Source organism: uncultured Veillonella sp. (assembly GCF_963522475.1).
In the GTDB taxonomy this organism is placed as follows: Bacteria; Bacillota; Negativicutes; order Veillonellales; family Veillonellaceae; genus Veillonella.
The window spans coordinates 1-115,343 of the sequence record NZ_CAUQYW010000002.1; the positions used below are offsets into that span (position 1 = coordinate 1).

The window sequence follows — 115,343 nt, forward strand, 5'->3', positions numbered from 1 at the left end:
CCATGTCATTATTTGCATGGTCGCCAGCTACCATCATGAATGGCATCAATGTAACATGTTTAATACCGTGCATTTTTAATTGAGGTATAACTTGTTCAAGGTTTGGAGTACCTTCTACTGTATAGACATATACATTTTTCAAGCCAAGTGTATGGATACGATCTTGGATTACAGAATAGTATGCATTAGAAGGATCTGGAGTACCATGAGCCATGATAAGAAGCGCATCTTCTTTACCTAATTTAGGGAATTGAGATTGAACAGCTTTTAGAGTTTCAATGACTTGGTCAGTTTGATTTTCTTGCCCCATCCAGTACATAAGAGATGTACCAAGTGTCATTTTTTTGAAATTATCTTTGTACAAATTATATACTGCTGCATCGTAGTTGTATTCCATACCAGGGATTACATCTAGAGATGCTAATGCAACGCGAGTGTAACCATCTTTTTTGAGTTCTGCCAAAGCTTCTTCAGGTGTTGGGTATGTAATACCTTCTTTTTGCTGAATACGATCGCGAATGATATGGCTTGTGAAAGCTGTTACCACTTTTGTGTTTGGATGAGCTGCTTTAATAGCATCTACAGTAGCATCGATTGTTTTCGCACGAGTATCTTTATAAGTTGTGCCAAAGCTCATAACAACCATAGCATCTTTGTTTGGCAAGTTTTGTAAAGCTTCAGTATTGTGTGTACGAACACCAATTGCAGCAGCTTCTTTCAATGCTGGAGTAGGATCTTTTACTTCATCATTCAATTGGTATGCTGCGTTAGATACAACAGGTGCACCAACAGATACTGCTAGACCTAAAATGGCGGATGCCAATGCTAATTGTTTTTTCATTTTAATACTCCTATCCATAACTTAACTACTTGTTTATGCAAAATTATCTTAGTAATCCTATATAATTTATATAAGTTATAGTTTATAGATCACTATAGAGCTATTGCATATAATATAACTTCAAGCCAATTGTAACAAAGGAAAATAGGGGTGTCAATAAACCCTATACCACTAAAAGTATAGCGAACTTAAGATTTTTTTAAGAAATTAATGTGATGAATATAGTATAGTATTAGCTTTTATAAATATATTCTTTTTGGTTATAAGGATATGAATATGTGAATATATGAGTAATTTTTTGTTTTCTTATTATCTGGATATATTTTGATATTATTTCTCATTGACTTATAATCGTGAATCTTGTACTATTAATACATAGTAGTTGATAACAATTTTCAGTTATGAAGGTTGTATCATGTATGAGCGATATGGAGGTCACATATGAAAGGCATAATCATTGCATCCTTTGGATCAATTTATCAAGATGCTGTGGAGAAATCCATCGGTAGTATAGAGAAAAAAGTACGTTCCATGTATAGCGATATGGAGGTACGCCGTGTATTCTTATCTGATGCGTTAGTAGAGAAGTGGAATGAGAAGTACGATGATAAGATTTCTTCTTTCACTGAAGCAATGCAGGATTTTGCGCGCATGGGTATAGATGAGGTATACATTCAACCCGTTACATTAGTAGCAGATCAGTGCTACCAACAAATGCGTAAACAAGCATTGAAGTTTTTACATAGCAATGAATATGGTTTTAATCAAGTGAACATTGGTAAACCATTACTCACATCGTTAGGTGTAAAAAATTATGCCGATGATTATGAAGCAACATTGGAAAGCATCGTACGTCATGTTAATACTAAAGCACTTAATAAATCTGTAGTACTCATGGCAAATGGTCAAAATCAATTAGAGTTCAGTACATTGCAATTAAAAGCTATGTATGGTGCAGCACCAAATGTAGTAGTATTTACTACAAATGGGTTCCCTACATTTAAACAAGCGCTTACATTATTAGATCGTATGGGGCATAAAGACTTGTTAGTAGTACCATTAGCTCTTATTGGTTCTACACATTTAATGGATTATCTTGGCGGTGAACGATCTGATTCCATTTATGCATTGCTCGCTGAAGAAGGCTACAATGTAGATATATGGAATGAAGGGCTTGGTGAAAATCCATATGTACAAGATTTATTCTTGAAACATTTAGGTCAAGCTATTCGCATGTCCGAGCGGAAGCGTCCCATGCCTCGTGAGTCTGTAAAGCCAGTTATGACAAACTCTCGTATGGAAGCACAAGGTATGATTTCTTAATTTAGTCTCTCACATAATTAGACATACATCTCTCCACACTCCTTTAAATATGTAAAAGTCCTCCTTGTTGGAAATCCAATGAGGAGGACTTTTACTATGAAAAATATTTATAATATCCATTTTATACGTCCCATGGTATGCCCCTAACGTGTCGTCTATGGTATGATTAAGATACATTATTAATTAGATAAGGAGACTTCCATGAAACAAGCTATTTTAGTTGTTGCTTTTGGGTCCACTGTTGACAGTGCTCGTAAACATAATATTGATTCCGTAGTAGAACATATCCGTAAAGCTTATCCGGACTATACTGTGGAATTAGCATTTTCCTCTCGTATTATCGTTAAACGTTTACGTGAACGCGGTATTGAGGTGCCTACTGAACAAGGGGCGTTAGAAAAGCTCATCCAAGACGGGTATACACATGTGTATGTACAACCACTTCACTTCACTGGCGGTGAAGAGTTTGATAAATTGAAAAATAATATCCTCGTTCATGAAGGGGAGGGGCAACTAGAAGTGTTGCGTGTAGGTCGACCACTCGTATATTACATAGGGCAAGAAGAGCATCCAGATGATTACCAAATCTTAATTGACCGTTTCATTAAATCTCTTAACATTTCTAAGGACGACGGTTTATTACTAGTTGGTCATGGTGGCCTAGGCTCTGGCAATTCCTCGTATGGTAATTTACAGTTTAAATTGATTCGTGATGGCCTTACAAATGTACGTATCGCCGTTTTAGAGAATGCTCCTTATGTGGCTGATGTAGCTATGCCATGGGAATGGCTTGATGGGAAGCGTCCAAATACAATTTATGTGCACCCATTATTATTAGTTCTTGGAGATCATGCACAAAACGATCTCTTTGGTGACGAAGAAGATAGCGTTATTAATGAACTTGCTGATTATGGTTATGAAGTTAAACCAATCCATAGCGCACTTGGTGAATATGAAGCAATACAAGATATCTTTCGTCAACATGTGCAAGATTGTATTGATGATTTGTATGGCAAACGTAGTCCCCATCGTCCAACAATTCCAAATATTAAATAGTAGTTTTGTATATCTTGCATAAATTAGTTATAATAAAAGATATGAAATTTATAAATAGAATGTAACTATAAGAATAGGAGAACCCCATGAAAGGTAAATTATATGGCATTGGCGTAGGCCCTGGCGATTCTGAATTAATGACTGTGAAAGCTGCTCGTATCGTAGGTGAAGCAGATATTATCATCACACCTAAAACAGAAAAGAAAGATGGTTCTGTAGCACTTAATATCGCATCCCCATACATTCAAGACCATACAGAAATCGTTCCTGTAGTATTCCCAATGGTATTGGATGATGCTACACAAGAGGAAGGCTGGCAAGAAGCAAAACGCATTATCTTGTCCTACTTAGATCAAGGTAAAAGCGTTGTATTCTTAACATTGGGCGATCCTATGTTCTACAGCACATACATGTATGTATATCGCTTGATAGAAAATACAGGCCATGAAATCGAAACAATTCCTGGCGTTACTGCATTCTGTGCTATTGGTTCTCACCTTGGTTATCCAATTGTAGAGAAAGAAGAAGTACTAGCTATCGTTCCTGCTACAGCACCTAAAGAAAAAATCGATGCAGTATTGGCTGTAGCTGATGATGCGGTAATCATGAAAGTATATAAAAACTTTGATGAAGTACAAGAAACATTGCTTAAACACAACATGGCAGATGATGCGGTTATGATTAGCCGTGTAGGTTTGCCTGATGAGCAAGTATATGTAGGCTTAGACAATATGCCAAAAGACACTAAACTTAACTACTTATCTACAATCCTTGCAAAACGTAAGGACCGTTAACAAACACGTCGTATAACGAGGTAATATATATGAACACAGTACAGATCCCACGTGTTGTCATTGCAGGCACAAACTCTGGTGTAGGTAAAACAACTATCGTAGCGGGCTTATTGGCTGCTTATGCAAATGGTGGACGTACGGTGCAATCCTTTAAAGTGGGCCCGGATTATATTGATCCGGGCTTTCATAAAATTGCATCCGGCCGTGACAGCTATAATTTAGATACATGGCTCGTGCCACCTCACAAATTAAATCCTTTCTTTGCTACTATGGCACATGGAGTAGACCTTGCTATTATTGAAGGTGTTATGGGCCTTTATGATGGTGGTCGAGAAGGCGTTAGCTCCACAGCTCAAATTGCTAAGCAATTGAATGCACCGGTGGTGCTTGTTATCGATTGCAAGGCCATGGGTGAAAGTGCGGCAGCTATTGCTAAAGGTTTCCGTGATTATGATCCAGAGGTGAACTTTGGCGGTGTTATCTTGAATCGCTTAGGTTCTGCCAACCACGAGCGCATGGTTCGTGAAGGTATGGATAAAATAGGTGTACCTGTTATTGGTGCTATTTATCGAGATGACCGTATGCACTCTCCGGAGCGCCATTTAGGACTCACACCTGTTACTGAGATTGACCCAACAGAGGCAATCAACACGATTCGCGAAGCCGTTGAGAAAATGGTAAATCTAGAACAATTGTTGGACATTGCGTCTAGTGCACCTGCTATTGAGTTGCCAGAGACTGTAGATGCTAAATCCGTTGAAAAGCGAGTTAAAATTGGCGTAGCCTATGATGAGGCGTTCTCTTTCTACTATCCCGCAAGTTTAGCTGCCTTAGAAGAGAAGGGGGCCGAGCTCGTTTATTTTAGCCCTCTTAATGATTTAGTGATTCCCGAAGTAGACGGCCTTGTATTTGGTGGTGGCTTCCCTGAAATGTTCTTGTTCCAACTCTCTAGTAACGAGTCAATGAAGGAATCTATTCGTGAAGCTAATGAAAAAGGTATGCCTATTTATGCAGAATGTGGAGGCCTCATGTATTTATGTGAAAGTATCCACGATTTTGAGGGCGCCGTATATGATACAGTAGGTATTGTACCTGCTAATTGCATTATGCAACAAAAGCTACAAAAAGTAGGGTATGTTACAGCTACAGCTAAGCGAGATACCTTATTAGGTGCCGCAGATACATCTCTTCGTGGGCATGAGTTCCATTTCTCTATGATGGAACCAACTGTAGAGAATTTCCCGTGGGCCTTTCACTTAGAAGGAGGTCGAAGACCTCAATCTTATGATGGCGGCTATGCAACTGATAATGTATTAGCATCGTATTTACATTTGAACTTTGCTGGTTCTGATGAAGGTGCACAACATTTTGTTGATATATGTGCTAACTATAAGGCTAAAAGGAGCTAATTATGAGTGAACGAGGCTTAATTTTAGTAAATACTGGTAATGGTAAAGGTAAAACAACCGCAGCATTGGGAGTGGCATTACGTGCTGTTGGTCAAGGCCTTAAGGTTTTGATTTTACAATTTATTAAAAGTGGTAATGGCTACGGTGAACTAGCGGGGCTTGCCAAATTAGGTGGCCAAGTAGAAATTCGCTCCATGGGTAAAGGCTTTATTTACTATAAGCGGGATGAGGTTAACGACGCTGAATTGGCACGTCACAAAGAGGCAGCCCAAGAGGCTTGGCGTACACTGGTTGAAGAGGTAAATTCAGACCGATGGGATCTAATCATTATGGATGAAATCAATAATGCCATTAATTATGAACTTATTGATGTAAATTCTGTAGTAGATATGCTTAAACATAAACCTGAGCGTTTACACGTTATTTTAACGGGCCGTTATGCTAAACCTGAAATCATAGACATTGCTGATACGGTAACAGAGATGAATGTAGTAAAGCATGCTTATGAACAAGGTATTAAGGCAGCAAAGGGCATAGAGTTTTAATTTATAAAAACTAGAAATAATTAAATCTAAAAATCTCGAAAAAGTCCTTGCTAAAACTATATCGAAAATGTATAATATAGTCATAAGCACAAGGTGCTAATTATTCTTGACATTAAGTATGTATATAATACTAACCAGGAGGTTAACTATGGCTGTACATGATTACATTAAATCCGGCGATTTCGCTACTGAAAAACACGTTCCTGTTATTGAAACTGTTGACACTGTAAAAGCAGGTGAAACTTTCCACGTAAACTTGTCTGTTGGTAAAGATATCGCACATCCTAACACTGTAGAACATCATATTGAATGGATTAAATTGTACTTCGTAGCTGAAGGTACTCAATTGCCATTCGAAGTTGGTGAAATTTCCTTCAACGTACATGGTGACGGTGCAACTGCAAATGAAGGCCCTGTACACGCAGTTTCTGAAGGTACATTAGCAGTTTCCTTGAACAAATCTGGTAAATTGATTGCTGTATCCTACTGCAACATCCACGGTTTGTGGGAATCTGAAAAAGAAATTACAGTTGCTTAATTGACTTAATCAACTAATAAAGACCAGCCTTAGGGCTGGTCTTTTTGTATGTAATTATATATATACTCTCTCATAATACATTAAATGATTTGTCCACATACAAAAGAGTTTTGTTTTTATATAGTGGATTAAATGCTGTGCATCCCTTTACAGTGCTATTTGTTTGTGGTAAAGTATATGCATATTGATTTTTAGTAGAATAAGTTAAATGAGGGATTATTGTGGCCTTAATCGTTAAAAAGTTTGGTGGTAGTTCCGTAGCTACACCAGAAAAAATATTTAATATTGTTGATCGCGTCCTTCGTGAGAAGAAAGAAGACGATAAAGTCGTTATAGTTGTATCCGCTATGGGTGATACAACAGATGACTTGGTAGCATTGGCTAAAGAAGTAACATCTAAGCCTTATGGTCGTGAAATGGACCGCTTGTTATCTACAGGTGAGCAAGTAACGATTGCATTGATGGCGATGGCTTTCAACGAACGTGGTCATAAAGCGATGTCCTTAACAGGTGACCAAGCAGGTATTACAAGTACTGATACGTTTAATAAAGGCCGTATTTTAGGCGTTGATCCAAATCGCGTATTTGAAGCTTTGGATGAAGGCAATATCGTAGTTGTTGCAGGTTTCCAAGGTATTACTGAATATGGTGATATGGTTACTTTAGGTCGTGGTGGATCCGATACAACAGCTGTTGCATTGGCAGGTGCTATGAAGGCTGATGTTTGTGAAATATTTACTGATGTTGAAGGCGTTTACTCTACAGATCCTCGCGTTGCAAAAGAGGCTTTCAAATTAGAAGAAGTAACATATGGTGAAATGCTTGAGATGGCACGTCTTGGTGCAGGGGTAATGCAACCTCGCGCCGTTGAAATGGGTTTCCGTTATGGTGTACCTATTCACGTACGTTCAACATTTAGTGATAATACAGGTACTATTATTCGGGAGGATTATACTGTGGAAGCAAATAAACACGTAATTACTGGCGTAGCTGACGATACTAATACTGCAAAAGTAGCCCTTGTAGGCGTTGAAAATAAACCAGGTGTGGCAGCGACTGTATTTAAAGCATTGGCTGAGAAAAATGTAGACGTAGATATGATCGTTCAATCTATCCGCGCTGTAGGTGAGCCTAAAACTGACCTTATCTTTACTGTAGCTCTAGATGATGTTGTACTAGCTCGTGACGTATTGGCAGAATTACAAAAAACTGTTGGTATTGAAGCTGTAAATATTGATGAAAAAATGGCAAAGGTTTCTATCATTGGTGCGGGTATGTTAGGTCAACCAGGCGTAGCTGCTCAAATGTTTGATATTTTGAGCCAAGAAGGTATCAATATTGAAATCATTTCTACTTCTGAAATTAGTATTTCTTGCCTTGTTGCAGAAGACCGTGTTAAAGATGCTGTTCGCGTTATTCATAACGGCTTATTGTTAGACCAAAGAGGTTAATTACTTTATGGATAGTCTACGTAGTTTTATGGATGAAATGCTTAATGACCAAGGTCGTAAGGAAGGTTTCATTAGTGATCTACTAGGAAATCTTAAAAATCAACCGATTCCAACATTAGAGCAGGCTCAAACTGGTTATACTACAGTAAGTAATTTACATGGTATTTTTTACGATTATGATAATTCGGAAGTTACTATTTCATACAAAGTAGTTCCAGATATGTACCAACCATATACGTTGAGCTTTGTACAATTCCAAGCAGTGTTAGAAGGTTTATTAACCTTGCGTCGAAATCAAAAGTGGCAAATGCAACATAATAAATAAAATGAACCCCATGGGCGGTAGTGCCTATGGGGTTTTGCGTTTCGATAATTATTCTTAACGTCTATATATAGAGTCGTCGATATGATATAATAAATTGTTAGAAAGAAATTAATTATATTTATATAGAAAGAAGGGACAGCATGGAAATAAATAAGGTTTATTCTGGCTTTCGCCTTGACCGCATTGAGCGCATTGATGAGATCAATGGTACCGCTTATGAAATGAAGCACGAAAAATCTGGTGCTCGTTTAATTTATATTGATTCACCAGATTCTAATAAAGTATTTAATATTGCGTTTAGAACAACACCACATAACAGTACAGGTGTAGCACATATTATGGAGCATTCTGTTCTATGTGGTTCTCGAAAATTCCCATTAAAAGAGCCTTTTGTTGAACTTGTAAAAGGTTCCTTAAATACGTTCTTAAATGCTATGACATATCCGGATAAAACAATGTATCCTGTAGCCAGCAAGAACGATAAAGACTTCCATAATTTGATGGATGTATATCTTGATGCTGTATTCTACCCACGTGTTCGTGAAGATGCAGAAATCGTAATGCAAGAGGGGTGGCATTATGAACTCGAAAATGCAGATGATGAACTCACCTACAAAGGTGTTGTGTTCAATGAGATGAAAGGTGTTTATTCCTCTCCTGATTCTGTATTGGAACGTCAAATGATGCGTGAACTGTTCCCAGATACTACATATGGTGTTGACTCTGGCGGGGATCCTGATTATATTACAGATTTAACATATGAAGAATTCCAAGAGTTCTATCGTGTTCACTATCATCCATCTAATAGTTATATCTTTTTGTATGGTGATATGAATATTGAAGAGCAATTAGCATTCTTGAATGATGAGTACTTAAGTCATTTTGATGCTATCGATGTTCATACTGAGGTAGCTTTACAAGCTCCATTTACAAAAGGTAAAGTAGTGAACTATCCATATAGCGTAGGCTCTGAGGAACCAACGGAAAACCGCTCATTGCACTCCTTTGCGTATGTATTATCAGATGTAACGCCTGAACATAGCTTGGCTTTTGAAGTGTTGACACATGCTTTATTAACATCTCCTGCGGCGCCTCTTAAACAGGCGTTGGTAAAAGCAGGCATCGGCTCTGACATTAGTGGCTACTATTTAGATAGCATTCGTCAACCTATGTGGACAGTACAAGCTACGGGTTCTAATTTAGATAAACAAGCTGACTTGCAACGTATTGTAGAATCTACATTACAAGAGCTATGTGATAAGGGCTTAGATAAAGAATTATTAAAAGCTTCTTTGAATAGTATTGAATTTGCTCTTCGTGAAAGCGACTTTGGTGGAAGACCTATTGGTTTAGCATATATTATCCGTATGATGGATAATTGGCTGTACGATAATGATCCATTAGAGTTATTACACTATGAAGAGGCGTTATCGAATATTCGTAAAGGGTTGGCTGGTACATATTTCGAAGATTTAATTCGTTATTCTATCTTGAATAATAACCATAAAGTTCTTGTATCTATTTATCCTGAACGTGGTCTTCAAGAGCGTAAAGATGCAGAGGTTAAAGAACATTTATCTACTGTAAAAGCTAATATGACACCTGAAGAAATTGACGCAATTGTGGAGCAAACAAAACGTCTTAAAATTCGTCAAGAAACCCCAGATAGTGATGAAGCTCTAGCATCTATTCCGTTGCTCGAGTTATCTGATTTAAATCCTAATATGGAAGCTGTAGAACGCCGTGAAAGTAAAATCGGTAATACTACTGTACATTTTGTACCTACTTTCACAAAGGGTATTAACTATGTGGGCTTGTACTTTAAATTGAACTGCCTTACAGAAGAAGAACTATTCTACGCTGATATTTTGAGTGATATCTTAGGTCGTATTGATACGTCTGAACGTGGTTATGAAGCACTCGCTAAAGATATTAATATGAACTTAGGTGGATTGAGTTCTGATATTACGGCTATTGGTAAAGATGGTAAGCGTGATGAGTTTACGCCTCTTATGATTGTACGTGTGAAAGCATTGCATTCTAAACTACCTGATTTGTGCCGCTTGATTAATGAAGTCGTGCAAAAGGCGGATTATAGTGATGGTAGCCGTTTAACTGAGCTTGTTCAAGAAAGCAAAGCTATTTGGGATAATGAAGCATTCCGCCGTGGTAATTCTATCGTGAGTCAACGTGTTATGGCTCAAGTTTCTGCAGTTGGTAAGTTTAGAGATAATGGCAATTTAGGTTACTATCAAAAAATCAGTGAGCTAGCATCTAATCCGGCGGCTTTGCCATTGTTACCAGAGAAATTAGCCGAAGTAGCTCGTAAAATTTTCCGTGCTAATAATGTAGATATTATGTTTGTTGGTGAAGAAGGCGAATTAGAAGCTTTTGAAAATCTAATGAAACCACTCGTTGAGGCTTGGGATACTACCGAATTGAGTAATGATGTATTACAAATCACTCGTCTTTCCGGCAATGATGGTATCGTTACAGCTGGTAAGGTTCAATACGTAGCTCAAGGTGGTAATTTCATCGATCATGGTTTCAAACATGTTGGACCAATGAGCGTGTTAGAAACGATATTACGTTATGAATACCTTTGGATTCGTATTCGTGTTCAAGGTGGTGCATATGGTGCATTTGCTAACTTCTATGATGATGGCAATATGATTTTCTGTAGTTATCGTGATCCTAACTTGTTAGAAACTTTAGATGTATATAAAGAGTTGCCTCAATACCTTCGTGACTTCACATTGACTGATCGTGAAATGCGTAAATATATTATTGGTACTATGAGTTCTTTGGACTTGCCAATGACGCCAGCGTTGCGTGGTCCACGTGCTATGGGTATGTACTTCAGTGGTGCTAAACTAGAGGACAAAGTAGAGTTCCGTAAACAAGTGATTGCATGTAAGCCAGAAGATATAGTTGCACTAGCAGATGTGGTGGAACCTGTATTAAAGGATAATCATATTTGCTCAATGGGTAACGAACAAAAAATTAAAGATGCTGGTAATGTTTTTGATAACATTGTGTCTTTAGGATAAATAATTTTACATCTATACATGATATTACTTTAATTTTTAGTTTGACATATCTTCGGATGTATAAGTGGCATATTCATAATGAATATGCCACTTGTTTTCTGCTATAGGAGAATCCTAATGAAAGGTAGATTTGCGCCTAGCCCAACAGGATATATTCATCTTGGTAACGTGTGGATAGCACTTTTATCATATATCTCCACGCGTCAACAAAAAGGAAAGTATGTTGTACGAATGGAGGATATAGACCTTCAACGGTCAAAACGAGAGTTAGGTGAAGCTTTATTAGACGATTTAGAATGGCTTGGTTTTGAATGGGATGAAGGCCCCCGTGTAGGTGGACCTGAAGTATCATATTGGCAAAGTGAAAGACAAACATATTATGCGAACATTTTAGAACAGCTTGCATTAGATAAAATAATTTATCCTTGCTTTTGTAATAGAACGCGGTTACAATCTATAGCCTCAGCCCCTCATATAGGTGAATTAGTTCATCGTTATGATGGTAAATGTCGGCATTTGAGTAAAAATGATATAGATGAGTTATATTCTATGAAAGAACCTTCATTACGTTTAGCAATAGATTCCTGTAATCTTGAATTTGATGATCGTTGGCAAGGTACTCAGTATATTCACTTAGACAGCGAATTAGATGATTATGTATTACGTCGTGGTGATGGTATGTATGCTTATAATTTAGCGGTTGTATTAGATGATATAGCTATGGGAATAACAGAAATTATTCGTGGTGATGATTTACTCGATACAACAGGACAGCAATTATATTTGTATAAAATATTACAACAATGTTATCCCCATAATCATATAGAGGTTCCTAAGTATGGTCATGCACCACTCTTGGTAGATATAGATGGACATAGACTGTCTAAGCGTCAGAAAAGTATTACAATCCGAGAACTAAGAGAACAACAATGGTCAGCGTCTAGAATTTTAGGGGAATTAGCTATTGCAGGTGGGCTTGTAGATGCAGCTAGGTATACTCATCGAGAAATAAGCCTTTCTGATTTAATTCATTTAGATCTATCGGTTCCTAGTTTGAGACAAAAAACAATTATCATTAAATGATAAGAGTTCAATTGATTTTAGTTATAAAATGTTTGCTAAAAGAGTATAATTGCTTAACTATAAAATTCGATATATTACATTGACAAAATTCGATATTTATTTATAATAGTATATAAGAGGTGGTCGAAATGACAATTCAACAAGCTTTAAATCAAAAAGTGTGGGCCGTTATTGGAGCCACTCATAAAACCGAAAAGTTCGGCTATAAGATTTATAAATGTCTTAAAGATCACGGATATGAAGTATATCCAGTTAATCCTAATATTGCAGAGATAGACGGAGACAAATGTTACTCTAGCCTTTCTGCACTTCCTGTTGTACCAGCTGTTGTGGATTTTGTTGTACCAGAAGCAGCAGGCTTGGCTGCATTAGATGAATGTAAAGAACTTGGCATTTCTACTGTGTGGTTGCAACCGGGAGCGGATAAACCATCTGTTGTTGAAAAAGCACATGCTTTAAACCTGCATGTCATTCAAGATTGTGTATTAGTTCAATTACCGTAGGAGGGTACAATGAGCGAATTAAAAGAATTAAAAACTGCTGAATATCAAGATTTAGTTAATCAAGGTGGTGTTACTGTTATTGATTTCTGGGCTCCATGGTGCGGTTATTGCGTACGTATGATGCCAATCATCGAAGAAATTGCTAGTGAGCTTGAAGGTAAAGCTAACTTTGTAAAAGTAAATGCTGATGAAGAACCGGAATTAGCACGTAATTTACAAGTTGAAGTATTGCCTACATTTGTTATTTTAAAAGATGGCGAAGTAGTAGATCGTAAGATTGGTTTCTTACCAAAAGGTGATCTTCAAGGTGCTATTGAATCTAAATTCTAATAATCGAAATAAGATGATATAAATAGAGGCAAAAAAACCTCATCAATGTATAGAACATACATTGATGAGGTTTTTTTCATATTTTCTGTAGAAGTGAATAAAAAGTATATTCTAAAAATAAAATAATTTTAAAAATTAAAATTTCATTTTATGAAATAGCATTATATAAAAAAGTGTAGTAAATATGCGTATTTTTAATGGATTAGATATGAGTAAAAAATGAAGCATAAGTTTAACTTATTAATTTTTTTATGGAATTTTAAAATAATATGTGGTAATATTATGTTAAATATTGTGAATGTTTAGTGAAATGAGTGCAATATTTGATTTATTTCTTCATTGTGGGGTGAGAGCCACAAATGTTGGGAGGGAACTTAATATGAATAAGGTATTCAAAGTTGTATGGAGTGCAACCAAGCACGCTTATGTCGTAACGTCTGAGTTGGCTAAATCGCATCAAAAATCTGCAACTACAATTGTAGCAGCAGTGATTTTGGCGGCTAGCTTTTCTGGAGGTATTGCTAATGCATCCAGCCCTGAGGATTGGGCTAGAGCTGATCTTATTGGTAGCCAAAGATGGTTGACACCAGATCAAAATGCATGGGGACATAATCAAGATCAACATCAAGTAGATCCACAACAATTAGATCAACAGCAACAACAATGGCAACAAGTGCCACAACAACAGCAACAACAAGTGCCACAACAATGGCAACAGCAAGAGCCTAAAAAAGGTGGTTCTAATGGGAACACTGTAATTAACAACTACTATACAGTTGTAACTACTGATGTTAAGAATGTTAAGAAAAATGCAAATAATATTAATATTCTTAACCAAAAGGTAGAAAAGAATATTTCTAATATTACAAATATTAATAAAAACGTTGAGAGTGTAAAAACTGACATTACGAATATCAATGCTAAAGTTAATCAAAATAGCAAAGATATTGAAGGATTAAAAGGCAAAGTCGGCACTCAAATCACTAATATTAACAATAATATTGATGCTAAATTTACTAAAATTAACAACGATATTGATGTAAAAATTGATAATAAAATTACCAATATTACAAATAATGTTGTTAATAAGGTAAATACTAACATTGATGCAAGTGTAAAAAAACACATTGAAGCTAATAATACTAATATTATTAACCAAGTAAATCAAAATGTTAAAAATGAAATCAATAATAATAACACTACAATTCTTGCTCAAGTAGATAAAAAAATTGAAAATAATAACACTACTATTATCAACAATGTGAACAAAGATGTAGATGTTAAGATTAATGATATTAAAACAAATATCAATAATGTAGATGTTAAAGTTAATGATAATAGAAAAGCTATTAATAACTTAACTGTAAATGTTAATGATAATAGCAAATCTATTGCTGATTTAACTGCTAAAGTTGAAAATAATACACAAAATATTGATGCTAATAATACTTTCATCATGGAAAACCGTAAATTTATCGGTAATAACAAACAAGCTATCAACGAGAATAAAAAAGCTATTGATGACTTAAAAGGTAAAGTTGGCACAACAATCAATAATATTAACACAACTATTGATAATAAAATTAGTGAAAATAACACTAAGATTATCAACGAAGTTAATAAGAATGTAGATATTAAAATCAACGATAGCAAAACAAATATTATTAATGAAGTTAACAAAAACATTAATTCTTCAATTGAAGCTAACAACACAACTATTATTAATCAAGTAAATACTAATGTTGATAATAAAATTAATGCTGTTAAAGCTGATATTACTAAAATTAATAATTCTGTAACCGATTTAAGTGCTAAAGTAGATGCTAATACAACAAACATCACTAATAACACAGCGAATATTAATAGAAATACAACTGCAATTACTGAATTAAATACTACTGTTAATAATAATCACACTGCTTTGATGAATCGTTTTAACTATCTTGGCCAGGCTTTGGGCGATCATGAAGGTCGTATGCAACAACTTGAACAAGATAATAAAACAATTAAAACTGACGTAGCTAATACTCAAAATCAAGTTAATATTAATACTAAAGATATTGCTGATTTGAAAGGTAAAGTTGGTCAAAATATTGGTAATGTTCAAGTAGATATTAAAGATATTAAAAACAATATCGCTAATATCAATACTAAAGTTGAAGCTAATTCAGTAGCTATTAACAAAGTTGATGTAAAAGTTGACGGTGTTAAAGGTGATTTAAATGGTCTTAAAGACCGTGTAGATCGTCATGATCAACGTTTAGACTTCTTACAAGATAATATTGCAGATAACTCTACACGTATTTCCGTTGTTGAGGATAATGTGAAAACTAATACTACAAACATTGTAGATAATAGTAAACGCATCGATGCTAACTCTGATCGTATTTCTAACAATGAAAAAGCGATTAATGATTTGAAAGGTCATGTTGGCACACAAATCACAAATATCGAAAATACAATTACTAATAAGATTAATGAAAACAATACATTAATTAATAAATCTATCGATAATAAGATTGAGGTTAACAATACTGCTATTCTTAATAAAGTAGATAATAATATTGATGCTAAAATCAATGCTAATAACACAACAATCATTAACAAAGTCGATAAAAATATCGATGTAAAAATTAATGAAAACAATAACCAAATTAATCAAGAAATTAATGCGGTAAGTGTTAAAGTTGATGGTGTTAAAGGTGATTTGAATGGTCTTAAAGATCGCGTTGATCGTCATGACCAACGTTTAGATTACTTACAAGACAATATTGTAGATAATTCTACACGTATCACAGCAGTAGAAGATGGCGTTAAAGCTAATGCTAAAGATATTAATGTAGTTGGAACTATCGCTATGGAAAATCGTCAATTCATCGGTGATAACAAAGCTGCAATTGATAAAAATACAAAAGCTATTGATACATTAAAAGGTCAAGTTGGCACAACAATTAAAAATATCGAAACTACAATTAATAACAAGATTACAGAAAATAATGTAACTATTAATAAAAATATCGATACTAAGATTGAAGCTAACAACACTGTTATCAACCAAAACATTGATAAAAAAATCAACAACAATAACACAACAATCATCAACAAAGTAGATCAAAACATTGACGCTAAAATCAATGCTAATAACACTACTATTCTTAACAAAGTTGATAAAAACATTGATGTAAAAATCAATGAAAACAATAAGCAAATCAACAACACAATCAATACTAAGATTGGTGATGTAAATGTTAAGATTGATGGCGTTAAAGGTGACTTGAACGGTCTTAAAGGTGATTTAGATGGACTTAAAGGTCGTGTAGATCGTCATGACCAACGTTTAGACTACTTACAAGATAACATTGCTGATAACTCCACACGTATCTCTGTAGTTGAAGATGGTGTGAAAGCTAATGCGAAAGATATTAATGTAGTGGGTACAATTGCAATGGAAAATCGTCAATTCATTGGCGATAATAAAGTTGCTATTGCAAACAATACTAAAAATATCAACGTCAATGCAAAAGCTATCGATGAGTTAAAAGGTCAAGTAGGTCAATCCTCTACAGTGATCAATGATATTAAGAAACAAATTACTAATATCAATGGTAAAGTAGAAAACAACACTACAAATATTGCTAATAACACAACTAATATTGCTAAAAATGCTACAGCAATTAACAATGTAAATGTTAAAGTTGATGCTAACACCACTAACATCGCTAACAATACTACAGCAATTAACAATGTAAATGTTAAAGTTGATGCTAACACCACTAACATCGCTAACAATACTACAGCAATCAATAACGTAAACGTTAAAGTTGATGGTGTTAAAGGTGATGTAGAAGGCTTAAAAGGTCGCGTAGATCGTTATGACCAACGTTTAGACTACTTACAAGACAACATTGTAGATAACTCCACACGTATTACAGCAGTAGAAGATAGTGTTAAAGTTAATACTGCAAATATTGCTAATAACACAACTAATATTGCTAACAATACAACAGCAATCAACAACGTAAATGTAAAAGTTGACGGCGTTAAAGGTGATTTGAAAGACCTTAATGCTAAAGTTGACCAAAACACTAAAGATATCAATGTAGCTGGCACAATTGCTCTTGAAAACCGTAAATTCATTGGCGACAATAAAGTAGCTATTGCTAATAACACTACAAATATCAATGTTAATGCAAAAGCTATTGATGAATTAAAAGGTCAAGTAGGTAAATCTTCTACAGTGATCAATGATATTAAAAACCAAATTACCAATATTAATGGTAAAGTAGAAAATAATACTACTAACATCGCTGCGAATGCTACAAACATTCAAGCTAATGTAGTGGCAATTGCTGACAATAGCAAACGTATTAATGAAAATACTACAAACATTGCAAACAACACTACAAACATTGCTAATAACACTACAGCTATTAATAATGTAAATGTAAAAGTTGACGGTGTTAAAGGTGATGTAGAAGGCTTGAAAGGTCGCGTAGATCGTCATGACCAACGTTTAGATTACTTACAAGATAACATTGTAGATAACTCTACACGTATTACTGCTGTAGAAGATAGTGTTAAAGTTAATACTACAAATATTGCTAATAATACAACAGCTATCAACAATGTAAATGTTAAAGTTGATGGCGTTAAAGGTGATTTGGATGGTCTTACTAAACGTGTTGACCAAAACGAAAAAGATATTAATGTAGCTGGTACAATTGCTATCGAAAACCGTAAATTCATTGGTGATAACAAAACTGCTATCGACAAGAATACAAAAGCTATCGAAGCATTGAACGGTAAAGTTGGCACTACCCTCACTAACATCGAATCTACTATCAATAACAAGATTGAAGCTAACAATACTACAATCCTTAATAAAGTAGATACTAATATCGATGCTAAGATTAATGCTAATAACACAACAATTCTTAACAATGTTGATAAAAACATTGATGTAAAAATCAATGAAAATAACAAACAAATTAACAACACTATCAATACTAAGATTGGTGATGTAAATGTTAAGATTGATGGCGTTAAAGGTGATGTAGCTGGTCTTACTGCACGTGTAGATCGTCATGATCAACGTTTAGATTACTTACAAGATAACATTGTAGATAACTCTACACGTATCAGTGCTAATGAAGATGCTATTAAAGCATTAAAAGGCCAAGTTGGTACAACAGTTACTAATGTTGAAAACACAATCAACGCTAAGATTGAAGCAAACAATACAGTAATTAGAAATGATATCAACACCGCAATTACTAATAACAACACTGTTATTAACAAAAACATTGAAAATGCAATCAACGAAAATAACACAACAATCATTAACAAAGTTGATCAAAATATTGATGCTAAGATTGCTAATAACTACACAGAAATCAATAAGACTATCAACAACAAAGTTAATGAAGTAAATGTTAAAGTTGAAGCTAATGCAAATGCAATTGTTAACAATAGCAAGTCTATTACTGACATCAAAGCAAATGTGGCTAATATTAACAATAAAGTAGAGTCTAACTCTACAAATATTGCTAGTAACACTGCAGCTATTACGAATGTAAGTAAACAAGTTACTAACAATACAGCTAACATTTCTAATAATGCAACAGCTATTGCTAACATTAGCAAACAAGTTGCTGGTAACACTGCTAACATTACAGATGTAACTGCTAAAGTTAATGCTAATACTGGTCGTATTGAATCTAATACAACAGCTATTAACAATTTAACTGGTAAAGTTGATGCTAATGCTCAAGCAATTGAGTCCTTGAAAGGTCAAGTTGGTAAAGGCAATACTACAATCGTTAATGTAGCTCAAAAAGTAGAAAATATTACTCAAAATATTAACGCTCAAAATAGCAACATCCAAGCTAATACTGTAAATATTCAAAATAACACTTCCAATATTAATAACATTAAAGCTAATGTTGTTAATGTTGAAAAGAATGTAAACAATATTAAAGCTGATGTAACAGTAGTAAAAGCTGATATTACAAACATCAATGCTAAAGTTAATCAAAAAATCAATATTGTAAACAACAACATCACTAATGTTAAAAACGATGTGAAGAATATTGATGCTAAAGTTACAAACATTGATAATAAAGTGACTAATATTAACAATAAAGTAACTAATATTGATACTAAAGTTAATGATATTGATGTAAAAGTTAATAACCAAAATATTGTAATCAATAATATCAAAACAGATGTATCTGGTTTGAAAGATCAAGTTGGCAAAAATACTGAAGCAATTAAGAACTTACAAAATGTAAGCGCTGATGTAAACAAAGTGAAAGAACAAGTTAATGCTAATACTCAAAAAGCAAATGCTAATGAAGAACGTATTAAAAATGTTCAAAGCCAAGTTTCTGTTAATACTGAAGCAATCAAACATAACACTGAAAACATCAATATTAACAAAGCAGCGATCAAACAAAATGCTGAAGCAATTCAAAATACTAATGTAACTGTACAAAAAGTAATCAACAAAGTTGATGAACATAGTAAAGTTATTAACGATGTATCTAAACAAGTTAATACTAATACAACTAATATTGCTAATATTAATAATGTTGTTAACCAAAATACAACTAATATTACAAATGTAACTAATCAAGTTAATACAAACACAAGCAATATTAGCAAAGTATCTAGCCAAGTTACTACAAATACTACAAACATCAACACTCTAAATGCTAAAGTAGATACTAATGTTACAAATATCACTAAGGTAGATAACCGTGTAACTGCAGTAGCTAACCAAGTTAATGAAAATACTAAATTAACTAAAGCGGTTGGTACTCTAGCTCTAGAAAATCATGAAAAAGTTAGTGTATTAGGTTTACAAGTAAACAAAAATACTCAAGATATTTCTGATGTAAATAACAAAGTTGATGAAAATGTTAAATTAACTAAAGCAGTTGGTACATTGGCATTAGAAAATCATGAAAAAGTTAATGTATTAGGTTTACAAGTAGATAAAAATACTCAAGATATCGGTACATTGGCTGAAGCTGCAAACTATAGCTTGAAAGCATCTAATATTGCACTTCAAGATCATGCAACTCTTGTTCAACACGATGCTCAAATCGCAGAAAACTCTCGCCGTATTAGCAGTGTAGAACGCGATGTTAAGGTAGTGGGTGCTAATGCAGCAGCATTGGCAGCATTGAAACCTATCGAATATCACGAAGGTCAAAAAGCTCAAATCATGGCGGCTGTTGGTACTTATAAAGGTAAAACCGCTACTGCATTGGGCGTAGCTCATTATGCAAATCCTGATTTGTTAATCCATGCTGGTGCCGCTTATGGTGGTGATCATAGCGTAATGGCGAATGCTGGTGTAACAATTGGTATTGGTAATGCGCCTACAGCTCCAAAAGCTTCTCCTGCAACTGTAAAAGTTCTTGAAGATAAAGTGGCTGATTTACAAGCACAAAATAAAGAAATTCGTGAACTTCTTGATAAAGTGATTACACAACAACCACAACAAGCGCCAAAAGCAGCTGTTAAAACAACTAAATGATATGCCTCCCAACCGATGGATTACATATAATCTATCGTAGGTATAGAAACCGCGTAGCAGAAATGCTACGCGGTTTTTTGTGTAGATTTGTGGTGGTTACTTAAATAAATACTATTTAATTTTGATGCAACAAAGCTGTATTGAGTAGTATAGTGGGGATTTGATCTTAGATAAGTTAAATTTGGAAGCTTAGTGGTGGCGAGTGGTTTTATATTCAAATTTATTATTTATATTCGAACATATGTATCTTAGAAAAAGAAAGAAAAATAGAGATTATGAAAGAAAAATATAAAAAAGTGGGATAAAAATGGATTTTTTATTGTGGTTAGTGGGGAATTGTGGTAGAATTTACCATATAGTGGTGGATAAGGAATGGTAAAGGGCGGTGATACGTATGTTCATGGGAGAATATAATCACACCATTGATACAAAAGGGCGGATGATTATACCTGCGAAAATACGTGAACAACTAGGCGAAGTATGCATTGTTACTAAGGGCCTAGATAACTGCTTAGCTATTTACACCGAAGAAGCGTGGAAGAAAATTTCTACAGCTTTACAATCACAATCCTCCACTAAAGCTAGTGTGCGTGCCTTAAAACGTTTTGTTTTTGGTAGTGCTGTTGAGCTTGAATATGATAAACAAGGTCGTGTCCTCATTCCTGTACCACTACGTGAATATGCGAGCCTTGATAAACAGGCCGTTATTGTCGGTGCTGGGGATCACGTTGAAATTTGGAGCCGCGAAAAATACGATTACTATGATGATCAAGTGGCTGAAAGTATGGAAGAATTAGTCGAAGGATTAGAAGGGATTATGTTATAGGAGGCTGTGATGGAATTTAATCATACCAGCGTACTTTTACGTGAAACAGTAGACTCTGTTGTAACTAATTCCAAAGGCATCTATGTGGACTGTACCCTTGGTGGGGCAGGTCATGCTCACGCAGTGGGTGAAATGCTAGATCCAGAAGGCATGATTATAGGATTAGATCAAGATGAAGATGCGTTGGGCGTAGCTCGACAGCGTTTGTCTGATTTGAAGTGTCAGGTGTTAACGATACCGACAAACTTTTATAACTTAAAAAAAGCTCTCCAAAATGAGGGCATTCATGAAGTGGATGGTTTTATCTTTGATCTTGGCGTATCAAGCTATCAACTGGATACACCAGAACGTGGCTTTTCATATATGAATGATGGCCCTTTAGATATGCGTATGGACAAAGATGCACCATTAACAGCAGAAGAAGTTGTTAATGAATATGATTCTGAAGCATTGTTGCAAATTATCCGTGATTATGGTGAAGAACGATGGGCTAAACGTATTGTTGAATTCATTATTAATGCACGTGAAGAAAAACGAATTACTACCACTGGTGAATTAGTTAGAATTATTAAGCAAGCAATACCCGCGAAGGCACGTCAAGATGGACCGCATCCGGCGAAACGGACGTTCCAAGCCATTCGCATTGAAGTAAATAGAGAATTAGCTATCTTGCATGATAGTTTTGTAGATGCTGTGTCTATGTTGAAACCAAAGGGGAAAATCGGGGTTATCACATTCCACTCCTTGGAAGATCGAATTACTAAACAAACTTTCAAAGAGCTGAGTACAGCATGTATATGTCCTCCAGAATTGCCGATGTGTGTATGTAACCACAAAGCAGTTGTGAAGGCGAAGAATAAGGCTATAGAGCCAAGTGCAGGGGAGATTGAGGTTAATCCGAGGGCTAGAAGCGCGAAGTTGCGCGTAGCCGTCAAGTTGTAGAATTGGAAGGGGTTAGTATTTATGTTAGCGAGAAAGGCTGTTGTGGGCCAAGTAAAAAGCGATGTGTTGGTCGCTTCACAAGGGAGAAAACGTAGTGCAAGTGTGGCTCTAGATTTGAGTCCTATGATGTGGCAAGTTGTATATGGTATTGCTGCATTGGTTGCATTTTTGCTTATCATGATGGTTATGAATGCGTACAGCACAAAATTGGGCTATGAAGTAGTTAAAACACAGCAAGCTGTAGTACAATTAACAAAAGATAATGATGCATTGGATGTTGAAGTGGCTTCCTTGAAGTCTCCCGTTCGTATCCAACAAATCGCAGAACAACAACTAGGGATGGTTTTGCCTGATTCTTTTGTTTATAGCACAAAAAGCGCTGTTACTGAACGCACTGTACAAGAGAAACAGCAAATTATAGACTAGCAGGCAAAGCAGCTCGTATTGGGCTGCTTTCCTTTGCGTGTAAAGGAGATTGTATATGAAACAATTACAAGATATAGTAAAAACCTTGCAAACAACGCATGTAGAAGGTAATACAGCTGTTGAAGTATTAGATATTACAGCTGATTCTCGTGCTGTAAAAGTAGGCAGTTTATTTATTGCTTTAGATGGTGCCACTGTAGATGGTCATAATTATGTAAATAAAGCTATTGAAGCTGGCGCAGTAGCAGTACTTGTATCTAAACCAGTAGAGGTAAGTGGTGATGTTTGTGTTATCACTGTAGAGGACACTCGTAAAGCTATGATGGCATGTGTGCCGTATTTCTTTGATTATCCAGCAAATTCCATGCGTATGATTGGCGTTACTGGTACGAATGGTAAAACGACTACAACGCATATGATTCGTCATATTTTGAAAGCTCAAGGTCATAAAGTGGGCGTTATTGGTACTGTTCATATTATGATTGGTGATACAACATATCCAATTCATAATACGACACCTGATGTAGTGGATTTGCAACATATTCTTCATCAAATGGTAGAGGAAGGTGTTACACATTGCGTAATGGAGGTTTCTTCACACGCATTGGCATTGGGGCGAGTTTCTGGTGTTGAATATGATATAGCGGTATTTACAAACTTAACACAAGATCATTTGGACTTTCACAAGACCTTTGAAAATTATTTGGCAGCTAAGTGTAAATTATTTGAACAAGTTAGCGAGCCGAACCAAACTAAATCTGGTAAAGGGGCTATCATTAATATCGATGACGAATATGGTCATCGTGTAATTGAGAAAACAACGGCACCTATCATTACTTACAGTATTGATGGTAAAGGTACGTTGAATGCTCATGATGTAGAAATGACACCTAAGTCTAGCCGTTACACTGTCTCTTATGATGGCCATGACTATACAGTAGCTATGAATACCACAGGTTTATTTAATGTATATAATACTTTGGCTGCTATTGGTGCTTGTCTATTAGAAGGCATATCTATGGAAGATATAGATAAAGCATTGAAAACATTTAGCGCTGTGCCTGGCCGTTTTGAACTCATTGAAGAAGGTCAACCATTTGCCGTGGTTGTAGATTATGCACATACACCAGATGGGCTAGAAAATATTCTACAAACTGCAAAGGCTATTCAAGAAAATCGCATTATTGTAGTCTTTGGTTGTGGTGGTGACAGAGATGCGACAAAACGCCCTATCATGGGTCGTATTGCTGCACATTATGGTGATGTAGTATATGTAACATCTGATAATCCTCGTACAGAGGATCCTGTACAAATTGTGAAAGATGTAGAAGTAGGCGTTAAAGAAGGCCTTCGTGAAGGCTCTCATTATGAAGTAATCGTTGATCGTCGGGAAGCGATTCAACATGCAATACAAAATGCAAAACCTGGGGATATTGTACTAATTGCTGGTAAGGGGCATGAGGATTACCAAATCTTAAAGGATAAAACGATTCATTTTGATGATCGTGAAGAGGCGCGAGCAGCCCTCAAGGAGATCTAATATGGCAGAATTTACATTGTCTCAAGTGGTAGAAGCCACAGAAGGGATGAGTACACATACCGAAAATATTAAGTTCTTAGATGTATCTACTGATACAAGAACGATTGAATCAGGCTTTTTGTTTGTAGCCTTAAAAGGTGATACCTTTGATGGTCATGATTTCATCAATACGGCCATTGAAAAGGGTGCTACAGGTGCTATTGTAGAAAAAGGTCGTGCCGTAGAAGGTATTGTTTGTATTGAAGTAGAAAATACCTTGGTAGCATACCAAAACTTGGCACGTTACCATCGTCGCCGTTTCGATATTCCTGTAGTAGCTATTACTGGTTCTTCTGGTAAGACTACAACAAAGGAAATGGTGGCCGCTGTACTTGGTACAGAATTTAATGTTTTGAAAACTGAAAAAAACTTTAATAATGAAATTGGTTTGCCAAAAACATTGTTGCGCTTAACTGCAGAACATCAAGCATGTGTCGTAGAGATGGGTATGCGTGGCCTTGGTCAAATTGAAGAGCTTGCATTGATTGCGGAACCAACTATGGGCATTATTACCAATGTTGGTACTAGCCATATTGAGTTGTTAGGCTCTCGTGAAGCCATTGCACAAGCTAAAGGTGAATTAATTCGTTGTTTGCCTGAAAATAGTGTGGCTATTCTCAATGAAGATGATCCATATGTTAAGGCTATGGATAGCCTTGCTAAAGGTAAAACTATTACCTATGGTATTGAACGCAACGCTACTTGTATTGGTAGCCATTTGCGTTATAAAAAAGATGGTATTAAATTTACTTGCAAATGTTATGACGAAGTATTTGATATCTTCTTACCTATGATTGGTGAACACAACGTATATGATGCATTGGCCGCAATTGTAGCTGGTCGTGTTTTGGGTATTAAATCAAATACCATTCGCAAAGGCTTAAGCGAGTTTACCGGCACTCCTATGCGCCAAGAAATCGTACCATTTGAAGATATTGTTATCTTAAATGATGCATATAATGCAAATCCTTCCTCTATGGCTGAAGCGATTAAAGCATTAGGTCAATTAGAAGGTAAACGTAAAATCGCTATGCTTGGTGATATGCTTGAGCTTGGTGATTATACTGAACAGGCGCATCGTGAAATTGGTCAATTGCTTGCTGAAGAGGGTTATAGTGTAGTATTTACATTCGGTGATGCCGCTGCTTTTATAGCTAAGGAAGCAAAAAAAGCAGGTTTAACTACATTCCGTTGTAATAGCCATTTAGAAATGGCCAATGCCTATAGTGATATTCGTGAAAAAGGGGATGTTATCCTTGTGAAAGGTTCCCGTGGATTACGAATGGAACGAGTTGTTGAAGAATTAAAGGATCAAGATTAAAAGATTACGGCTAGTTATATCTAGCCGTCATCTGTTTATTAGTGAGTAGAGGGTTCATATGATATATCACATTCTATTAGCTTTCGTAGTGACTTTTATCATTACGGTAGTGCTGGGTAAATTTGCTATTCCTATGTTGCGTTCTTTACACGCACAACAAAGTATTCGTGAAGAAGGTCCAGAAAGTCATCAAGCAAAAGCTGGTACACCTACAATGGGTGGTGCTTTTATGATGGTAGCGCTTATCATTGGGGTTGCGTTATTTGCACCATGGAATGTAGGTACTGGTATGTTATTATTCCTAACACTAGGACATTGTCTATTAGGATTTTTTGATGATTTTGTAAAAGCTGTTAAAAAACGTAATCTTGGTTTAACAGCAAAACAAAAATTACTAGGCCAGTTTATTTTGGCAGCTATATTCTGCTACTACATCACCGAAATTATGGTTATTCCTACCACATTGTGGATTCCTGTAGTGGATCTTCATCTTCAATTAGGTTGGGCTTATTATGTTTTGGCATTTTTAATTATCGTAGGTGCTACGAATGCAGTAAATCTTACAGATGGTCTTGATGGCTTAGCTAGCGGTACGTCTGCGGTGGCTGCCATTGCATTTTCAGTAATTGGTCTTATGGCTGCATCTACAACAAATTCTATTGGTGCTGAAAGTGTTGCATACTACGGTGCCATCGTAGCTGCTGTGTGCCTTGGTTTCTTGGTGTACAATGTAAATCCTGCGAAGGTGTTCATGGGGGATACTGGATCTTTAGCTTTAGGTGGTGCTTTTGCAGCTATGGCTATTTTAACTAAAACAGAATTGCTACTCGTTGTGATTGGTGGCATTTTTGTTATGGAAGCATTGTCCGTTATTATTCAAGTTATTTCCTTTAAAACTCGTGGCGTACGAGTATTTAAAATGAGCCCAATTCACCATCATTTTGAGTTGTCCGGTTGGGCTGAGCAAACTGTTGTTAATCGCTTCTGGTTCGGTGGCGCTGTATTAGCTGTTATTGGCGTAGTTTTAGCGACTGTAACTTTGTAAGATAATACTTAACGGAACACGCAAATAATGGTATGCTTATAAGATAGTAATACATTATTTTTATTAATAATTTAGGTGAGATAGATGGAATACGGAGATAAACATATACTTGTTCTTGGTGCTGGTGCCAGCGGTATAGGCGCATCTTGGGTATTAGCTCAAGTTGGGGCCCATGTAGTGTTAAATGATTATAAACCTGTTACATTACCTACGGCTGATGAAGAACGGTTAGTTGCAGCTGGTGTGGAAATTATTACAGGGCGTCAAGATGAATCTTTGCTAGATGGTGTGGATCGCATTGTTATTTCTCCAGGTATTTCTCTAGATATTCCACTTGTAAAAGCCGCTCAAGTGCGTGGCATTGATGTAGTTAGTGAAGTTGAAGTAGCGTATGAGCTATCTAAATCACCAATCGTAGCCGTTACTGGTACGAATGGTAAAACTACGACTACAACATTGTTAACTAAGGTATTGGAAGGAACTGGAAAGCTAGTTCGTGTTGGTGGCAATATCGGTGATTCTCTCAGTGAAGTAGCCTATTCCATGCCAGCAGATGGTTATTTAGTAGCTGAACTATCTAGTTATCAATTAGAAACAATTAAGCATTTTAGACCGATTGGTGCTATTATGCTCAATATCACACCAGATCATTTGGCGCGTCATAAGACGATGGAAAATTATATAGCTGCGAAGGAGCGAATCTTTGAAAATCAATTGAGCACAGATTTTATGGTGCTTAATATTGATGATCCAATTGTGGCAGATATGAAACATCGTGTACCTAGCCATATCCTTGAAATTAGTCAACATCAAGAGGTTTCAAATGGTGCCTACTACGAAAATGGACAATGTTATGTGACAAAGAATGGTACATCAACACCTGTTATTGGTAGTGATGATATTCATATTCCAGGTAGTCATAATATTGAAAATATTTTAACTGTTATCGCCTTAGCGTATGCATTAGGTGTGCCAGTAGAAACCATTCATCGTATTATAAGCGAATTCCATGGTGTTGAGCACCGGTTAGAACGGGTTAAAACGATTGATGGAATTACATTCTATAATGATTCTAAAGCTACCAATGTAGATTCTGTTGTAAAAGCATTGGAGTCCTTTAATCAATCAGTTATTTTATTAGCTGGTGGTCATGACAAAATGACTCCGTTAGAAGATTTTATGCAGCTTGTTAAAGATCATACAAAAGCTGTTATCTTTATGGGTGAAGCAGCGGATCGATTTGAAAATGCTGCAAAAGAGGCTGGTGTAGAGCCTATTTATAGAGCCTTATCTATGAAAGATGCTGTAGAACAGGGGTATAAATTGGCTGACCGAGGTGATATTGTATTATTATCTCCAGCTTGTTCAAGCTTTGATTGGTATAGCTGTTTTGAAGAACGTGGCGATGATTTTAAAAACTGTGTTCATATGTTGCAAGAAGGGGGACACCATTAATGAAACGTATCATTATTTCAGGTGGTGGCACTGGTGGACATATATATCCAGCAATAACTATATATAAGGAAATTATGAAGCAGAATCCTGATGCACAGGTTTTATATGTAGGAACTGAAAAGGGCTTAGAGGCAAACTTAGTACCTAAAGAAGGTATTGAGTTTACTACATTACCTGTACAAGGTTTGCAACGTAAATTATCTATTGGTACGTTGGTGACGTTAGGTAAGACTGCTTTCTCTCTTGTGAAAGCTAATACAATCATTTCCAATTTCAAGCCGGATGTGGTTATTGGTACGGGTGGTTATGTTTGTGGTCCTATTCTTATGGCTGCAGCATTGCGAAATATTCCAACGTTGATACAGGAACAAAATGTTATTGCAGGCATTACAAATAAAATTCTAAGCCGTTTTGTTGATGTAGTAGCTATGGGGTATAAAGATGCGGAAGCATCTTTTTCAAAGGCAAAACGCGTAGTATATACTGGTAACCCAGTACGTCCCGATGTATTAGTCGATACTAGGGCTGATGGACGTAATTATTTTAATTTAAGTGATGATACGTTCACAATACTCATAGCCGGTGGTTCTCGAGGGGCGCGAACTATCAATAATGCTATGATCGATGTACATAAGCATTTTCAAGAAACAAAAGGAATCAAATTAATCCATATTACAGGAGATGGGGAATATCAATCTGTATTGTCTCAACTTGGTATTTCTGATGGTGATGGATTAGGTGACTCTTCATTGATTCTGCCATATTTACATGATATGCCGAAAGCTTTAGCAGCAGCTGATTTAGCAGTCTTTAGATCTGGTGCTATCGGGCTTGCTGAGCTGGCAGTTCGTGGTATTCCATCTGTGTTGGTTCCATATCCATATGCAGCGGAAGATCATCAAACATATAATGCTCATATCTTTGTTCAAGAAGGGGCTGCGCATATGATCGTAGATCAAATGTTAAGTGCTCATGATTTGATAGGGGAAATTGAAATGTTTATGGCTAATCGTGATTTATTGGCGCAAATGGGAGAACGAGCATTGCAGTTAGGGAAACCAAATGCGGCTCATGATATTGCAAAATTAGCATTATCTATTGCGAAGTAACAAGGAGAGGTTTTATGTTAGACGGTATTCATAAGATTCATCTTATTGGTATAGGTGGATCTGGCATGCGTGCTATAGCGAATATTTTAATTCAAAAAGGTTATGATGTATCTGGCTCGGATGTAGCTGAATCTGCAGTAATTGAGAAGTTCAGAAATATGGGTGCTACTGTTCATATTGGTCATAATAAAGATTATGTAAATGGTGTTGATGCTGTAGTTCGTTCTACGGCTATTCGCGAAGATAATCCTGAAATTGTAGCTGCTAAAGCTCAAGGCATTACAATTTTGCATCGTTCAGATATTGTAAAAGCTGTGTTAGACGTAACAGATGGCATTGCAGTAGCAGGTGCACACGGTAAAACTTCTACTACTTCAATGATTGGTCAAGTTTTAGTAGAAGCAGACGCTGATCCAACAGTTATTATTGGTGGTGAAGTAGATTATTTAAAAGGTAGTAGTTGCCTTGGTAAAGGCCATTTCTCTGTAGTAGAAGCAGATGAAAGTGATGGTTCTTTCTTGAAACTACGTCCACATACTATTGTTATTACTAATATTGAAGATGATCACATGGATCATTATAAAACGATGGATAACTTGCTAAATGCATTCTGTGAGTTCGTAGAAACGTTACCAGAAACTGGCAAAGCAATTGTATGTGGTGATAATGAAAATATTCGTTATGTTATGGGCCGTGTAAAGCGGAACTTCATTACATATGGCTTAAGAGATAATAATGATTATGTAGCTAAGAATATTCACTATGTGGATTCTACATTGGTATATGATGTATATCATAAGGATGTAAATATTGAGCGTATTCGCTTACGTGTTCCTGGTGAACATAATGTATTGAATTCCTTGGCTGCGTTTGTTGTGGCACATGATTGTTGCGGTGTAGAAACACGTATTATTACTAAAGGCTTAGGTAAATTCATCGGTGCAAAACGCCGTTTTGAAACAAAAGGTCATGTAGCAGGTGTATGGGTTGTTGATGACTATGCTCATCATCCTACAGAGATTAAAGCAACATTAAAGGCTGCAAAAGAGTTAGAAAAACATCGTGTTATCTGTGTATTCCAACCACATCGATTTACTCGTACAAGCTTGTTAAAGGATGAATTTGCTACAGCTTTTACAAGCGCTGATGAAGTATATATGACAGATATTTATAGCTCTGGTGAAGATCCAATCCCTGGTATTGATGGACATACGATTCCAAATGCTATTAAAGCGGCCACAGGTCAAGATGTAAATTATGTACAGTCTGTTGATGATTTGCCAGAAGTATTAGCGAAAGTAGTAAGACCTAATGACTTGGTTATCACTATGGGGGCAGGTTCGATTAATCAATATGGACCAAAATTATTAGATATATTGGAGGAAGGCTTACAATGAAAGATAAGAAAATAATCGTATTGATGGGTGGTCCTTCCAAAGAGGCTGAGGTATCTCGTCGTACCGGAGCTGCTATTGCGGAAGCATTAGAAAGCAAAGGTTATAATGCCCAAACATTAGAACTCAATCCGCGCACTGTATTAAAAGATATTGAATCCTTAGGTGGAGAGGTTGTATTTAATGCCATTCACGGCCGTTATGGCGAAGATGGTGCAGTGCAAGGTCTATTAGAAATGGCTGAAATCCCATACACTGGTTCAGGTATTATGGCTCATGCAGTAGGGATGAATAAAAAAGTAAGTAAAGATGTCTTTAAAGGTGCTAATATTCCTACTGCGGCTTCTGAGTCCTTTAATGGCAATCTTGAATCTGCAGAAGTTATTATTGAGCATATTCGTAAGGATTTTACAATTCCAGTAGTTGTAAAGTCTGCTACGCAAGGTTCTAGTATTGGCGTTACTATTGTTCGCGATGCAGATCAGTTAAAATCGGCTGTAATGGAAGCTCTTAAATATGACCCTATTCTTGTGGTAGAACAATTCCTTGATGGTCGTGAATTTACAGTATCTGTTTTAGATGGTAAAGCATTGTCTGTTATTGAAATTCGACCACATTCTGGAGAATATGATTACAAGAGTAAGTATACTGTAGGTGCTACTGAGTATTTAGTGCCAGCGCCTATTAGTGCAGAAATGACTGCTGAGATGCAACGTATTGGGGAACTTGTATATCGCGAAGTACAAGGCAGTGGGGTAATTCGTGTTGATGTTATGACAGACCATGCAGATAATATGTATGTTCTCGAATACAATACTGTGCCAGGTATGACGGCAACGTCTTTAGTACCAAAAGCAGCAAAAGAAATGGGAATTGACTTTCCAACATTATGTGAAAAAATTCTATTAACTGCTAGTATAGGGAAATTTTAAGGGCTAATAGAAGATAAGGAGTTAATTATGGATGATAAGCAAAACCATCCATCCAACTCTGGGGAGATGCAGTCTTCTACACCTGTTCGTGATGAACGGGCTGTATTTAGAAAACGAGTGTTAAAAATCGGTGGTGCAGTTGCTCTCGTGTTGGTGGGGTTGTTTACACTACCTATTCCTTTTGGATCCTTAAAGGTTACTGGATCGGATAAGGTAACTGTACAAGATGTAATGGTAGCAGGTGATATTCATGAACCTGTTAATATATTGCAGATTAGTACAGAAAAATTAAAAACAAGATTATCGAAAGACCTACGTGTCGAAGAAGCTCAAATTAGCTATCAGTTGCCATTGACCATGGTGGTAAATGTAGTAGAGCGCAAGGCTGTTGCTGTTGTATCGGCTCAGTTTGGATACTTAACCCTTGATAGTAAGGGACAAGTGATTGCATCTGAGCCAGCTATACAAGACACATCTGTGCCTATGATTTCTGGTGTAAAAGCTGGAAATATACTATTAGGTGATACGGTGGTAGATAAACCAATATTGGCGGCTCTTGAATATTTGAACTCCCTCGATGAGGAGACGTTTAAGAATATTGCGGAGGTTAATATTGGAGACCCTGATGCGATAATGGCATATACTGTTTCAGGTGTACAGATTCGATTGGGAGATGATAAAGATTTAGCTAAAAAAGCTGAACTAACTCAGTCGATGTTACAAGATATTAAAAAGACACATGGTAATGTACAGTATATAGATGTTAATGTTTCTTCGCCGTACATTAAAACCGATGTGATGCCTGAAGTCAAAAAACATCAGAATGGAGCACCGACTACAGAAAATTCATCTACTAAGAAGGATGAGAAAAAACAAGATAGATAAGGTCATGTTGAATATAAAAGGTAGATGATGGTCGTGAGACACGAACGGTGGGCAATTGCCATAGTCAGTTGTATATTAGGGTTCATGGTTGTTACTCAATATAAGATGACACAAGATAATATAGAAGAAAATATTCGTTTGCAACGGACCGGTGATTTGGCGGTACAATTACGAGAGGCACAGAGTGAACGGGATGCTTTATTAAAGCAAATTGAATCTCTAAAAAAATCTAATACTAATGGTGATGGCAAAGCTGATGAACAGCTGATGATGAGAGCGGCTTTAACAAATGTTAAAGGTCCGGGTGTTAGTGTGTTGATTGAAGATAGTTTAAAACCTGTTCAAAGTGGTGAAAATCCAAATTTATATGTAATCCATGATGAAGATATTCTTAGAATTGTTAATGAATTACGAGCGGGTGGGGCTGAAGCGATAGCTATTAATGATCAACGTCTTATAGGAACGTCTGAAATACGATGTTCAGGACCAACTATTACAGTAAATGGTAAAGTTTTTGGAGCTCCCTTTACGGTAAAAGCCATTGGAGACCCAAAGACATTGAATTCTGCGTTAACTATGCGCGGAGGCGTAGTGGATTCGCTTAAACATTGGGGAATAAAGGTAACTATAAAGCAAGAAGAGAATGTAGCTGTTCCTGCTTTTACAGGTACGTTTAGAGAAGAACATATGAAGCCTAATGAGCTAGGAGGTAAAGAATGAATATCTATATCTTTGCCATCATTGGTTTAATAATAGGGGCTACATTAGGATGGGTAGCACCACTTCATATCCCTGCTAGCTATTCGAATTATACGTCAGTAGCTGTTCTTGCAGCATTAGATGCGGTCTTTGCTGGTAGCCGAGCAGCATTAGAAAGAACCTTTGATCTCAGTAATTTTATCATTGGGTTCTTTTCAAATATGGTGTTAGCTGTTATTCTTGTATATGTTGGTGACTTAATAGGCATTAACTTATATTATGTTGCCCTTATTGGTTTTGGGTTACGTGTATTTATCAATGTAGGCGCTATACGCAAGATAATTATGACTAAGCGGTTCTAATAAATCACATTCTATATAGTGGAAAGTTTTCAAATTTTAGTGTAAAATAAATGTAATTGTTATAAGATAGTCAGTATATAAATCAATACATTGGGACGTATATTGATACAATAGATAACGATAAGAGGAGGAAGTTCGATGTCTGATTTTGCAAATATTAAAGTTATCGGTGTTGGTGGCGGCGGTAATAACGCTGTTAATCGCATGGTAGATAGCGATCTTAAAGGTGTTCAATTCTTGTCTGCTAATACAGAAAGCCAAGTACTTGAATTGTCTAAAGCGGATGTAACAATTCAAATCGGCGAAAAAGTTACTAAAGGACTTGGTGCTGGTGCTAATCCACAAATCGGTGAAGAAGCAGCCCAAGAAAGCCGTGAAGAAATCATTAAAGCTCTTGAAGGTGCTGATATGGTATTCGTAACTGCTGGTATGGGCGGTGGTACTGGTACTGGTGCAGCTCCAATCGTAGCTGAATGTGCTAAAGAAATTGGTGCGTTAACAGTAGGCGTTGTAACTAAACCTTTTGCATTTGAAGGTAAACGTCGTCGTGCACAAGCAGAAAAAGGCATTGAGTTCTTGACTCAAAAAGTTGATACAATTATCGTTATTCCTAATGACAAATTGTTACAAGTTGTAGATAAAAAATGTTCTTTAAGCGATGCATTCCGCACAGCTGATGACGTTCTTCGTCAAGGTATCAAAGGTATTTCTGATTTGATTCAAGTTCCTGGTTTAATCAATCTTGACTTTGCAGACGTAAAGACTATCATGACTGAACAAGGCGAAGCTTTGATGGGTATTGGTCTTGGCGAAGGTGAAAACCGCGCTGCAGACGCTGCAAAAATGGCTATTAATAGCCCATTGTTGGAAACTTCCATTGATGGTGCTAAAGGCATCTTGCTTAATATTTCCGGTAGTGCAAACTTAAGCTTGTTTGAAATTAACGAAGCAGCTGAAATTATTTCTGAAGCAGCAGATCCTGATGCAAATATCATTTTCGGTTCTGTTATCGACGAAAGCTTGGGCGATAAAGTTCAAATTACAGTTGTTGCAACTGGCTTTAATTCTAATGCAAAAAGCGTACCAGAATTTGGTAAAACAACTACTACATCTCGTCCAGCATCCACTACTACAACAACAAACAGTGGTATCCCTGATATTCCTGTTTTCATGAAACGCTAATTTATAGAGTGTATAATTAAAACATTCGTAAATAAGTAACTTAGTAAGACATATCTAGATGATATGTGTATAGGAGGTACAAATGAAGAAATTAGTATTATTAACTCTAGCGGCTACAGTTGTGGCAGGTAGTGCATTTGCAGCGGCACCTGTAACAAAAATTAGCGATGGTTCCACTAAAGTACAAGCTGATTATGCATTTAAACAACATGTATCTAAAGGTGGCGGCAATAGCAACGATGGTTTCGGGGTTTCTTTACAACATGATCTTTCCGATAAAACTGCTGTACAATACTCTTTTGATAAATTGAATGCAAAAAATGGGGATATTAAAGATCATCAATTAGCATTAGTTTATAAAGTGCATCCAAACGTAAACGTATATGGTGCTGGTACTGCAATTCGTACAAATGATACTGAATTAGGCTTCCAAGCTGGTGTTATTGGTCATGTACCATTGACAGAAAAAGTTAACGGTTTTGCTAAAGCTGGTTGGGGCAATGATATTAAGCAAACTTATCAAGTAGGTGCTCAATATGAAGTTCGCCCTGATGTAGATTTGAACGTATACTATGGCTATGATAAATATAGCGTAAATAACAACGATAAAACTGCAAAAGGTTTACATGCTGGTGTAGGCTACTCCTTCTAAGGATACTAAAGACCACTCTAATGAGTGGTCTTTTTTTATGTACTCATATTGGCATACTATTTATAAATATATTTTGTATAAGACCTCTTATATATCCTATACACCTTAATTTTATAATAAATGTTTTAGTAGTTAGTATTATTGCTTATGTATACAATATATTTTCTAAATACACATTGTATAATTAAATAAGTTTAGGTATGATAAATATGTAATAATTCATTTTAGATAGGATGGTGTAAGTTATGACAAGTGTTGCTGCAAAGCATGCAAAAGGGAAAAAACTTAAAGATGTGATCTTTGTAACTGCTGGCCAAGCCCAAGCTGATACTAATGAAAATGGTCTTGAGAATGTTGTTAATGGTACATTAGGTGCGATTCATGATGAAGATGGTAAATTAGTATTTCTTAAAACTGTTAAAGCTGAGTATTTAAGCCTTTCAGACTCTGAACATATCGGCTATGCACCTATCGCAGGTGTGCCTGAGTTCCTTGCTGCTGCGGAGAAAGAATGCTTTGGTCAATCTCGTCCAGAAGGTCATATCCGTAGTATTGCTACTGCAGGTGGTACTGGCGGTATTCACCATTTAGTTCATAACTACACAGAACCTGGTGATGAGGTTTTGACAGCTGATTGGTACTGGGGTGCTTATCGTGTGATTTGCAGTGATGTAGGTCGTACACTTGTTACATATTCTTTATTTGATGAACATAATAACTTTAACCATGAAGCATTTCAAAATCGTGTAAATGAATTAGCTGCTAAACAAACAAATGTCGTAATTTTGTTTAATACACCTGGTAATAACCCAACAGGTTACTCTATTGAAGATAAAGATTGGGAATCCATTCTTAATTTTTTAAAAGAACTGGTTGCCATTGGTCGTAATAATGTGATTATTGGAATTGATGTCGCTTATCTTGATTACTCTGGTGAAAAAGAAGATGTTCGTGCTTTCTTTAGTAAATTTAGTCATTTACCAAAAGAAATCCTTACATGTGTTTGCTATAGTCTATCTAAAGGCTTCACCATGTATGGTCAACGTGTAGGGGCCTTGATTGGTATTTCTGATGATGAAGAAATTGCTGATGAATTTTTAGAAATCAATAAGTCTACAAGCCGTGCTACATGGTCTAACATTTGCCGTCCAGCAATGCGTACAATGGCTAATATTGTGGCTGATCCGGCTAAGTTTAAGGAATATGAAGCTGAACGTAATAGCTATTATCAATTGATTCGTGACCGCGCAGATATCTTTAAACAAGAGGCTGCACAAGTAGGACTTCCTATGTTGCCATATCGTGGTGGTTTCTTTATTACTATTCCTACAGATTCCGCTAATGCTATTTGTGAAGAGTTGAAGAAAGAGCATATCTATGTTATTGCCTTAGCAAATGGTATTCGCGTTGCTGCCTGCGGCATTCCTAAATTCCAAATGACAGGCCTTGCTGAAAAAATCTATAATGTTATGAAACGACTTGGCAAATTATAATACATATTGTTTACTAACACTAAAAGCCACTTGATATATATCAAGTGGCCTTTTTTAATGGATATCTTTATGTTCTTTTATGTCTTGGTCAGCTTCTTTAGCCAAGTTTTCTAGAGCCTGTTTAGGTGCTGTTCGTTCCCCTGTTTCTGGATCTACAAATTCAACACGGTCCAATGTATCTGTGATTTGGCCTCTAATGAAGCTTAAGTAAATTTCATAGAGTTCTTTTTTTTCTGTTAATTCCTCAGGTGTGAGTTGTTGTCCAGCCTTTTTCTTTGCTGCTAGCTCATTTATGCGTTTTAATGTATCGTTAATATTACTCATATTGACCTCCTGTATTCTATATTAGAATAATATGATTTATTATAACATAGAACTAAATGAATACGTATGGTAAGATATAAGTTGTACGCGTCTGTACTTTCACAAGTGAGAAAGGAGAACTGTATGCGTGTAACAAAAGCAATAAAGGCAGAACAATTAAAATTATTGCAAGAGCATTATTTTGATGCAAAACCTGCCCTTGAGTATACAAATGAATTTGAATTATTAGTGGCAGTTGTATTATCTGCGCAATGTACGGATGAGAGAGTTAATATCGTTACTAAACGGTTATTTCCTGAACTAAATCATCCAGCTAAGATGTTAGCAATTGGGGTTACCAAATTAGAAACTCTGATTAAGGACTGTGGCCTTTATAAATCTAAAGCCAAAAATTTGATTGCAACTTGTCAGATTCTAGTAGAACAGTACCATGGGGAAGTGCCACGTGAGTTTGACCAACTCGTTGAATTACCTGGCGTAGGTCGTAAGACTGCAAATGTGCTAGTGTCTGTATTGTTTGGTACGCCAGCGATTGCTGTAGATACTCACGTATTCCGTGTGTCTAACCGATTAAAACTGGGTATAGCTAAAACACCAGAAGAGATGGAATTAAAGTTGCAGAAGGCAATTCCTAAAGAGGATTGGTCGGCTGCTCATCACTGGTTGATTTATCATGGTCGTAAACTATGTAAGGCTCGTAAGCCATTATGTGAAGAATGTTTTTTAAATCACTTATGTCCTTCAGCTGGAAAGGTTTAATATGAAAGTAAATAACGAAGAATTTATTGCCCTTTGTGCTACTCATGGCATTGAAGGTATTGATATTGTAAATGAGTTAATGCGTTTTAAAGTGTTAGATCAATTGATTTCTAGTAATGCTAGCTCCCGTGAGTGGGGCGTTACGGCTGATGATTTATATGCGTTAGCAGAAAAATCTACAGTAGAATCTTTTGGCCCTGTTCCATATGATTTGAATACATTCCAAGCTCTATATGGTCCATCCTTTAGAGTCGAATTATTTGATTTTATTAGCGATACAGGTATTTTAGATGGTCTAGATGTTGGTACTATCTGGGAGACTCCTGTTCGTGAAAGTATCGAAGCCCATAATAAAACGGGAGAACTCGTTCTATATGCTTATGTAGAAGAATACGCAGGTATGATTGAAGAAATTCTTCAATCTTATGAAGATAAGAAAGTTGTGCTTTATACGGCATCTCCAGTGTGCTATAGCATTTTGACACGTTTATATCCGATGGCGCAAATTATTAATCAATGGCCTCATCGCAGCTATTTTGATCATATCTTTACAGGTACGGTTGGTATGTTCCAATCCTCTGAAGATATTGTGGAAGAAGTGGCTAATGGTTTACATAATCTTGTTCCAGAAGGAACTGCACAATTATTCTTGCCTGCGACGATGGCACAAAATCAATTAGGTTTGAATAATATGGCATTGCAATTCTTCTTGAATCAAAAGCGTGTAGAAGCGATTCGTGAATGGACACCATTAGGAGCTTACGAAATTGTATATGGCAAATATGATGTTAAAAAGATGCGTGTTGGTCTACGTGAACGCGTAGGAGAAGAATGGAAAACGATTAACTATATTCCATTGCCTCACGGTGTGTTCGCTCAATTGCCAGTGTTTACCGTATTAAATTATGGTTTATCTTTACGTTCTATCTTGTTACCAGGCGGTCAAACTGATGTAGCCTTAGGACAAGATGGTATTTACTGTATCGACAGTCGTGTTTCTGAATTAGGTCGTAATGCTCTTGTTGAAAGTGGTGCTTATTTCCTTACATTTAAACGCTATGCGGATCATGTAGATGTAGATATTACTACAGAAGCACCAACTGATGATATTTATTGGATGTTCCCAGATGCTGAATTAGCCTATATGTGGTATGCATACTTCTGTAGTACTACAGGTCAAACATTGATCCAAGAAATCTCTATGCTTGTTCAAACAGATGAGTCCTTTGGTTATATGCTGAGCAGTGTACGTCGACGCGTTTTAGATGTTAACAACGAAGCTCAATTAATTTCATCTGTACAAGCCGCTGATGAAGATTATATCAAGGCTGTTGCAGAAGCAACTGCGAATTGGAAATCTACGGTAGATGAATTAGGCGCTCAAGTTATGCCATCTACAACATCTATTGATATTGAAGATTATAGCGATTATAAAAACTAATTGTAAAAGTTCGATATTTAGTTTAAAATATATCGTATCCTAAAAAATATGAACTACTAAATATAGTAGGTATGAAACATACTACACAAATGTGTAAGAAAGGAGGACTCATGGCTGTTATTAATTTTGAAATCTTCAAAGTTATTGGTACTTTATCTGAAGATAAAGACGGTTGGAAAAAACAATTAACATGCACAAGCTGGGGTAAATATAACCCTAAATTTGACCTTCGTGCTTGGGATAGTGAATATACAAGCATGAAAAAGGGTATTACCCTTTCTTTAGAAGAGCTTATTGCATTGCGCGATATCCTCAACGAAAGCGACTTGGAAACCATCTTAGCTGAGTCTATTGAAGAAAAACAAGCATCCAAGGAATAGTATTGGTAACTTGCATTTGTGCATGTGTCATGCTATAATCTATAAGAATAATATTGATTGTCGGAAAGAGGTGTATAGAATGAAACAAGGTATTCATCCAGATTATAAAGAAGCTACAGTAACTTGCGGTTGTGGCAACACATTCAAAACTGGCTCTGTAAAAGAAGACCTTCGTGTAGACGTTTGCTCCAAATGCCATCCGTTCTTCACTGGTCAACAACGCGCTGCTCAAGCTCGTGGTCGTATTGAACAATTTAACAAACGTTACGGCAAATAATTTGTCATGTAATGTAGCATCTATTGGCAGGGCTATGGGCTCTGCCTCTATTTGTTTATGAGAGGAGCTCTTGTGAACACAGAACGTATTAAAAAGTTTGTCGGTGGACAAGCTGTGATCGAAGGTGTCATGATGAGGGGCCCTGGCGTTACAGCAACAGCTGTACGAGAACCAGCAGGAACCATTGTAGTTCAAAAAGAGCCTACAAAATCTATCACTGACACATATCCAATTTTGAAAAAACCATTTCTTCGGGGCTGTGTAGCCCTCTATGAATCTCTAGTCATTGGCATGAAGGCATTGTCCTTCTCCGCTAAAGCCGCTGGCGATGAAGAGGAAGAAATGTCTAATAGTGAAATTGCCATTACTATGGTTATTTCCACCATATTTGCGATAGCTGTATTTTTAGCATTACCTACATTTATCGTAAAATTTATTCCTGGTGTACAGGATAATCATGTAGTATTAAATCTCATTGAAGGGGTCATTCGTTTAGTTCTTTTTCTACTCTACATTTGGGGTATTGGTCTTACGAAGGATATTCAACGAGTTTTCCAATATCATGGGGCCGAGCATAAAACAATTCATACCTATGAATTAGATTTGCCTCTTACTGTAGAAAACGTTCGTAAACAAAGTCGTTTACATCCGCGATGTGGTACAAATTTTTTACTTATCGTTATGGTAGTAAGTATCTTTGTATTCGCCTTTTTGGGTTGGCCTAATTTGTTGGAACGTATCGTAAGCCGCGTACTTCTCATGCCAGTAGTGGCAGGTATTGCGTACGAGGTTATTCGTCTTGCTGGTCGTAGTGAGCATTCCTTTGTGAAAGCTCTTATCAAACCAGGTCTTGCATTACAGTACATGACCACCCGTGAACCAGAAGATGATCAAATTGAAGTCGCTATACGAGCTCTTGAAGAGGTTCGCCCTCCTGAGAGTGATGCATATGAAGAGGAATAAACATGTTAGTAGATAAATTACAAGTTATTGAAGATAAATTTATGGACCTGGAGCAGCGCATCAGTGACCCTGAAGTGATTGCACGCCAAGATGAATGGCGTAAATTAACACGTCAACATGCTCAATTATCTGAAACAGTTGAAACATTCCGTACTTATAAAAAAGTATTAGCTGGTATTGATGAAGCTATGGAAGTTATTGAAGATAAATCCATGGATGAAGAATTCCGCGAAATGGCACAAGAGGAATTAAAAGAGCTAAAACCTCAAAAAGAGGAATTAGAAGAGAAATTACAAATTCTTTTGTTGCCTAAGGACCCTAATGATGATAAGAATATTATCATTGAAATTCGCGGTGGTGCCGGTGGTGATGAAGCGGCACTATTTGCAGGCGACTTGTTCCGTATGTACACAAAATATGCGGAAAGCCAAGGCTGGCGTTGCGAGATTATTGATGCCAATGAACCTGAACTAGGTGGCTTTAAAGAGGTTATTTTCTCCGTAGATGGTGAAAATGTATACTCCAAGATGAAATTTGAATCTGGTGTACACCGTGTACAACGTGTACCTGCTACGGAAACACAAGGTCGTGTACATACATCTACCGTTACAGTAGCGGTATTGCCAGAAATGGAAGATGTTGATATTGAAGTTAATGAAAAAGACTTAAAAATTGACACCTATCGTGCAAGTGGTGCGGGGGGGCAGCATATCAATAAAACTGAGTCTGCTGTTCGTATTACCCACTTACCATCTGGTATCGTTGTAGCATGTCAAGACCAACGTTCTCAATTACAAAATCGTGAAAAAGCTATGCGTGTATTGCGTGCAAAATTGCAAGACCAAGCTGAACAAGAGGCTATTTCTAGCATGGCAGCAGACCGTAAGAGCCAAGTTGGTACAGGTGACCGTAGTGAACGTATTCGTACCTATAACTATCCACAAGGTCGCGTAACAGATCATCGTATTAACTTAACATTGTATAAATTAGATGCTATTTTAAATGGCGATCTAGATGAAATCATTCAAGCCTTAAATGCTGCTGACCAAGCGGCAAAAATGCAGGAGGCTAATACAAATGCATAAGGAGATTTGGACAATCGGTCGTATTCTCCAGTGGACAGAGCAGTACTTTCAAAGCAAGGAGATGGATACACCTCGACTTGATGGGGAAGTACTGCTTTCTCACGTTTTAGGCAAGGATCGTATTTATCTATACACCCATTATGACCAACCGCTTATTCAAGAGGAACTCGATGCTTTTAGACCTCTTGTTCAAGAACGAGCTAAGGGGCATTGTGTAGCGGCTATTATTGGGGAAAAGGACTTTATGGGATTGACCTTTAAGGTTAATGATAGGGTATTAATCCCACGACCTGATACAGAAACCTTGATTGAGCATGTACTAGGAACGTATCAAAAGGATAGTAATATTCGTATTCTTGATGTATGTACGGGTCCTGGCACAATATTGTTAAGTCTATTGAATTATTTGCCGAATGCGTGCGGCATGGGTATTGAAATATCTGCCGATGCTTTGTCATTGGCTAAGGTAAATAGTGAAAGATTTAACTTAAATGATCGTGTTCAATTGTTAGAGTCTGATATGTTTTCTGCTCTAGATGGTAAAAATGAACATTTTGATCTCATCGTATCAAATCCACCTTATATCCGTACTGGGGATGCTCAATTATTGTCTCAGGACGTATTAAATGAGCCTCATATTGCCTTGTTTGGCGGTGAAGATGGACTTGATTTCTATCGTATTTTGGCTAAAACATGTGGCACATATTTAAAATCGCAAGGCCATATTGCCTTTGAAATAGGTTTTGATCAAGCTGAGGCTGTAAAGGCTTTATTAGAAGAAACAGGGCAGTACTCTAATATTCGATGTATTACTGACCTTGGTGGAAATGACCGCGTTGTAACAGCTGTGTATGAGGGATAATATGGATACTCAAATTATTACAAATCCATCAGATCAAGAACTAGATATGCTTGCTCGCGCTTTACGTAATGGGGAATTGGTGTCAATTCCTACAGAAACTGTATATGGACTGGGCGCTAATGGACTTGATCCGGAGGCGATGGATAAAATTTACGCCGCTAAAGGTCGTCCTTCAGATAATCCATTGATTTTACACGTTCCTAATAGTGAAAGCATAAAACCTTTGGTAACAGAGGTTTCCATCACAGCTCAACGATTAATGGATACGTTTTGGCCAGGGCCTTTGACGATTACATTGCCTAAATCTGATTTAGTACCAGATCGTGCTACAGGCGGGTTACCTCGTGTGGCGTTACGTTGCCCTGATCATAAGATATGCTGCGCATTACTAGAACGTGCAGGAGTACCTATAGCGGCTCCTAGTGCTAATATATCTGGACGACCAAGTCCTACAACGGCACAAGATGTTTACCATGATATGAATGGCCGTATTTCCTATATTTTAGATGCTGGCTCATGTACAATTGGTGTAGAGTCTACTGTGGTAGAAGTACATGATGACAAGGTCATTATATTGAGACCAGGTGGAATAACAAAAGCACAACTTGAAACAGTTGTATCTACTGTTGAGTATGATACCGCTCTAGTTAATGCTAACACTAAGCCTAAAGCTCCTGGTATGAAGTATACCCATTATGCTCCTGATGCACCTATGACAGTTGTTGTTGGTATTCCAGAGAGGGTGGCAAGTACTTTTAAAGAGCTTTCAGAGGGGATAGAAGGTCCTATAGGTTGTTTAGTGAGTCATGAAACATATAACCTTATGAAAGAGGATACACGCTTTATATTCCATTGTTTTGGCAACTATGGTGATGCCTTATCATTAGGTCATGACTTTTACAAAAGCCTATTACATTTTAATGAAAATCATGTTACCTTAATCTTAGCGGAAGGTGTTAATGATGACGGTTTTGGTGTAGCTATTATGAATCGTATGGAGAAGGCATCGAGCCATCATATCATTTATAAGTAAATTTACTAGTATAAAAATGTCCACTGATAATAGAAATATGTCTTTACATATTGGATGGATTTGCTATAATGTATAAAGTAATCACGAAATGTGATTAAGTAAGGATGTTATTATGAATATTTTATTTGTGTGTACCGGTAATACTTGCCGTAGCCCTATGGCTGAAGCTCTTACGCGGGCCCTTGCTGCGGAGCAACATAAGGATGTGACGACTGTATCAGCTGGCCTATTTGCCGCTTATGGAGCAAAGCCAACTGAACAAGCCATTGAAGCTGTCCGTTCCATTGTAGATATTTCTGATCATGAATCGAGACCATTAACAATGGAACTCGTGAATGCAGCAGATCTTATCATTGGTATGACGAAAGATCACAAATCTGTACTACTTCGCCAATTCCCATTTGAGGAAGGTAAAATCAAAACGATTTCCGAGTGGGGTGGTCAAGATGGTGATGTTACGGATCCATATGGATCTGACCAAACCGTATATAATCAATGTGCGGAACAAATTTATCACTTAGTAGAGGCTGGTCTTACATCAGTGCCTCAGAAGGTGTAGGAGATGAAATTATGAAAGTTGCAATCGGTTGTGATCATGGCGGATTACATTTAAAATCATCCGTTAAGGAATTATTAAATGCATTGGGACATGAAGTAGAAGATTTTGGCTGTCATACAGCTGATTCTTGTGACTATCCTGACATTGCTGTACCTGTAGCAAAGGCAGTCGTATCTGGTCAAGCAGACAGAGGTATTTTGATTTGCGGTACTGGTATTGGTATCGGGATTAGTGCTAATAAGATTAAAGGTATTCGAGCTGCTCTTTGCCATGATTCTTTTTCCGCTAAGTATAGTAGACTTCATAATGATGCCAATATTCTCACAATGGGCGAACGCGTTATTGGCCCTGGTTTAGCTAATGATATTGTAACCATTTTTATGGAAACTGAGTTCGAAGGTGGTCGTCACGCACGCCGTGTAGAGAAAATTAAAGCATTAGAGAAATAATACATCATTACCTTTTATATATTCGTTTTGCACGAGGAGGATACTCATGAGTTTCTTAGAAAAACAAGACCCTAATATTCAAGCTGTTATCAATCAAGAATTAGCACGCCAACGCGATAAATTAGAAATGATCGCTTCTGAAAATTTTGTTTCTCAAGCAGTAATGGAAGCTCAAGGTAGCGTATTGACTAACAAATATGCAGAAGGGTATCCTGGTAAACGTTATTATGGTGGTTGTGAAAATGTCGATGTTATCGAAACATTAGCTATTGAACGTGCAAAACGCTTGTTCGGTGCGGAACATGCTAACGTACAACCCCATTCTGGTTCTCAAGCAAACTTTGGTGTGTATTTCGCATTATTACAACCAGGTGATACTATTGTGGGCATGAATTTGTCCCATGGCGGTCACTTAACTCATGGTTCTCCTGTTAACGTATCCGGTACATATTTCAATGTGGTACCTTACGGTGTAGATGCAGAAACTCAACAAATCGATTATGATGAGTTCCGTAAAATCGTTTTAGAAGCAAAACCTAAATTGATTATCGCTGGTGGTAGTGCTTATAGCCGTCAAATTGACTTCAAAAAAATGGCTGATGTAGCTCATGAAGTTGATGCTATCTTCATGGTAGATATGGCTCACTTCGCAGGCCTTGTAGCCGCAGGTTTACATCCAAATCCTGTAGAATATGCTGATATCGTTACTACAACAACTCATAAAACATTACGTGGTCCTCGTGGCGGTATGATTCTTTGCAAAGAAAAATATGCAAAAGCAATCGACAAAGCTATCTTCCCTGGCATTCAAGGTGGTCCTTTGATGCATGTTATTGCTGCTAAAGCTGTAGCATTTGGAGAAGCATTACAACCTGAGTTTAAAGTATATGCACAACAAGTTATCGATAATGCAAAAGCATTGGCTGCTGCATTGCAAGAAAAAGGCTTAACAATTGTTTCTGGCGGTACAGATACTCACGTTATGCTTGTAGATGTTCGCAATACTGGTTTAACAGGTAAAGAAGCAGAACACTTACTTGATGAAGTAGGCATTACATGTAATAAGAATACAATTCCATTTGATCCAGCTAGCCCATTTGTAACAAGTGGTATCCGTCTTGGTACACCAGCTCTTACAACACGTGGCTTACAAGTAAAAGATATGGAAGAAATTGCAGACATCATTGCAACTGTTCTTAAAAATCCTGAAGATAAAGCAATTCATGAAGAAGCAAGCAAACGTGTAGCAGCACTTTGTGAAGCGTATCCTTTATACTAATCTATTAGATTAACTATAGCAATTACATATTTGTAGTCCTATAAACCTATGAGTAGCATAAAAGGGGTGTGCCTAGGCACATCCCTTTTAATATTTTTATGGCATGATTTATCAATCTATGATAGAGTAAATATGAATATTAAATGGATACCGATAGGGTATGTAAATTATTTATAGGAGGACAGTCATGAAAGTTAATGTTATGACACATCCATTAATTCAACACAAAGTTACATTGATGCGTGATGCAGAAACAGGCTCTAAGGATTTTAGAGAATTACTTGATGAGATTACTATGTTGATGGGTTATGAAATCACTCGTAACCTTCCATTAGAAGATGTAGAAGTACAAACACCTTTAACTAAAATGACTGGAAAACGTATTGCAGGTAAAAAATTGGGTATTATTCCGATTCTTCGTGCAGGCCTTGGCATGGTTAATGGTATGCTTAACTTGATTCCAACTGCAAAGGTTGGTCATGTTGGCTTATACCGTGATCCAGAAACATTGAAACCTGTAGAATACTACTGCAAGTTACCTTCTGATGTAGGTGAACGCGACTTTATAGTAACAGATCCAATGTTAGCTACTGGTGGTAGTGCAGCAGCTGCTATTACATTGTTAAAGGAAAAAGGCGCTAAAAATATTAAGTTAATGTGTCTTGTTGCGGCTCCTGAAGGTGTGGAAGCAGTGAATAAAGAACATCCTGATGTTCCTATTTATGTAGCTGCCCTTGATGAAAAGCTCAATGATCATGGTTACATTTTGCCTGGTTTAGGCGATGCTGGCGACCGTATCTTTGGTACAAAATAAAATAAATATATAAACGACATGATTTAGGCATAATACCATATCAATTACCTAAATTATGTCGTTTTCTATTATAAAGGGTTGAATAAAATCTACGTAGGGTATACAATACAAGTGTAAAAAGTATTTTTTTGATTTTGGTGGGACAGATTTTGTTCACATGGGATGAAAAACGATTCATAGAATCCCAACGGGCAAAGGAGGGAGCCAATGAACGAGTTTCTAATGATATGTGAACGTATTGTTCCTGAAATCGTGAGTGTATTAAAGGAACGATATAAAATACTAAACCACCTAGTTTATGAAGAGCCTATAGGACGTAGGACCTTAGCTACAGCGACGGATCTTCCTGAGCGAACCGTACGAAGTCATATTGAGTTAATGCGTGCTAATGGTCTTGTAGACATTTATAAACCAGGAATTTTTCTCACTGATGAGGGACATGCAATTGTTCCAAAATTGCGAAATTTTTTAAATGAATTAGATCGTATTAACGAACTAGAACATCGATTGACTGAAGCACTTCATATCGATAGGGTTATCATCACTCCTACAGAAGGGACTTTGATGGTGAAAAAACTCGGCTTTGCAGCGGCAAAGCTATTACAGGAATTATTAGAGCCTGACTCTGTAGTTGCCATTAGTGGTGGCAGTACAATGGCTGCAGTAGCCGAAGAGATGCCTGTATTACCATTTAATCCTATTGTTGTACCTGCCCGTGGGGGAGTTGGTGAGGTAGTTGAATATCAAGCTAACGTAATTGCTTCAGTGCTAGCTGAACGACTTCGTGGGACCTATAAAATGCTCCACTTACCTGATGGACTTTCACAAGACTCATTGCATATGCTCATGACTTGTGAACCTCAAATAAAGGAGATCGGAGATCTTATTAGTAGGACTGACGTATTAGTGTTTGGTATAGGTACGGCTATGAGAATGGCGGATCAGCGCCATATAGCTGATGATGTGCGTAAGCAGTTAGTAGATAATCATGCTGTTGGTGAAGCTCTTGGTCAATATTGCGATATAGATGGTAAGTTGATTTATTCCACTAATAATATTGGTTTATCACTTCCGGATGTGGCAAAAATTCCAAATGTGATTGCTGTAGCTGGTGGACAAGATAAATCAAGTGCTATTATTGGTGTTATGAGAGCTTGTCAAAAAGGCATACTAATTATCGATGAGCAAGCTGCAGAAGGTATGCGTCAATTGTTACAAATTTCAGCGTTATAAGTGAAGTTAGTAGTTAAATATTTTGTTAGAATATTTTTGTTATTAGGAGGATCTAACAATGGCAGTAAAAGTTGGTATTAACGGTTTTGGTCGTATTGGTAAATGTGTAGTACGTGCAGCGATTAATAATCCTGACGTAGAAGTTGTAGCAATTAATGCTACTGGCGATAATGAAGGTACTGCATTATTGTTAAAATATGACTCTGTTCATGGCACAATTCCTAACGAAGTAACATTTGATGAAGAAAATATCTATGTTGATGGTAAAAAAATTCGCGTATTCCATGACCGCGATGCTTCTAAATTGCCTTGGTCTGAAGAAGGCGTTGAAATTGTTATGGAATGTACTGGTAAATATCGTGATGCAGAGGAAGCAAAAGTTCATTTGAATCAACCTACTGTAAAAAAAGTATTAATTTCTGCACCTGGTAAAAACGAAGACTTAACTATGGTTATGGGTGTAAACCAAGATATGTATGATCCTGCAAAACATCATATTATTTCTAATGCATCTTGTACAACAAATTGCTTGGCTCCATTTGCTAAAGTATTATGCGATGAATTCGGCATTAAACGCGGTATGATGACAACTATTCATTCCTATACTAATGACCAAAAAATTCTTGATGCACGTCATAAAGACCCTCGCCGTGCTCGTGCAGCAGCTATGTCTATCATTCCTACAACTACTGGTGCAGCAAAAGCTGTTGCTAAAGTATTGCCTCAATTAAAAGGTAAATTAGATGGCTTTGCATTGCGCGTTCCAACTCCAGACGTATCTGCTACAGATCTTGTTTGCGAACTTGAAAAACCTGCCACTAAAGAAGAAATCAATGAAGCATTCCGCAAAGCAGCAGCTGGCGAATTAAAAGGTATCTTAGGTGTATCTGATGTGCCATTAGTATCTTGTGACTTCAGCTCTGATCCACGTAGCTCCATTGTTGACGCTGATTTAACAATGGTCATGGATGGCAACATGGTAAAAGTTGTTTCTTGGTATGATAACGAATGGGGTTACTCTGAACGTCTTATCGACATGGCAGCATTCGTAGCAAGCAAAGGCTTATAATCGGGAGGCTTTGATGAAACAAACAATCGAAGGTTTACAAGTAGATAATAAAACAGTATTTGTTCGTGTTGATTTTAATGTTCCTATGAAAGACGGTGTCATCACTGATGACACTCGTATTCGTAGTGCATTACCTACTATCAATTATTTAATTGAAAAAGGGGCAAAAGTAATTCTTGCTTCTCACTTTGGCCGTCCAAAAGGGGAACGCAAACCTGAAATGTCCTTGGCACCATGTGCAAAACATTTATCTGAGCTTATTAACAAGCCTGTAGCATTCGTAGATGACTGCATTGGCCCTAAGGTTGAAGCGGCTGTAAAAGCATTACAACCAGGCGATGTATTGATGCTTGAAAACTTGCGTTATCATAATGAAGAAACTAAAAACGACCCTGAATTTGCTAAACAATTGGCATCTCTTGCTGATGTAGCAATCAATGATGCATTCGGTGTATCTCACCGAAATGCAGCATCCGTAGTTGGTATTGCTGACTATATCCCTATGGCAGCAGGTTTCTTGCTCAAAAAAGAAATTGATGCATTAAGTGCAGCTGTAGTGCATCCTAAAACACCTATGGCAGCTATTATCGGTGGTGCTAAGGTAACAGATAAAATTTCTGTTATTTCAAACCTTTTGCCTAAAGTTGATGTAATGATCATTGGTGGCGGTATGGCAAATGCTTTCATTAAAGCACAAGGTTGCAACATTGGTAGCTCCTTATTTGAAGAAGGTCAAGAAGCTATTGCTACAGATCTTGTTATGGAAGCTCGTGTAGCTGGTGCTAAATTATTGACACCTATCGATGCTGTAGTAGCTGATGCTTTCAGCAACGACGCTAATACTAAAATCGTTGACGTTGAAAATATTGAAGATGGTTGGATGATTCTAGATATTGGTCCTAAAACACGGGAGCTCTATGTAGAAGCATTGGCGCCAATGAAGACTATTATTTGGAATGGTCCTATGGGCGTATTTGAAATGGAAAACTTTGCAGCTGGTACTAATGCAGTAGCAAAAGCTGTAGCTGAATCTGATGCGATGACTATTGTTGGTGGTGGCGACTCTGTAGCGGCTATTGAAAAAAGTGGATTAGCAGATAAAATTAGCCATATTTCCACAGGTGGTGGTGCATCTTTAGAATTCTTAGAAGGCAAAATTCTACCAGGTATTGCTGCATTGTCTGAGGCATAATATGAGAAAACCCATTATTGCAGGAAATTGGAAAATGAATGGCACCATTGCGTCTGGATCAATTCTGATCGAAGCGTTTAACAGCGTGTTACAAGATATGGAATTATCCTGTGATGTAGTTGTTTGCCCGCCTTTCACAGCTATCGAACGTGCTGTAGCACTAACACGAGATACAACTATTGAAGTAGGCGCACAAACTATGGATTATCATGATGCTGGTGCATTCACTGGTGAAATTTCACCGCTTATGCTTACAGAGGTAGGCGTTGATTATGTTATTATTGGTCACTCTGAACGTCGTGAATATTATGGTGAAACAGATGAGACGGTAAATGCAAAAATCAAAAGTGCATTCCATCATAATTTGACTCCTATTGTCTGTGTTGGTGAAAGTTTAGAGCAACGTGAGGCCGGTCATACGCTTGACTGGATTATATCTCAACTTAAAGGTGCTTTGGTTGATGTTCCTAAAGAACAAGTTAGCCAATTGATTATTGCGTACGAACCAATTTGGGCTATCGGCACAGGAAAAACAGCAACTGCTGATCAAGCTGAAGAAGTATGTAAAGAAATTCGTGATTACATTCGATCTTTATACGATGATGAGACTGCTGATGCTGTGCGCATCCAATATGGTGGTAGTGTTAAATCCGAAAACGCTCTTGAAATCCTTGGGGAACCAAATATTGACGGTGCCCTTGTAGGTGGTGCATCCTTAGTAGTTGATGAATTTATTGATATTATTAAAGCAGCGAATCAAGTAAGCGCTTAATATGAGGTTAAAAATGGCTAAATTAAAGGCTCCCGTAATGCTAGTCATCCTAGATGGCTTTGGCATGGGAGATCAATCAGATACAACTAATGCTGTAGTACAGGCGAAGCCACACTGTTTTAATCAATTATGGGATATGTATCCACATACAAAATTAGAAGCATCAGGGCTTGCAGTAGGACTTCCAGAAGGTCAGATGGGGAATTCTGAGGTTGGCCATTTAAACCTTGGCTCTGGTCGTATTGTGTACCAAGATTTAACTCGTATTACTAAAGATGTCGAATCTGGCGAGTTTTATAATCGTCCTATCATGAAGGAACTATATAATGAAGCAAAAAAACAAAGCTTACATGTTATTGGTTTAGTATCTGATGGTAATGTACATTGTTCCTTAGAACATATCAAAGCTGTTATAAAAGGGGCTCATGATAATGGTATTGAACGAGTATATGTGCATGCTTTGCTCGATGGGCGTGACGTAGCCCCTCAATGTGCACAAGGATTTTTAAAGGATTTAGAAGCATATATGGCAGAGCTAAACTGTGGCAAAATTGCTACTGTGAGTGGCCGTTACTATGCGATGGACCGCGATAATCGTTGGGACCGTGTTGAACTTGCTTACAATGCGATTGTAAATGGTCAAGGTGAAAGAGCCGTATCAGCCTGTGAAGCGGTGCAACAATCTTATGATAAAGATGCGGCAGATGAGTTTGTTCTTCCTACGGTAATTGATGCTGAAGGAACGATCAAGAATGGCGATGCTGTAATCTTCTGTAACTTCCGTCCAGACCGTGGTCGTGAGCTTACAAAAGCCTTAGTGTTGCCAGATTTTGATGGCTTTAACCGTGAACCATTGTCTTTATACATGGCGACTATGACTAAATATGAAGATGGTTTACCAGTTCATATTGTGTATGAAAAGGATATCTTATCTGAAACACTAGGCGAAGTACTAAGCGTAGGTGGCTATCGTCAATTGCGTATTGCTGAAACAGAGAAATATGCTCATGTTACGTATTTCTTCAACGGTGGTAAAGAGGAACCCTTTGAAGGTGAGGACCGCATACTGGTGAAATCTCCTAAAGTGGCAACCTATGATTTGCAACCGGAAATGAGCGCTTATGAAGTGACTGATAAGGTGGTAGAAGCCATTCAAGATGAAACGTATGATATGATAATCTTGAACTTTGCAAACCCGGATATGGTAGGTCATACAGGTTGCTTTGAAGCCGCTGTTAAAGCAGTTCAGGCTGTAGATAGTTGTTTAGGTCGTATCGTAGAGGCTATTCGTAGTAAGAATGGTCACTTGTTGATTACGGCTGACCATGGTAATGCTGAGCTTATGGTTAACCATGAAACCGGTAAGGTTCATACGGCACATACAACGAACTTAGTGCCATTAATTTTAATGAGTGATACCCTAAAAACAGCTACATTAGAGGCTGGTAAACTATGTGATATTGCTCCAACATTATTAGACTTGGCTGGCATAGAACAACCAAAATCCATGACTGGTCATAGTTTAGTACAAAAAGCATAATATAGAGCTTTCACTATATTTATAGTTAATTCGAGTTGTAACCTATGTGGTTTAGCTCAATATATAATGGCTGTCAGCTGACAGTTATTCCATTAGATTTTATGAGGTGAAGAAATGGCAGTAATTGAACAAGTCATTGCAAGAGAGATTTTAGATTCCCGTGGTAATCCAACTGTTGAAGTTGAAGTATGTTTAGAAGATGGTACTATTGCAACAGCCGCGGTTCCATCTGGTGCTTCCACAGGTAAGTTTGAAGCTGTAGAATTACGTGATGGTGATAAATCTCGTTACTCCGGTAAAGGTGTATTAACAGCTATCGATAATGTAAATGCTAAAATCGGTCCTGCTATTATTAGTTATGATGCAACTGAACAAGTAGCAATCGATAACTTGATGTTGAAATTAGATGGTACAGACAATAAATCCAACCTTGGTGCTAATGCAATTCTTGGCGTTTCTATGGCTGTAGCTCGTGCAGCTGCTGAATCTTTGGACTTGCCATTATTCGCATATCTTGGTGGTTTCAACGCTAAAGAATTACCTGTGCCTATGATGAACATTTTGAATGGCGGTGCACATGCAGATAACAATGTAGATATTCAAGAATTCATGATTATGCCTGTAGGTGCTACATCCTTCGCTGAAGCTCTTCGTAGTTGTGCAGAAGTATATCATACATTGAAATCTGTACTTCATGATAAAGGTCTTAGTACTGCCGTAGGTGATGAAGGTGGCTTTGCTCCTAACTTGGCATCCAACGAAGAAGCATTAGAAGTAATTTGTGAAGCTATTAAAGCGGCTGGTTATGAACCTGGTAAAGACTTTAAATTAGCTCTTGATTCTGCATCTTCTGAATTTTATGAAGATGGCAAATACAATTTAGCCGGTGAAGGCAAAGTTAAAACAGCAGCTGAAATGGTAGATTTCTACGAGTACTTAGTAGGTAAATACCCAATCGTATCTATCGAAGATGGTCTTGCTGAAGAAGATTGGGATGGCTGGAAATTATTGACAGAACGTCTTGGCAATCGCGTACAACTTGTTGGTGATGATTTATTCGTAACTAATACAAAACGTTTAGCACGTGGTATTGAACTTGGTGTAGGTAACTCTATTCTTGTAAAAGTTAACCAAATCGGTACTTTAACAGAAGCATTCGACGCTATGGAACTTGCTAAACGCGCTGGCTATACATGTGTTGTATCTCATCGTTCTGGTGAAACTGAAGATACATTTATTGCTGATATTGCAGTTGCTGTAAATGCTGGTCAAATTAAGACTGGTGCACCAGCTCGTTCTGAACGTGTAGCAAAGTATAACCAATTGCTTCGCATTGAAGAAATGTTATATGAAACAGCTCAATATAAAGGTAATGATGTTTTCTATAACTTGAAATAAAAATCGTCTTAGCTAAAAGTCCAATAAGGGCGCCCTTTGGGGCGCCTTTTTTGTATGCCTAAAATAAAAAAGTTTTCGCTTCGTGGATTTTCAAAAATAAAAGAGGAATTAAAGGTATGATGTCGAACCATATAACGCCATAAGCTAGTGTGAGGTAAAAACATACCGCAAGGTATAGGAGGTGACCATGTATGTAGATGTAACATTAGACGATATTATTTTATATGCATTAGAACATCATGTAAGCGATATTCATTTTGATCCAACCAAAAAAGGTGTACATGTTCGATTTCGGCAAGACGGATTATTACAAACATATATGACTGTAACAAATGAAGAGGCGGATTTAATTATTAATCGTATCAAGGTGTGTAGTACCTTAGATATTAGTGAAAAAAGGCTACCTCAAGATGGTCGTTGGGCTTGGAGTCATAAGGATAAATCAGTAACTATGCGTGTATCCACATTGCCTAGTTTATATGGAGAGACTTTAGTATGTCGCCTCATGGGGAACGAAGGTAGTCATAAAGATTTAAAAGCTTTAGGTATGTGTGCAAATATTTTTGACCATGTTAAACGATTACTAAAACGTCCTTACGGGTTGTTACTCATCTGCGGACCTACTGGTAGTGGTAAAACTGCTACGTTATATGCGATGCTTCGAATGTTAAATTTAGAGGAAACAAAGCTTATCTGTCTTGAAGATCCTGTAGAGGCTGAAATTAAAGGAGCTATCCAAATCGGTATTAATGAAAAGATTGGATTTACTTTTGCAAAAGGGTTAAGGTCAGTACTTAGGCAAGACCCAGATACAATTATGATTGGCGAAATTCGAGATAAGGAAACTGCGGAACTGGCTGTTAAATCTGCTTTAACGGGACATCGGGTATTATCTACTATTCATACGAATACAGCACTTGGTGTTGTAACGCGCCTCATGGATATGGGGGTTGAGCCGTATTTAATACGAGCTACCTTAATGGGGGCTATTGCACAACGACTAGTAAGAAAATTTGATGGTACATCATATCACGGACGGACTGCTCTGTTTGAATACTTAGAGATACCTGCTAATTCTCCACACTGGGACCAATTAGAAACACATTTACTATTATCATTAGAGGAATCTGCTCGTGAAGCCGTATCTCGGCATGTTACATCTATAGAGGAGGTGCATCGTTGTGGACTCATGCTGTAATAGTGAAAGTTTAGAAAGCATTGTTGAACAAGCAATATACTTATCATCAACAGACATTCATCTACAATGTGGCGAGCCTATCTATTTGAGATATGGTGATGGCTTAAAGGCTACTAAATTTATTTGTACTACTACGTTAATTAAAGATATTTTACGACGTTGTGGAATAGCCTCTTATGAGTGGTGCTCTATCGATGAAGCTTGTTCTTGTTGTGGTGTACGTATTCGTGTTCATTTGTATCGTGCTAATCAAACGATATGTGGAACGCTACGATTATTATGCCATCAAGAGCTTAAATTAGATGATAACAGTGAAGGTCAGCTTTTACAAAAATTATGTAAGTCTCATGACGGATTATTACTAGTTTGTGGTCCTACGGGCAGTGGTAAAAGTTTTACTTTAGCTTGTTGCATTGATTATATTAATCAGACTATGGAACGCCATATTATCACGTTAGAAGATCCGATTGAATTTGAATTTAAGCCAAAGAAATCTTTAATTCATCAACGTCAATTAGGGTCAGATATAAAAACTATGTCTGCAGGTATTCGTGATGCCTTGCGAGAAGATCCAGATGTCATTATGGTTGGAGAACTTCGAGATCGTGAAACATTAGAGGCTGCTCTTCATGCAGCGGAAACGGGACATCTTGTTATGGCAACGATGCATACGCAGCGAGCTGTGATGGCTGTTCACCGCATGATTTCACTATTTCCTGGTGAACAACAAGAAGAGGTGCGTAGTCAAATATCTCAAGTGTTACGTGCAGTAATATGTCAACGACTTCTTAGATGGAATAAAAAGTTCATTACTATCCGTGATATTTTGCTAAATACTCATGCAGTAGCAAACTTGATACGTACCCGTAAGGAACCACAAATTATTTCTATTCAAGAAACACAATTACCTATGAAAACACTAGAAATGGCTGTAAGAGATGTGAAGGCACAATATGGTTCGCAACATCAACTACATATGCTATTAGATCAACAATTATCGTAGGTGTAGATATGGAGGCTTATGAATATGTCGTAAAAAATGAACAAAATGAAATGATAAAAGGAGTGATGTGGGCGGATTCTGAACAGGAGGTCGGTACACGTTTAAAACGAGATGGATATAAAATTTATAGAATTACTTTACAAGTAGGAAAGAAGAAACATAAATGGAATCACACTATGATAGTAGATGTGACATATCAATTAGGATTACTCATCGAGTCTGGTGTACCATTACGGCGTGCCTTACAGTTACTTTGTCATGGAAAACATGGTCTTTTATATACAGCCTTATATGAATCAATTGAACGAGGTCAAACATTGTCTCAAGCTTTACGAGGCGAGGGATGTCCTGCAATTGCTTTGACTTTATTAGAAAGTGGAGAGGCTGCAGGCACATTAGGAGAAAGCTTGCAATATATATCGTGTCACTATGATTGGGAACGACAAATAAGACAGAAGATAATTAGCGCTATTTCTTATCCTTTGTTTTTACTTGTATTAATGAATATTTTTTTCCTTGTTACCATCTTGTTTATTATTCCCTCATTTGAAAAAGTTTTTACTACTATGCATATTACGTTACCAGTGATGACCAGAGCCCTTTTTGCATTAGGACAAGGGTTAAAAAGTCATCCCATATTGTTCTTTATTATGCATTGTATAGGTATAGTAAGTATGGTTTTTGCATATCATCAGCAGAGTATAAAACGCAAAGTACATCGTTGGCTCTGGCAATTGGCTCACCAATACCAATGGATGACTTGTATTTACTATACAAGTATGCTGAAGATATGGGCTCTTTTGTTAGATTCTGGAATTTCTATTATTCATACTATGAATATTACAAGACATTTGTGGAGAAATATTTATGGTACCGAATGTAGTGAGAAAGTAGAAGGAAAATTATTAACAGGTTATTCTTTTGAAGAGAGCTTGCGCACTGAAAATATTGGAAACCCTTTTATATGGCAAATGATCTCTATTGGAGAAGAAAGTGGAGAGCTCGTTAAGATGCTAAATCATTGTGGAAATTATTATGAATCTATACTTTCAAAATATATTGCTCGCTTGGAGCGACTATTAGAGCCAATCTTACTAACCATAATGGGGGTTGGCGTAGCCGTTTTAGTTATATCTGTTATGTATCCATTGTTTACATCGATTGCAAAATTAGGAGGTCAGTAGTCATTGTTATAAATTATTTTACAGAATTAATATGATAAAAGGAGGATATTATGAGTTCTGTTATACATCTTGTTTATGGATTAAATCATAGATTAGAAATATGTGGTCAATGGATTGTAGAACATTTACATATTTCTAGTATCCGAGAAAACATTAGTAAGTCGAAAAAAGGTGGATTTACGCTTGTCGAGTTAATGGTTGTTGTAGCAGTGATTGCTATATTAGCAGCTATTGCGATGCCACAATTCCTATCTGCTGCTGATAAGGCACGAAGTGCAAAGGAAACAGCAGATATTCAAATTATTAAAAATGCCACACAACTCTATATGATCGATAAGAATGTGGATACACCACCAACTGTAGAAAATCTATATAAAGAAGGTTATCTTACAGAACATGTTAAAACTGCAAAAGATAAAGAATATACCATTACATATGAAGCCGTTAATGGTGGTACAGCAAAGGCAGTTGTAGTTAAAGCTCCTGATACACCTTAAATAGTGTTGTTAGCTTGCAATATTTAATATAACTACAGTTAATTTTATGGAAGGGCAAAGTATGAAAGGGACTCATTATGTAATAGGATTTATCATATATATATTATCCATAGTTCTACCTATTATAGTTTCAACACAGACAATATCAATCATTCACGTTGCTTTGTATGCGGTGTTTTCACTCATTATCATAGCAGGTGCTACCATCGATATGTATTACTATATATTGCCTGATGAAGGAGCATTAGTACTTGTTATAGGTGGTATTTTGTATAGCTTTATAAATGATAAGCCTATATTTACAACCATTATAAGTGTTATGAGTGTAGGCACTATTACATATGGACTTCGCCTTATTAGTCATAAAGGATTTGGACTAGGCGATGTGAAATGGTTTTCTGCTATTGCTATGTGGCTTACGCCATGGGAGATTATATGTTTCTTTTACGTAGCTTTTTGTGTTGGTTCTCTCTATCTCTTTCTAACTAGCTATCGTAATCGATATATTCCATTTGGTCCCTTTCTATGCTTTGGTGGTTGGTGTGCCTTACATGGCGGATCCTATATGGAGGTGTTGTATCAATGGTTAAGGCACAACCTATTCATTATCAGTTTGGCTCTTTATTAGCTGAGTGGATTATTGCCATTAGTTTATTTTTACTTCTTATTTCTATGTCTTTACCTATTGTTACAACGCCTAGCCGTTATGCTTTAAATAGTAGCACTCAAGAAGTTGTATATATGTTAAAAAAGGTTCAACTTTGGTCTATGCTTGGGCATAAGTCTAATGGAAAAGGACGTATGCTATTTATATTAAATAAAAATAGCTATACCTTAGAAGAGGATGCTCATCATCATACAGTTAATATGTCTCTACCTGTTGGAATTGAAAGTGTACAACCATTAACGGTTATTTCTTTTTCTTCCCTAGGATTACCTTATGATGGAACTGAACTTATTTTATGGGATCGAGAAAGTGGTGAGAAAAATCGTATATGGATATCTGTACAGACTGGGCGTATTCGATGGGAAGAAGTGCACTAAGGGATTTATGTATGGAGATGCCTTAGTATCAACAGCCATTATTATGTTTATATTGCCTGTTATATTATCTGTATTTTGGATGGCCACCTTGACAATATATAAAGCTTATTATTGGGATCATATAGTACAAGACACCATAACATATTTAGAGGAAGGTAAGTCACAGTATTATCAAACAGGTCACATTCAAGAAGGTACACAAAACTCTCAATTTATTATGAGTCCTAATCAATCTATTATTTATAAAACACATATAGAACCTATCGTGGAAAATGGCATTGTTTTACAACGATTAACTGTACAAGCTATAGATAATGAATTTGTTGTGTATAGTTTATCTCTCATTTTGGAGGAAATACGTTGAGCACTCATGATAAACAAAGTGGTTTTATTTTATATTCAACGCTCATTAGTATGACTATTTCTACCATTGTTCTAACCTTATTATTGGGAATCGTTTTTTACGGGGTTATGTGGAATGCAAAATTACTAGATAGTGTAGCTATGATGGAGGATGGTCGTTACACGAGGCGCATGGTTGTAGCTCAAATTATATGGAATCCTGTTGTTGTAACTGTAGAAGAGCGAAATATGAGTTTACACATTCATGATACTAAACGGACTACATTAATGGTACAACGACATGCACTTTATAGAAAGCTTACAGACGGCAGTTTACAACCTGTTAGTGGCAGTCGCATTATTGGAACCAAGGATAAGCGAAATGTTGGTTATACACAAGAAAATCCATTTAGTATAGATAAAAGCGGAACTGTTCATATGCGTTGGTATATTACTAATCGATTTACTGCTGATAAGAAATATACTACTGGATATGGTGGATTAGCTATATATGAAGTCGCTATAGGTCAAAGTAGTATGTATGATTGGTATAAAGATAATGAAGAAAAGAGTCATGAATATGGGAGCCCATAATACAGGCTTTATTACATATGTAGCGATATTTACAATGTCTTTTTTATTATTAATAGCTTTTATGGGACTACGTATTGGTCAAATTTGTGAAAGTAATGCAGTAGATGAATTACATTTAGAAGAGGCTCATTATGCTGCTCAAAGCGGAGCACATTGGTTTGTAGGATATTGTAAAGCGGGGAATACATGGGATTTTCAGGGAAAATTAATTGTAGCTGATAATGAAGATGTAGAAATTACTATTGAAGCTGATTCATCATCCGATAGTCCTCGTCATGTAATAAGCTATGGGAAATTGAAGCATCATGAAATAGTAAGCCGTGTACATATGTATGTGACGGTAGATAAGGATAATAATATGCATGTTATAAAGGTGAAACCATATTGAGGTGAATCTATGAAACGAAAAAAGAAAATACATACTGGAGTATGTATTACCGATAAACGTATTGTATGTGTTACCGCTCACGTAGAAAATAAAACAATGGTTATTACCGATGCACTGGAAATGAAACGCAGTGCACCTATTGATGAGGATGTTAGAAAATTTATTGAAATGTATGATTTGGATGATGGTGCCTATAGCATTGTTGCAAATATTGATACACAAATGCATGTGGCCCCTTATGACCCTCACGATTTTGATATGAAAGAGTTCATCAAATGGAATGTAGAGGATTATTTTACCTTTGATGGAGATAGCTTTCAAATGGATGCGTGTCGACGTGAATATCCTAGACATAATTATCATATGTTTATGGTAGCTGTAGAGCGTCATTCATTAGAACTGTTAAAACAAGGGATACGTGACACCTATGCTCCAGTTGATGTAATCGATTTTTGGCCTATACCTATTTGTTACAGTTTGATGCAGCGTAGTGGTACTGTGACAGGTGTCGTTGAGAAGGGCGAGTTACACTTATGGTTATGGTGGAATGATATATGTATTCAAGAATGTAGAGTCCCGATTACTGGTACAGATGTATCTGTATCTATGGAAGAACTTGAGTCTAGACTGCAGGAGTTTGGTGTAGATGAAATACAAGGCATTAAGTTGTATGGTTTAGAGCAGTTAACTGCAGAGGAACGAAAGGATATGGAAACTATGATTTCTATATACGGAGAGACAGAGTATATTCCTTTATTATTCTTAGGTCGTGGTCGTAATCGGTGTAAACAAGGTCAACTAGATTGGGATATGGCTATTGGTATGGCAGCAAGGGGGCTTAAATGGATTGGCTTGGGGTGGTAAGGATAGACACATTAATCTAATGCCGCGGTCATTATATTGGCATAGTATATGGCATAGATATCGATATTATCTATATGGAATAAGCATTATATACGGAATAATGGGATTAATATCTATAGGTTATTGCTGGACCAGTTATGAACATTATAAGGTTGAAAAATCAGAACTATTGACTTTACTAGAGAATCCACAGTATCAGTCTATAAAAAAACAGTATACAGATATAATGGCCGTTAAAAAGCAAATACTTAAGACTAGTTCTAGAAATGATAAATCACAAATTTATCAAAATACTATCGTATTATATGTACTTGATATGGCTATGGAGCAAGGTATTAGTTTACAGCATTTGAATATAAAAGAGGGACATATTATTGTAGATGGTCTAGGAGTTAGTGATGAAGTTTGTCGTAAGTTTATAGCTGGCCTTCAACAAAAGTTAGTAGGAATGGAGTGTCATGGAACAGTTAAAGCAGATCAAGGTATATATACATTCCATGTGGAAGGATCTAAAGGAAAGCTCAGCACATCCAGTAAAGATGATACTAATGACCGTAATAGTATGGAGCATCATCATTAGTATTTCACTATATGGCTCTATTAGTTTAAATCAGAAAGTCATTCAATTGAAAGAGCGACAAGAAAACTATGTTATTAAAATGCAGGCTGAGTCAGATTATATCGTATCTAAGGAAGCTAAATTGTTAGAGTCATTTACGCAAAATAAGGTATCTAACACGAGCTCTAATTCAAGTGTTTTTGATTCTTTGCAAGGAGAACCATTAATGATTGTTAGTACTGATGAGCATGAAGGTGTATTAGAGTTAACTGTATTAGGGAGTACAGAACGCCTTATAAACTGGATTAATACTGTTGATGAGAAAGACCCTTCATGCAGTATAGAAATAGAGGATATAGAACGGAAAGGAAATGTAGTATATGTACATTGTGCAGTGAAACCAACTATGAGGTCTTAGCATCTAAATTGTTTTTAGAAATACTAATAGAGACAGATTATAGAGAGTTAGTCTATAGTCTGTCTTTGTTTTTATGACATTTTATAGTACAATGAAAGATATGAAATAATAAGGGGCACATAGATGATAATAAAACGCAATATTATGCTTATCGGTTCTATGGGAAGTGGCAAAAGTCATTTCGGTCGTAATCTTGCAGAACGCAAAGGGTGGCAATTTGTAGATACTGATCGCGTATTAGAAAGTCGTTTTGGGTTGCCTATTGCTGAAATATTCAAGAAAATTGGAGAAAAAGCATTTCGTCGTGCTGAAATGGATGTACTTAAAAAGGTATGCCTATACCATGAAGCAGTCATATCTGTAGGTGGTAATTTTCCTATAGAACATCGTACGTTAAAAGTATTAAAAAAATACTCATATATTATTGGTATTCGCGCTTCACAATTTCGTATTGTGAGCCGTGTAAATCGCCGAATTGGGAAGCGGCCAACCATGGATTACAATAATGTACATGCTTTTGTACACGCTATGATACAATCCTGGAAACCAGTATATAAGCAGTGTGATTTTGTACTAGATACAACAAATGGTCGGACCTATGATTTTATGCAACGTATTGAAGATGAATTGGTTACTTCAGACGTGCAATTTAAAGCAAGACGTCAACCCAATAATATGGACAATGGAGATGGTAAAGAATCATCTCAAGAACTAAAACTAAATAATTCTGTTACTAGAAATACAAATGATAGAAGAATACCTGAGAAAATAGAATCTTATAAACTAACTTCTTGTACATTAGGTTCTAACAAGGTAGTATCTAATACATCACACTATGATATACGTCGTAAAGAAAAGACTCGTAATCAGACAGATAAGGTACATAAAACAGAGACTATATCCAAAGAACGTACACCACAAGGGGGTAATGGATATGAGAAGAATCGGAATACTAACAAGCGGAGGAGACGCACCTGGCATGAACGCCGCCATCAGAGCGCTAACTAGGAAAGCAATCCATGAAGGTTTTGAAGTGTTCGGCATTGAACGAGGTTATTTAGGTATCATTGAGGAGCAAATTATTCCTTTATCAAACCGCTCTGTGGGAGGCATTATTACCCAAGGTGGTACAATGTTAAAAACAGCTCGTTTTTAAAGCAGGTCATATTGCACTAAAAGTAGGACTTGCGTGCGGTGCTGAAATTGTGTTAGTTTCTGAGAATCCTATGCCTTTACATGCTGTATGTCGTCATTTAAAGGAAACACAAATTCGGGGAAAAGAATATAGTGTAATACTCGTCGCCGAAGGCGCATATAATAGTAGTGAAGTGAAATCTTTTATTAAGGAACATACTGACTTTGATCCAAGCTTGACCATATTAAGTAGCTAATTTTAGTAATGACCCGAAAGGGTCATTTTCTATTTTTATCATCATTTATTCATTAATGAAATTATATTGCGTAAAAGTAATTGGTGCTGTATAATTTAAAAATACTAAAAGTATCATTATAAATAGATACTTTATTGGCAATATCTTCATCTTTTTACAAGGAGCTTATAATGAAAGAATTTTTACAAAAGCATCGTAAACGCATTATTGCAGGTGCTGTTGTTCTTTGTGTTCTTGGTGGTGGTACATACTACTACATACATAGTGAAGGTTCTAAGCAAACACAAAAATTATATACTACTGGCAAGGTAGAAAAGGGTGATGTAAAAACAAGTATTAGTGCTACTGGTACTATTAATCCTGTCAATTATGTAGACGTGTCTACGAATGTGGCTGGCAAGCTTGAAAAAGTTTTAGTTAAAGAAAATGATCAAGTTACAGCTGGTCAAGTGATTGCCTATATTGATACACGTCAATTACAAGCGTCTGCAGATGATGCTCGTGCTGCATTAGCTAAGGCAGAACTTGATATGAATCGCTATAAAGCCTTAGCAGATCAACATGCTATTGCTCAGCAAACCTATGATGATTCTGTAACATCTTATGAACGTGCAAAATCTACGTATGACCGTGCAGCAGCAGATTTAAATGATGCTACAATTACAGCACCAATGTCTGGTACTGTTATAGGCACACCATTGAAAGCTGGTCAAACTATCAGTACCGGTATTTCTACACAAATGATTATCGCTACTATTGCAGATTTAAGTGATTTAGAAATTTACTTAACTGTAGATGAAACAGATATTGGTAGTATTAAACAAGGGGCTAAAGTAGAATTTACTGTAGACTCTAAGCCTGGTGAAACTTTCACAGGATACGTATCTGAAATTGCAAAAGGTACAAAAGGTAACATGGGTGCTACAAGTAATAGCGTTGTGTACTATACCGTAAAAGTTCAAATTCCTGAAAATATTTCTAATAATTTCTTACCTTCTATGACAGCTCGCGCAACTATCTTTGGTGAAGATATTAAAAATACATTGGTAGTACCTCTTACTGCAGTTCGTACAGATAAGCAAGGGGAATATGTATATGTTATTAAAGATGGTCAACCAGTACGTACAGCTGTTTCTACAGGTGTAACTGGTGATACTAATGTACAAATTCTAAAAGGTTTATCTGAAGGTGATGAAATCATCGTAAGTGGTGATGTAACAGCACCTAAGAATAATAGCCGTGGACCGTTCTAATAGTAGGTGAATATGAATCAAGCAGTAATCGATATACAAGGGATTACGAAGACCTATGTAAATGGTAAATTATCGGTGCCTGTTTTACATGGTATCGATTTACAGGTCAACAAAGGCGAATTTGTATCTATTATGGGTCCATCTGGTTCTGGTAAATCTACCTTTATGAACATACTTGGTTGTTTAGATAGACCAACAACAGGTTCGTATCGTCTAAATGGCGATGAGGTTGCTACCTTATCTGACGATGAATTGGCCTTTGTACGAAACAAACAAATAGGCTTTGTATTCCAAAGTTTTAACTTATTAACAAAATTGACAGCTCTAGAGAATGTGGCGCTCCCTATGATTTATGCAGGGATGGATAAAAAGTCACGTAATGAACGTGCTGCTGCATTGTTATCCTCTGTTGGCCTTGGGGATCGTATGGATCACTTGCCATCTGAGTTATCTGGTGGTCAGCGTCAACGTGTAGCCATAGCTCGCGCGTTAGCGAATAATCCGGCTATCATCATGGCCGATGAACCGACAGGTAATCTTGACTCCAAGTCGACTATTGATGTTATGAATATCTTTAGAGGTCTCTATGATGAAGGGCGTACAATTATCCTCGTTACTCATGAACCTGAAATTGCAACTTATGCAAGTCGTAATGTAGTATTGCGTGATGGTTTGATTGTAGAGGATTCTCAAAATCTCAATATGACGCCTGTACAGGAGGTGCTACATGTATAAAGAGAGTTTCTTAATGGCATGGGCATCCCTCATTGCTAATAAAATGCGTTCCATTTTAACCATGTTAGGCATCATCATCGGTGTAGCTGCCGTAATTGCCTTAGTATCTATTGGTAATGGTGTAAAGCAAGATATTCAAAACTCCATCTCTAGCTTAGGATCTAATCTATTAATGGTTATGCCTGGGGCACCACGCACACCAGGGGTTCGACCTTCTGCAGGCTCTATAAAGTCCTTAAAGGTTTCTGATTACGAAGCGATTTCAAAATTGGATGGTGTAAAAGCTGCCAGTCCGATGACAAATGGTTCGTATGTAGTAATTTATCAAAATAAGAATTGGACCACTTCTGTATCTGGTGTTAGTTATAACTATTTAGATGTAAACAATTGGTCTATGAAATCTGGTCGCTTCTTATCTGAAAAGAATGTACAGAATCGTGAACGCGTCGCAGTAGTAGGTAAAACAGTTGTTAAGAACCTATTTGGTGATGAAGACCCTGTAGGTGCTGAAATCCGGGTAAAAAACATTCCATTCCGTATCATTGGTGTCCTTAATAGTAAGGGCAGTGGTGCTATGGGTAATGACCAAGATGATATGGTTATTATCCCGTATACTACAGCCATGGAACGGGTAGAAGGTGTTGATTATCTTCGAATGATCTACGTAGTAGGTAAGGATGAAAACGGTATCGATAGATTACAATCCGATATTGAAAACCTATTGCGTGTACGTCATGGTATTAAAGATACAAACCTCGATGATTTCAACATTCAAAACATGAACTCCATCATGGAAACTATGGAGGAAACTACAGGAACATTAACATTATTCCTTGGCGCTGTAGCTGCTATTTCTCTCGTTGTTGGTGGTATTGGCATTATGAATATTATGCTCGTATCAGTAACAGAACGGACAAGAGAAATTGGGGTGCGTAAGGCTTTAGGTGCAACTTATAGTGTTATCGTTACACAGTTCCTTATAGAGGCTGTTGTTATCAGTTTGATGGGTGGCATAATAGGAATTGCACTTGGTATAGGTGCGTCCAAGCTGATTGGTCTGGCTTCGGGTATGAGTACAGTTATATCTATACCAACAATTGTAATGTCATTTGCTTTCTCAATGGCAATTGGTTTGATTTTTGGTATTTACCCTGCTCGTAAAGCTGCTAAACTTAACCCAATTGATGCATTACATTATGAATAATATAAATCGTAAATGTGTTTTATAGAACACGCTATATAATTAGATAGAATTATTCGCATATGGTGCGTTGCATGATACAATATGTATGATGTAACGCACTATTTTTATATATTTGTATTGAATTTAGGATATAAAACTATAGAGATTTTAATACAAATAATGAAATAGAATTAGTATTTAGATTAGTTAATCTATAGATGTGTAAATAGAATGGAGACCCTTATGGCTACAACATTGTTAGAATATTTCAACGAATTACGAAATCAGAATCCATTTTCTTGGGTAAAAGATTCTGAAATTACAGCAGTTGAACCAGGTCATGCAGAAATGACCTTACAAACAAATGATACAGAGTATTGTAATTTCCGAGGGGATTTACATGGTGCCGTTTGTATTGGTTTAGCAGATAGTGTAATGGGAACCGCTTGTTTCACATTGGGCAAATCTGTTAGCACTATTGATCTTAATGGTAACTATGTGAAAGCTGTTAAGGGTGGTACTGTATTGCGTGGTGTAGCCAATGTAGAGCATAATGGCAAAACGACTATGGTTGCTACAGCACGTATCTATAATGAGTTAGGTGAACTTGTTCACTTGGCACGCGGTACATTTTTTGTACTAGAAGAGAAGTCATTACCTGAATTACCATGGCGTTTTATTGAAGAAGACAACCCTGATTTGGTATAATATAGTTTAGACTTTTAAATATAGGAGGATGCTTTAATGGAACAAGAATTACAACGTCTTAAGGCAGAAGCCCTTGAGGCTATCAAAGGCGCTGCTGATCAACAAGCGTTGCAAGATATACGTGTAAAATATCTAGGTAAAAAAGGTGAGGTAACAGCATTACTAAAAGGTCTTGGTAAATTATCTCCTGAAGAACGCCCTAAGGCTGGTGCCCTTGTTAATGCGGTTCGTGAAGCATTAGAGGCTGAAATTGATGCTGTTAAAACTCGTATGGAAACAGAAGAGTTAAATGCTCGCTTAGAACAAGAGCGCATCGATATTACATTGCCAGGTCGTGCACAAAAAGCTGGTCATATCCATCCATTAACAAAGGTTAATGAAATGATTGAGGACTTCTTCATGAAAATGGGGTATACCGTCGAAGAGGGTCCAGAAATTGAACAGGATTACTTTAACTTCGAATGCTTAAACTTGCCTAAAGACCATCCTGCACGTGATATGCAAGATTCCTTCTATATTACAGAAAACTTCTTATTGCGTACGCATACATCTCCAGTACAAGCTCGTACAATGCAACGTCATGAGCCTAACAGCCCAATCCGTATGATTGCGCCTGGTAAGGTTTATCGTTGGGATTATGATGCAACACATTCCCCAGTATTCCATCAAGTAGAAGGTCTCATCATCGATGAGCATATTACATTTGCTGATTTGAAAGGCACATTAGAGTCCTTCTTACGTCATATGTATGGGGATGAAACAAAAGTACGTTTCCGTACAAGCTTCTTCCCATTCACAGAACCATCTGCAGAAGTAGATATTTCCTGTGTAATGTGTGGTGGTGAAGGTTGCCGTGTATGTTCTCATACAGGTTGGCTTGAAATCTTAGGATGTGGTATGGTTCATCCAGATGTATTGCGTATTAATGGGTACGATCCTGAAAAGGTTAAAGGCTTTGCCTTTGGTATGGGCGTAGAACGTATTGCTATGCTTTTATATGGCATTAATGATTTACGTCTATTCTTTGAAGATGATGTACGATTCTTGGAACAATTTTAGGAGGAACTCATGAAAGCAAGTTTACAGTGGATGAACGAATACGTGCCTGTGGATATGAATCGTCCTGCTCAAGAATTGGCCGATGAATTAACACAAGCAGGGATTCCTGTAGAAGATGTCAGTGCTATGGATAATGGCATTAAGAAAATTTATACTGGTAAAATCGTAGAAATCACAAAACATCCAGATGCAGATAAATTACAAGTATGTCAAGTTGAATGCCTTACTGAAGAAGGTGAGCCTGTTACAAAACAAATCGTAACAGCAGCAACAAATGTAGCGGTAGGTCAAATCGTACCTGTAGCATACCATAAATCTCGCTTAGCTGATGGAACAGAGATTAAAAAAGGTAAATTGCGCGGAGTAGTTTCTGAAGGTATGTTCTGCTCAGTAGCAGAATTTGGCATTTCTAGTGATTTAGTATTGCCAGAAGAAGCACAAGGTATTTATATCTTTCCTGAAGGCACACCAATCGGCCTTGATGTAAAAGATGTATTAGGCTTAAACGACATAGTATATGAATTTGAATTGACTGCAAACCGTGCGGACTGTTTCTCCATGGTTGGTTTATCCCGTGAATTCGGCATGATGACAAATCAAAAAGCGTTATTCCCTGTTATCATGGTTAACGAAAATGGTGAGTCCATTGAAGGCAAAGCATCTGTATCTATCGAAGCTGATGATCTTTGCACGCGATTCATGTCTCGTATCGTTACAGATGTAAAGGTTGAACCATCCCCATTGTGGATGCAAAATCGTTTGCGTAACAGCGGCATTCGTCCTATTAATAATGTAGTAGACGTAACAAACTATGTTATGTTAGAACTTGGTCAACCTATGCATGCCTATGACTATGACCATGTAAAAGGTCATCAACTAGTGGCAAGACGTGCTAAAAATGGTGAAGTTCTTGTTACACTTGATGGTTCTGAACGTGAATTGAATGACTCTATGCTTATTATTGCCGATGCAGAACGCCCAGTAGGTGTAGCTGGTATCATGGGTGGCTTTGATAGCGAAGTAACAAATGAAACGACTACTGTTATGCTTGAAGCTGCTGTGTTTAATGGACCATCCATTCGCCGCACTGCAAAAGCGCTTGGTATGCGTTCTGAAGCATCTGGACGTTTTGAACGTGGCGTAAACCATAAATACACTGCCTATGCTATCGACCGAGCAGCACAGTTGTTGCAACAAATTTGCCCATCCTGTAAAGTTGACGTAGGCATTATCGATGTGTACAAGAACCCTGTAGAGCAACATACAGTTACTTTCACAGCAAAACAAATCAACGATTACTTGGGTACAAACATTGAAAAAGACGAAATGGTTCGCATTTTGACTGCTCTTGAATTCGTTGTAACTGAAGAAGGGGACCAATTATCTGCCCTCGTTCCAACATGGCGCGGTGACGTAACAGTAATGCCTGATATCGCTGAAGAGGTAGCTCGTATTTATAACTATGATAATATCGCTCCTACAATTCCTGTAGCCGTATTGTCCTCTGGTGGTATGACGCCTAAGAAAGCTCTTACGAAAGAGGTAACACATACGTTAGCTAAATTGGGTATGACTCAAATCATTACATTTAGCTTTATGCATAAAGATGGCCTTTCCAATATGATGCTTCCTGAAGGGGATAGCCGTTATACAGCCATTCCAATTTTGAATCCTATTTCCGAAGAATTTCCTTATATGCGTACTACATTGGTGCCAGCTGTTATCGAAGCTGCGAAACGCAATATTGCGCAACAAAATAAGGATCTTTGGTTGTTTGAAACAGCGAATGTATATGAACCAAAAGCATTGCCTTTGACAGAGGTACCTCATGAACGCCCTATGGCTTGTGGTATCTTGATGGGCAAAGCAAACCAAGCTGGCTGGAATCAAGCAGAACGCACTACAGATTTCTATGATGTAAAAGGCATTGTAGATGCGTTGTTGGCTGAACTAGGTGTTAAAGGCTATGAAATTAATCGTGGCACTGAACCTTACTTCCACCCTGGTGTAAGTGCTCAATACGTAGTTGATGGTAAAATGATTGCTCAATATGGTGAATTACATCCACAAGTGAGCAAAAACTTTGATTTACCAGGAAAAGTATACATGTTTGAAATCGATTTGGAAGCAGTATTATCCTTAACGATTCCAGCATTCCGCTATACATCTTTCAGTAAATTCCCAGGTACTAGCCGTGACCTTGCTATTGTAGCACCTGTGTCCGTATCTAGTGGTGAAATTTTATCTATCATTAAAGAGCATGGTGGCGAATATTTAGAAAGTGCATCTATCTTCGACGTTTACGAAGGTGAACATATCGAAGCTGGTTACCGCAGTCTTGCATACAACTTGCAATTCCGCTCTATGGAAGGCACGTTGAATGATGAAGATATTGATGGTAACATTCAAGCTATTATCGATGCATTAGCAGAAATTAACTGCAGATTACGTTAATCTCAAGCAGTATATTGAAAGGGTTTACCATATGGTAAACCCTTTTAGTACTATAGTTATACCTTTAGTTAGGTAGAAAGGATTATCCATGGAATTATTGGCTCCTGCCGGTACGATGGAAAACTTTATAGCCGCTTTAGAATCTGGAGCTGATGCTATTTATCTTGGCGGTAAAGGCTTTAATGCCCGTGCTCATGCAGCAAACTTTGGCATTGAAGAACTGGCTGAGGCTATTCGTTTGGCTCATATTTTAGATGTGTCCGTATATGTAACCGTAAATATCCTCATAGGTGATTCCGAATTAAAGGATCTCGAGGCGTATTTAAAGGACTTAGAGCGCATCGGTGTGGATGCTATTATCGTTCAAGATTTAGCAGTTGCTAAATTGGCACAACGAGTGGCTCCTAAACTTCACTTGCATGGTAGTACGCAGATGACGGCTGCTACATTAGATGCTGTTCGTTTTTATGAAAGCCTCGGTTTTACCCGTGTTGTATTGGCTCGTGAATTGAGTCTCTTTGAAATTGAACATATTTGTAAAAACTGTACAGCTGAAATCGAAGTCTTTGTACATGGTGCCTTATGTGTGTGCTATTCTGGTCAATGCTTGATGAGTTCCTTTATCGGTGGTCGTAGTGGTAACCGTGGTGCTTGCGCACAACCTTGTCGTTTGCCTTATGAACTATTGGATTCTTCTGGTACTAGTTTGCTACCTAAACACGAAGCCTATTTACTAAGTCCAAAGGATCTTAACTATAGTGAGCATATGAATGAGCTCGTAGCTGCTGGTGTTACGTCCTTTAAGGTAGAAGGGCGTATGAAAAAGGTTTCCTATGTGCGCCAAGTCATTGGGACCTATCGTCATATTTTAGATACGGCTCATATGGATGCTGCTGATGCCGATGCATTGGCGTCTGGGTTTAATCGTGGCTTCTCTACAGATTACTTAACAGACCATGTAGGGAAATCTATGATGACTGTTGTAGCTCCAAATAATCAAGGCAAATTAATTGGTAAAGCAGAGGTCAAAAAGGGACAAGTTCATTTATTCCTAACAGAACCGATTGAAAAAGGATCACTTTTAAAGGTAATGCAAGATTCTGGTAGTATTACGTATTATCAAATCGATCAGAACTGGTCTCTAGTGGATGAAAAGCATTTTGTAGGCAAACCTGATGAAGGGTTTGCAGCGGGGCAAGTATTTTTAGCATCTACGCCAAAATCTCAAAAGCAACGAGGCTTACAAGATTTCACTGCTAAATTAGAGGTACATGGTTATCTATCTATTAATACAGACCGAGAACAACCGTGCACAGACCTTACCTTTGTATTAAATGATGGTCGTACTGTGACTGTATCTAATGAGTTTGAACCTGTTTATGCTAATAATAAACCGACTACATTAGAGAAGGTTACAGACCAAGTAGGTAGATTAGGCAATACATTGTTTACGCTTGGCTCTATGTCTATTCCTGACGGGCCTTATATGTGGCCAGCTAGTGTGTTAAATGCATTGCGCCGAGATGCTGTAGAAGCACTAGAAAACTTATTGATTACAGACCATGAAACGGCTTGGGCTGAGCTGGCTGTAGAGCCTCAAGATATGTCATCTATGGTTGCTAAGGGTAAGGTTCAATATTCTGAGCCTATGGTGAGTGCTCGCGTTGATGAGCTAGAGGCTGTAAAAGCAGCTATTGAAGGGGGCGCTAAGAAGATTATCTTCGGTGGTGACCGTTTACAACGTAAGCCTTATGAACTTAGCATCTACGAACAGGTAGCTAAGCTTTGCAAAGACCATAATGTACTTTGTGTATTTGCTACCCCTCGGGTTGTGAAAGATGATGAAGTAAAGGCGTATATGAATACCCTTAAGGCCATAGTTGAGGGGAAACCAGATAGCATTTCTATTCACGTCCCTCAAGCCTTATTGTGGCTTCGTGACTTAGGGTATACAGGTGCTATTGAAGCTGATACAGGTCTTAACATATTTAACGGCTCTGCACTACAAGTATGGCAAGACTTTAATATGAGTAGTATAGCACCATCATTAGAGTTAACCTTGGCACAACTTGTTAACTTGCAAAAATCTACTAATTTGCCATTAGAAATAATGGTACATGGTTACACGGAAATGATGATTTCTGAATACTGTGCCATCGCTAGCTTTGTAGGGACTGGTAAAAAAGAAAATTGCCCTATGCCGTGTGTAAAGGAAGATTACGCATTAAAGGACCGTAAAGGGGAAGTGTTCCCACTTCGTACGGATCCGTATTGCCGTATGCACATCATGAACAGTCATGAAATGGATATGCGCGCGTATGTGCCAGAGTTACATCGAAAAGGGCTACATATTTTGCGCATCGATGGACGTCATATGAATCCAAAGAGATTGCGTACTATCGTAGCAGATTATGTATCCATTCAAAATGGAACAAAAGAGGCTCCTCCTAAAAGTGTAGGCAAGGATGATACACCTATTACAAGGGGCCACTATTTTAGAGGTATTTTATAAAAGAGGTAGTACATTGTTTAACGAAGATGTATTAGACTTTCACCATATAAAAGAACAATTACAACAACATTGTAGTTCTACCATTGCTAAAGAATTAGCCATGCACATCGAACCTATGACAGATGCTAAAGCCATTCAAGAGAACCTTGATGAAACGGCAGAAGCCATGCGTTCTTTGCAAACTGAGGTAGAACAACCGTTAGGCGGTACGCGAGATATTCGTGAGTCCTGTAAGAAGAGTCGTAAAGACTTTGTCCTTACTCGTGAAGCATTGTGGGATATTTATTTAACCATTGGTGCTTATAAGCGAATGACAAAGTTCTTTAGAACGAAATATATGGAATATCCTTTGCTATCCTTATGGGTACAGGATATGCCAAATACAGATCGCATTGAAAATCGATTTAAACGCGTCTTTGATGAAAAAGGGGAATTACTTGATACAGCATCTCCTAAGTTGGCGAGCCTAAGAAATACGATTATTAAAACTCGTGAAAAGATTAAAAATGATATTCAAGCTATCTTACACGATAAGGATAATCAGAAGTATTTCCAAGAAACAATCATTACGCAGCGTAATAATCGCTATGTAATCCCTGTAAAACAGGAATATCGCCAATATTTTGATGGTCTTATTCACGACCGTTCTGCAACGGGTCAAACCTTATATATTGAACCGATGCGCTTGGTGAATCTAAATAATGAATTACAAGAGGCATTGATTGGTGAAGAGCAAGAGATATTGCGCATTTACCGTGAATTATCAGCTCTTGTAAAACAACATAGTAATGATTTGATGGATGCTTGTGAAAAGGTATCCCATATCGAATTTGTATATGGTAAGGCGAGCCTTGCTATTTCTTATAAGGGTGTACCGGCCATCTTGAGTACTGATAGAACTGTCAATCTCATGAGAGCTCGGCACCCATTAATCCCACCGAATGTGGTAGTGCCTACAAATATTCAATTAGGTACATCGTACCGTATTTTATTGATTACTGGTTCTAATACAGGCGGTAAAACAGTCTCCCTTAAAACATTAGGGTTATTGAGTTTAATGAACCAATGTGGTCTATTTATCCCTGCAGACCACGGCTCAATGTTGCCTATATTCCAAAATATCTTTGCCGATATTGGGGATGAACAAAGTATTGAGGCTAGCCTTAGTACGTTCTCTGCTCATATGACACAAGTTATTTCCATTATTAAACATTGTGGCCCAAATGACTTGGTATTGCTGGATGAGCTTGGATCCGGTACAGATCCAGAGGAAGGTAGTGCACTTGCTGTATCTATCCTCGAGTTCTTCCGTAAAAAAGGTGCCCTTATGATGGTAAGTACCCATTATAATGAGCTTAAAAACTATGCATACCATACAGAAGGAATCGAAAACGGCCATGTAGAATTTGATGAGCGCACCTTAAAACCAACATATCGACTTCATATCGGTGTAGCTGGTAGTAGCCATGCGTTGAGTATTGCGGCCCGTTTAGGTTTGCCAAAAGATATCGTAACGCGCGCTGCAGAGTATAAATCTCAATTTGGTAGCCATGAAATGGAAGAAGTCCTTTCAGATTTGAATGAGCAACTTCGTAAGGCATCTGAACGGGAAAGAGCCTTAAAGAAAGAGCTGGACGAAACACGTCGCATGCGTGGTCAATTAGAGAAGGAAAAGAAACAGTTTAACGAAAAGCGTAAACAAATCTTAACCAAAGCACAAGCTGATGCAGAATCTATGAAACGTAGCTTACGCGTCGAAGGGGAAGCGATTATCAAGCAATTGAAATCACAATTCTCTGAAACAAATAAGGATAAGCGTCAATCTGCTATTAATGCTGCACGTAAGGGTATCTCTAATGTACATATACCAGAATCTCCAGTAGATGATGATCGTAAATCTTTGACTGCAGATACTATTAAGGTAGGCCAAGCAGTATATGTTACATCTTTACGCTCATTAGGTACCGTATTAGCTATCAATGGCAATCGTGTGAATGTAGATATTAATGGACTAACAGCTACTGTAAAGGTTAGCGAATTACAATCTACTACACGTGAAGAAGGAAATAAGCTTGAACGGGAACAAAAAGCAGCTATGCCTAAGACTAGAAAGCGTATGGGGGGCTCTGCCGTACAACGCCAAAAAGAGGTTCGTACTGAAATCAATATTCTTGGACAAACGGTAGATGAAGCGACAGTTTCTGTTGGTAGATTTATTGACCAAGCTTTACTTGGTGGTGTTAATCAAGTGCGCATTATTCACGGTAAGGGGACTGGCGCATTACGAGAAGGTGTACATCAATATCTGCGTACCTTACCGCATGTAGCTCATTTTGAAACGGCTGGCTATGACGAAGGTGGTGCAGGGGCTACCAATGTAGTTCTGAAATAAAGCTACTCAATAGTGATATAGTTATAGATAATACAGTAAATTATTATCGTCTATCAAATTGATTATGGGGTATAGCTATATACATATATAGAAATAGAAAAGGTAGTAAGTTCTTTGAACTTACTATCTTTTTTTACGTAAAAGAAAGGAGCGGAACACATGTTCCGCTCCTTTAGCGTATGAGATTAACGATCTTTTTTACTAGACTTTTTACTTTTGGATGAATTAGATTTCTGTTCAGTTGCATCATCTTTTGAGCCACTGTCATCTTTTACAGCTTCATCTTTCGATTTGTCTTTATCGTCTTTTTTGTCTGCTTTTTCGTCCTTAGCAGCTTCTTTTTTAGGCTGTGCTTTTACAGGATTATAATAACCTTCAGAAACAGCTGATTGAGCGCTAGCAGGAACGGAGAAGTCAGATGCAGGGGTGTTGGCAAGTGCATTAGCCATGAATTGACCCCACATAACAGCTGGTGTATCAGCACCAGTAATACCTAATGTTTCAGATCCGTAGTCATCACCAATCCAAACAGCAGCAACTAAATCAGGCGTATATCCAACGAACCAAGCATCTTTTTCATCATCTGTTGTACCTGTTTTACCAGCTGCAGGTCTACCGATAGCAGCATTGCCACCAGTACCACCAGTGATAACAGACTCTAACATATCTGTGATGATAGCAGCATCTTTTTCTTCAACGACGCGTTTTTCTTGGATGGAATTTTCTTCCACCACTTGTCCGTTGCGATCCACGATTTTTATGATTGCTGTAGGTTGAACCTTGACGCCACCATTAGCCAGTACGCCATAGGCTTCTGCCATTTCTAATGGTGAAACACCATGAGTTAAACCACCAAGTGCTGTTGATAAGTTGTTATCTTCATCAGTTAAGGTAGTAATACCCATCTTCTTAGCTAAGTCGATAATCTTAGACATACCTACTTCATCAGCAATTTTTACAGCTGGTACGTTACGAGAATGTTGTAATGCATAGCGGTATGTAATATTACCCTCAAAGTTTCGTTCATAGTTTTGAGGACGCCATCCATTAAAATCAACAGGGCTATCATCAACAATGGACCCTGGAGTTTTACCAGATTGAATAGCAGCTAAGTAAACGAATGGTTTCATAGCAGAGCCTGTTTGACGTTCCGCTTGTGATGCACGGTTAAAGGCATCATCTCCACGACCACCGACCATGGCAACGATATAACCATTATGTGGATTCATTGCTACGATAGCACCTTGTGGTTGGTGTAGACCATTTTGGTCAGTATACATAGTTGGTAGATTTTGCATTGCTGCAACAGCAGCATTTTGCGCATCCATATCGAGAGTGGTATAAATTTTTAAACCATCTTTATAGATTGCATCGTCGCCATATTTTTCGGAGACTTGTGCAATAACATAGTTAATGAAGTAAGACGCATTAGATTTTTCATGCGTTTGTTCTTGTTTTGCCACTAAGCCTAAATCTGCTTGACGTGCTTCATCAGCTTGCTCTTGTGTAATGTAACCGTATTTAACCATTTGGCCTAATACAACAGCTTGACGTTTTTTACTAGCTTCCAAATCATTGAATGGAGAGTAGTAGTTAGGACTTTGTGGTAAGCCTGCAATGAGTGCTGCTTGAGCTAGCGTTAATTGGCTAGCATCCTTACCAAAGTATACATGAGCTGCAGATTGCACACCGTATGCACCTTGGCCAAAGTAAATTTGGTTCATGTACATTTCAAGGATTTCATCCTTAGTGTAATGTTGTTCAATTTTAAGTGCTAGCAATGCTTCAGAAATTTTACGTTTAAATGTTCTGTCTTGAGATAAGAATGCATTACGCGCTAACTGTTGAGTGATTGTAGAACCACCTTCAGATACGCCACTATGAACAATGTTAACCCATACAGCACGCAAGATACCAACAGGGTCGATACCATGATGGGAATAGAAGCGAGAGTCCTCAGTAGCAACAAAGGCATTTTGTAAATCCTTTGGTACATCTTTTAAAGGTACTGGTAATCTGTTCTCTGTGGAATGAACCGTTGTGATGAGATTACCATGGACATCGTAAATTTGAGACGATACAGAAGGACGTACATTGGATACATCTGGTAGGTTAGACAGTGTAGCACTGATGAAACCACAGCCACCTCCGGCTACGATGAGTATAAGGAGAAGGGCACAAATCCAAAATAGACGCTTCGGACTTGTTTTCTTCGGTGTAGAGCCGCTACTATTAGAACGGCGGCTGCTTCTCGCATTTGAGTTATTACTCATAGAGTCACCTCTTTTTTCTTTTGTTAGTAAATATAACGTAAATTCTATTACGCAGTTATACATATTATATCATAAAAGGGTTAAAACCAATACTATATATATAATTGTGAAAGTTTTTAGATAATGGTATACTAAAACAATAGTATTTCGAGGAGGATTATCATGGTTAGTGCTCAAGAACAAGTGCGCCAAATTAAACACGGCGTAGCAGATTTAATTAATGAACAAGATCTTGTAAAGAAAATAGAAAAATCTATTAAGGAAAATAAACCTTTAGTTGTAAAATTAGGTTTGGACCCAACAGCGCCAGATATTCATTTAGGCCATACAGTACCACTTCGTAAACTACGTTTGTTCCAAGAATTTGGTCATCAAGTAGTGATCGTTATCGGCGGTTTCACTGCTCGTATTGGTGATCCTACTGGTAAAAGTGTAACTCGTCCACCACTTACAAAAGAAGAAGTATTGAAAAATGCTGAAACCTATAAAACACAAATCTTCAAAGTGTTAGATCCTGAAAAAACTATCGTCCGCGACAATAGTGAATGGCTAGAATCTATGAATTTTGCTGATGTTCTACGTTTGGCAAGTTCTTACACTGTAGCACGTATGATGGAACGTGATGATTTCAATAAACGATTCAAAGAAGGCCGAGCTATCGGTGTTCATGAATTTATGTATCCATTGATGCAAGGTCATGATTCCGTTGCTTTACATGCTGATGTTGAATTTGGTGGTACAGACCAAACTTTCAACTTGTTAATGGGTCGTCATTTACAAGAATTAGAAGGTCAAGAACCACAAGTTGTTATCACAATGCCATTGCTTGAAGGCCTTGATGGTGTTCAAAAAATGAGTAAATCTTTAGGTAACTACATCGGTATCGATGAAGAACCTAAAGAAATGTACGGTAAAGCAATGTCCATTCCAGACGAATTGATGATGCGTTACTTCATGCTCGTTACAGACATGCCAATCGAAGAGCAAGAGGACATGGAAAAACGTCTTGAAAGTGGTGAATTACATCCACGTGATGCAAAAATGCAATTGGCTCGCACCATCGTTCGCTTGTACCATGGTGAAGAAGCTGCTCTCGAAGCAGAAGAAGAATTCAAACGCGTATTCCAACAACGCGCGTTGCCTACAGATATTCCTGAGTATGCTATGGATGCGCCAACAGAACCAATCTTTGTGCCACAATTCTGTACAGATGCTGGTTTGACTGCCTCTAATGGTGAAGCACGTCGCTCCATTAAAGCCGGTGCTTTCAAAGTAAATGGTGAAAAATATACAGAAGAAAACCTTACCCTTGAAGATGGCATGATTGTTCAAGTTGGTAAACGTAAATTCGTAAAAATTAAATTTAACTAATATAAAACTGTGATGGGGTAGAAACCTCATCACAGTTTTTTTGTCCATTTTGTTTATAAGAGTTTTCTCTATTGTATCTATTAATAGGAACTCCAAAATTTAGGTACAAGTTAATGTATAATGAATATAAAAGATGAATATAAAATACTAATTTGATACATAAAAGATTTATATGGATGTTGTATAAATTTTACTATAAAGTAAGAGGACCATATATGGACAAGAAACTATCTAATTTCCTAGAAAAACGAGAATATACTGTTCTTACCGACATTGATGTTATAACTGCTGCCGTAGCAGTACCATTATTAGAAATCGATGGGGAAGATCATATAGTCTTTACTGTGCGCAGTAATAAGCTACGCCGTCAGCCTGGTGAAATTAGCTTTCCTGGTGGACATTGTGAGCCTAATGATAAAAGTGGTGCCCATGCTGCCATGCGTGAATGCTCTGAAGAACTAGGTATAGATTTAGACAAAATAGAATTACTTGGTAATTTAGATTGTCTCGTATCTGCGATAGGTGTCAAATTATATGCTGTAGCCGTACGCCTACAAATAAGTGATTTAAAACCAAATCCTGATGAAGTAGGAGAGGTATTCACCGTTCCATTACAATATCTATTAGAGATGAAGCCAACTGTAGGTCATCTAGATATAGCTACAAGACCATTGAAAGATTTTCCATTCCATCTATTAGAAGTCTACAATATCGATTGGAAAATTAGACAAAACTACTCAGTCTATTTCTATCCCTATGAACAATACACCATATGGGGTCTAACGGGTCGAGTGCTGAAAAACTTTTTAGATATATATAGGAAAATTAGATAATTAATAAATTGAAAGCGAAAGAACAATATATCAGTTCTTTCGCTTTTAATATTATCTTCAAAAATATCATTAAAACACCTAATATAATTGGAATTTAAAGTTTAAAGAATTCGTGAAATTATTAAATATTTATTTACAAAATATGTTTTTTTTGATTTATAATTTCTCTGTATATTTGAAAGGAGAGGGATTATGAAGCAAGTGTACCAGATTTTAGCTAGTACTTTAATTATTAGCTCTTTAAGTAGTTCTATTTATGCTACTAATATTTCGTCCCCATATGAACAACAGGAAGCGGCTCGAGCCGATGCTTTATTGCGTCAACGCGCAGAAGCACCAATGGCTGGAGCCGTTTTGTCGCGTCAAAAATCTGAATATGATAAATTAAATGGTTCGAAAGTAACAATTTTACCTACAGAAGGCATATCGTTTCAAATTGATAAGATTGTTGTTAATTCAGCAGAACCAAGATTTAAGAAGTATAAAAATAGGTTATCTACATATGAACACCAAAAAGTAGGAAAAGAAGGTCTTTCTTTTTTACAAAGGCATTTACAAGAGCAGTTATTATCTGATGGATATATAACGAGTCAAGTTATTATACCTAACCAAGAATTGCAGTCTGGTACATTAATTTTTGAAATTATACCAGGCTATGTTGAGGATATAGTATTAACTAATTCAAAAGCAAGATCCAATTGGAGAAGCGCATTTCCAATTCGTCCTGGCAATATTCTTCGTAGGCAGGCTTTAGAACAGGGAATCGATCAAATTCGTAGTGTACCTGGTCAGGATATTAAGATGGACATTGAACCAGGAAATAAACCTTTACATTCTATTGTTAAATTAACAGTTAAGCAAAAAGGTTTTGTACATGGTTCGTTAATGTTAGATAACTCAGGGTACAAATCAACTGGAAAATATCAAGGTACAACCTACTTATCTTTTAGTCAACTTATAGGATTGAATGATACCTTAACAACTAGCTTTACAAAAAACTTAGATAATAATAATGGACAAGATTCTAAACAATATGCGTTTAGTTATACTATTCCAAATGGCAATCAAACATATCGATTATCAACGTATAAATATAAATACGAACAATTAGTTTTTATGCCAAATGCCTTTACATCATCTGGTGTAACAAAAGGAACGGAACTATCGGTGGAGCATTTATTAAATCGAACCAGTCGAAGTAAAACATCTGCGGTAGCTAAATTTGCTCATAAATCTCGTCATAGTTATTTAGAGGATGTAGAAATTGGTATTCAAGAGCAACATACGTCATCTGTAGAATTAGGACTATCTCACCGTCAATATAGTGGAAATACTGTATCAGATATTTACTTGTTTTATAGACAAGGGATAAAGGGCCTAGGGGCTAATGTACAAAACTGGGAAGGTGTAGCTAGTAATCCAACAACTCTTTATAAAATGGCCGGTATTGAAGGGCAAATACAAAGCAGAATTAATATAGGTCATAAGCAAGGTTTGTATACTATGCGATTCAGAAGTCAGTTTACAGATAAACGTTTATTTGGAACGGATCAATTTAGTATTGGTGGCAGATATTCTGTTCGTGGCTTTAGTGGAGAAGAGACATTACGTGGGGATTCAGGATATTATATACAAAATGAATGGTCATTACCATTTAAAAATGAGAGTATAGTACCATATATTGGCATAGATGTTGGTCATGTATGGGGACCATCTACAGAAACTCAAATCGGTAATACCTTAATAGGTGGTGTATTGGGTTTACGTGGTAATATCAAGAATACATTTAATTATGATATTTCATTAGGAACACCGTTAAAAAAACCAGCAGGTTTCACAACCGATACACGTGTTTTGGCGTTTAGAGTAGGGTATCAGTTTTAGGAATTTCTATTAAGTAAATAAGAGTGAATTAAAGCCATAAATAAAAATATATATAAGTTGAGAGTCACATATATAAAATAATAAGTGTAGGAGAGATTGATGAATACAAAACAATATGCAGCATCATCATTATTAGTTGCATTATTAATAACAAATACAAGTCCATGGATTCCATTAGCAATGGCAAATCCAGTGGTCCCAAATTCAAGCCGGTTAGGTCCTAAAATGGATGTAGCTAGTAATGGTACATCTATTGTTAATATTAATACACCGAATGATAAAGGTTTATCCCATAACCAATATGATTCTTTTAATATTAATAATAATGGACTAATCTTAAATAATGCTAATCGTCCTGTATCTACTGAGTTAGCTGGTTATATTATGGGAAATCCCAATTTAGTTGGTCCTACTGCTAAAACAATATTAAATGAAGTAACTGGAACTAACTCCACAGCTATGAATGGTGCTCTTGAAGTGGCAGGGAATAAAGCTCATGTTATAATTGCAAATCCTAATGGAATTTCTATTAATAATGGTACATTTATTAATACTAATGCTGCTACCTTAACTACAGGTAAACCAATTATAGATAATGGTAATATATCTGCCTATAAAATAAATCAAGGTACTATACAAATTGCTTCCCAAGGTCTTAATACATCTAAAACTGCTAGAACTGATATTTTGGCAGAAGCAGTTAAAGTAAATGGTGAATTATGGGCCAAGAATCTACAGATGGTTTCTGGACAAAACACCGTAAATGTAAATAGTGAAGGTAAGGTAATAAATGTTACTAAAAATAATGAGTCTAGTAAAATGGGTTTAGATGTCGCTAAAATCGGAGGGATGTATGCAAATAGCATTTATTTAGTGGGAACTAATGATGGTTTAGGTGTTAATAATAAAGGTATAGTTTCAGCGAGTGATACTTTATCTCTAGATGTTAATGGCAGAGTACAAAATACAGGAACAATTACTTCATCTGATGCATATATTAAATCTAAGAGTTTTGACCAATTGGGTGAAGCTAAATTTTATGCTGATAATGCAACTTTTGTAGTAGATTCCTTATCTCAAAACGGTAATCAAGCAACAAATAAAAACCCTATTATCCTAGCTCAGAATAGTTTATCTATCGCAGGACAAACTCTTTCTAATACTAATGGTAGTATAATTAAAACTGATGGCAAATTACAAATCGGTCGTAATATTTCTAATGATGGTGTTGTATCAGGAAAAATAGATAATATTACAAATATTGGATCAACCATAGAAGCGGGAACTGGAGGGAAAATAACTGCAAAGGAAATTAATAATATAAATGGGGGAGTTACTTTAAAACGAGTTCAAGTCGGTGAAGTAGAGACCATTAAGGATGAAGTTACTGTTAATGATTATCCTGGCGAAAAGTTCACTATTAAAGACCCTAAAATATATCGTCCTAATGAATTAACTGATGATGTTGATCAAGTAGTTGTTGAGGATGAAAACCTACAATTCTATGCTAAAAAAGATAGTAAAGATGATTGGGTTCGTTATAATTACACAAGAACTAAATACAAGGATGTAGTTGATATATCTAAGCCTGCCCGAATTATTTCTGGTGGTGACTTAGAAGTTACTGCAGATTATGTCAAAAATGATAGTAGTCAAATTAGTTCAGCAGGAGAATTAACAGGTAAAATAGAAAAATTTGAGCAGACAAATCCATCTTCTAAAGAATACATAATAGAAGACGGAACTGCTGTATCTTATAGTAGACATCATCATCATGGAGCAGACTCTACAAATATTGATACCGCACCATATCACAAAGTTACAGAATTGAATACTAAATTACCCCTATCAGTATTTAAATCAAATGATTTAAATAGCAAAACAAATATAGGACAGGATAGTTCTTTGTTAAATTCTATAAGTAAGATTTCTCAAAATCCTAATACTTCTTATATTATGGAAACAGATCCTAACTTCACAAATAGACGAAACTTTTTATCCTCAGATTATGTATTAAATAGACTGAAATTAGACCCTATGAATGTACAAAAACGTTTAGGGGACGGTTATTATGAACAGCAATTAGTAATGCAAGAAATTCTTCGTCAAACTGGAAAAAGTAGATTGCAGTCTGGCTTAACTGCTGAAGAACAATATCGTAAATTAATGGATGCAGGAATTAATCTTACGAAATCACAATCTATAGCTTTAGGTCGTGAATTAACAGTAGCTGAACAAAATAACCTTAAAGAGGATGTTGTATTATTAGTTAGCAAGTCAGTAGTATTACCAAATGGAAAAACTGAAACAGTTTTAATACCTACATTATATTTGGCGCCTAAAACAAAACGGGCTGATGGAGGAGCTAACGTACAAGGGGAGTCTATTAATTTAACTGTTGATAAGCTAAATAATAGTGGCAGTATTATAGCTGATGATAATACCAATATTGTCGGTAATAATATTCATAATAATGGGGGATTAATCTCTGGTAACTCTACAACTCTAGTGGCTAATACAGATGTAGCTAATACAAGTGGAACAATTGTAGGTGAATCCAATGTTAGAATTCATGCCAATCAGGATGTCATAAATGAAGGTGGACATATTAAACAAAATAGTGCATCTGGTCAATTAGTAATCTCTGCTGATAGAGATGTTATTAATAATGGCAAAAAGTATATATCAAGTGATAATGAAATTGTTTGGGATGATAGTAATAAAAGAAAAGAGACTATAACTGCAATTGATCAAGGTATTGTAGATGGTCAAGGAAGTATTAGTATAAATGCTAATAGAGATGTAGTTATGAATGCAGGGATAGTTCAAGGTAAGGAAAATATTGAGGTTAATGCCGGACGAAATATTGAACTATCTACACAAGATGCTGCTTTAAATATAAAAGAAGATCACTATCATAAAGGTAAATCAGGTGGAGGACACTCTATAACTACTGAAACTCATGTGGATGCAAACTTTACTAATTCAGTTGGTAGCAGTATTGAAGGGAAATCAGTTAATATTAAAGCAAATCAGAATATTAAGTCAAAAGGTTCTGATATATTGGCGAAAGATACTGTAAATATTAACGCTGATAGTATTAACTTTGAAACTGCTAAAGATGTTGCAACAGAACATCATAGTTTACAAGAGCGAAAGAAAAGTATTGCTAAACGTGAGAGTATAGATGCAATTGATAATTCACATATAGAAACCGTATCTGGCTCTAATATAGGTGGTAAAACAGTTAATATTAAAGCAACCAATTCTATAGAGGGGAAGTCTGTAACTATTATTGGTGAAAATAACGTTGATTTACAATCAGGTGGAAAAATTAATATTGGCGCTGATAAACATGTAGTTGATAGCAATAGTAGTTACCATCATAAAAAGTCTGGGTTACTTGGTGGTGCAGGGGTAGGATTTTCTATAGGCAAAGAACGAATTAATTCTGATGATAGTAACCACGAAGAAATTAGTGCTCGTAGCACTATTGCAAGTACAAAAGGTAATATAAATATTAGGTCTAATGATACTTTACAATTAACTAGTGGTAATATTGTGAGTAAGAATGGTGTATACTTATCTGGATCTAATGTTATTTTAGATGGAAATGTTGATAATACATCAGCGTCACATAATGAAAGCTATAAAAAGTCTGGACTTACGGTTTCGCTTGGCGGTGCGGCTATTAATGCAGTTACAGATGGAACACGTACTATAAAACAAGCTGGCTCTCGTAATGATAAACGGTTGGCTGCATTAGAGCTAAATGAGGCACGTAAACAATTCCAAGATGGTTACTATGCTGTTGATGAAGCTCTAAAAGGCGAAAAAATTAGAAATCCTGAGACTGGTAAAGTAGAAAAAGTCGATGGAAAAGATAAACGTGGTGCTAAAAATATTGATAATGCTGTTAATTTATCAATATCAATTGGTAGTACCTCTCAACATCAAAATCAATCAATAGATGTACATGAATATAATGGTGGTACAATTATTAGTGATGGTAGTGTAAATATTGAAGCTAATGATGCAACTAAATCAGGGGTTAATTTAGTTGGTCAAGATATTTTAGCAAAAGAAGTAAACATAAATTCTGCTAGTGATATAAACCTAAGTGCAGGTAAAAATACTCTTCAAGGTAAAGATAACTATAAACATAGTGGTTGGAGTGTTGGGGCTAGTTTAAGTCTTACTTCAGGTAGTTTATTAGGTTTTGATGCAAGTGGAAGTCTTGCTAAACAGAATGGAGTAACTGATCAAGTAACTTATAAGCCAACATCAATTCGTGCTGTAGAATTAGCACAGCTCAAAGCAAAACGAGATACTGAAATTATTGGATCTAAAGTTAGTGGAAAAGGAGTAGTTGTAAATACTGGTAATAATCTCAAGATTGAGAGTTTGCAAAGTGTAGATAACTTTAAGGAACATAGCAAATCTGCAGGATTTTCAGTTTCAACATCACCTAAATTTAAAGGCACTATTGGTAGTGTAGGTGGAAGTGTAGGTCGTACGGACAGTAAATTAAAATCTGTTACTGATCAAGCTGGAATTTTTGCTGGTGATAATGGATATAATATAAGTACTGGTAATACAACTTCATTAAAAGGCAGTCTTATATCAAGTAAAGCCGATAAAGCTAAGAACTCATTGACTACAAGACATTTAGATATAAATGATATCCAAAATAAAGCTGAGTACACCGTAAGAGATAATGGAGTACAATATAATAATTTTGGTAGTAGCAAAACAAAAAGTGAAAAAGAGTTTGATAAAATTTATAAGCATATTGGGTTAACTCCAACAGGGGGTGTTGGCGCTCATGGAAAATCCTCCTCTATAACTAAAAGTGCAATTAGTAATGGAAAAATTATAGAGAATGGTCGGATGGTAGATATAAAAACTATCAATACTGATATAGAACATTCTCTTAATGAATTACAAGCTATATTTGATAAAAAATCTATTGAAGAGAAGCAACAATTAGCTCATCTATTTAGTGTTAATGCTAACGAAGCAATCCATCAAATTGCTAAGCATGAAGGTTGGAAAGATGGAGATCCTCGAAAGGTTGCATTACATGCTATGGTTGGTGGAACTACCGCAAATTTAGGTGGTGGACAATTTAGTGATGGTTTATATGCAGCAGGCCTATCTGAAGCTATGATGCCTCAATTCAAAAAATGGGCTGGGAAAATCAAGGGTCCAGATGGAAAAGAATATACGGATCCAGAACGTTTACAGCAAATCGCTTTTGTTTTTGGCTATGCCACTAATGAAATATCAGGGAAAAGTGGGCAAAGTGGCGCATATGTTTCTTATATGGGTGCTAAACATAATTTTGGCTACTCACCTGATGAAATAAAAGAAAAAATAAATGAAGTAACAGAAACCCTTTCTGAAGTTGGAAATCGGTGGAAACAAGCTCGAATAAATGGAGAAGAAGAAAGAATTTATGATGAATTACATCCAGAGCCATTACCTGCTTCTCCAGAAGAAAATGGAGAAGCTCTTGAATCAGCAGAAAAATCCGGTAATTATGATACAGAAGAGTATAAAGAAGCTGCGGAGTATGCCTATAATAGAGATGGAGATGTAGACACATTACCTAGCAGTGATAATTATGGATTTACATTGGCTAATCAAGGTGTACAACCTACAGGAGTTACAGAAGATGGTACTACATATTATATAGAAAATGGCAAAACCTATATGGGACCTAAAGTAAAAGATTTAGATGGAATTCCTTCTAATGAACGTAGTAATAATCACGGATTTTGGCTTGAAGAGCAAGGCGAAACACCTACAGGGATTTATAATGGTAGGACTTACTTTACTAGGACTCGTTCTGATGGGACTACCGTTGATTATATAGGTTATCCAATTAATCAGGATAAGCCTAAGACATTAAGAGATTATGCAATTGAAACTACTATGGAGAATGAAGGTGATCAATATAAACCTTATACGACATTACTAAAAAATAGCAGCTCTATAAATGATAAAAATTTAGCAAATGAAAGTCTTAGTAATGAATATGCTAAAAATTCAATTAATATACCTAATTATATAATTCCAGATATGAATAGTCATGAATATATAGATTATTTGAGAAATAATTTTGTAGTCCCAGAATATTTCGATGATAATGGTTATGCACACTATTTAGTAAAGGCTAAAAATGGTATGATTGTAGATCTAAAAGGGGATTATATAGATACATATAAAAGCTATAACGACTATAAAAATAATAGTGTAGCAAATCAAGAAAAGCTTGATGCAGCTATTGAAGTTTTAGATAAAACATCTTCAGTTCCATATATTGGAGGTGTGAGTAAAGTTATTGTTCAATTGGCTAACGGTTATAATGGGGCGTTAGAGGTTCATAATGCCGTATATCAATGGAAAGTGAATAATAAAATATATAATAGTTATAATGCTGGGCAAATGAATAAATATGTATTGTATAAAGGTGGTGCGAATGCTATATCAACTTTTGTTGCAGGAAAAGTTGGTAAAGATAAGGTCGAACAAGCTCTCGCTTCAATTGTTATTGGTACTGCTAGTGACAAAGGCGGCGAATATTTATATAATAAAGCTAGTGAGAATACACCAAATAAATTTAATAAAAATGAAAAAGAACAGTATGATCAAGTAATGAAGAATATTGATGATTATACAGAGGTGGATAAATGAGAGATTTAATAATATTTATTGGTAGTTCTGTAATAGCAATTAATTTAATAACTGGTAAGCCATCAATAAAAAATAAATTTTTATTTTATTTAGTCCCTATTATATTAATTATTTCTGCTTTTTTAGATTACTATTATAAGGAGGTCTGGTGGATCTCTAATGGTTATAATATATACAATTTTGCAGTTCTATGGATTACATTAGTAATCACTTTAGTATTACGGTATCTACAAGTTAATTTAAATAAAAAAGGTAACTATAAACCAAAGGATAATAAAGATGTATAGTTTTGACAGTTCTATCTCTATAATTCATTTAATTTGGTGGGGAATAAATATTTTATCAATAATACTAATTTGGAGTGGGACCAAGAAAAATATAAAGTATTTTGATTATAAAAAGAAAATAAATGGCAAACAATATCTTTCTAATAGTGGAATGGCATTATTATTAATATATTTTGCTATATTTATTTCGGACCGTGTCAATATAACAGAGAGTTATGTATCTATATTTTATTATTTTATTATCAGCATATTTGCTTTGGTAGGTACACTAAAATTTTTTCTTGCTGGTATGAATAGATTGACAGATATTGGACTGTTTTCTTCATGGATATATCCTATTTATATAATTGTTGCAGGTAGTATGGCTAATTATATAGATAATTTTTATCCCATTTTCTTATTAGGGATTGTATTATTAATTGTTTATCCAGGTAAGGACACCTAGTATATTTATTTTTCCTTAAAAGAGGGAGGTGAACTAGAATGCAGTTTAAACGCATTCTAGTTACAGCCTCTTTAAAATATATACGAAACATAAAGAAAATTAGTTTATAAATAATCTGAACCCATTTTTTGATAGATATAATTAAGCTATTTTTGGGGAATGAATTCTGTTTTCTAACGACTCATTCCTTTTAATTATTGTCTTTAGACTGGTTCGCGACGTAGTCGAGAATCATTAAACTACCTGCTATGCGGATACGGCAATGAAAGTTATACAAAAAATCACATTACTAAAGTATAATATTGGTTTACAAGTTAAATTATATGCAAAAGAAAGGTGCGCTTTGGCTAAGTTTTATTTGTATATTAATGCCCATATAAATTGACAGATTTTAAATTAAGGTATACTATTTATGTGTAAAAGGTTTAATGTGTTGCACTAATTGACTAGGAGGTTCTCACATGAATCGCGAAACAGCATACGTACTTTGGTTTGATGAATTACAACGTGAAGATGTTAATTTAGTTGGTGGTAAGTCTTCTTCCTTAGGGGAATTGACATCCTCCACTAATGTACCTGTACCTTACGGTTTTGCTACAACTGCTCATGGTTATCGTGAGTTTATGAAAGCAACAGGTTTGGAAGATAAAATCCGCGCTGAACTTGATGCGTTAGATGATGTAGAAAATTCTGCATTATTGCGTGAAGTATGTGCTAAAATTCGCCGCATGATTTGCGAAGAAGAAATGCCAAAAGAATTGGCAGATGCTATCCGTCATGCTTATGAAGAACTTGGTAAAAAAGTAAACGAAGAAAATCCATTCGTAGCAGTACGTTCTAGTGCAACAGCAGAAGACTTGCCAGATGCAAGTTTCGCAGGCCAACAAGATACATATTTAAATGTACGTGGTGCAGACGTTATCATCGAGAAAGTAAAAGAATGCTACGCATCTACTTTCACAGATCGTGCAACATATTACCGTGTAAAACAAGGTTTCGATCATATGACAGTAGCCTTGAGTGCTGCCGTTCAAATGATGGTATTCTCTAAAGCCGCTGGCGTAATGTTCACTGTTGACCTTGTAACAGGCAACGATAACAACATCCTTATCGAAGGTTCTTGGGGTCTTGGTGAGTACGTTGTACAAGGTACAGTTACACCAGATAATTTCCATGTAGATAAAGCCAAAATGGAAATTACAGACCGCATGATTAATGACAAACATATCCGCTTAGTTCGTAAAGCTGACGGCGACTGTGTTGAAGAAGTTGTTCCAGCAGATGAAGCTAAACAACAAGTTATTACAGATGCTCAAGTTTTGGAGCTTGCTAAATACGCAAAAGCAATCGAAAAACATTATGGTTGCTACATGGATATGGAGTGGGGCGTAGATGAACGAGACGGTAAAATTTGGATTTTACAAGCTCGCCCAGAAACAGTTTGGTCCCGTAAAGAAAAACCAAAAACAACTGAAAAACCTAGCACATTAGATGCAGGTAATCGTGAAATTATTGTAAAAGGTTTGCCAGCTTCCCCTGGTAATGCAGCCGGTAAAGCTCATGTTATCATCAATCCTGAGGATATTGATGAATTCAAAGAAGGCGAAATCCTTGTCACGGCTATGACAGCTCCTGACTGGGTACCAGCAATGAAAAAGGCAAAAGCAATCGTTACTGATGCTGGTGGAATGACTTGTCATGCGTCTATCGTTAGCCGTGAGCTTGGTATTCCTTGTATCGTAGGTACTAAGAGCCGTAGCCATGAAGCAACAATATCCATTAAAGATGGTCAAATGATTACTGTTGATGCTACAAATGGTATCGTATACGATGGCGTATTAGAAGATATTGTTAAAAAGCCAGAAGCACAAGCTACTGCAAGTGTTGCAAGTGAATATGTTCCTGTAACAGGCACTAAGATTTACATGAATTTAGGCAATCCTGATTTAGCTGAAAAATATGGTGTATTACCATGTGATGGTATTGGTCTAATGCGTGAAGAGTTCATTTGGACTACTTTCATTCACGAACACCCATTACACCTTATCGAAACTGGTCGCAGTGACTTTGCAGTTAATACATTGGCAGAAGGTATGCGTAAAGTGTGTCAAGCATTAGCTCCTCGCCAAGTAGTAGTTCGTTTGAGCGACTTTAAATCTAGCGAATACCGTGATCTTAATGGTGGCGACAAATATGAACCACATGAATCCAGTGCATTACTTGGCTGGCGTGGTGCAGCTCGTTACTATGATCCAAAATATACACCTGCTTTCAAATTAGAATTAGAAGCAATCAAAAAAGTACGTAACGAATTTGGTTTCAAAAACTTACAAGTTATGATTCCATTCTGCCGTACTGTAGAGGAAGCTGAATTAGTAACTAATTTAATGGCTCAAGAAGGCCTTGTACGCGGTAAAGATTTTAAAGTATGGCTTATGGCTGAAATTCCAGCTAATATTATTTTAGCTGACCAATTCAATAAATATGTAGATGGATATTCTATTGGATCTAATGATTTGACTATGCTTGTATTAGGTTGTGACCGTGATAATGAAACTATTCAACATATTTATGATGAACGTAATTTAGCAGTGCGTCGTGCTATTCGCCATTTAATTGAAGTAGCTCATAAAGATGGAAAAACTGTTTCTATTTGTGGTCAAGCTCCAAGTGTATACCCTGAATTTTGTGAATTCTTAGTTAAGAGTGGTATTGACTCTATGTCTGTTAACCCAGATGCGGTGGTTAACACAAAGAAAATGGTTGCTCAATTAGAACAACGTATTATGCTTGATGCTATGACTGGTCGTGGTCGTCAAGAAACTGATGATTTAACTTGGTAATAGTATTATTATAATGAAAGAGGAGGCCGGTAGGTCTCCTCTTTTTTTGAATGATAACTTAGGATATAATACAAACAGAGATGAAAGGGGGTTACCGTGTGAAATTATCGAAACGACAAGAACAAATTGCTCAAATTGTTCGTGAAGAAGGACCTGTTACAGGTAGTGCTATTGCTGAACATTTAGAGGTGACGCGATCTGCATTGCGTTCTGATTTATCTGTTTTAACTATGTTAGGGGTTCTTGATGCACGTCCTAATGTGGGGTATTACTATGTAGGGCTTTCAAAAGAAACACAAACAGCTGAGCGATTAAAGTCATTTCTGGTAAGTGATGTATTATCCCAAGCAGTCGTAGTCAATGGGGATACAAGCTTGTATGATACGATTGTTACCATATTTACTGAGGATGTAGGCACAATTATAGTATGTGATGAATCTTACCTTGTAGGTGTAGTATCTCGTAAGGATTTATTGCGTGCTTCTATGGGGCAAACTGATTCACACACTATGCCTATATCTATGATTATGACCCCTGTTAGTAAGGTTATAACTGTGGAGCCTACAGATACATTAGTAGAGGCTGCACAAAAGATGATAGAGTATGAGGTGGATTGTTTACCTGTTATTGTTCGCGAGGATGTGGAAAACAAGAAGCGTCTAAAGGTTGTGGGCCGTGTATCTAAAACGACGGTAGCAAAAGTATTTTTAGAATGTAGCATACATTGAGGTTGATAGAATGGCAGAAAAAATTATTTATGCAATATCGGATTCTCTTGGGGAGACCGCAGAGGCAGTAGCAAGAGCTACGGCGAGTCAATATGATAAAGAACAAATTGAGATTGTCCGTATTCCTTATATTGATAGTGAAAGCCAAATTGATGAAATTATAGCAGATGCAAAACGTGGTAATCATGTTATTTGTCATACCATCGTATCTGAGACTTTACGTAAATATCTTCATGAAAAAGTGGCGGAATACAATATTCCTGCTGTAGATATTATGGGACCAGTTCTCGATGCTGTAGGTACTGTTGCATCCACAAAGCCTCGTATGACAGCTGGTATGGTTCATAAGCTTGACCAAGAATACTTCAAAAAGGTAGAAGCTATTGAATTTGCCGTAAAATATGACGATGGTAAAAATCCATCGGGTTTTGAAAAGGCCGATGTAGTTATTATTGGTGTATCTAGAACAAGTAAGACGCCATTATCTATGTTCTTGGCGTACAAAAAGATTAAAGCTGCCAATTTGCCATTAGTGCCTGAGGTACCATTACCGGAGGAATTATTTAAAATTCCAGCAAAAAAAATTGTGGGCCTTATTATTGACCCATTCAAATTAAATAATATTCGTAGTGAACGTTTACGTGCTATCGGTCTTGAAGACGAAGCAAATTATGCTTCTATTGAGCGTATTCAATCTGAATTAGAATATGCAAAAGCTATTATGCGTCGCTTACATTGCCAAGTGCTAGATGTTTCTAATAAATCTATTGAAGAAACAGCATCTCTAGTTATGCAATTGATCGATAAAAACCGTGCATCGGAGGGTAAATGAATATACGGGAACAAATAGAGGAGAGGGAGGCGTTACTCCTCTCTCCTTATGCTGCAAAAAGCCGCGATGCCATCCGTGATATGGAGGAAGCACCCGATCCACTTAGAACTGCTTTTCAACGTGATCGGGACCGCATTATTCACAGTAAATGTTTTAGACGTTTAAAGCATAAGACCCAAGTCTATATTGCGCCAGGTGACCATTATCGTACGCGTATGACCCATACCCTTGAGGTAGGACAAATAGGTCGTACAGTGGCTCGTGCGTTGCGACTCAATGAAGATTTAGTAGAAGCTATCGCTATGGGTCATGATGTGGGACATACCCCATTTGGTCATGTAGGTGAATATGCGTTGCGTGATATGGTTGGTCACTTTAATCATAATGAACAAAGCTTGCGTATGGTTGAGGTTTTAGAAAAGCATGGTGACCATCAAGGTCTTAATTTAACCACTGCTGTACGTGATGGCATCGTAGGTCATACAGGGGCACATATCCCTGTCACTTTGGAAGGTCAAATTATTCGTATTGTAGACCGCATTGCCTATTTGTGTCATGATTTTGATGATGCACAACGAGCAGGTATGTTGACGTCTGAGGAATTACCTTTTGAAGTGCGTGAACACTTTGGTATGACTCCTTCTAGTATGATTACCGCCATGGTAGAGGATATGGTAAGGGAGTCTTTAGATAAACCTGTTATTTCCATGTCTGCGGATATAGAGATGACAATGAATCTATTCCGTCAGTTTATGTTTAAAAACGTTTATTTGGCGCCAGCTTTAATTCCTGATCGAGATAAGGCATCTCACGTGGTTAAAAATTTATTTACTCATTTTATGGAACATCCTAATGATATGGAGGGATGTGAAAGTAATCGAGAGTTTTACTCTACCCGTGATGTGGTGGATTATGTAGCAGGCTTAACAGATCAATATGCTATTAAATTGTTCAAACAGTATTACATTCCAAATATTACGTTATAAATAATTGGATGATAAGATAACAAAAAAAGCAGTTAGTTCATTAGAACTAACTGCTTTTTTGGGGCTCTAGAACCCCAAAGAGTACATGTACTTTTTATTTTACGCGCGTGTAATTTTATTAGAACGAAGGCAACGAGTGCATACGTTAACTTTTTTAGTAGCACCGTCTACAACCGCCCGTACTCTTTGAATGTTCGGTTTCCAAGTTTTTCTTGTGCGAATGTGAGAGTGACTCACGTTCATACCGCTAGATGTGGATTTGCCACATACTTCGCAAAGGTTTGCCATAGTTTCCACCTCCAAGCTTAATCTATAACATAACAAAAGTATATTATCATAAAGACATAGTTAAAGCAAGTATTTTTATCGTACATATTGCTCTTTTTATGAAATATACTACAATATAAGGTATACTATATATCTTATTTTATGATAGGAGTGGGCTTTTACACAAGGATATACAGAAATTGGATATATCCAACGTGTTTATCGTATATTTAAAGGAGTTTCTATGGATGAACGGTTGACGACCATAAAGGGGATTGGTCCCGGTCGAGAGAAACAATTGCATAAGTTGGGGATAATGAGCATTACGTCGTTGTTGACGTATTTCCCAAGAACTTATGAAGACCGCCGTACGATTTATAGCATTGGTGATTTAAAAGCTGGCATGACTGGTGGCGTAGTAGGTAATGTTATAGCGGTTCAAGAGAAACGTCCTCGCCCTCGATTGTCTATCTTAGAAGTAGTCATTGCAGATGGTACAGGTCCTTTAAAGATTGTGTTATTTAACCAAGGCTATAAGAAGAACTTTTACAAAAAAGGGCAGCGTCTATATGCATATGGTAAAGCGGAATATCAATATGGGTCTATGCAAATGAATACGCCCCAAATAGAAAATTTGGGAGACGGTGGAGAGCCAGATCGTGGTATCGTTCCTATTTACGCCCTTGCTGATGGGGTATCTCAATTTGTGGTGCGCTCATCGGTGCGTAATTGGTTTGCAGCTAATCATGAGTTACCTGAGATTTTACCTAAAGAGGTTCGCGAGGCTCACTATTATATGAGTCGCTATGATGCATTTAAGATGATGCATTTTCCAGATTCTTCAGAGCGATACGAAGAAGCGCGTCATCAATTGGCTTATGAAGAGTTGTTTGTTATGCAGTCTGGTTTGGCCTTGTTGCGGAATAAAGAGCAATGTCATAAAGGGCCTAAGATGGGGCCTAATGGAGATTTAATAGCTCAGTGTATAGAGAATTTACCGTTCTCTTTAACAGTTGATCAACAGCATGCATTGGAGGACATTCGCATTGATATGGAAGATGAGCGTCCTATGCAACGATTATTGCAAGGTGATGTAGGTTCTGGTAAAACAGTTGTGGCTACCTTAAGTTTGTTGAAAGCCATCGAAAATGGGTACCAAGGGGCATTGATGGCTCCTACTGAAATATTAGCGGCCCAACATTACGAAGGTATAACAGAGGTGTGCGGTAACTTAGGTATTACTATAGAATTATTAACAGGATCTACTACAAAAAAAGAAAAAGAACGAATCTATGAAGGATTAGCTGATGGATCGATTCATATGATCATTGGTACTCATGCTCTGATTCAAGAAGGCGTTAACTTCCATAATTTAGGTCTTGTAATTATTGATGAACAACATCGTTTTGGTGTAGAGCAACGGGCGAGATTGCAACAAAAGGGGACATATCCTCATGTACTTATCATGACGGCCACCCCAATTCCACGGACCATGACATTATCTGTATATGGAGATTTGGCAGTGTCCTTAATCAAAGAAATGCCACCTGGACGTAAACCTGTTAAAACCTATGCTGTAGATAGCTCGTATAAGGAGCGATTAAGAACATTCTTCGGCAAGGAAATGGCAGAGGGACGTCAGGTTTATGTGGTGTGCCCTTTAGTAGAGGAGTCAGAAAAATTAGATTTACAAGCAGCTGAAGAATTGTATTTAGAATTGAAAGAGTACTTTTACAAGGCCTATGAGGTTGGCCTTGTACATGGTCGTATGAAACCAAGTGAAAAGGATGAAGTGATGAATTCTTTTCATAAGGGCGAAATTTCATTACTCGTTTCTACTACAGTTATCGAGGTTGGCGTTAATGTACCAAATGCGACTATTATGTGTATTGAAGGGGCAGAACGTTTTGGCCTATCTCAATTGCATCAGTTGAGAGGCCGTGTAGGTCGTGGTTCTCATCAATCCTATTGCATTCTTGTAAGTGATTCAAAAAATGATGTAAGCCAAGAGCGTTTAAAATTGATGGAGCAGACACAAGATGGTTTTGAATTAGCTGAACAAGATTTATTATTGCGTGGTTCTGGTCAATTATTTGGTTTGGCTCAATCAGGATTACCTGATTTACGGGTTGCCAATATTATTAAAGATATTGAAATTCTAGTACAGGCTCGTAAGGATGTACTAGAGTTTGCTAGTAAATATGGGATAGAAAAACTTGAATCTGTAATGAAAGAAGAATTAGAAAAAAGATTTGGTGAAAAATTTCTTAGAATATTGTATAATTAAGAGGTAGGAATAATAAGTACATAAGTAGCGATAATATTAGATTTTATCTGGGTTTTTCCCTTGTGTATCTATTCCTCATACCGTATAATAGAACAAACAAATTTATTTCATTTTTCATCTATGGAGGTCAATATGCCACTTATTCATGTAGAGCTCGTTGAAGGGCGCACAAAAGAACAAAAAAAACAATTAGGTGAAGCTATCACTAAAGCTGCGGTTGATATCGTTAATGTACCTGCTGATGCAGTAAAAGTTATCTTCGTAGACATGAAAAAAGATGATTATATGGAAGGCGGCATTTTGCGGTCTGAACGCTAAGCTACGACTGACCGCCTAGTCCATGTGGACTAGGCGGGTCGTAGTTTTGTTTTATTATACGGAAAGGAATTAAATATGAGAGACGATAAATTCGGTATGCGTGGACTAACTTTTGATGATGTTTTATTAGTACCAGCAGCTTCTAATGTGCTACCACATCAAGTAGAGTTAAAAACTCAATTAACTCGTGACATTACATTGAATATCCCTATGATTAGTTCTGGGATGGATACAGTTACTGAATCCCGTATGGCTATTGCTATGGCTCGTGAAGGTGGCCTTGGTGTTATTCATAAAAATATGTCTATTGAAGAACAAGCTCATGAAGTTGATAAGGTAAAACGCTCCGAACATGGTGTTATCGTTGATCCTATTTTTTTAAGCCCTCAAAATTTACTATCTGATGCTGCAGAAATTATGGAAAAATATAAAATTTCTGGTGTGCCTATAACAGAACATGGTAAACTAGTGGGGATCATTACAAATCGTGATATGCGTTTTGAAACTGATTTAACTCGTCAAATCGGAGAATGCATGACAAAAGATTCTCTTGTTACTGCACCAGAAGGTACATCTCTTGAGGCGGCGAAAGCAATTTTAAGTGAACATCGTATTGAAAAATTACCTCTCGTAGATGGCGATGGCAACTTAAAAGGCTTAATTACTATAAAAGATATTGAAAAAGCGACAAAATATCCAAATGCTGCGAAGGATAGCAGTGGTCGACTATTAGTGGGGGCTGCAGTTGGCGTGTCTAAAGATTTATATGATCGCCTTGATGCACTTGTATCTGCAAAGGCCGATGTAATTATTGTAGATACAGCACATGGTCATTCTGCAGGGGTATTACGTACAATAAAGGAAATTAAACAAGCTTATCCTCATATTCCTGTTATTGCAGGTAATGTGGCTACTGCAGCTGGTACAGAGGCTCTTATTGAAGCCGGTGCAGATGCTGTTAAGGTTGGTATTGGACCTGGTTCTATTTGTACAACTCGCGTTATTGCTGGCATTGGGGTACCTCAAATTACTGCTGTTTACGAATCTGCTCAAGTAGGTCGTCTCTATGGCATTCCTATCATCGCTGATGGGGGCATTAAATATTCTGGCGATATTGCTAAGGCTATTGCGGCTGGTGCCAATGTAGTTATGATGGGCAATATTTTAGCTGGTACTGATGAAAGTCCTGGGGAACAAGTAATTTATCAAGGCCGTTCCTATAAAGTATACCGTGGCATGGGTAGTTTAGGTGCTATGAAGCTTGGTAGTAAAGATCGATATTTCCAAACAGAAGCTAAGAAATTAGTTCCTGAAGGTATAGAAGGTCGCGTGCCTTATAAAGGTATGTTGGCTGATACAATTTTCCAAATGGTTGGTGGTTTGCGTGCAAGTATGGGGTATTGCGGATGTCATAACATCCGAGAAATGATTGAAAATACTCAATTCATTCAAATTACAGCGGCTGGTTTGAAAGAAAGTCATCCGCATGATGTAAGCATTACCGTTGAAGCACCAAATTATAGTGGTTGATAATGGAGTATTACATTGAATAAACGTATTTCTGTTTTATCTGTGCCTATCGATTGTGTAACAATGGATGAGGCAGTCCAACGTATTTTACAATTAACTGAAGAGCCGGGGCTACATTTAGTGGCTACGGCTAATGCAGAAATGGTTATGTTGGCAAATGAAAATCCTACATTGCACACCATATTGAACAATGCTAGTCTCGTCGTTCCAGACGGGGCTGGCATTTTGTGGGCTGCAGAGCGTCAAGGAGAACATGTGCCTGAACGCGTAACTGGTGTAGACGTAACAAAACGATTATTTAAAGTTGCGGCTGACAGGCAAATTCCTGTATACTGCTTAGGGGCAGCGCCTGGTGTTGCTCAACGAGCAATTGATAATTTATCTGCTCAAGTTGGACCGTTAAATATAGCAGGGATTCATGACGGATTTTTCGATAGCGCAGAGGAACAAGAAATCGTTAAAGCTATTAGTGAGTCTAAGGCAAAATTAGTTTTTGTTGCCTTAGGAGTACCAAAGCAAGAACAATGGATTTCAGAAAAATTGAGTCACCTTGATGGAGTTGCTGCTATTGGTATTGGTGGTTCCTTTGATGTGTTGGCTGGTAATATTCCTCGGGCCCCAGAATGGATGCAACGCAATCGTCTCGAATGGTTGTATCGATTATATTTAGAACCTCAACGGATTGGCCGCATGTTGGCCATTCCGAAGTTTATGTGGACCGTTATTAGAAATAAATAGAGGAGTGTTGAATCGTGCCTACAGGACCAATAATTAAGGAAGGGTTTCCACTGATAGGGGCTATGCTCATTATCACGGTGGTGTTAGGATTTTTAGGACATTATGTAATTGCGATTGTTTCATTTATTTTGGCATTATTTTTCGTCAATTTTTTTAGAAATCCTAAACGTGTAATCCCTCAAGATCCAGATTTAATTTTATCTCCAGCGGATGGTAAAATTATGGATATTTCTGATGTATACGAAGATATTTACTTACATAAAGAGTGTAAAAAAGTAACTATTTTCTTGTCTGTTTTTGACGTACATGCTAATCGTGCGCCTATTGATGGTAAAATTACGTACCGTCACTACACGATGGGCAGTTTCTTGCCTGCGTTTAAAGATAGTGTAGGGTTTGAAAATGAACGTCATACTATTTGTATTGAAAATACTCGTACTTCCGTATTAGTAACACAAATTGCAGGTCTTTTAGCGCGTCGTATCGTATCTTGGACTGATCTCGATAGTGTGCTTGAACGCGGTCAATTGTACGGGATGATTAAATTCGGTTCTTGTACTGAAATCTACATGGATAAGGATGTAGAATTGTTCGTGGAAAAAGGTCAACATATTACAGGTGGAGATACTGTTATCGGGAGGTTGCGTCATGAATAAATCTATTATTCCAAATTTATTTACCAGTGCTAATTTAGCTTTTGGTGTTCTAGGTATCACATTCTCTGCTACAGGGAATACCTTCTATGCTGCTATTTGTGTACTATTATCCTTAGTTGCTGATGGCTTAGATGGTCGTGTAGCGAGAGCTTTAGGTGTGGCAGGACCTATGGGTCGTGAATTAGACTCTTTGTCAGATGTTGTAGGCTTTGGTGTAGCACCAGCTTATATGTTATATATGAAAGAGCTTTATGGTTTGGGATGGATTGCCTATGTACCATTATTAGTATTTGCTGTATTGGGCGCATTCCGTCTTGCTCGCTTTAACATTAAAACTGAAGAAGTTCATGGTTACTTTGAAGGGTTGCCAATTCCAGCTGCAGGTTGCTTGGCGGCTACCTACGTGTTGAGTGGTGTAGCGGTGCCTCAATTTGTATTGGTGGTTTGTATGATTGGTGTTGGCTTCTTAATGGTTAGTGAAGTCAAGTATCCAGACTTCAAAGGTAAAACTGCAATCTATATTAATAAGCTTTCCATTGTACTTACTGCCATTTTTGTTGTAGCTTGTCTCGTATATGATTGGCATACATGGGCAGTAATGATTTTTGCAGGCTATGTGATGTTTGGTCTCATTAATGGGGCGTTAAATATAGTACGTAAATAAGTGTGTGGAGGATAATAGTATGAATTACCTACTGGATCTGATATTGATCCCTATGCAGGTAATAATCGTAATTTATACGGTTTATTATTTTGTGCTCGCCGTAATTGGTATGTGGCGGTCTCGAGTACATAAAAACTATACCCCTAAAAATTCTTTTGCCATCGTTGTGTGTGCTCATAATGAGGAAGCGGTAGTTGGTGAGTTAGTAAAAAACTTACGTAGTTTGGATTACCCTGATGAGTTGTACGATATCTTTGTTGTTGCCGATAACTGTACAGATAAGACTGCTGAAGTGGCAAGCGCTGCAGGTGCTAATGTACATGAACGATTCAATAAAGAAGAAGTAGGCAAAGGCTATGCCATGGGGTGGATGTTTGATCGTGTGGAAAAAATGGATCGGAAATATGATGCCTTTCTTATCTTTGATGCCGATAATTTAGTACATCCTCAATTTATGTTAGAAATGAATGATCATCTTGAAAAAGGTGAGTCTGTAATTCAAGGGTACTTAAACTCTAAAAACCCAACAGATTCTTGGGTTGCCGGTACATTTTCTATCATGTTTTGGATGGTTAATCATATGTGGCATTTGGCAAAATACCGAATTGGATTATCCACTGCACTAGGTGGTACTGGTATGTGTATACGTACATCTATCATCCGTGAATATGGCTGGGATTGTAATAGCTTGACTGAGGATATGGAATTTTCTATGAAGTTATTAACACATGGCCTTAAAACTACTTGGGCTCACGATGCCATTGTATACGATGAAAAGGTTACGACTATGATGGCTTCTTGTAAACAACGTTTACGTTGGGCACAAGGTCAATTTGATTGTGCAGATCGATATATACCTAAATTATTTGCCGCAGGTATTAAACAAGGTAATATCGTTATTTTGGATGGTATTTTACAAGTTAGTCAGCCTTATTTCTTGTTGTTGACAACTATATATTTAGTATTTTCATATATCAATGCATATGTGCCGATTTATACAAATATTTTGTATCAAATTATGCCGATGTCTGTATGGCAAATTATCGGTATTGGTCAATATTTGTTCCCACTTATTGTGTTGTTAAAAATTAAGGTACCACCTAAAATTTGGTTCTACTATTTGTTATATCCAATTTTTGTGTACTCTTGGGTTCCAGTAAATATTTTAGGTTGGTTCCGTCGTCATAATAAGGAATGGTCTCATACAGTACATACACGAGCTGTTGGTTTGAATGACGTAAAATTAACACGTATGGGCAATATGAATAAGAATAAAAAATAGAATCTTTAGGAGTGACTATGCATATTTTAATGTGTAATGATGATGGTATTTTAGCAGATGGTTTACGTCGTCTTGCATCGTACTTAAGTCAATATTATCGAATTACCGTTGTAGCACCTGCAAATGAGCAAAGTGCTAAATCCCATGCATTGACGACGGAGATTCCTTTAAAATTAGACGCGTACAATGGCGAGGATGAAAATCCTCGCCTTTATGCTCTAACGGGAACTCCTTCTGATTGCATGAAGTTTGGCCTTAGTTATTTATTGACTGATGATATGCCTGATCTTGTGATTTCAGGTATTAACCATGGCTTTAATCTGGGTTCAGATGTGCTATATTCTGGTACTGTATCTGCTGCTATGGAAAGTTGTTTTTATGGCATTCCAGGGTTAGCATTATCTGTGGAACGATATTCTCCTGAACGAGGGGATGAAATGCATCCCTTTATCCATGAATTGATAGAAAAAATTTATGTGAAAGGGAATTTTGATGGCCTATTAAATGTAAACTTTCCGTTACGTGGCGTATGCGATTGGGATCATTTTAAAATGGTTAGTCAAGGTTTACAAACTTATAGCAATATTATTGATGCTCGCATTAACTCAAGAGGACAAGATTACTATTGGTTGGCAGGCGAGCTAGATTATGGTGCTGAAAGTGTTCCAACTGATGTAGAATATGCTCGTAAAGGCTATATAACAGGTGTAGCTCTTACGTGGAAGCAACAATGTGATATCGGTATGGAAGCGGTCCAAAATATTTTAGATGAAATATAAAAAATGTGTTGACATTGTTTTGGGATATCTGTATAATAACAAATGTTCCGAGACGCCGGAGTGGCGGAATGGCAGACGCACTTGACTCAAAATCAAGCGGGTAACACCGTGTGGGTTCAAGTCCCACCTCCGGCACCAATTTTAGGCGGTAAGACTTTTGTCTTACCGCCTATTTTTTATATATTTATATTTATGAATTAATATACGATTGTATATATTTTTGTTAGCTTGAGGTGATAATATGGATCAAGGTGTGATTAATTATATTGCTAATGTTTTTGATATACCAAAGCTTGCACAACCTGTAAGTGCTGTCCAAATGCCTTTACCGTTAACACGATTGGCTGAGATACCATTAGATAGTTCTGTTAATCAGTGCCAAGGCTTTTGTTATAACTCAAAGAAAGATGTATTTGTCCTCGCATGTATAAATGCTGATAACACAAAGCAAATTATTTATGAAATTAATCCTACAACGTTGCAAGTAGTTGCTAAGTATGAATATAGTCAAAAACGTTTGTTAGGTCATATGAATACTTTAACATATAATCCGAATAACAATCGTTACTATACGACTAATGCTGTTGTAGATGGATATATTGTTACACCTATTGAAGCTGATAGTATGATTGTTGAGGTACCTATTAAATTAAAAGAAAAGGTATTTAATTTTGCCTATGATAAAGAGCGTAACGAATATGTATCGATTGTGCCTTTAACAAACTCTCATCGTACTATTAACTACTATGACTCTAATTTTAATAAGATAAAAACCTATAAGATTGATGCAGAGCATACAGATTTAAATAATAATGGCGCTTATGCTGCCAATGGTAACACTATTTTTACAACCTTAACGACCTTCGTTTTCGTCAATGATGAAGGCGTAGTAAAGAATATAAGCCCTTATACTTCAGGAATGGAAGTAGAGGATATGGATTATCGCAATGGTCAGATGTATGTGGCGGTTAACCGTAACGGTAAGGTAGAAATTTATAGTCTACCCACATTACCATTCTCTTTAAATGCCTAGATATTATCTATGTTTTTATCCACTTTAAGAGTGTATAATATAAATGTTAGGTTGATTTAGGAGTTATTATGAAATTAGGGAATGATATTATAGAAATTGACCGCATCCGTCAAGCTATAGAGAAATCGCAATCATTTCGTGATCGTGTGTATACGCCTCATGAGATTGATTATTGTGAAAGCCGAAAGAAGAGTTGTTATGAGTCTTATGCTGGCATATATGCTGCAAAAGAGGCTTTCATTAAAGCGTTAGGAACGGGAATGCGTCATGGATCATGGCAAGATATAGAAATTGGTCATGATGAATTAGGGGCTCCCTTAATTCGTTTACAAGATACCTTCAAAGAAATTTATGAAATATCAGGCTATACTAATTTACATGTGTCAATTAGTCATTGCAAAGCATATGCAATGAGTACAGTTATTCTTGAAGGAGCATAAGATGAAAATATTAACAACGGAAGATGCTCGATTTATAGATCAAGAGGTTCCAAAACAGATAGGTGTTTCTTTAGAAATTTTAATGGAAAATGCAGGACGTGGCATCGTAGACGCTTTGTGGGGCGAGTATGACTTGTTTTCATTAGATACTGCACACTCTATTAACAGTTTTGTTCTATTTATCTGTGGTACAGGAAATAACGGAGCCGATGGTCTTGTATCAGCCCGTCATCTATTAGAGCAAGGTGTACCTGTGCAGATTGCTATAGTAGGAAATATAAGCCAATGTAGTGACTTATTTAGAGTTCAATTAGAACGTTGTGAATCAATGGGTTGTATCATCGATATGTATGATGAATTTAATGATTGGTCAAATGTATCCATCGTTGTAGAAGGCATTATGGGAACCGGGTTAACCGGATGTCTTCGAGATACGACAATAGATATATTACACGATATAGATACCATGCGTAGTCAATATAATTTTGATTTATGGGCTATTGATGTACCTGCAGGTTTAGATGCATCTTCTGGTCAAATTTCAGAGGGAACATTGGAGTATGATTATACGGTTACCTTTGGCGCTATTAAACAAGGCTTGTTATTGTATCCTGGTAAGGTTGTAGGGGGAACCGTTATTGTGGCACCTCTAGGAGCGCCTTGGCAACAAGTGTTAGTTAATCGTGATAGTACGTTAACGATTGATTCAGATTTAGCAGCAACACTAATTAATTATCGCATTCCAATGGCTCATAAGGGTGTGAATGGGAATACATTAATTCTCGGTGGTTCTAGTGATATGGTAGGAGCCCCTATGTTGGCTGCAGAAGCTGCTGTTCATAGTGGCGCGGGTAAAGTTACATTAGGTGTTCCAGAGGCAATTAAACGAGTAGTACAAGGACGTATTATACCGGAAGTGATGGTTACTTCTATCAATGAAAATCACGCTCTTTATGAAGGTCGTCAAGTAGTTGCTATTGGCCCCGGTTTGGGGCGTACTACAGATATTCCGGACTTAGTAAATCATGTTATTGATTGCTATGAAGGGGCTTTAGTTATTGATGCTGATGCATTATATGCATTAGGTCATGTGGGGGTTGTAGATAAAGATGCATTGCGAGATGGAAAGGTTGAGTCTATATATAAGATGAAACGACATTTACCATACTGCGTGATGACGCCTCATTTAGGTGAATTTAGTAGACTTATTGATTTACCTATAAAATGGATTGAACGTCACTATATTACATTGGCAAGAGCATTTGCTAAGGCTCATCAAGTAGTGCTTGTTCTAAAAGGAATTCCTTCTGTTGTAGCACTACCTGATGGTACAGTATATGTTAATACTATCGGAAACGCTGGTATGGGAACTGGTGGTATGGGGGATGTATTAACCGGAGTCATTGCAGGCTTTATCAGCCAAGGCTATTCCTTACAGGATAGTGCCATTTTAGGGGTCTATGTACATAGCCGCAGTGCAGATATACTAAGTGATACGAAAACTTGGGGATATACACCTAGTGATGTAAGTACTTCTATAGGCTGTGTCATTAGTGAATTATTGGGAGAATAAGGATGACAAATAAAATACAACGCTTTATAGCTTTTTTATTAGTGCTATGTATTCCAATCTTTGCTATTGCAGGATGTACGAATAAAGATGTAGTTAATGCTGCATCTCAGACTAGTTCTAGTACAAATGAAGGCTATTCTATCGATACTAAGCAAACGAACCCTGAAGGTCATCTAGACGTATATATGTTAGATATCGGTCAAGGGGATGCTATACTGCTTAAGGTTGGCGATGAATATAGTATGATTGATACAGGTGACATAGAGCATCGTGAAAATATTGTAGCTCAGCTAAAATCTATGGGTGTTACTAAGTTAAAAAATATTATCATTACACATCCACATGCTGATCATATGGGTGGCTTCTATGCTATTGCGAAAGCTATGCCCATTGAACATGTGTATGATGATGGCATTTCTGTTGATAATAATATGTATAAAACCTATGAAAAATGGATTGATAAAAATAAAATCCAACGGTCTACATTGCGTAGTGGAGATGTAGTTGATTTTGGTCATGGTGCTGTATTTGTAGTATACGCGCCATGGGCGGAACCTTTAACAGATAAAAAAGGGGCTCCAGATCTTAATAATAACTCTATTGTAGGTAAATTAATTTTTGGTAAATTCTCTATGCTCTTTACTGGTGATGCAGAATTACAAGAAGAGAAAAAACTCATAAAAGAGCAGAACTCTAGACTATTTGCTCGCGTTCTTAAGGTAGGACATCACGGTTCTCGCACAAGTAGCTCTGAAGATTTTTTGAAATCTATCAAACCAGAAAGTGCATTAATTTCGAATGGCATGTATAATAGTTATGGTCATCCTCACGATGTAACATTACGTCGCTTGCAGGAGAATAATATTGCCATTTACCGTACAGATACGATGGGACGTATTCACATTAGTACGGATGGGAATGAATGGCAAATTACAACTGAACGTTAGTGTTGATTATATAGCACAAAAAATAATTTTAAGCAACTGATTTTTGTGAGTACTATATAAGGACTTTGTATAGTAATATGTGTAATCGCATACTAATCTTCATGTTTATATGAAATAATCTATCTATAATCTAACATTAGTTTATGGATAGATTGGAACGATGAGACTTTGATTCACAAAGATATCATCGACTCATCTCTATGGTTTGGACACTACGTATGTCAGTTAGATTGGAGTGAATGTATTGCGTAAACTATTTTTTATGTGCCTTGCTGTCTTGATGGCGATACCACTATTCTTGACTCAAGCAAAGGCAGCTAATCTTGAAGATGCTCGATGGGTGACACGAACTGATGCACCGGTACCATATGTTCGTATGGTGATGGATTTATCAGCACCGGTGAAAGCGTCTGCATCGATTAGCAAAGATGGGAAAACTACGACTGTTACCTTAAAGAACACAAAGCTAAAAACTGCTAAAGCAAATATTAATATGGATTCTAGCATAGCTAGTTCTGCTAGACTCACAGAAGATGGCAGAGATGTGAAGGTAACAATCAAGACACCTTCATCTATCGATACGAGTGATGTAAAGGTATTTTCCTTGAAGAAAGATACGGTTACTAAGAAACCGTATCGCATCGTTGTAGATGTACAGAAAAAAGGTGTGGCACCTAAACCTGCTTATTATGGTAAGCGTCCATCTCCTTCTGCACATCCTGCAAAAAATATGCCTACAGGATCCGGCAATTATTCTATTAGCGGTGGTCTATCTGGTAAAACAATTACTATTGATCCAGGTCATGGTGGTAGTGATTCTGGTGCCGTTGGACCAAATGGTATACAAGAAAAGAATATTACACTACCGATTTCTATGTACTTGAAAAAAGCTCTAGAAAATCGTGGCGCTAAAGTACTTATGACTCGTACTACAGACGTAGATGTATATGGTCCTAATGCAAGTGGTGTTGATGAATTGGGTGCTCGTGTTAATGTAGCAAATCGCAGCAATTCTGATGCTCTTATAAGCGTTCATATTAACGCTTTTAACAACCCAAGTGTTGGTGGTATTGCAACATACTACTATACTAAAACAGGTAATGATGCTCGTTTAGCACAAAAGGTACAATCTCAAATTGCTAGTGTTCCAGGTTTTAATGGTGACCGAGGCATTCAAGAAGGTAACTTATATGTGTTGAGACATTCCAACATGCCTGCAGTTCTTGTAGAGCTTGGTTTTATTTCCAACCCTAATGAGGAACGTATATTGCAATCTCCTCAAACACAAGAAGACTTTGCTAATCGCATTGCTAATGGTATTGCTAGTTACTTTGGAGGTTAATCGATGAAATTACGTAAACAAGTTCTGTCGATCCTCTGCGTAGGTTTGCTTGCATTTGCAGCGGGGTGTACACCTAATCAAGCACCTACAACAGGTAAAAGTGAACCTGTGCAAGAGACGAAAGTCAATAAGGATGCAGAAACAACAAAAGCATCTCAAGAAATGGTTAAGATGGCCTTCTTTGTGCCAGCAGAGGATGGTTCAGGGGTAACACAATCAACCGTTGAGATGGAGGCGGATAAAGTAACGCCTAAAGCGGCTCTTCTAGCGATGTTAAAAGCTGATAGAGCACAAAAGTATCCAGTATTCTCTAAGGATATTGAAATCACATCCGTTACTGTAAAGGATGGCATTGCTTCTGTAGAGGTGAATGACGCTTTTGTAAAAGGTAATGGAGGGGACTTAGCTGTTAAATTACAAATGGCTGCCATTGTAAATACATTGACATCTTTCGATAATATTAATGGTGTTCTCTTCGTTAGCAATGGTAAAAAGGTTACTACAGTAGGCTCCTTTGATACGAAAGATCCAGTTAAACGGATGACAAACCTAATTAAAAAATAATAATATTAGGCTCATGGATAGCAGATAGTTGATATATCAACTATCTGCTATTTTTGTTGTCTTTTATATATGTTACAATACAATATATATATAAATCGGAAGCCAGGTGATGAGATGCAATTAAAAGATGTAGGGGAATTTAATTTCATTCGCCACATTCAAGACAATACTATACATGATCCAAACACTGTGATTACAGGGATTGGTGATGACTGTGCAGTATATAGTACTACAGATAAAACAGATCAACTTATTAGTACTGATACGATGGTGGAAGGGGTCCATTTTAGCTTTCATTATATGATGCCCTATGATGTAGGTTATCGTCTCATGACGGCTAATTTAAGCGATATAGCTGCTATGGGTGGAACGCCAAGGCAGATTGTTTTATCTGTTGCTGCACCAGAACATATTGATACTGCTATACTTGATGAAATTTATCGAGGCATAAAAGATCAATGTAAAAGATATCATCTTAATATACTTGGTGGTGATACGGTGCGTACGGAAGGACCTATGGTATGGACGGTTACCATTATAGGTGATGTTCCTACTGGTTCTGCTATTATGCGCAGTGGTGCAAAGGTTGGAGATGTTGTAGGCATTACAAATTATGTAGGTTATGCTGCTACAGGTTTGGGAGCCTTATCATATAATTTAGAAGGCTATCATATGACGAAGGTTGGTCATCAACGTCCAGATCCTCAAATTGAACTAGGTCAACAATTGAGACAACTAGGAATTCATAGTATGAATGATATTAGTGATGGTCTTGGTAGTGAGTTAAACGAAATTGCAACGGCTAGCAATGTATCTATTGTGATAGAGGAACAAGCAATACCACTCCATGAGGAAACCTATGAATTAGCTCAGTATTTGCATACTCACCCAGTGGATTATGCATTGTATGGTGGTGAGGACTTTCAACTGGTATTTACGGCACCTAAATCATTACTTCCTGAATTAGAAAAGTTAGGTGGCATTACAATCATTGGTGAAGTTGTATCTGGACCAAGTCAGGTTCAGATGGTAACACTTGATAAGATGATTAAGACCATAGAAGCGAAAGGATATAATCATTTTCATGAATCATAAGGCACAGGTTCAATTAGAGACACATACAGTAGAAGATACACAACAATTTGGGCATTTATTAGGCAAATGGGTCAAAGAAACTAGCAATCCTTTATGTATCGCCTTAATTGGTGATTTAGGGACAGGAAAAACACATCTATCCCAAGGCATTGCTAAAGGTTTTGGCATTACTGAGGAGATTACGAGTCCTACTTTTGCCATCATGAATACTTATGAGGTTGATAGAACACATTTATATCATTTTGATGTCTATCGTTTAGATGATATTAGTGAATTAGAAAATATTGGCTTCTATGAATATACAGAGGATTGTGTATCCATTGTGGAATGGGCTGATAAATTTTCTGAAGAATTACCAGATGAAACATTATGGATATACTTAACTCGTATTGATGACACAAGTCGATCCATTACATTAAGCAGTGAGTATCTTTCAGAAGACAACTTAGTAGAAATAGGAGGCCCATATGTGGTTAGGAATTGAGACAAGCTCACTTGTATCAAGTGTGGCCTTGATGGATAAAAAAAGCTTGATTGGTGAATTAACTATTCAAGCTGGATTAACTCATTCTGAACAACTGATCCCTCATATTGACATGTTATTGCGTGCCTCTCAAGTTAAAAAGAATGAGTTAAAAGGTATTATAGTTAGTATCGGTCCAGGTTCTTTTACGGGTTTGCGTATTGGCATGGGTACAGCAAAAGCAATGGCTTATGCATTACAAATTCCATTATATGGGGTCATGACTATGGATAGTTTAGCTCATAACGTAGCCAATACAGACCGTACAATTTGTACTGTTATCGACGCTCAGAAAAAGCATGTATATGCCGGATTGTATCGATTTGAAAATAATGAACTAGTATGTAAAGAAGAACCTTTTGTAATTGCTGCGAGTGATTTATTAGAAAAATTCAGAGAAACTAAGGAAGCTGTACTATTCTTAGGTGATGGTATCAAGCGTATTGAAAAGCTTTTGGATGAAAGTGATACGAACTTGACCATTTTAGACATTTCTCAATGTATTCCAAAAGCCAGTTCATTACTCATAGCAGGACGAGAATTCATAGAGCGTGAAGAGACATCTGATCCTATGGATATGGTTCCTTATTATATCCGTCGCTCTGAGGCTGAGGTATTGTGGGAAGAACGACATAAGGATAATCTTGAAATGTTAAATCAAAATCCTACAGTTGTAGTGACTGAAGCAGCAGGTGCAGAGTAATGGAGATTCGTTTGGCAACCATAAATGATGCTCAAGCTATTTATGATATAGAACAACAGTCCTTTTCTGTTCCATGGAGTTTGGAATCAGTTACTGCAGAACTTGAAGGGGCAGATAATAAACTGTACATGGTTATTTGTGAAGATAATAGTATTGTTGGTTATGCAGGGGCATGGCTCGTATACGATGAAGGTCAAATAACTAATATTGCCATTATTCCTTCTGCTCGTAGCAAGGGATATGGTTCAAAACTTACTAAACAATTAATAGATGAATGTTTTAAGAGAGGTATGCATGAAATCTTCTTAGAGGTACGCATATCTAATTTGCCTGCCTTGGCAATGTATAGAAATTTAGGATTCACTGTAAAAGGAATACGTAAAGACTATTATTCAGAGCCAAAAGAGGATGCTTATATTATGTCTCTCGTATCAGAGGAAATAGAATGAGTATATACACATTAGCCTTGGAAAGTAGTTGTGATGAAACATCTGCATCCGTTCTAAAGGATGGACGCACCGTTTTATCTAATGTTATTTCTAGCCAAGTGCCTATTCATAGAAAATTTGGTGGCGTTGTGCCAGAGATTGCTTCACGTCATCATATAGAACAAGTTATACCTGTTATAGATCAAGCATTGCATGATGCAAATGTAACTTTAAAGGATATCGACCATATTGGTGTTACCTATGGACCAGGATTAGTAGGTGCTCTATTAGTGGGGGTTGCTGCTGCGAAGGGATTATCCTTTGCTACAGGTATTCCTTTGGTACCAGTTCATCATATGGAAGGCCATATTTTTGCGAATTTCTTAGCTAATCCTGAATTGGAACCGCCATTTTTGAGCCTCGTTGTATCTGGTGGCCATACAATGCTAGTCCATGTAAAAGGATATGAAGAGTTTGATATCCTTGGTCAGACTCGCGATGATGCTGCTGGTGAAGCATTTGATAAAATTGCTCGTGTTATGGGGTTTCCGTATCCCGGTGGACCTCACATCGATGCTCTAGCTCTTGAAGGTAATCCAGATGCTATTGAATTTCCAAAGGCGTTGAGTGAGCCGGGTAATTTTGAATTTAGCTTTAGTGGATTGAAATCTGCAGTGTTAAATTATTTAAATAGCAAGCAACAAAAGAATGAATCTATTCATCAAGCCGATGTAGCAGCATCTTTTCAAAAGGCTATTGTTGATGTATTAGTTGAAAAAACGAAAGATGCAGCTCATACATTAGGTGAAACGCGTATTACCATTGCGGGTGGCGTATCTGCTAATAAGGGGTTACAACAAGCCTTAGAGGTTATGTGTAAGGAAGAAGGCTTTACATACTATAAGCCTCATAAAATCTTATCTACTGATAATGCGGCAATGATTGGATGTCGTGCTTATTACATGGCACAAGCTGGTAAATTTGCCGATTTAACATTGAATGCAAAACCAAGTGTAGAAATTGGTCATGTATCTTGGAAAGAGGATTGATTGTGGATATTGGTCAAGATATTTTGAATACAACACCATTAGGCCCCTTACAAACCTCATTACTTGAGCATATTAGTAAACTTATATCCTTTGGCGAGTCGTTGACACGTCAAAGGATACAGATTTTTACGCCTCTCTTAGAGAAATCACAAGGTGATATGCAGCAATGTACTGATATGCTCTGTATTGAACGTAGTGATCAAGGTATTGTTACTCGACAATTAAAAGGAAATCATACTTGGCAGTCTATGTTGGAAAATGGTCAACCTCTTATAGGTAGTGAGTATGATCAGCGTCAACATGTTTTTCCAGTTGTAGACAATGGGGGCCGTATTATTGGTGGTATTTCCTTTACATTGTCTCCGTCTATCAAGATAGAACAATATGAACAAGAATATACTTTATCTGATACTATGCAACGGCTCATGTTGACTGCTACAGACGAACAAATACAATCGTATGAGCCAATTTCCTATTTTGACGGTTTAATTATCTTTGATGATTCTCATAGAATTCTGTATGGTAATGAGGCCGCTATACAATTAGTAGATTTATTAGGTTTTGATAGACGACTAGTAGGTTCATCAATTTTCAGTAGTACCTTAAAAATTTCCGCCATACAACAAGTATTGGATGATAGAACAATATATACTAGTGAAGAAATTTATCAAGATATGGTAATCCGGCAACATATGATTCCTATTGCCATGGGGCGTAATGAAACGCGTTGTTTCCTCGTACTTCATGATTGTACGCGTGAAAGTAAGCAGCAACAAGAATTACTAGTAAAAAACTCTATTATTAAAGAGGTTCATCATCGTGTGAAAAACAATTTACAAACCGTAGCGGGTTTGTTGCGTATGGAAGCAAGACGCTCTAGCTTGCCTGAAGTTAAACAAGCTTTGCAAGAGGGAATTAATCGTATTGAAAGTATGGCTTTAGTTCATGATATTGTTTCCCATTATGATGAGGATTATATTGGTATTCGGTCAATCTATGACGAGCTATGCCGTTTGTTGCGTATGAGTATGGTTCGACAAGATCAAGAGGTAACCTTTACCTATAGTGGGGAGGATATATTGATTTCCTCAAATATGGCGAGCTATGTATCCCTCATAATTAATGAGTTAATTACTAATAGTCTTGAACATGGTTTAGATGGTAAAAACGGAGAAATTCGTTTAACCGTTACAGAATTAGACGGATATATTGCACTGGCTTTCTCTGATACAGGAAAAGGATTGCCCCGAGAGTTCTCTATTAATTCAAATAGGAGATTAGGACTTACTATAATAAATAATTTGGTTGCCCATGAGTTAAAAGGTAAGCTATCTATTGAAAATACAGATGTTGGTGTACTAGTGACAATACATATGAAGAAGGAGAAGTAAATGCGCGTTTTAATAGTGGATGATGAATCCCTTATACGTATGGATCTACGCGATATTATTGAATCCTGTGGTCATGAAGTAGTAGCAGAAGGTACTAATGGCGTTGAAGCTATCAAGCTTTGTAAAGAATATAAGCCTGATATTATTTTAATGGATGTAAAAATGCCGGAATTAGATGGTATTGAAGCAGCACGCCAAATTGGTTTTCACCATGAAGCCCCTGTAGTACTATTAACAAGTTATAGCCAACAGG

At 36.9% G+C, this 115,343-nt stretch carries 105 protein-coding genes and 1 tRNA gene (1 of these 106 running past the window's edge); 102 read left to right on the forward strand and 4 right to left on the reverse strand.

The window, feature by feature from the left end; genetic code table 11:
• Positions 1-841: sirohydrochlorin cobaltochelatase (locus tag RWP19_RS01370; RefSeq protein WP_314356184.1), on the reverse strand; the 841-nt coding region annotated here is incomplete at its 3' end.
• Between the two features lie 441 nt (positions 842-1,282).
• Here RWP19_RS01370 and RWP19_RS01375 point away from each other — a divergent pair.
• The 29 genes from RWP19_RS01375 (at position 1,283) to RWP19_RS01515 (ending at position 37,093) form a co-directional block, all read left to right on the forward strand.
• Positions 1,283-2,164, forward strand: coding sequence for a sirohydrochlorin cobaltochelatase (locus tag RWP19_RS01375; protein ID WP_314356185.1), 882 nt, complete (start codon positions 1,283-1,285; stop codon positions 2,162-2,164).
• Positions 2,165-2,365: 201 nt separating this feature from the next.
• Entirely contained in the window at positions 2,366-3,220 is an 855-nt protein-coding gene (locus RWP19_RS01380) for a sirohydrochlorin cobaltochelatase (RefSeq protein WP_314356186.1), read from the forward strand.
• Positions 3,221-3,306: 86 nt separating this feature from the next.
• Positions 3,307-4,014, forward strand: a complete 708-nt coding sequence (gene cobI / locus RWP19_RS01385) for a precorrin-2 C(20)-methyltransferase (RefSeq protein ID WP_314356187.1) — start codon at positions 3,307-3,309, stop codon at positions 4,012-4,014.
• 29 nt (positions 4,015-4,043) lie between these two features.
• The gene (locus RWP19_RS01390; RefSeq protein WP_314356188.1) at positions 4,044-5,423 is read left to right on the forward strand and encodes a cobyrinate a,c-diamide synthase; all 1,380 of its coding nucleotides are present in this window, start codon (positions 4,044-4,046) and stop codon (positions 5,421-5,423) included.
• Positions 5,424-5,425: 2 nt separating this feature from the next.
• Positions 5,426-5,968 (forward strand): cob(I)yrinic acid a,c-diamide adenosyltransferase, encoded by a 543-nt coding sequence (gene cobO, locus RWP19_RS01395; protein WP_314356189.1) that lies wholly within the window; start codon positions 5,426-5,428, stop codon positions 5,966-5,968.
• Between the two features lie 148 nt (positions 5,969-6,116).
• Positions 6,117-6,506 carry a class II SORL domain-containing protein gene (locus tag RWP19_RS01400; RefSeq protein WP_295208588.1) on the forward strand — a complete coding sequence of 130 codons (390 nt, stop codon included), beginning with the start codon at positions 6,117-6,119 and terminating at the stop codon, positions 6,504-6,506.
• 221 nt (positions 6,507-6,727) lie between these two features.
• Positions 6,728-7,957 (forward strand): aspartate kinase, encoded by a 1,230-nt coding sequence (locus RWP19_RS01405; protein WP_295257807.1) that lies wholly within the window; start codon positions 6,728-6,730, stop codon positions 7,955-7,957.
• Positions 7,958-7,964: 7 nt separating this feature from the next.
• On the forward strand, positions 7,965-8,282 hold the full coding sequence (locus RWP19_RS01410; RefSeq protein ID WP_295208591.1) for a hypothetical protein: 318 nt from the start codon (positions 7,965-7,967) through the stop codon (positions 8,280-8,282).
• A 140-nt stretch (positions 8,283-8,422) separates the two neighbouring features.
• Positions 8,423-11,332, forward strand: a complete 2,910-nt coding sequence (locus RWP19_RS01415) for an insulinase family protein (protein ID WP_314356190.1) — start codon at positions 8,423-8,425, stop codon at positions 11,330-11,332.
• Positions 11,333-11,449: 117 nt separating this feature from the next.
• Entirely contained in the window at positions 11,450-12,415 is a 966-nt protein-coding gene (gene gluQRS / locus RWP19_RS01420) for a tRNA glutamyl-Q(34) synthetase GluQRS (protein ID WP_314356191.1), read from the forward strand.
• A 128-nt stretch (positions 12,416-12,543) separates the two neighbouring features.
• Positions 12,544-12,918: a CoA-binding protein gene (locus RWP19_RS01425; RefSeq protein WP_314356193.1), complete on the forward strand. Its 375-nt coding sequence runs from the start codon at positions 12,544-12,546 to the stop codon at positions 12,916-12,918.
• Positions 12,919-12,927: 9 nt separating this feature from the next.
• Positions 12,928-13,248, forward strand: a complete 321-nt coding sequence (gene trxA, locus RWP19_RS01430) for a thioredoxin (protein WP_295208600.1) — start codon at positions 12,928-12,930, stop codon at positions 13,246-13,248.
• Between the two features lie 379 nt (positions 13,249-13,627).
• Positions 13,628-20,791 (forward strand): ESPR-type extended signal peptide-containing protein, encoded by a 7,164-nt coding sequence (locus RWP19_RS01435; protein WP_314356194.1) that lies wholly within the window; start codon positions 13,628-13,630, stop codon positions 20,789-20,791.
• Positions 20,792-21,185: 394 nt separating this feature from the next.
• A complete protein-coding gene (gene mraZ, locus RWP19_RS01440; RefSeq protein WP_314356195.1) occupies positions 21,186-21,617 on the forward strand; it encodes a division/cell wall cluster transcriptional repressor MraZ in 432 nt (143 codons plus the stop codon).
• A gap of 9 nt (positions 21,618-21,626) precedes the next feature.
• A complete protein-coding gene (gene rsmH / locus RWP19_RS01445) occupies positions 21,627-22,559 on the forward strand; it encodes a 16S rRNA (cytosine(1402)-N(4))-methyltransferase RsmH (protein ID WP_314356196.1) in 933 nt (310 codons plus the stop codon).
• Between the two features lie 21 nt (positions 22,560-22,580).
• Positions 22,581-22,985, forward strand: coding sequence for a cell division protein FtsL (ftsL, locus tag RWP19_RS01450; protein ID WP_060924202.1), 405 nt, complete (start codon positions 22,581-22,583; stop codon positions 22,983-22,985).
• A gap of 55 nt (positions 22,986-23,040) precedes the next feature.
• Positions 23,041-24,525, forward strand: coding sequence for a UDP-N-acetylmuramoyl-L-alanyl-D-glutamate--2,6-diaminopimelate ligase (locus RWP19_RS01455; RefSeq protein WP_314356197.1), 1,485 nt, complete (start codon positions 23,041-23,043; stop codon positions 24,523-24,525).
• A 1-nt stretch (position 24,526) separates the two neighbouring features.
• Complete coding sequence (murF, locus tag RWP19_RS01460) at positions 24,527-25,885, forward strand: UDP-N-acetylmuramoyl-tripeptide--D-alanyl-D-alanine ligase (protein WP_314356198.1); 1,359 nt, start codon at positions 24,527-24,529, stop codon at positions 25,883-25,885.
• 58 nt (positions 25,886-25,943) lie between these two features.
• On the forward strand, positions 25,944-26,930 hold the full coding sequence (gene mraY, locus RWP19_RS01465) for a phospho-N-acetylmuramoyl-pentapeptide-transferase (protein ID WP_314356199.1): 987 nt from the start codon (positions 25,944-25,946) through the stop codon (positions 26,928-26,930).
• Between the two features lie 84 nt (positions 26,931-27,014).
• A complete protein-coding gene (murD, locus tag RWP19_RS01470) occupies positions 27,015-28,385 on the forward strand; it encodes a UDP-N-acetylmuramoyl-L-alanine--D-glutamate ligase (protein WP_314356200.1) in 1,371 nt (456 codons plus the stop codon).
• Positions 28,385-29,494: an undecaprenyldiphospho-muramoylpentapeptide beta-N-acetylglucosaminyltransferase gene (gene murG, locus RWP19_RS01475; RefSeq protein WP_314356201.1), complete on the forward strand. Its 1,110-nt coding sequence runs from the start codon at positions 28,385-28,387 to the stop codon at positions 29,492-29,494. The genes murD and murG overlap by 1 nt, the downstream gene beginning before the upstream one ends.
• A 14-nt stretch (positions 29,495-29,508) precedes the next feature.
• Positions 29,509-30,891, forward strand: coding sequence for a UDP-N-acetylmuramate--L-alanine ligase (gene murC / locus RWP19_RS01480; protein ID WP_314356202.1), 1,383 nt, complete (start codon positions 29,509-29,511; stop codon positions 30,889-30,891).
• The gene (locus tag RWP19_RS01485) at positions 30,888-31,820 is read left to right on the forward strand and encodes a D-alanine--D-alanine ligase (RefSeq protein WP_314356203.1); all 933 of its coding nucleotides are present in this window, start codon (positions 30,888-30,890) and stop codon (positions 31,818-31,820) included. The genes murC and RWP19_RS01485 overlap by 4 nt, the downstream gene beginning before the upstream one ends.
• A 27-nt stretch (positions 31,821-31,847) precedes the next feature.
• Positions 31,848-32,705, forward strand: coding sequence for a cell division protein FtsQ/DivIB (locus RWP19_RS01490; RefSeq protein WP_314356204.1), 858 nt, complete (start codon positions 31,848-31,850; stop codon positions 32,703-32,705).
• A gap of 24 nt (positions 32,706-32,729) precedes the next feature.
• The gene (locus RWP19_RS01495) at positions 32,730-33,425 is read left to right on the forward strand and encodes a DUF881 domain-containing protein (protein ID WP_295209929.1); all 696 of its coding nucleotides are present in this window, start codon (positions 32,730-32,732) and stop codon (positions 33,423-33,425) included.
• Complete coding sequence (locus RWP19_RS01500) at positions 33,422-33,766, forward strand: small basic family protein (protein ID WP_295209931.1); 345 nt, start codon at positions 33,422-33,424, stop codon at positions 33,764-33,766. Before RWP19_RS01495 ends, RWP19_RS01500 begins: the two co-directional genes overlap by 4 nt.
• A 138-nt stretch (positions 33,767-33,904) precedes the next feature.
• The gene (gene ftsZ / locus RWP19_RS01505) at positions 33,905-34,948 is read left to right on the forward strand and encodes a cell division protein FtsZ (RefSeq protein WP_295210636.1); all 1,044 of its coding nucleotides are present in this window, start codon (positions 33,905-33,907) and stop codon (positions 34,946-34,948) included.
• A gap of 82 nt (positions 34,949-35,030) precedes the next feature.
• Positions 35,031-35,600, forward strand: a complete 570-nt coding sequence (locus RWP19_RS01510) for an outer membrane beta-barrel protein (RefSeq protein WP_295210634.1) — start codon at positions 35,031-35,033, stop codon at positions 35,598-35,600.
• Between the two features lie 245 nt (positions 35,601-35,845).
• A complete protein-coding gene (locus tag RWP19_RS01515; protein ID WP_314356205.1) occupies positions 35,846-37,093 on the forward strand; it encodes an aminotransferase class I/II-fold pyridoxal phosphate-dependent enzyme in 1,248 nt (415 codons plus the stop codon).
• A gap of 54 nt (positions 37,094-37,147) precedes the next feature.
• Here RWP19_RS01515 and RWP19_RS01520 read toward each other — a convergent pair whose 3' ends face one another.
• Entirely contained in the window at positions 37,148-37,417 is a 270-nt protein-coding gene (locus RWP19_RS01520) for a DUF896 domain-containing protein (protein WP_314356206.1), read from the reverse strand.
• A 123-nt stretch (positions 37,418-37,540) separates the two neighbouring features.
• On the opposite strand from RWP19_RS01520, the gene nth reads away from it, so the two are divergent.
• The 41 genes from nth (at position 37,541) to RWP19_RS01725 (ending at position 76,300) form a co-directional block, all read left to right on the forward strand.
• Positions 37,541-38,176, forward strand: coding sequence for an endonuclease III (nth, locus tag RWP19_RS01525; protein ID WP_119207953.1), 636 nt, complete (start codon positions 37,541-37,543; stop codon positions 38,174-38,176).
• Between the two features lies 1 nt (position 38,177).
• The gene (locus tag RWP19_RS01530) at positions 38,178-39,617 is read left to right on the forward strand and encodes a hypothetical protein (protein ID WP_314356207.1); all 1,440 of its coding nucleotides are present in this window, start codon (positions 38,178-38,180) and stop codon (positions 39,615-39,617) included.
• A 110-nt stretch (positions 39,618-39,727) separates the two neighbouring features.
• Positions 39,728-39,997, forward strand: coding sequence for a YdbC family protein (locus RWP19_RS01535; protein WP_005386267.1), 270 nt, complete (start codon positions 39,728-39,730; stop codon positions 39,995-39,997).
• Positions 39,998-40,076: 79 nt separating this feature from the next.
• Positions 40,077-40,274: a 50S ribosomal protein L31 gene (gene rpmE / locus RWP19_RS01540; RefSeq protein WP_004696185.1), complete on the forward strand. Its 198-nt coding sequence runs from the start codon at positions 40,077-40,079 to the stop codon at positions 40,272-40,274.
• Positions 40,275-40,331: 57 nt separating this feature from the next.
• On the forward strand, positions 40,332-41,237 hold the full coding sequence (locus RWP19_RS01545; RefSeq protein ID WP_295208023.1) for a DUF1385 domain-containing protein: 906 nt from the start codon (positions 40,332-40,334) through the stop codon (positions 41,235-41,237).
• Positions 41,238-41,239: 2 nt separating this feature from the next.
• Positions 41,240-42,322: a peptide chain release factor 1 gene (gene prfA / locus RWP19_RS01550; RefSeq protein ID WP_105093892.1), complete on the forward strand. Its 1,083-nt coding sequence runs from the start codon at positions 41,240-41,242 to the stop codon at positions 42,320-42,322.
• Positions 42,315-43,184, forward strand: a complete 870-nt coding sequence (gene prmC, locus RWP19_RS01555; RefSeq protein ID WP_314356208.1) for a peptide chain release factor N(5)-glutamine methyltransferase — start codon at positions 42,315-42,317, stop codon at positions 43,182-43,184. The genes prfA and prmC overlap by 8 nt, the downstream gene beginning before the upstream one ends.
• Before the next feature lies 1 nt (position 43,185).
• The gene (locus tag RWP19_RS01560) at positions 43,186-44,217 is read left to right on the forward strand and encodes an L-threonylcarbamoyladenylate synthase (protein ID WP_314356209.1); all 1,032 of its coding nucleotides are present in this window, start codon (positions 43,186-43,188) and stop codon (positions 44,215-44,217) included.
• A gap of 112 nt (positions 44,218-44,329) precedes the next feature.
• On the forward strand, positions 44,330-44,776 hold the full coding sequence (locus tag RWP19_RS01565) for a low molecular weight protein arginine phosphatase (protein ID WP_314356210.1): 447 nt from the start codon (positions 44,330-44,332) through the stop codon (positions 44,774-44,776).
• 11 nt (positions 44,777-44,787) lie between these two features.
• Positions 44,788-45,225, forward strand: coding sequence for a ribose 5-phosphate isomerase B (gene rpiB / locus RWP19_RS01570; protein ID WP_295257757.1), 438 nt, complete (start codon positions 44,788-44,790; stop codon positions 45,223-45,225).
• A gap of 46 nt (positions 45,226-45,271) precedes the next feature.
• Positions 45,272-46,504 carry a serine hydroxymethyltransferase gene (gene glyA, locus RWP19_RS01575; protein ID WP_105085798.1) on the forward strand — a complete coding sequence of 411 codons (1,233 nt, stop codon included), beginning with the start codon at positions 45,272-45,274 and terminating at the stop codon, positions 46,502-46,504.
• A 187-nt stretch (positions 46,505-46,691) separates the two neighbouring features.
• Positions 46,692-47,318 carry a uracil phosphoribosyltransferase gene (upp, locus tag RWP19_RS01580; protein WP_295208006.1) on the forward strand — a complete coding sequence of 209 codons (627 nt, stop codon included), beginning with the start codon at positions 46,692-46,694 and terminating at the stop codon, positions 47,316-47,318.
• Between the two features lie 207 nt (positions 47,319-47,525).
• Positions 47,526-48,551 (forward strand): sugar-binding domain-containing protein, encoded by a 1,026-nt coding sequence (locus RWP19_RS01585; RefSeq protein WP_314356211.1) that lies wholly within the window; start codon positions 47,526-47,528, stop codon positions 48,549-48,551.
• 58 nt (positions 48,552-48,609) lie between these two features.
• Complete coding sequence (gene gap / locus RWP19_RS01590; protein ID WP_155086713.1) at positions 48,610-49,620, forward strand: type I glyceraldehyde-3-phosphate dehydrogenase; 1,011 nt, start codon at positions 48,610-48,612, stop codon at positions 49,618-49,620.
• A 13-nt stretch (positions 49,621-49,633) separates the two neighbouring features.
• Positions 49,634-50,812: a phosphoglycerate kinase gene (locus RWP19_RS01595; RefSeq protein ID WP_060924223.1), complete on the forward strand. Its 1,179-nt coding sequence runs from the start codon at positions 49,634-49,636 to the stop codon at positions 50,810-50,812.
• Position 50,813: 1 nt separating this feature from the next.
• Positions 50,814-51,584 (forward strand): triose-phosphate isomerase, encoded by a 771-nt coding sequence (tpiA, locus tag RWP19_RS01600; protein ID WP_314356212.1) that lies wholly within the window; start codon positions 50,814-50,816, stop codon positions 51,582-51,584.
• Positions 51,585-51,597: 13 nt separating this feature from the next.
• Entirely contained in the window at positions 51,598-53,124 is a 1,527-nt protein-coding gene (gene gpmI, locus RWP19_RS01605) for a 2,3-bisphosphoglycerate-independent phosphoglycerate mutase (protein WP_314356213.1), read from the forward strand.
• 114 nt (positions 53,125-53,238) lie between these two features.
• Entirely contained in the window at positions 53,239-54,522 is a 1,284-nt protein-coding gene (eno, locus tag RWP19_RS01610; protein ID WP_314356214.1) for a phosphopyruvate hydratase, read from the forward strand.
• A gap of 187 nt (positions 54,523-54,709) precedes the next feature.
• A complete protein-coding gene (locus RWP19_RS01615; RefSeq protein WP_314356215.1) occupies positions 54,710-55,720 on the forward strand; it encodes a GspE/PulE family protein in 1,011 nt (336 codons plus the stop codon).
• Positions 55,704-56,723, forward strand: coding sequence for an ATPase, T2SS/T4P/T4SS family (locus RWP19_RS01620; protein ID WP_314356216.1), 1,020 nt, complete (start codon positions 55,704-55,706; stop codon positions 56,721-56,723). Before RWP19_RS01615 ends, RWP19_RS01620 begins: the two co-directional genes overlap by 17 nt.
• An 8-nt stretch (positions 56,724-56,731) precedes the next feature.
• Positions 56,732-57,907 (forward strand): type II secretion system F family protein, encoded by a 1,176-nt coding sequence (locus RWP19_RS01625; RefSeq protein ID WP_314356217.1) that lies wholly within the window; start codon positions 56,732-56,734, stop codon positions 57,905-57,907.
• Between the two features lie 50 nt (positions 57,908-57,957).
• Positions 57,958-58,404: a competence type IV pilus major pilin ComGC gene (locus RWP19_RS01630; RefSeq protein WP_295207985.1), complete on the forward strand. Its 447-nt coding sequence runs from the start codon at positions 57,958-57,960 to the stop codon at positions 58,402-58,404.
• A 61-nt stretch (positions 58,405-58,465) separates the two neighbouring features.
• A complete protein-coding gene (locus RWP19_RS01635; RefSeq protein ID WP_314356218.1) occupies positions 58,466-59,032 on the forward strand; it encodes a prepilin peptidase in 567 nt (188 codons plus the stop codon).
• Positions 58,987-59,448 carry a hypothetical protein gene (locus RWP19_RS01640; RefSeq protein ID WP_295207980.1) on the forward strand — a complete coding sequence of 154 codons (462 nt, stop codon included), beginning with the start codon at positions 58,987-58,989 and terminating at the stop codon, positions 59,446-59,448. The genes RWP19_RS01635 and RWP19_RS01640 overlap by 46 nt, the downstream gene beginning before the upstream one ends.
• A gap of 88 nt (positions 59,449-59,536) precedes the next feature.
• The gene (locus RWP19_RS01645) at positions 59,537-59,812 is read left to right on the forward strand and encodes a hypothetical protein (protein ID WP_314356219.1); all 276 of its coding nucleotides are present in this window, start codon (positions 59,537-59,539) and stop codon (positions 59,810-59,812) included.
• 50 nt (positions 59,813-59,862) lie between these two features.
• Complete coding sequence (locus RWP19_RS01650) at positions 59,863-60,384, forward strand: hypothetical protein (RefSeq protein ID WP_295208021.1); 522 nt, start codon at positions 59,863-59,865, stop codon at positions 60,382-60,384.
• Positions 60,365-60,772 (forward strand): hypothetical protein, encoded by a 408-nt coding sequence (locus tag RWP19_RS01655; protein ID WP_399553572.1) that lies wholly within the window; start codon positions 60,365-60,367, stop codon positions 60,770-60,772. The genes RWP19_RS01650 and RWP19_RS01655 overlap by 20 nt, the downstream gene beginning before the upstream one ends.
• Before the next feature lie 9 nt (positions 60,773-60,781).
• Entirely contained in the window at positions 60,782-61,636 is an 855-nt protein-coding gene (locus RWP19_RS01660; RefSeq protein ID WP_314356221.1) for a hypothetical protein, read from the forward strand.
• Positions 61,620-62,216 carry a fimbrial assembly protein gene (locus RWP19_RS01665; protein WP_314356222.1) on the forward strand — a complete coding sequence of 199 codons (597 nt, stop codon included), beginning with the start codon at positions 61,620-61,622 and terminating at the stop codon, positions 62,214-62,216. Before RWP19_RS01660 ends, RWP19_RS01665 begins: the two co-directional genes overlap by 17 nt.
• Positions 62,185-62,613 carry a hypothetical protein gene (locus tag RWP19_RS01670; RefSeq protein WP_314356223.1) on the forward strand — a complete coding sequence of 143 codons (429 nt, stop codon included), beginning with the start codon at positions 62,185-62,187 and terminating at the stop codon, positions 62,611-62,613. Before RWP19_RS01665 ends, RWP19_RS01670 begins: the two co-directional genes overlap by 32 nt.
• Positions 62,614-62,736: 123 nt before the next feature.
• Positions 62,737-63,621 (forward strand): shikimate kinase, encoded by an 885-nt coding sequence (locus RWP19_RS01675; protein ID WP_314356224.1) that lies wholly within the window; start codon positions 62,737-62,739, stop codon positions 63,619-63,621.
• Positions 63,593-63,769 (forward strand): 6-phosphofructokinase, encoded by a 177-nt coding sequence (locus RWP19_RS01680; protein ID WP_295207963.1) that lies wholly within the window; start codon positions 63,593-63,595, stop codon positions 63,767-63,769. Before RWP19_RS01675 ends, RWP19_RS01680 begins: the two co-directional genes overlap by 29 nt.
• Before the next feature lie 49 nt (positions 63,770-63,818).
• Entirely contained in the window at positions 63,819-64,004 is a 186-nt protein-coding gene (locus RWP19_RS01685; protein WP_314356225.1) for a hypothetical protein, read from the forward strand.
• A 170-nt stretch (positions 64,005-64,174) separates the two neighbouring features.
• Positions 64,175-65,257, forward strand: a complete 1,083-nt coding sequence (locus tag RWP19_RS01690; RefSeq protein ID WP_295207957.1) for an efflux RND transporter periplasmic adaptor subunit — start codon at positions 64,175-64,177, stop codon at positions 65,255-65,257.
• Between the two features lie 12 nt (positions 65,258-65,269).
• On the forward strand, positions 65,270-65,992 hold the full coding sequence (locus tag RWP19_RS01695; RefSeq protein WP_314356226.1) for an ABC transporter ATP-binding protein: 723 nt from the start codon (positions 65,270-65,272) through the stop codon (positions 65,990-65,992).
• Positions 65,985-67,196 (forward strand): ABC transporter permease, encoded by a 1,212-nt coding sequence (locus RWP19_RS01700; RefSeq protein ID WP_314356227.1) that lies wholly within the window; start codon positions 65,985-65,987, stop codon positions 67,194-67,196. Before RWP19_RS01695 ends, RWP19_RS01700 begins: the two co-directional genes overlap by 8 nt.
• Before the next feature lie 222 nt (positions 67,197-67,418).
• On the forward strand, positions 67,419-67,883 hold the full coding sequence (locus RWP19_RS01705; RefSeq protein ID WP_024061874.1) for a PaaI family thioesterase: 465 nt from the start codon (positions 67,419-67,421) through the stop codon (positions 67,881-67,883).
• A gap of 36 nt (positions 67,884-67,919) precedes the next feature.
• Positions 67,920-68,942 (forward strand): phenylalanine--tRNA ligase subunit alpha, encoded by a 1,023-nt coding sequence (pheS, locus tag RWP19_RS01710; protein WP_178884801.1) that lies wholly within the window; start codon positions 67,920-67,922, stop codon positions 68,940-68,942.
• A gap of 9 nt (positions 68,943-68,951) precedes the next feature.
• On the forward strand, positions 68,952-71,396 hold the full coding sequence (pheT, locus tag RWP19_RS01715) for a phenylalanine--tRNA ligase subunit beta (protein ID WP_295207948.1): 2,445 nt from the start codon (positions 68,952-68,954) through the stop codon (positions 71,394-71,396).
• Positions 71,397-71,484: 88 nt separating this feature from the next.
• The gene (locus RWP19_RS01720; RefSeq protein ID WP_295207944.1) at positions 71,485-73,908 is read left to right on the forward strand and encodes a DUF3656 domain-containing protein; all 2,424 of its coding nucleotides are present in this window, start codon (positions 71,485-71,487) and stop codon (positions 73,906-73,908) included.
• Between the two features lie 13 nt (positions 73,909-73,921).
• A complete protein-coding gene (locus tag RWP19_RS01725; protein ID WP_257846450.1) occupies positions 73,922-76,300 on the forward strand; it encodes an endonuclease MutS2 in 2,379 nt (792 codons plus the stop codon).
• A 185-nt stretch (positions 76,301-76,485) separates the two neighbouring features.
• Here RWP19_RS01725 and RWP19_RS01730 read toward each other — a convergent pair whose 3' ends face one another.
• Positions 76,486-78,573, reverse strand: a complete 2,088-nt coding sequence (locus tag RWP19_RS01730) for a penicillin-binding protein 1A (protein WP_314356228.1) — start codon at positions 78,571-78,573, stop codon at positions 76,486-76,488.
• Between the two features lie 162 nt (positions 78,574-78,735).
• Here RWP19_RS01730 and tyrS point away from each other — a divergent pair, with 162 nt between their 5' ends.
• The 10 genes from tyrS to RWP19_RS01780 all read left to right on the forward strand — a co-directional run bounded on the left by tyrS (position 78,736) and on the right by RWP19_RS01780 (position 95,481).
• A complete protein-coding gene (gene tyrS, locus RWP19_RS01735) occupies positions 78,736-79,944 on the forward strand; it encodes a tyrosine--tRNA ligase (RefSeq protein ID WP_314109888.1) in 1,209 nt (402 codons plus the stop codon).
• A gap of 215 nt (positions 79,945-80,159) precedes the next feature.
• Entirely contained in the window at positions 80,160-80,777 is a 618-nt protein-coding gene (locus RWP19_RS01740; RefSeq protein ID WP_314356229.1) for a CoA pyrophosphatase, read from the forward strand.
• 192 nt (positions 80,778-80,969) lie between these two features.
• Positions 80,970-82,661 (forward strand): ShlB/FhaC/HecB family hemolysin secretion/activation protein, encoded by a 1,692-nt coding sequence (locus RWP19_RS01745; RefSeq protein ID WP_314356230.1) that lies wholly within the window; start codon positions 80,970-80,972, stop codon positions 82,659-82,661.
• 99 nt (positions 82,662-82,760) lie between these two features.
• On the forward strand, positions 82,761-89,360 hold the full coding sequence (locus tag RWP19_RS01750) for a hemagglutinin repeat-containing protein (RefSeq protein ID WP_314356231.1): 6,600 nt from the start codon (positions 82,761-82,763) through the stop codon (positions 89,358-89,360).
• On the forward strand, positions 89,357-89,647 hold the full coding sequence (locus tag RWP19_RS01755; RefSeq protein WP_314356232.1) for a hypothetical protein: 291 nt from the start codon (positions 89,357-89,359) through the stop codon (positions 89,645-89,647). The genes RWP19_RS01750 and RWP19_RS01755 overlap by 4 nt, the downstream gene beginning before the upstream one ends.
• Complete coding sequence (locus RWP19_RS01760; protein ID WP_314356233.1) at positions 89,640-90,092, forward strand: hypothetical protein; 453 nt, start codon at positions 89,640-89,642, stop codon at positions 90,090-90,092. Before RWP19_RS01755 ends, RWP19_RS01760 begins: the two co-directional genes overlap by 8 nt.
• Positions 90,093-90,553: 461 nt before the next feature.
• Positions 90,554-92,935: a phosphoenolpyruvate synthase gene (gene ppsA, locus RWP19_RS01765; RefSeq protein ID WP_314356234.1), complete on the forward strand. Its 2,382-nt coding sequence runs from the start codon at positions 90,554-90,556 to the stop codon at positions 92,933-92,935.
• A 98-nt stretch (positions 92,936-93,033) separates the two neighbouring features.
• Positions 93,034-93,663, forward strand: coding sequence for a helix-turn-helix transcriptional regulator (locus RWP19_RS01770; protein ID WP_314356235.1), 630 nt, complete (start codon positions 93,034-93,036; stop codon positions 93,661-93,663).
• A 10-nt stretch (positions 93,664-93,673) separates the two neighbouring features.
• Positions 93,674-94,495, forward strand: coding sequence for a pyruvate, water dikinase regulatory protein (locus RWP19_RS01775; RefSeq protein WP_295210232.1), 822 nt, complete (start codon positions 93,674-93,676; stop codon positions 94,493-94,495).
• Complete coding sequence (locus RWP19_RS01780; protein WP_314356236.1) at positions 94,492-95,481, forward strand: deoxyguanosinetriphosphate triphosphohydrolase; 990 nt, start codon at positions 94,492-94,494, stop codon at positions 95,479-95,481. Before RWP19_RS01775 ends, RWP19_RS01780 begins: the two co-directional genes overlap by 4 nt.
• A gap of 99 nt (positions 95,482-95,580) precedes the next feature.
• On the opposite strand, the gene rpmB is transcribed toward RWP19_RS01780, so the two are convergent.
• Entirely contained in the window at positions 95,581-95,769 is a 189-nt protein-coding gene (gene rpmB, locus RWP19_RS01785) for a 50S ribosomal protein L28 (RefSeq protein ID WP_005386334.1), read from the reverse strand.
• Between the two features lie 223 nt (positions 95,770-95,992).
• Here rpmB and recG point away from each other — a divergent pair, with 223 nt between their 5' ends.
• From recG to RWP19_RS01895, 22 genes are all read left to right on the forward strand, one after another.
• Positions 95,993-98,035 (forward strand): ATP-dependent DNA helicase RecG, encoded by a 2,043-nt coding sequence (recG, locus tag RWP19_RS01790; protein ID WP_314356237.1) that lies wholly within the window; start codon positions 95,993-95,995, stop codon positions 98,033-98,035.
• 132 nt (positions 98,036-98,167) lie between these two features.
• Positions 98,168-98,353: a 4-oxalocrotonate tautomerase gene (locus tag RWP19_RS01795; RefSeq protein WP_105089292.1), complete on the forward strand. Its 186-nt coding sequence runs from the start codon at positions 98,168-98,170 to the stop codon at positions 98,351-98,353.
• Positions 98,354-98,428: 75 nt separating this feature from the next.
• Positions 98,429-99,883 (forward strand): IMP dehydrogenase, encoded by a 1,455-nt coding sequence (gene guaB, locus RWP19_RS01800; RefSeq protein ID WP_314356238.1) that lies wholly within the window; start codon positions 98,429-98,431, stop codon positions 99,881-99,883.
• Positions 99,884-99,898: 15 nt separating this feature from the next.
• Positions 99,899-100,621, forward strand: coding sequence for a WecB/TagA/CpsF family glycosyltransferase (locus RWP19_RS01805; protein ID WP_314356239.1), 723 nt, complete (start codon positions 99,899-99,901; stop codon positions 100,619-100,621).
• 14 nt (positions 100,622-100,635) lie between these two features.
• Entirely contained in the window at positions 100,636-101,277 is a 642-nt protein-coding gene (locus RWP19_RS01810) for a phosphatidylserine decarboxylase family protein (RefSeq protein WP_295210391.1), read from the forward strand.
• Positions 101,270-101,941: a CDP-diacylglycerol--serine O-phosphatidyltransferase gene (gene pssA / locus RWP19_RS01815; protein ID WP_314356240.1), complete on the forward strand. Its 672-nt coding sequence runs from the start codon at positions 101,270-101,272 to the stop codon at positions 101,939-101,941. The genes RWP19_RS01810 and pssA overlap by 8 nt, the downstream gene beginning before the upstream one ends.
• 19 nt (positions 101,942-101,960) lie before the next feature.
• Positions 101,961-103,223 carry a glycosyltransferase family 2 protein gene (locus RWP19_RS01820; RefSeq protein WP_105085711.1) on the forward strand — a complete coding sequence of 421 codons (1,263 nt, stop codon included), beginning with the start codon at positions 101,961-101,963 and terminating at the stop codon, positions 103,221-103,223.
• A gap of 17 nt (positions 103,224-103,240) precedes the next feature.
• Positions 103,241-104,002, forward strand: coding sequence for a 5'/3'-nucleotidase SurE (surE, locus tag RWP19_RS01825; protein ID WP_314356241.1), 762 nt, complete (start codon positions 103,241-103,243; stop codon positions 104,000-104,002).
• Between the two features lie 54 nt (positions 104,003-104,056).
• Positions 104,057-104,140 (forward strand) — tRNA-Leu (locus tag RWP19_RS01830).
• A gap of 103 nt (positions 104,141-104,243) precedes the next feature.
• Complete coding sequence (locus RWP19_RS01835) at positions 104,244-105,035, forward strand: hypothetical protein (RefSeq protein WP_314356242.1); 792 nt, start codon at positions 104,244-104,246, stop codon at positions 105,033-105,035.
• Positions 105,036-105,103: 68 nt separating this feature from the next.
• Positions 105,104-105,475 (forward strand): holo-ACP synthase, encoded by a 372-nt coding sequence (acpS, locus tag RWP19_RS01840; protein ID WP_314356244.1) that lies wholly within the window; start codon positions 105,104-105,106, stop codon positions 105,473-105,475.
• A 1-nt stretch (position 105,476) separates the two neighbouring features.
• Positions 105,477-107,048, forward strand: coding sequence for an NAD(P)H-hydrate dehydratase (locus RWP19_RS01845; protein ID WP_314356245.1), 1,572 nt, complete (start codon positions 105,477-105,479; stop codon positions 107,046-107,048).
• Positions 107,049-107,050: 2 nt separating this feature from the next.
• Entirely contained in the window at positions 107,051-107,995 is a 945-nt protein-coding gene (locus RWP19_RS01850; protein ID WP_314356246.1) for a ComEC/Rec2 family competence protein, read from the forward strand.
• A 244-nt stretch (positions 107,996-108,239) separates the two neighbouring features.
• The gene (locus RWP19_RS01855) at positions 108,240-109,337 is read left to right on the forward strand and encodes an N-acetylmuramoyl-L-alanine amidase (RefSeq protein ID WP_314356247.1); all 1,098 of its coding nucleotides are present in this window, start codon (positions 108,240-108,242) and stop codon (positions 109,335-109,337) included.
• A gap of 3 nt (positions 109,338-109,340) precedes the next feature.
• Entirely contained in the window at positions 109,341-109,901 is a 561-nt protein-coding gene (locus tag RWP19_RS01860; protein WP_314356248.1) for a GerMN domain-containing protein, read from the forward strand.
• Between the two features lie 114 nt (positions 109,902-110,015).
• Positions 110,016-110,996: a thiamine-phosphate kinase gene (gene thiL / locus RWP19_RS01865; protein WP_314356249.1), complete on the forward strand. Its 981-nt coding sequence runs from the start codon at positions 110,016-110,018 to the stop codon at positions 110,994-110,996.
• Complete coding sequence (tsaE, locus tag RWP19_RS01870) at positions 110,986-111,480, forward strand: tRNA (adenosine(37)-N6)-threonylcarbamoyltransferase complex ATPase subunit type 1 TsaE (RefSeq protein WP_314356250.1); 495 nt, start codon at positions 110,986-110,988, stop codon at positions 111,478-111,480. Before thiL ends, tsaE begins: the two co-directional genes overlap by 11 nt.
• The gene (gene tsaB, locus RWP19_RS01875; protein WP_314356251.1) at positions 111,464-112,222 is read left to right on the forward strand and encodes a tRNA (adenosine(37)-N6)-threonylcarbamoyltransferase complex dimerization subunit type 1 TsaB; all 759 of its coding nucleotides are present in this window, start codon (positions 111,464-111,466) and stop codon (positions 112,220-112,222) included. Before tsaE ends, tsaB begins: the two co-directional genes overlap by 17 nt.
• Entirely contained in the window at positions 112,222-112,671 is a 450-nt protein-coding gene (rimI, locus tag RWP19_RS01880; RefSeq protein WP_314356252.1) for a ribosomal protein S18-alanine N-acetyltransferase, read from the forward strand. Before tsaB ends, rimI begins: the two co-directional genes overlap by 1 nt.
• Entirely contained in the window at positions 112,668-113,699 is a 1,032-nt protein-coding gene (gene tsaD / locus RWP19_RS01885) for a tRNA (adenosine(37)-N6)-threonylcarbamoyltransferase complex transferase subunit TsaD (RefSeq protein ID WP_314356253.1), read from the forward strand. Before rimI ends, tsaD begins: the two co-directional genes overlap by 4 nt.
• A gap of 2 nt (positions 113,700-113,701) precedes the next feature.
• Positions 113,702-115,090 carry a sensor histidine kinase gene (locus RWP19_RS01890; protein ID WP_314356254.1) on the forward strand — a complete coding sequence of 463 codons (1,389 nt, stop codon included), beginning with the start codon at positions 113,702-113,704 and terminating at the stop codon, positions 115,088-115,090.
• A protein-coding gene (locus RWP19_RS01895; RefSeq protein ID WP_314356255.1) for a response regulator crosses the window boundary here: on the forward strand, positions 115,091-115,343 show its beginning. It continues 314 nt past the right edge of the window; the window shows 253 of its 567 coding nt (coding positions 1-253); its start codon is at positions 115,091-115,093; its stop codon lies beyond the right edge, outside the window. It abuts the gene before it with no gap.

What these genes read in the sequence shown, in the direction of transcription:
- RWP19_RS01375 (WP_314356185.1), top strand. Translation starts at nt 1,283, where the DNA reads ATGAAAGGCATAATCATTGCATCCTTTGGATCAATTTATCAAGATGCT.
- RWP19_RS01380 (WP_314356186.1), top strand. Translation starts at nt 2,366, where the DNA reads ATGAAACAAGCTATTTTAGTTGTTGCTTTTGGGTCCACTGTTGACAGT.
- cobI (WP_314356187.1), top strand. Translation starts at nt 3,307, where the DNA reads ATGAAAGGTAAATTATATGGCATTGGCGTAGGCCCTGGCGATTCTGAA.
- RWP19_RS01390 (WP_314356188.1), top strand. Translation starts at nt 4,044, where the DNA reads ATGAACACAGTACAGATCCCACGTGTTGTCATTGCAGGCACAAACTCT.
- cobO (WP_314356189.1), top strand. Translation starts at nt 5,426, where the DNA reads ATGAGTGAACGAGGCTTAATTTTAGTAAATACTGGTAATGGTAAAGGT.
- RWP19_RS01400 (WP_295208588.1), top strand. Translation starts at nt 6,117, where the DNA reads ATGGCTGTACATGATTACATTAAATCCGGCGATTTCGCTACTGAAAAA.
- RWP19_RS01410 (WP_295208591.1), top strand. Translation starts at nt 7,965, where the DNA reads ATGGATAGTCTACGTAGTTTTATGGATGAAATGCTTAATGACCAAGGT.
- RWP19_RS01415 (WP_314356190.1), top strand. Translation starts at nt 8,423, where the DNA reads ATGGAAATAAATAAGGTTTATTCTGGCTTTCGCCTTGACCGCATTGAG.
- gluQRS (WP_314356191.1), top strand. Translation starts at nt 11,450, where the DNA reads ATGAAAGGTAGATTTGCGCCTAGCCCAACAGGATATATTCATCTTGGT.
- RWP19_RS01425 (WP_314356193.1), top strand. Translation starts at nt 12,544, where the DNA reads ATGACAATTCAACAAGCTTTAAATCAAAAAGTGTGGGCCGTTATTGGA.
- trxA (WP_295208600.1), top strand. Translation starts at nt 12,928, where the DNA reads ATGAGCGAATTAAAAGAATTAAAAACTGCTGAATATCAAGATTTAGTT.
- RWP19_RS01435 (WP_314356194.1), top strand. Translation starts at nt 13,628, where the DNA reads ATGAATAAGGTATTCAAAGTTGTATGGAGTGCAACCAAGCACGCTTAT.
- mraZ (WP_314356195.1), top strand. Translation starts at nt 21,186, where the DNA reads ATGTTCATGGGAGAATATAATCACACCATTGATACAAAAGGGCGGATG.
- rsmH (WP_314356196.1), top strand. Translation starts at nt 21,627, where the DNA reads ATGGAATTTAATCATACCAGCGTACTTTTACGTGAAACAGTAGACTCT.
- ftsL (WP_060924202.1), top strand. Translation starts at nt 22,581, where the DNA reads ATGTTAGCGAGAAAGGCTGTTGTGGGCCAAGTAAAAAGCGATGTGTTG.
- RWP19_RS01455 (WP_314356197.1), top strand. Translation starts at nt 23,041, where the DNA reads ATGAAACAATTACAAGATATAGTAAAAACCTTGCAAACAACGCATGTA.
- murF (WP_314356198.1), top strand. Translation starts at nt 24,527, where the DNA reads ATGGCAGAATTTACATTGTCTCAAGTGGTAGAAGCCACAGAAGGGATG.
- mraY (WP_314356199.1), top strand. Translation starts at nt 25,944, where the DNA reads ATGATATATCACATTCTATTAGCTTTCGTAGTGACTTTTATCATTACG.
- murD (WP_314356200.1), top strand. Translation starts at nt 27,015, where the DNA reads ATGGAATACGGAGATAAACATATACTTGTTCTTGGTGCTGGTGCCAGC.
- murG (WP_314356201.1), top strand. Translation starts at nt 28,385, where the DNA reads ATGAAACGTATCATTATTTCAGGTGGTGGCACTGGTGGACATATATAT.
- murC (WP_314356202.1), top strand. Translation starts at nt 29,509, where the DNA reads ATGTTAGACGGTATTCATAAGATTCATCTTATTGGTATAGGTGGATCT.
- RWP19_RS01485 (WP_314356203.1), top strand. Translation starts at nt 30,888, where the DNA reads ATGAAAGATAAGAAAATAATCGTATTGATGGGTGGTCCTTCCAAAGAG.
- RWP19_RS01490 (WP_314356204.1), top strand. Translation starts at nt 31,848, where the DNA reads ATGGATGATAAGCAAAACCATCCATCCAACTCTGGGGAGATGCAGTCT.
- RWP19_RS01495 (WP_295209929.1), top strand. Translation starts at nt 32,730, where the DNA reads ATGATGGTCGTGAGACACGAACGGTGGGCAATTGCCATAGTCAGTTGT.
- RWP19_RS01500 (WP_295209931.1), top strand. Translation starts at nt 33,422, where the DNA reads ATGAATATCTATATCTTTGCCATCATTGGTTTAATAATAGGGGCTACA.
- ftsZ (WP_295210636.1), top strand. Translation starts at nt 33,905, where the DNA reads ATGTCTGATTTTGCAAATATTAAAGTTATCGGTGTTGGTGGCGGCGGT.
- RWP19_RS01510 (WP_295210634.1), top strand. Translation starts at nt 35,031, where the DNA reads ATGAAGAAATTAGTATTATTAACTCTAGCGGCTACAGTTGTGGCAGGT.
- RWP19_RS01515 (WP_314356205.1), top strand. Translation starts at nt 35,846, where the DNA reads ATGACAAGTGTTGCTGCAAAGCATGCAAAAGGGAAAAAACTTAAAGAT.
- RWP19_RS01520 (WP_314356206.1), bottom strand. Translation starts at nt 37,417, where the DNA reads ATGAGTAATATTAACGATACATTAAAACGCATAAATGAGCTAGCAGCA.
- nth (WP_119207953.1), top strand. Translation starts at nt 37,541, where the DNA reads ATGCGTGTAACAAAAGCAATAAAGGCAGAACAATTAAAATTATTGCAA.
- RWP19_RS01530 (WP_314356207.1), top strand. Translation starts at nt 38,178, where the DNA reads ATGAAAGTAAATAACGAAGAATTTATTGCCCTTTGTGCTACTCATGGC.
- RWP19_RS01535 (WP_005386267.1), top strand. Translation starts at nt 39,728, where the DNA reads ATGGCTGTTATTAATTTTGAAATCTTCAAAGTTATTGGTACTTTATCT.
- rpmE (WP_004696185.1), top strand. Translation starts at nt 40,077, where the DNA reads ATGAAACAAGGTATTCATCCAGATTATAAAGAAGCTACAGTAACTTGC.
- RWP19_RS01545 (WP_295208023.1), top strand. Translation starts at nt 40,332, where the DNA reads ATGAGAGGAGCTCTTGTGAACACAGAACGTATTAAAAAGTTTGTCGGT.
- prfA (WP_105093892.1), top strand. Translation starts at nt 41,240, where the DNA reads ATGTTAGTAGATAAATTACAAGTTATTGAAGATAAATTTATGGACCTG.
- prmC (WP_314356208.1), top strand. Translation starts at nt 42,315, where the DNA reads ATGCATAAGGAGATTTGGACAATCGGTCGTATTCTCCAGTGGACAGAG.
- RWP19_RS01560 (WP_314356209.1), top strand. Translation starts at nt 43,186, where the DNA reads ATGGATACTCAAATTATTACAAATCCATCAGATCAAGAACTAGATATG.
- RWP19_RS01565 (WP_314356210.1), top strand. Translation starts at nt 44,330, where the DNA reads ATGAATATTTTATTTGTGTGTACCGGTAATACTTGCCGTAGCCCTATG.
- rpiB (WP_295257757.1), top strand. Translation starts at nt 44,788, where the DNA reads ATGAAAGTTGCAATCGGTTGTGATCATGGCGGATTACATTTAAAATCA.
- glyA (WP_105085798.1), top strand. Translation starts at nt 45,272, where the DNA reads ATGAGTTTCTTAGAAAAACAAGACCCTAATATTCAAGCTGTTATCAAT.
- upp (WP_295208006.1), top strand. Translation starts at nt 46,692, where the DNA reads ATGAAAGTTAATGTTATGACACATCCATTAATTCAACACAAAGTTACA.
- RWP19_RS01585 (WP_314356211.1), top strand. Translation starts at nt 47,526, where the DNA reads ATGAACGAGTTTCTAATGATATGTGAACGTATTGTTCCTGAAATCGTG.
- gap (WP_155086713.1), top strand. Translation starts at nt 48,610, where the DNA reads ATGGCAGTAAAAGTTGGTATTAACGGTTTTGGTCGTATTGGTAAATGT.
- RWP19_RS01595 (WP_060924223.1), top strand. Translation starts at nt 49,634, where the DNA reads ATGAAACAAACAATCGAAGGTTTACAAGTAGATAATAAAACAGTATTT.
- tpiA (WP_314356212.1), top strand. Translation starts at nt 50,814, where the DNA reads ATGAGAAAACCCATTATTGCAGGAAATTGGAAAATGAATGGCACCATT.
- gpmI (WP_314356213.1), top strand. Translation starts at nt 51,598, where the DNA reads ATGGCTAAATTAAAGGCTCCCGTAATGCTAGTCATCCTAGATGGCTTT.
- eno (WP_314356214.1), top strand. Translation starts at nt 53,239, where the DNA reads ATGGCAGTAATTGAACAAGTCATTGCAAGAGAGATTTTAGATTCCCGT.
- RWP19_RS01615 (WP_314356215.1), top strand. Translation starts at nt 54,710, where the DNA reads ATGTATGTAGATGTAACATTAGACGATATTATTTTATATGCATTAGAA.
- RWP19_RS01625 (WP_314356217.1), top strand. Translation starts at nt 56,732, where the DNA reads ATGGAGGCTTATGAATATGTCGTAAAAAATGAACAAAATGAAATGATA.
- RWP19_RS01630 (WP_295207985.1), top strand. Translation starts at nt 57,958, where the DNA reads ATGAGTTCTGTTATACATCTTGTTTATGGATTAAATCATAGATTAGAA.
- RWP19_RS01635 (WP_314356218.1), top strand. Translation starts at nt 58,466, where the DNA reads ATGAAAGGGACTCATTATGTAATAGGATTTATCATATATATATTATCC.
- RWP19_RS01640 (WP_295207980.1), top strand. Translation starts at nt 58,987, where the DNA reads ATGGTTAAGGCACAACCTATTCATTATCAGTTTGGCTCTTTATTAGCT.
- RWP19_RS01650 (WP_295208021.1), top strand. Translation starts at nt 59,863, where the DNA reads ATGACTATTTCTACCATTGTTCTAACCTTATTATTGGGAATCGTTTTT.
- RWP19_RS01655 (WP_399553572.1), top strand. Translation starts at nt 60,365, where the DNA reads ATGAATATGGGAGCCCATAATACAGGCTTTATTACATATGTAGCGATA.
- RWP19_RS01660 (WP_314356221.1), top strand. Translation starts at nt 60,782, where the DNA reads ATGAAACGAAAAAAGAAAATACATACTGGAGTATGTATTACCGATAAA.
- RWP19_RS01670 (WP_314356223.1), top strand. Translation starts at nt 62,185, where the DNA reads ATGACCGTAATAGTATGGAGCATCATCATTAGTATTTCACTATATGGC.
- RWP19_RS01675 (WP_314356224.1), top strand. Translation starts at nt 62,737, where the DNA reads ATGATAATAAAACGCAATATTATGCTTATCGGTTCTATGGGAAGTGGC.
- RWP19_RS01680 (WP_295207963.1), top strand. Translation starts at nt 63,593, where the DNA reads ATGAACGCCGCCATCAGAGCGCTAACTAGGAAAGCAATCCATGAAGGT.
- RWP19_RS01690 (WP_295207957.1), top strand. Translation starts at nt 64,175, where the DNA reads ATGAAAGAATTTTTACAAAAGCATCGTAAACGCATTATTGCAGGTGCT.
- RWP19_RS01695 (WP_314356226.1), top strand. Translation starts at nt 65,270, where the DNA reads ATGAATCAAGCAGTAATCGATATACAAGGGATTACGAAGACCTATGTA.
- RWP19_RS01700 (WP_314356227.1), top strand. Translation starts at nt 65,985, where the DNA reads ATGTATAAAGAGAGTTTCTTAATGGCATGGGCATCCCTCATTGCTAAT.
- RWP19_RS01705 (WP_024061874.1), top strand. Translation starts at nt 67,419, where the DNA reads ATGGCTACAACATTGTTAGAATATTTCAACGAATTACGAAATCAGAAT.
- pheS (WP_178884801.1), top strand. Translation starts at nt 67,920, where the DNA reads ATGGAACAAGAATTACAACGTCTTAAGGCAGAAGCCCTTGAGGCTATC.
- pheT (WP_295207948.1), top strand. Translation starts at nt 68,952, where the DNA reads ATGAAAGCAAGTTTACAGTGGATGAACGAATACGTGCCTGTGGATATG.
- RWP19_RS01720 (WP_295207944.1), top strand. Translation starts at nt 71,485, where the DNA reads ATGGAATTATTGGCTCCTGCCGGTACGATGGAAAACTTTATAGCCGCT.
- RWP19_RS01730 (WP_314356228.1), bottom strand. Translation starts at nt 78,573, where the DNA reads ATGAGTAATAACTCAAATGCGAGAAGCAGCCGCCGTTCTAATAGTAGC.
- tyrS (WP_314109888.1), top strand. Translation starts at nt 78,736, where the DNA reads ATGGTTAGTGCTCAAGAACAAGTGCGCCAAATTAAACACGGCGTAGCA.
- RWP19_RS01740 (WP_314356229.1), top strand. Translation starts at nt 80,160, where the DNA reads ATGGACAAGAAACTATCTAATTTCCTAGAAAAACGAGAATATACTGTT.
- RWP19_RS01745 (WP_314356230.1), top strand. Translation starts at nt 80,970, where the DNA reads ATGAAGCAAGTGTACCAGATTTTAGCTAGTACTTTAATTATTAGCTCT.
- RWP19_RS01750 (WP_314356231.1), top strand. Translation starts at nt 82,761, where the DNA reads ATGAATACAAAACAATATGCAGCATCATCATTATTAGTTGCATTATTA.
- RWP19_RS01755 (WP_314356232.1), top strand. Translation starts at nt 89,357, where the DNA reads ATGAGAGATTTAATAATATTTATTGGTAGTTCTGTAATAGCAATTAAT.
- RWP19_RS01760 (WP_314356233.1), top strand. Translation starts at nt 89,640, where the DNA reads ATGTATAGTTTTGACAGTTCTATCTCTATAATTCATTTAATTTGGTGG.
- ppsA (WP_314356234.1), top strand. Translation starts at nt 90,554, where the DNA reads ATGAATCGCGAAACAGCATACGTACTTTGGTTTGATGAATTACAACGT.
- RWP19_RS01775 (WP_295210232.1), top strand. Translation starts at nt 93,674, where the DNA reads ATGGCAGAAAAAATTATTTATGCAATATCGGATTCTCTTGGGGAGACC.
- RWP19_RS01780 (WP_314356236.1), top strand. Translation starts at nt 94,492, where the DNA reads ATGAATATACGGGAACAAATAGAGGAGAGGGAGGCGTTACTCCTCTCT.
- rpmB (WP_005386334.1), bottom strand. Translation starts at nt 95,769, where the DNA reads ATGGCAAACCTTTGCGAAGTATGTGGCAAATCCACATCTAGCGGTATG.
- recG (WP_314356237.1), top strand. Translation starts at nt 95,993, where the DNA reads ATGGATGAACGGTTGACGACCATAAAGGGGATTGGTCCCGGTCGAGAG.
- RWP19_RS01795 (WP_105089292.1), top strand. Translation starts at nt 98,168, where the DNA reads ATGCCACTTATTCATGTAGAGCTCGTTGAAGGGCGCACAAAAGAACAA.
- guaB (WP_314356238.1), top strand. Translation starts at nt 98,429, where the DNA reads ATGAGAGACGATAAATTCGGTATGCGTGGACTAACTTTTGATGATGTT.
- pssA (WP_314356240.1), top strand. Translation starts at nt 101,270, where the DNA reads ATGAATAAATCTATTATTCCAAATTTATTTACCAGTGCTAATTTAGCT.
- RWP19_RS01820 (WP_105085711.1), top strand. Translation starts at nt 101,961, where the DNA reads ATGAATTACCTACTGGATCTGATATTGATCCCTATGCAGGTAATAATC.
- surE (WP_314356241.1), top strand. Translation starts at nt 103,241, where the DNA reads ATGCATATTTTAATGTGTAATGATGATGGTATTTTAGCAGATGGTTTA.
- RWP19_RS01835 (WP_314356242.1), top strand. Translation starts at nt 104,244, where the DNA reads ATGGATCAAGGTGTGATTAATTATATTGCTAATGTTTTTGATATACCA.
- acpS (WP_314356244.1), top strand. Translation starts at nt 105,104, where the DNA reads ATGAAATTAGGGAATGATATTATAGAAATTGACCGCATCCGTCAAGCT.
- RWP19_RS01845 (WP_314356245.1), top strand. Translation starts at nt 105,477, where the DNA reads ATGAAAATATTAACAACGGAAGATGCTCGATTTATAGATCAAGAGGTT.
- RWP19_RS01850 (WP_314356246.1), top strand. Translation starts at nt 107,051, where the DNA reads ATGACAAATAAAATACAACGCTTTATAGCTTTTTTATTAGTGCTATGT.
- RWP19_RS01860 (WP_314356248.1), top strand. Translation starts at nt 109,341, where the DNA reads ATGAAATTACGTAAACAAGTTCTGTCGATCCTCTGCGTAGGTTTGCTT.
- thiL (WP_314356249.1), top strand. Translation starts at nt 110,016, where the DNA reads ATGCAATTAAAAGATGTAGGGGAATTTAATTTCATTCGCCACATTCAA.
- tsaE (WP_314356250.1), top strand. Translation starts at nt 110,986, where the DNA reads ATGAATCATAAGGCACAGGTTCAATTAGAGACACATACAGTAGAAGAT.
- tsaB (WP_314356251.1), top strand. Translation starts at nt 111,464, where the DNA reads ATGTGGTTAGGAATTGAGACAAGCTCACTTGTATCAAGTGTGGCCTTG.
- rimI (WP_314356252.1), top strand. Translation starts at nt 112,222, where the DNA reads ATGGAGATTCGTTTGGCAACCATAAATGATGCTCAAGCTATTTATGAT.
- tsaD (WP_314356253.1), top strand. Translation starts at nt 112,668, where the DNA reads ATGAGTATATACACATTAGCCTTGGAAAGTAGTTGTGATGAAACATCT.